The organism is Mesorhizobium sp. M0478 (genome assembly GCF_040321305.1).
In the GTDB taxonomy this organism is placed as follows: domain Bacteria; phylum Pseudomonadota; class Alphaproteobacteria; order Rhizobiales; family Rhizobiaceae; genus Mesorhizobium.
In genome coordinates this window covers 533,910-643,919 of record NZ_JAMYRH010000001.1, presented here as the reverse complement: position 1 = coordinate 643,919, position 110,010 = coordinate 533,910, and the positions used below count along the sequence as shown (strand labels likewise).

At 63.1% G+C, this 110,010-nt stretch carries 111 protein-coding genes, 1 tRNA gene, 1 other RNA gene and 1 pseudogene (1 of these 114 cut by a window edge); 77 read left to right on the top strand and 37 right to left on the bottom strand.

The features are described 5' to 3' along the window. Nucleotides 1-80 precede the first annotated feature (80 nt). From NKI64_RS03165 to lepB, 7 genes are all read left to right on the top strand, one after another. The gene (locus NKI64_RS03165; RefSeq protein ID WP_023684099.1) at nucleotides 81-476 is read left to right on the top strand and encodes an AGROH133_08824 family phage infection protein; all 396 of its coding nucleotides are present in this window, start codon (nucleotides 81-83) and stop codon (nucleotides 474-476) included. Nucleotides 477-722: 246 nt separating this feature from the next. Next, nucleotides 723-1,283, top strand: coding sequence for a F0F1 ATP synthase subunit delta (locus tag NKI64_RS03160; RefSeq protein WP_023688887.1), 561 nt, complete (start codon nucleotides 723-725; stop codon nucleotides 1,281-1,283). Continuing rightward, nucleotides 1,283-2,812 carry a F0F1 ATP synthase subunit alpha gene (gene atpA / locus NKI64_RS03155; protein WP_023684101.1) on the top strand — a complete coding sequence of 510 codons (1,530 nt, stop codon included), beginning with the start codon at nucleotides 1,283-1,285 and terminating at the stop codon, nucleotides 2,810-2,812. The genes NKI64_RS03160 and atpA overlap by 1 nt, the downstream gene beginning before the upstream one ends. Before the next feature lie 34 nt (nucleotides 2,813-2,846). After that, entirely contained in the window at nucleotides 2,847-3,731 is an 885-nt protein-coding gene (locus NKI64_RS03150) for a F0F1 ATP synthase subunit gamma (protein ID WP_023668672.1), read from the top strand. 70 nt (nucleotides 3,732-3,801) lie between these two features. Continuing rightward, complete coding sequence (gene atpD / locus NKI64_RS03145) at nucleotides 3,802-5,373, top strand: F0F1 ATP synthase subunit beta (RefSeq protein ID WP_023668673.1); 1,572 nt, start codon at nucleotides 3,802-3,804, stop codon at nucleotides 5,371-5,373. Between the two features lie 109 nt (nucleotides 5,374-5,482). Further along, a complete protein-coding gene (locus NKI64_RS03140) occupies nucleotides 5,483-5,890 on the top strand; it encodes a F0F1 ATP synthase subunit epsilon (protein ID WP_023668674.1) in 408 nt (135 codons plus the stop codon). 525 nt (nucleotides 5,891-6,415) lie between these two features. Further along, entirely contained in the window at nucleotides 6,416-7,162 is a 747-nt protein-coding gene (gene lepB / locus NKI64_RS03135; protein WP_032892998.1) for a signal peptidase I, read from the top strand. Nucleotides 7,163-7,190: 28 nt separating this feature from the next. Here lepB and NKI64_RS03130 read toward each other — a convergent pair whose 3' ends face one another. Then, nucleotides 7,191-8,699, bottom strand: coding sequence for a mannitol dehydrogenase family protein (locus NKI64_RS03130; RefSeq protein ID WP_023688888.1), 1,509 nt, complete (start codon nucleotides 8,697-8,699; stop codon nucleotides 7,191-7,193). Between the two features lie 189 nt (nucleotides 8,700-8,888). Here NKI64_RS03130 and uxaC point away from each other — a divergent pair, with 189 nt between their 5' ends. The 10 genes from uxaC to NKI64_RS03080 all read left to right on the top strand — a co-directional run bounded on the left by uxaC (nucleotide 8,889) and on the right by NKI64_RS03080 (nucleotide 18,672). Further along, the gene (gene uxaC, locus NKI64_RS03125; RefSeq protein ID WP_023698223.1) at nucleotides 8,889-10,298 is read left to right on the top strand and encodes a glucuronate isomerase; all 1,410 of its coding nucleotides are present in this window, start codon (nucleotides 8,889-8,891) and stop codon (nucleotides 10,296-10,298) included. Between the two features lie 38 nt (nucleotides 10,299-10,336). Continuing rightward, a complete protein-coding gene (locus NKI64_RS03120) occupies nucleotides 10,337-11,314 on the top strand; it encodes a TRAP transporter substrate-binding protein (protein ID WP_352666452.1) in 978 nt (325 codons plus the stop codon). Nucleotides 11,315-11,384: 70 nt separating this feature from the next. Beyond that, nucleotides 11,385-11,948, top strand: coding sequence for a TRAP transporter small permease (locus NKI64_RS03115; protein ID WP_502901361.1), 564 nt, complete (start codon nucleotides 11,385-11,387; stop codon nucleotides 11,946-11,948). Next, the gene (locus NKI64_RS03110) at nucleotides 11,949-13,229 is read left to right on the top strand and encodes a TRAP transporter large permease (RefSeq protein WP_023684106.1); all 1,281 of its coding nucleotides are present in this window, start codon (nucleotides 11,949-11,951) and stop codon (nucleotides 13,227-13,229) included. It begins immediately after the preceding gene. Nucleotides 13,230-13,252: 23 nt separating this feature from the next. Further along, entirely contained in the window at nucleotides 13,253-14,029 is a 777-nt protein-coding gene (locus NKI64_RS03105) for a FadR/GntR family transcriptional regulator (RefSeq protein WP_023684107.1), read from the top strand. Between the two features lie 20 nt (nucleotides 14,030-14,049). After that, nucleotides 14,050-14,907 (top strand): 5-dehydro-4-deoxy-D-glucuronate isomerase, encoded by an 858-nt coding sequence (gene kduI / locus NKI64_RS03100; protein ID WP_352666450.1) that lies wholly within the window; start codon nucleotides 14,050-14,052, stop codon nucleotides 14,905-14,907. Further along, the gene (gene kduD, locus NKI64_RS03095) at nucleotides 14,904-15,671 is read left to right on the top strand and encodes a 2-dehydro-3-deoxy-D-gluconate 5-dehydrogenase KduD (RefSeq protein ID WP_352666449.1); all 768 of its coding nucleotides are present in this window, start codon (nucleotides 14,904-14,906) and stop codon (nucleotides 15,669-15,671) included. The genes kduI and kduD overlap by 4 nt, the downstream gene beginning before the upstream one ends. Before the next feature lie 10 nt (nucleotides 15,672-15,681). Beyond that, nucleotides 15,682-16,020, top strand: coding sequence for a cupin domain-containing protein (locus NKI64_RS03090; protein ID WP_023684110.1), 339 nt, complete (start codon nucleotides 15,682-15,684; stop codon nucleotides 16,018-16,020). 264 nt (nucleotides 16,021-16,284) lie between these two features. Further along, nucleotides 16,285-18,123 (top strand): DNA helicase RecQ, encoded by a 1,839-nt coding sequence (gene recQ, locus NKI64_RS03085; protein WP_023684111.1) that lies wholly within the window; start codon nucleotides 16,285-16,287, stop codon nucleotides 18,121-18,123. A gap of 396 nt (nucleotides 18,124-18,519) precedes the next feature. After that, nucleotides 18,520-18,672 (top strand): hypothetical protein, encoded by a 153-nt coding sequence (locus NKI64_RS03080; protein WP_023668683.1) that lies wholly within the window; start codon nucleotides 18,520-18,522, stop codon nucleotides 18,670-18,672. 769 nt (nucleotides 18,673-19,441) lie between these two features. On the opposite strand, the gene NKI64_RS03075 is transcribed toward NKI64_RS03080, so the two are convergent. Beyond that, complete coding sequence (locus tag NKI64_RS03075; RefSeq protein WP_023693170.1) at nucleotides 19,442-20,380, bottom strand: AraC family transcriptional regulator; 939 nt, start codon at nucleotides 20,378-20,380, stop codon at nucleotides 19,442-19,444. A gap of 126 nt (nucleotides 20,381-20,506) precedes the next feature. On the opposite strand from NKI64_RS03075, the gene NKI64_RS03070 reads away from it, so the two are divergent. Next, nucleotides 20,507-21,400 (top strand): SDR family oxidoreductase, encoded by an 894-nt coding sequence (locus NKI64_RS03070; RefSeq protein WP_352666446.1) that lies wholly within the window; start codon nucleotides 20,507-20,509, stop codon nucleotides 21,398-21,400. A gap of 276 nt (nucleotides 21,401-21,676) precedes the next feature. Here NKI64_RS03070 and NKI64_RS03065 read toward each other — a convergent pair whose 3' ends face one another. Next, nucleotides 21,677-22,723, bottom strand: a complete 1,047-nt coding sequence (locus NKI64_RS03065; RefSeq protein ID WP_023755531.1) for a class I SAM-dependent methyltransferase — start codon at nucleotides 22,721-22,723, stop codon at nucleotides 21,677-21,679. 267 nt (nucleotides 22,724-22,990) lie between these two features. On the opposite strand from NKI64_RS03065, the gene NKI64_RS03060 reads away from it, so the two are divergent. Beyond that, on the top strand, nucleotides 22,991-24,970 hold the full coding sequence (locus NKI64_RS03060; protein ID WP_023728673.1) for a putative bifunctional diguanylate cyclase/phosphodiesterase: 1,980 nt from the start codon (nucleotides 22,991-22,993) through the stop codon (nucleotides 24,968-24,970). Nucleotides 24,971-25,110: 140 nt separating this feature from the next. Here NKI64_RS03060 and NKI64_RS03055 read toward each other — a convergent pair. After that, nucleotides 25,111-25,200: transfer RNA gene (locus tag NKI64_RS03055), tRNA-Ser, on the bottom strand. A gap of 367 nt (nucleotides 25,201-25,567) precedes the next feature. Here NKI64_RS03055 and NKI64_RS03050 point away from each other — a divergent pair. The 3 genes from NKI64_RS03050 to NKI64_RS03040 all read left to right on the top strand — a co-directional run bounded on the left by NKI64_RS03050 (nucleotide 25,568) and on the right by NKI64_RS03040 (nucleotide 27,364). Next, the gene (locus NKI64_RS03050) at nucleotides 25,568-26,275 is read left to right on the top strand and encodes a 50S ribosomal protein L21 (RefSeq protein WP_023700236.1); all 708 of its coding nucleotides are present in this window, start codon (nucleotides 25,568-25,570) and stop codon (nucleotides 26,273-26,275) included. Nucleotides 26,276-26,374: 99 nt separating this feature from the next. Continuing rightward, on the top strand, nucleotides 26,375-26,644 hold the full coding sequence (gene rpmA, locus NKI64_RS03045) for a 50S ribosomal protein L27 (RefSeq protein WP_015315190.1): 270 nt from the start codon (nucleotides 26,375-26,377) through the stop codon (nucleotides 26,642-26,644). Nucleotides 26,645-26,776: 132 nt separating this feature from the next. Next, nucleotides 26,777-27,364, top strand: coding sequence for a GNAT family N-acetyltransferase (locus NKI64_RS03040; protein ID WP_023688901.1), 588 nt, complete (start codon nucleotides 26,777-26,779; stop codon nucleotides 27,362-27,364). A 191-nt stretch (nucleotides 27,365-27,555) separates the two neighbouring features. On the opposite strand, the gene NKI64_RS03035 is transcribed toward NKI64_RS03040, so the two are convergent. Next, nucleotides 27,556-28,419, bottom strand: a complete 864-nt coding sequence (locus NKI64_RS03035; protein WP_352666443.1) for an endonuclease/exonuclease/phosphatase family protein — start codon at nucleotides 28,417-28,419, stop codon at nucleotides 27,556-27,558. A gap of 167 nt (nucleotides 28,420-28,586) precedes the next feature. On the opposite strand from NKI64_RS03035, the gene obgE reads away from it, so the two are divergent. From obgE to NKI64_RS03010, 5 genes are all read left to right on the top strand, one after another. Further along, nucleotides 28,587-29,618: a GTPase ObgE gene (gene obgE / locus NKI64_RS03030; RefSeq protein WP_023668691.1), complete on the top strand. Its 1,032-nt coding sequence runs from the start codon at nucleotides 28,587-28,589 to the stop codon at nucleotides 29,616-29,618. Nucleotides 29,619-29,620: 2 nt separating this feature from the next. Beyond that, nucleotides 29,621-30,787, top strand: coding sequence for a glutamate 5-kinase (gene proB, locus NKI64_RS03025; RefSeq protein WP_352519126.1), 1,167 nt, complete (start codon nucleotides 29,621-29,623; stop codon nucleotides 30,785-30,787). A gap of 14 nt (nucleotides 30,788-30,801) precedes the next feature. After that, nucleotides 30,802-32,088 carry a glutamate-5-semialdehyde dehydrogenase gene (locus NKI64_RS03020; RefSeq protein ID WP_352666441.1) on the top strand — a complete coding sequence of 429 codons (1,287 nt, stop codon included), beginning with the start codon at nucleotides 30,802-30,804 and terminating at the stop codon, nucleotides 32,086-32,088. Nucleotides 32,089-32,291: 203 nt separating this feature from the next. Then, on the top strand, nucleotides 32,292-32,924 hold the full coding sequence (locus NKI64_RS03015) for a nicotinate-nucleotide adenylyltransferase (RefSeq protein ID WP_023700240.1): 633 nt from the start codon (nucleotides 32,292-32,294) through the stop codon (nucleotides 32,922-32,924). Nucleotides 32,925-33,009: 85 nt separating this feature from the next. Further along, nucleotides 33,010-34,278, top strand: coding sequence for an MFS transporter (locus NKI64_RS03010; RefSeq protein ID WP_460221828.1), 1,269 nt, complete (start codon nucleotides 33,010-33,012; stop codon nucleotides 34,276-34,278). 15 nt (nucleotides 34,279-34,293) lie between these two features. On the opposite strand, the gene NKI64_RS03005 is transcribed toward NKI64_RS03010, so the two are convergent. Continuing rightward, complete coding sequence (locus NKI64_RS03005) at nucleotides 34,294-35,148, bottom strand: mechanosensitive ion channel family protein (protein WP_352666438.1); 855 nt, start codon at nucleotides 35,146-35,148, stop codon at nucleotides 34,294-34,296. A gap of 240 nt (nucleotides 35,149-35,388) precedes the next feature. Between NKI64_RS03005 and rsfS the strand changes: the two genes are divergently transcribed. From rsfS to NKI64_RS02980, 5 genes are all read left to right on the top strand, one after another. Continuing rightward, the gene (rsfS, locus tag NKI64_RS03000) at nucleotides 35,389-35,766 is read left to right on the top strand and encodes a ribosome silencing factor (RefSeq protein ID WP_023668698.1); all 378 of its coding nucleotides are present in this window, start codon (nucleotides 35,389-35,391) and stop codon (nucleotides 35,764-35,766) included. Between the two features lie 62 nt (nucleotides 35,767-35,828). Further along, nucleotides 35,829-36,311 carry a 23S rRNA (pseudouridine(1915)-N(3))-methyltransferase RlmH gene (gene rlmH / locus NKI64_RS02995; protein WP_023668699.1) on the top strand — a complete coding sequence of 161 codons (483 nt, stop codon included), beginning with the start codon at nucleotides 35,829-35,831 and terminating at the stop codon, nucleotides 36,309-36,311. Nucleotides 36,312-36,433: 122 nt separating this feature from the next. Beyond that, the gene (locus tag NKI64_RS02990) at nucleotides 36,434-37,792 is read left to right on the top strand and encodes a murein hydrolase activator EnvC family protein (RefSeq protein WP_352666436.1); all 1,359 of its coding nucleotides are present in this window, start codon (nucleotides 36,434-36,436) and stop codon (nucleotides 37,790-37,792) included. Nucleotide 37,793: 1 nt separating this feature from the next. Further along, nucleotides 37,794-39,119: a S41 family peptidase gene (locus NKI64_RS02985; RefSeq protein WP_023668701.1), complete on the top strand. Its 1,326-nt coding sequence runs from the start codon at nucleotides 37,794-37,796 to the stop codon at nucleotides 39,117-39,119. Nucleotides 39,120-39,299: 180 nt separating this feature from the next. Further along, nucleotides 39,300-40,481, top strand: coding sequence for a divergent polysaccharide deacetylase family protein (locus tag NKI64_RS02980; RefSeq protein ID WP_352666434.1), 1,182 nt, complete (start codon nucleotides 39,300-39,302; stop codon nucleotides 40,479-40,481). A gap of 19 nt (nucleotides 40,482-40,500) precedes the next feature. Here NKI64_RS02980 and NKI64_RS02975 read toward each other — a convergent pair whose 3' ends face one another. After that, nucleotides 40,501-40,965 (bottom strand): DUF8220 family protein, encoded by a 465-nt coding sequence (locus NKI64_RS02975; RefSeq protein WP_245267136.1) that lies wholly within the window; start codon nucleotides 40,963-40,965, stop codon nucleotides 40,501-40,503. Nucleotides 40,966-41,012: 47 nt separating this feature from the next. Between NKI64_RS02975 and NKI64_RS02970 the strand changes: the two genes are divergently transcribed. The 3 genes from NKI64_RS02970 to NKI64_RS02960 all read left to right on the top strand — a co-directional run bounded on the left by NKI64_RS02970 (nucleotide 41,013) and on the right by NKI64_RS02960 (nucleotide 44,256). Then, nucleotides 41,013-41,525, top strand: a complete 513-nt coding sequence (locus tag NKI64_RS02970; RefSeq protein WP_023693158.1) for an RNA pyrophosphohydrolase — start codon at nucleotides 41,013-41,015, stop codon at nucleotides 41,523-41,525. A 271-nt stretch (nucleotides 41,526-41,796) separates the two neighbouring features. After that, the gene (alr, locus tag NKI64_RS02965; protein WP_352666431.1) at nucleotides 41,797-42,906 is read left to right on the top strand and encodes an alanine racemase; all 1,110 of its coding nucleotides are present in this window, start codon (nucleotides 41,797-41,799) and stop codon (nucleotides 42,904-42,906) included. 93 nt (nucleotides 42,907-42,999) lie between these two features. Next, on the top strand, nucleotides 43,000-44,256 hold the full coding sequence (locus NKI64_RS02960; RefSeq protein ID WP_352666429.1) for a D-amino acid dehydrogenase: 1,257 nt from the start codon (nucleotides 43,000-43,002) through the stop codon (nucleotides 44,254-44,256). A gap of 104 nt (nucleotides 44,257-44,360) precedes the next feature. Here the strand turns inward: NKI64_RS02960 and NKI64_RS02955 are convergent, their stop codons facing one another. The 3 genes from NKI64_RS02955 to NKI64_RS02945 form a co-directional block, all read right to left on the bottom strand. After that, nucleotides 44,361-46,511: a phospholipase D-like domain-containing protein gene (locus NKI64_RS02955; protein WP_352666427.1), complete on the bottom strand. Its 2,151-nt coding sequence runs from the start codon at nucleotides 46,509-46,511 to the stop codon at nucleotides 44,361-44,363. Continuing rightward, the gene (locus tag NKI64_RS02950; protein WP_023693154.1) at nucleotides 46,508-46,948 is read right to left on the bottom strand and encodes a phospholipase A2 family protein; all 441 of its coding nucleotides are present in this window, start codon (nucleotides 46,946-46,948) and stop codon (nucleotides 46,508-46,510) included. The genes NKI64_RS02955 and NKI64_RS02950 overlap by 4 nt, the downstream gene beginning before the upstream one ends. A gap of 123 nt (nucleotides 46,949-47,071) precedes the next feature. Next, nucleotides 47,072-47,953, bottom strand: a complete 882-nt coding sequence (locus NKI64_RS02945; RefSeq protein WP_023693153.1) for a LysR family transcriptional regulator — start codon at nucleotides 47,951-47,953, stop codon at nucleotides 47,072-47,074. Nucleotides 47,954-48,318: 365 nt separating this feature from the next. Between NKI64_RS02945 and NKI64_RS02940 the strand changes: the two genes are divergently transcribed. Together NKI64_RS02940 and NKI64_RS02935 are read left to right on the top strand one after the other, a co-directional pair. Further along, on the top strand, nucleotides 48,319-49,815 hold the full coding sequence (locus NKI64_RS02940) for a CoA-acylating methylmalonate-semialdehyde dehydrogenase (RefSeq protein ID WP_352666425.1): 1,497 nt from the start codon (nucleotides 48,319-48,321) through the stop codon (nucleotides 49,813-49,815). Nucleotides 49,816-50,018: 203 nt separating this feature from the next. Further along, on the top strand, nucleotides 50,019-50,318 hold the full coding sequence (locus tag NKI64_RS02935) for a hypothetical protein (protein ID WP_023688917.1): 300 nt from the start codon (nucleotides 50,019-50,021) through the stop codon (nucleotides 50,316-50,318). Between the two features lie 36 nt (nucleotides 50,319-50,354). On the opposite strand, the gene NKI64_RS02930 is transcribed toward NKI64_RS02935, so the two are convergent. Beyond that, nucleotides 50,355-51,044: a GntR family transcriptional regulator gene (locus NKI64_RS02930; RefSeq protein WP_050588433.1), complete on the bottom strand. Its 690-nt coding sequence runs from the start codon at nucleotides 51,042-51,044 to the stop codon at nucleotides 50,355-50,357. 69 nt (nucleotides 51,045-51,113) lie between these two features. On the opposite strand from NKI64_RS02930, the gene NKI64_RS02925 reads away from it, so the two are divergent. The 13 genes and pseudogenes from NKI64_RS02925 (at nucleotide 51,114) to NKI64_RS02865 (ending at nucleotide 66,032) form a co-directional block, all read left to right on the top strand. Then, entirely contained in the window at nucleotides 51,114-52,007 is an 894-nt protein-coding gene (locus NKI64_RS02925; protein WP_023668712.1) for a dihydrodipicolinate synthase family protein, read from the top strand. A gap of 51 nt (nucleotides 52,008-52,058) precedes the next feature. Then, a complete protein-coding gene (locus tag NKI64_RS02920) occupies nucleotides 52,059-53,477 on the top strand; it encodes an NAD(P)/FAD-dependent oxidoreductase (protein WP_280940450.1) in 1,419 nt (472 codons plus the stop codon). A gap of 13 nt (nucleotides 53,478-53,490) precedes the next feature. Next, the gene (locus tag NKI64_RS02915) at nucleotides 53,491-54,492 is read left to right on the top strand and encodes a 4-hydroxyproline epimerase (RefSeq protein ID WP_352666422.1); all 1,002 of its coding nucleotides are present in this window, start codon (nucleotides 53,491-53,493) and stop codon (nucleotides 54,490-54,492) included. Between the two features lie 461 nt (nucleotides 54,493-54,953). Next, nucleotides 54,954-55,856, top strand: coding sequence for a branched-chain amino acid ABC transporter permease (locus NKI64_RS02910; RefSeq protein WP_023668715.1), 903 nt, complete (start codon nucleotides 54,954-54,956; stop codon nucleotides 55,854-55,856). 4 nt (nucleotides 55,857-55,860) lie between these two features. After that, entirely contained in the window at nucleotides 55,861-57,456 is a 1,596-nt protein-coding gene (gene livM, locus NKI64_RS02905) for a high-affinity branched-chain amino acid ABC transporter permease LivM (protein WP_023668716.1), read from the top strand. Next, a pseudogene (locus tag NKI64_RS02900) lies at nucleotides 57,456-58,562 on the top strand (ABC transporter ATP-binding protein); the annotation flags it as partial. The gene livM and the pseudogene NKI64_RS02900, both read left to right, overlap by 1 nt. Nucleotides 58,563-58,582: 20 nt before the next feature. After that, entirely contained in the window at nucleotides 58,583-59,311 is a 729-nt protein-coding gene (locus NKI64_RS02895; RefSeq protein WP_023668718.1) for an ABC transporter ATP-binding protein, read from the top strand. A 111-nt stretch (nucleotides 59,312-59,422) separates the two neighbouring features. Then, a complete protein-coding gene (locus NKI64_RS02890; RefSeq protein ID WP_023668719.1) occupies nucleotides 59,423-59,770 on the top strand; it encodes a DUF6867 family protein in 348 nt (115 codons plus the stop codon). Nucleotides 59,771-59,907: 137 nt separating this feature from the next. Further along, entirely contained in the window at nucleotides 59,908-61,029 is a 1,122-nt protein-coding gene (locus NKI64_RS02885) for a branched-chain amino acid ABC transporter substrate-binding protein (protein ID WP_023668720.1), read from the top strand. 282 nt (nucleotides 61,030-61,311) lie between these two features. Next, the gene (gene pyc / locus NKI64_RS02880; RefSeq protein ID WP_352666420.1) at nucleotides 61,312-64,770 is read left to right on the top strand and encodes a pyruvate carboxylase; all 3,459 of its coding nucleotides are present in this window, start codon (nucleotides 61,312-61,314) and stop codon (nucleotides 64,768-64,770) included. Nucleotides 64,771-64,919: 149 nt separating this feature from the next. Further along, on the top strand, nucleotides 64,920-65,180 hold the full coding sequence (locus NKI64_RS02875) for a DUF2312 domain-containing protein (RefSeq protein WP_023668722.1): 261 nt from the start codon (nucleotides 64,920-64,922) through the stop codon (nucleotides 65,178-65,180). A gap of 92 nt (nucleotides 65,181-65,272) precedes the next feature. Next, nucleotides 65,273-65,713 (top strand): hypothetical protein, encoded by a 441-nt coding sequence (locus NKI64_RS02870; protein ID WP_023694568.1) that lies wholly within the window; start codon nucleotides 65,273-65,275, stop codon nucleotides 65,711-65,713. A gap of 7 nt (nucleotides 65,714-65,720) precedes the next feature. Further along, nucleotides 65,721-66,032 (top strand): hypothetical protein, encoded by a 312-nt coding sequence (locus NKI64_RS02865; RefSeq protein WP_031196451.1) that lies wholly within the window; start codon nucleotides 65,721-65,723, stop codon nucleotides 66,030-66,032. A 62-nt stretch (nucleotides 66,033-66,094) separates the two neighbouring features. Here NKI64_RS02865 and msrB read toward each other — a convergent pair whose 3' ends face one another. The 5 genes from msrB to NKI64_RS02840 all read right to left on the bottom strand — a co-directional run bounded on the left by msrB (nucleotide 66,095) and on the right by NKI64_RS02840 (nucleotide 70,279). After that, nucleotides 66,095-66,499 carry a peptide-methionine (R)-S-oxide reductase MsrB gene (msrB, locus tag NKI64_RS02860; RefSeq protein WP_013529102.1) on the bottom strand — a complete coding sequence of 135 codons (405 nt, stop codon included), beginning with the start codon at nucleotides 66,497-66,499 and terminating at the stop codon, nucleotides 66,095-66,097. A gap of 100 nt (nucleotides 66,500-66,599) precedes the next feature. Next, complete coding sequence (locus NKI64_RS02855) at nucleotides 66,600-67,397, bottom strand: MBL fold metallo-hydrolase (RefSeq protein WP_023684142.1); 798 nt, start codon at nucleotides 67,395-67,397, stop codon at nucleotides 66,600-66,602. 16 nt (nucleotides 67,398-67,413) lie between these two features. Beyond that, nucleotides 67,414-68,604 (bottom strand): vWA domain-containing protein, encoded by a 1,191-nt coding sequence (locus NKI64_RS02850; protein WP_023700253.1) that lies wholly within the window; start codon nucleotides 68,602-68,604, stop codon nucleotides 67,414-67,416. A 306-nt stretch (nucleotides 68,605-68,910) separates the two neighbouring features. After that, a complete protein-coding gene (locus tag NKI64_RS02845) occupies nucleotides 68,911-69,357 on the bottom strand; it encodes a GNAT family N-acetyltransferase (RefSeq protein WP_023668728.1) in 447 nt (148 codons plus the stop codon). A gap of 58 nt (nucleotides 69,358-69,415) precedes the next feature. Further along, nucleotides 69,416-70,279, bottom strand: coding sequence for a LysR family transcriptional regulator (locus NKI64_RS02840; RefSeq protein ID WP_023698426.1), 864 nt, complete (start codon nucleotides 70,277-70,279; stop codon nucleotides 69,416-69,418). Between the two features lie 142 nt (nucleotides 70,280-70,421). Here NKI64_RS02840 and NKI64_RS02835 point away from each other — a divergent pair, with 142 nt between their 5' ends. Further along, nucleotides 70,422-71,960: an MFS transporter gene (locus tag NKI64_RS02835; protein ID WP_023700254.1), complete on the top strand. Its 1,539-nt coding sequence runs from the start codon at nucleotides 70,422-70,424 to the stop codon at nucleotides 71,958-71,960. A 41-nt stretch (nucleotides 71,961-72,001) separates the two neighbouring features. On the opposite strand, the gene NKI64_RS02830 is transcribed toward NKI64_RS02835, so the two are convergent. Next, nucleotides 72,002-72,841 (bottom strand): AAA family ATPase, encoded by an 840-nt coding sequence (locus NKI64_RS02830; protein WP_023700255.1) that lies wholly within the window; start codon nucleotides 72,839-72,841, stop codon nucleotides 72,002-72,004. Nucleotides 72,842-72,990: 149 nt separating this feature from the next. On the opposite strand from NKI64_RS02830, the gene ssrS reads away from it, so the two are divergent. The 5 genes from ssrS to NKI64_RS02805 all read left to right on the top strand — a co-directional run bounded on the left by ssrS (nucleotide 72,991) and on the right by NKI64_RS02805 (nucleotide 76,149). Next, nucleotides 72,991-73,146, top strand: a non-coding RNA gene (gene ssrS / locus NKI64_RS02825) — 6S RNA. Nucleotides 73,147-73,238: 92 nt separating this feature from the next. Further along, nucleotides 73,239-73,823, top strand: coding sequence for a 5-formyltetrahydrofolate cyclo-ligase (locus NKI64_RS02820; RefSeq protein ID WP_023698428.1), 585 nt, complete (start codon nucleotides 73,239-73,241; stop codon nucleotides 73,821-73,823). A gap of 82 nt (nucleotides 73,824-73,905) precedes the next feature. Then, a complete protein-coding gene (locus tag NKI64_RS02815; protein WP_196813862.1) occupies nucleotides 73,906-74,433 on the top strand; it encodes a DUF3592 domain-containing protein in 528 nt (175 codons plus the stop codon). Between the two features lie 56 nt (nucleotides 74,434-74,489). Next, complete coding sequence (locus tag NKI64_RS02810; RefSeq protein ID WP_023668734.1) at nucleotides 74,490-75,314, top strand: TIGR00282 family metallophosphoesterase; 825 nt, start codon at nucleotides 74,490-74,492, stop codon at nucleotides 75,312-75,314. A 73-nt stretch (nucleotides 75,315-75,387) separates the two neighbouring features. Further along, complete coding sequence (locus tag NKI64_RS02805; RefSeq protein WP_023694576.1) at nucleotides 75,388-76,149, top strand: TerC family protein; 762 nt, start codon at nucleotides 75,388-75,390, stop codon at nucleotides 76,147-76,149. Between the two features lie 21 nt (nucleotides 76,150-76,170). Here the strand turns inward: NKI64_RS02805 and NKI64_RS02800 are convergent, their stop codons facing one another. From NKI64_RS02800 to NKI64_RS02790, 3 genes are read right to left on the bottom strand one after another with little or no spacing between them, the layout of a single operon-like run. After that, entirely contained in the window at nucleotides 76,171-76,653 is a 483-nt protein-coding gene (locus NKI64_RS02800) for an SRPBCC family protein (protein WP_352666416.1), read from the bottom strand. A 29-nt stretch (nucleotides 76,654-76,682) separates the two neighbouring features. Continuing rightward, nucleotides 76,683-77,045 (bottom strand): VOC family protein, encoded by a 363-nt coding sequence (locus NKI64_RS02795; RefSeq protein ID WP_023684153.1) that lies wholly within the window; start codon nucleotides 77,043-77,045, stop codon nucleotides 76,683-76,685. 20 nt (nucleotides 77,046-77,065) lie between these two features. Further along, on the bottom strand, nucleotides 77,066-77,548 hold the full coding sequence (locus NKI64_RS02790) for an SRPBCC domain-containing protein (RefSeq protein ID WP_023716057.1): 483 nt from the start codon (nucleotides 77,546-77,548) through the stop codon (nucleotides 77,066-77,068). A gap of 51 nt (nucleotides 77,549-77,599) precedes the next feature. On the opposite strand from NKI64_RS02790, the gene NKI64_RS02785 reads away from it, so the two are divergent. The 4 genes from NKI64_RS02785 (at nucleotide 77,600) to NKI64_RS02770 (ending at nucleotide 80,031) form a co-directional block, all read left to right on the top strand. After that, on the top strand, nucleotides 77,600-77,923 hold the full coding sequence (locus NKI64_RS02785) for an ArsR/SmtB family transcription factor (protein WP_023668739.1): 324 nt from the start codon (nucleotides 77,600-77,602) through the stop codon (nucleotides 77,921-77,923). Nucleotides 77,924-78,103: 180 nt separating this feature from the next. Then, nucleotides 78,104-78,853: a YebC/PmpR family DNA-binding transcriptional regulator gene (locus NKI64_RS02780; RefSeq protein WP_023668740.1), complete on the top strand. Its 750-nt coding sequence runs from the start codon at nucleotides 78,104-78,106 to the stop codon at nucleotides 78,851-78,853. A gap of 81 nt (nucleotides 78,854-78,934) precedes the next feature. Continuing rightward, nucleotides 78,935-79,723 (top strand): RDD family protein, encoded by a 789-nt coding sequence (locus NKI64_RS02775; protein ID WP_023700267.1) that lies wholly within the window; start codon nucleotides 78,935-78,937, stop codon nucleotides 79,721-79,723. Further along, nucleotides 79,720-80,031, top strand: a complete 312-nt coding sequence (locus NKI64_RS02770) for an Rdx family protein (protein WP_023700268.1) — start codon at nucleotides 79,720-79,722, stop codon at nucleotides 80,029-80,031. The genes NKI64_RS02775 and NKI64_RS02770 overlap by 4 nt, the downstream gene beginning before the upstream one ends. Nucleotides 80,032-80,064: 33 nt before the next feature. Here the strand turns inward: NKI64_RS02770 and NKI64_RS02765 are convergent, their stop codons facing one another. Both NKI64_RS02765 and NKI64_RS02760 read right to left on the bottom strand, forming a co-directional pair. Then, a complete protein-coding gene (locus tag NKI64_RS02765; RefSeq protein ID WP_023668743.1) occupies nucleotides 80,065-80,541 on the bottom strand; it encodes an anthrone oxygenase family protein in 477 nt (158 codons plus the stop codon). A gap of 1 nt (nucleotide 80,542) precedes the next feature. Beyond that, nucleotides 80,543-81,370 carry an NAD(P)H-binding protein gene (locus NKI64_RS02760; RefSeq protein WP_023668744.1) on the bottom strand — a complete coding sequence of 276 codons (828 nt, stop codon included), beginning with the start codon at nucleotides 81,368-81,370 and terminating at the stop codon, nucleotides 80,543-80,545. 117 nt (nucleotides 81,371-81,487) lie between these two features. Between NKI64_RS02760 and NKI64_RS02755 the strand changes: the two genes are divergently transcribed. Continuing rightward, nucleotides 81,488-82,126, top strand: a complete 639-nt coding sequence (locus NKI64_RS02755; RefSeq protein WP_023829284.1) for a TetR/AcrR family transcriptional regulator — start codon at nucleotides 81,488-81,490, stop codon at nucleotides 82,124-82,126. Nucleotides 82,127-82,311: 185 nt separating this feature from the next. Here the strand turns inward: NKI64_RS02755 and rpmE are convergent, their stop codons facing one another. After that, nucleotides 82,312-82,533, bottom strand: a complete 222-nt coding sequence (gene rpmE / locus NKI64_RS02750; RefSeq protein ID WP_023668748.1) for a 50S ribosomal protein L31 — start codon at nucleotides 82,531-82,533, stop codon at nucleotides 82,312-82,314. 204 nt (nucleotides 82,534-82,737) lie between these two features. Between rpmE and NKI64_RS02745 the strand changes: the two genes are divergently transcribed. Then, nucleotides 82,738-84,540 (top strand): ABC transporter transmembrane domain-containing protein, encoded by a 1,803-nt coding sequence (locus NKI64_RS02745; RefSeq protein ID WP_023668749.1) that lies wholly within the window; start codon nucleotides 82,738-82,740, stop codon nucleotides 84,538-84,540. A 10-nt stretch (nucleotides 84,541-84,550) separates the two neighbouring features. Here NKI64_RS02745 and NKI64_RS02740 read toward each other — a convergent pair whose 3' ends face one another. After that, entirely contained in the window at nucleotides 84,551-86,038 is a 1,488-nt protein-coding gene (locus NKI64_RS02740) for a carboxypeptidase M32 (RefSeq protein WP_023716062.1), read from the bottom strand. 153 nt (nucleotides 86,039-86,191) lie between these two features. Here NKI64_RS02740 and NKI64_RS02735 point away from each other — a divergent pair, with 153 nt between their 5' ends. Continuing rightward, nucleotides 86,192-86,545 (top strand): DUF1304 domain-containing protein, encoded by a 354-nt coding sequence (locus NKI64_RS02735; protein WP_023716063.1) that lies wholly within the window; start codon nucleotides 86,192-86,194, stop codon nucleotides 86,543-86,545. Nucleotides 86,546-86,623: 78 nt separating this feature from the next. On the opposite strand, the gene NKI64_RS02730 is transcribed toward NKI64_RS02735, so the two are convergent. From NKI64_RS02730 to NKI64_RS02700, 7 genes are all read right to left on the bottom strand, one after another. Beyond that, a complete protein-coding gene (locus NKI64_RS02730; RefSeq protein ID WP_023832600.1) occupies nucleotides 86,624-87,049 on the bottom strand; it encodes a hypothetical protein in 426 nt (141 codons plus the stop codon). A 239-nt stretch (nucleotides 87,050-87,288) separates the two neighbouring features. After that, nucleotides 87,289-88,320, bottom strand: coding sequence for a peptidoglycan -binding protein (locus NKI64_RS02725; protein WP_023716065.1), 1,032 nt, complete (start codon nucleotides 88,318-88,320; stop codon nucleotides 87,289-87,291). 1 nt (nucleotide 88,321) lies between these two features. Continuing rightward, the gene (locus NKI64_RS02720) at nucleotides 88,322-89,347 is read right to left on the bottom strand and encodes a MotA/TolQ/ExbB proton channel family protein (protein WP_023668754.1); all 1,026 of its coding nucleotides are present in this window, start codon (nucleotides 89,345-89,347) and stop codon (nucleotides 88,322-88,324) included. Between the two features lie 179 nt (nucleotides 89,348-89,526). After that, nucleotides 89,527-90,243 carry a PAQR family membrane homeostasis protein TrhA gene (gene trhA, locus NKI64_RS02715; protein ID WP_023737875.1) on the bottom strand — a complete coding sequence of 239 codons (717 nt, stop codon included), beginning with the start codon at nucleotides 90,241-90,243 and terminating at the stop codon, nucleotides 89,527-89,529. A 109-nt stretch (nucleotides 90,244-90,352) separates the two neighbouring features. Then, nucleotides 90,353-91,153 carry an inositol monophosphatase family protein gene (locus NKI64_RS02710; RefSeq protein WP_023684166.1) on the bottom strand — a complete coding sequence of 267 codons (801 nt, stop codon included), beginning with the start codon at nucleotides 91,151-91,153 and terminating at the stop codon, nucleotides 90,353-90,355. 22 nt (nucleotides 91,154-91,175) lie between these two features. Beyond that, complete coding sequence (gene efp / locus NKI64_RS02705; RefSeq protein WP_023668757.1) at nucleotides 91,176-91,742, bottom strand: elongation factor P; 567 nt, start codon at nucleotides 91,740-91,742, stop codon at nucleotides 91,176-91,178. Nucleotides 91,743-91,884: 142 nt separating this feature from the next. Next, nucleotides 91,885-92,748 carry a LysR family transcriptional regulator gene (locus NKI64_RS02700; RefSeq protein ID WP_023694589.1) on the bottom strand — a complete coding sequence of 288 codons (864 nt, stop codon included), beginning with the start codon at nucleotides 92,746-92,748 and terminating at the stop codon, nucleotides 91,885-91,887. Nucleotides 92,749-92,849: 101 nt separating this feature from the next. Here NKI64_RS02700 and NKI64_RS02695 point away from each other — a divergent pair, with 101 nt between their 5' ends. Next, nucleotides 92,850-93,866: a zinc-dependent alcohol dehydrogenase family protein gene (locus tag NKI64_RS02695; protein ID WP_352666410.1), complete on the top strand. Its 1,017-nt coding sequence runs from the start codon at nucleotides 92,850-92,852 to the stop codon at nucleotides 93,864-93,866. A gap of 9 nt (nucleotides 93,867-93,875) precedes the next feature. Here the strand turns inward: NKI64_RS02695 and NKI64_RS02690 are convergent, their stop codons facing one another. The 3 genes from NKI64_RS02690 to NKI64_RS02680 all read right to left on the bottom strand — a co-directional run bounded on the left by NKI64_RS02690 (nucleotide 93,876) and on the right by NKI64_RS02680 (nucleotide 96,695). After that, nucleotides 93,876-94,940, bottom strand: coding sequence for a tetratricopeptide repeat protein (locus NKI64_RS02690; RefSeq protein ID WP_352666408.1), 1,065 nt, complete (start codon nucleotides 94,938-94,940; stop codon nucleotides 93,876-93,878). A 46-nt stretch (nucleotides 94,941-94,986) separates the two neighbouring features. Then, entirely contained in the window at nucleotides 94,987-95,634 is a 648-nt protein-coding gene (locus tag NKI64_RS02685; RefSeq protein WP_352666406.1) for a thiamine phosphate synthase, read from the bottom strand. 143 nt (nucleotides 95,635-95,777) lie between these two features. Next, nucleotides 95,778-96,695 carry a DMT family transporter gene (locus tag NKI64_RS02680; RefSeq protein ID WP_352666404.1) on the bottom strand — a complete coding sequence of 306 codons (918 nt, stop codon included), beginning with the start codon at nucleotides 96,693-96,695 and terminating at the stop codon, nucleotides 95,778-95,780. Nucleotides 96,696-96,823: 128 nt separating this feature from the next. Between NKI64_RS02680 and NKI64_RS02675 the strand changes: the two genes are divergently transcribed. Continuing rightward, nucleotides 96,824-97,261, top strand: a complete 438-nt coding sequence (locus NKI64_RS02675) for an Lrp/AsnC family transcriptional regulator (protein ID WP_352638510.1) — start codon at nucleotides 96,824-96,826, stop codon at nucleotides 97,259-97,261. On the opposite strand, the gene NKI64_RS02670 is transcribed toward NKI64_RS02675, so the two are convergent. Beyond that, nucleotides 97,218-97,715, bottom strand: coding sequence for a GNAT family N-acetyltransferase (locus NKI64_RS02670; RefSeq protein ID WP_023824263.1), 498 nt, complete (start codon nucleotides 97,713-97,715; stop codon nucleotides 97,218-97,220). The genes NKI64_RS02675 and NKI64_RS02670 overlap by 44 nt on opposite strands. 257 nt (nucleotides 97,716-97,972) lie before the next feature. Between NKI64_RS02670 and NKI64_RS02665 the strand changes: the two genes are divergently transcribed. Further along, nucleotides 97,973-98,743, top strand: a complete 771-nt coding sequence (locus NKI64_RS02665) for a sulfite exporter TauE/SafE family protein (protein WP_352666402.1) — start codon at nucleotides 97,973-97,975, stop codon at nucleotides 98,741-98,743. Between the two features lie 7 nt (nucleotides 98,744-98,750). Here NKI64_RS02665 and NKI64_RS02660 read toward each other — a convergent pair whose 3' ends face one another. Continuing rightward, entirely contained in the window at nucleotides 98,751-99,302 is a 552-nt protein-coding gene (locus tag NKI64_RS02660; RefSeq protein WP_023750376.1) for a DUF2269 family protein, read from the bottom strand. 311 nt (nucleotides 99,303-99,613) lie between these two features. On the opposite strand from NKI64_RS02660, the gene NKI64_RS02655 reads away from it, so the two are divergent. The 6 genes from NKI64_RS02655 (at nucleotide 99,614) to NKI64_RS02630 (ending at nucleotide 104,229) form a co-directional block, all read left to right on the top strand. Next, a complete protein-coding gene (locus NKI64_RS02655) occupies nucleotides 99,614-99,994 on the top strand; it encodes a hypothetical protein (RefSeq protein WP_023668767.1) in 381 nt (126 codons plus the stop codon). A 385-nt stretch (nucleotides 99,995-100,379) separates the two neighbouring features. Further along, entirely contained in the window at nucleotides 100,380-100,910 is a 531-nt protein-coding gene (gene rcdA / locus NKI64_RS02650) for a protease adaptor protein RcdA (RefSeq protein WP_023668768.1), read from the top strand. Nucleotides 100,911-100,976: 66 nt separating this feature from the next. Continuing rightward, nucleotides 100,977-101,483 (top strand): crossover junction endodeoxyribonuclease RuvC, encoded by a 507-nt coding sequence (gene ruvC, locus NKI64_RS02645; protein WP_023668769.1) that lies wholly within the window; start codon nucleotides 100,977-100,979, stop codon nucleotides 101,481-101,483. A gap of 10 nt (nucleotides 101,484-101,493) precedes the next feature. Continuing rightward, on the top strand, nucleotides 101,494-102,114 hold the full coding sequence (ruvA, locus tag NKI64_RS02640; RefSeq protein WP_023668770.1) for a Holliday junction branch migration protein RuvA: 621 nt from the start codon (nucleotides 101,494-101,496) through the stop codon (nucleotides 102,112-102,114). A 43-nt stretch (nucleotides 102,115-102,157) separates the two neighbouring features. Further along, nucleotides 102,158-103,195 (top strand): Holliday junction branch migration DNA helicase RuvB, encoded by a 1,038-nt coding sequence (gene ruvB / locus NKI64_RS02635; RefSeq protein ID WP_352666399.1) that lies wholly within the window; start codon nucleotides 102,158-102,160, stop codon nucleotides 103,193-103,195. 134 nt (nucleotides 103,196-103,329) lie between these two features. Then, on the top strand, nucleotides 103,330-104,229 hold the full coding sequence (locus NKI64_RS02630) for a metallophosphoesterase (RefSeq protein WP_352666397.1): 900 nt from the start codon (nucleotides 103,330-103,332) through the stop codon (nucleotides 104,227-104,229). 144 nt (nucleotides 104,230-104,373) lie between these two features. Here NKI64_RS02630 and NKI64_RS02625 read toward each other — a convergent pair whose 3' ends face one another. After that, a complete protein-coding gene (locus NKI64_RS02625) occupies nucleotides 104,374-105,624 on the bottom strand; it encodes a glycoside hydrolase family 5 protein (protein ID WP_352666395.1) in 1,251 nt (416 codons plus the stop codon). Nucleotides 105,625-105,689: 65 nt separating this feature from the next. Here NKI64_RS02625 and ybgC point away from each other — a divergent pair, with 65 nt between their 5' ends. The 5 genes from ybgC to tolB form a co-directional block, all read left to right on the top strand. Beyond that, the gene (gene ybgC / locus NKI64_RS02620) at nucleotides 105,690-106,160 is read left to right on the top strand and encodes a tol-pal system-associated acyl-CoA thioesterase (RefSeq protein WP_023673845.1); all 471 of its coding nucleotides are present in this window, start codon (nucleotides 105,690-105,692) and stop codon (nucleotides 106,158-106,160) included. Nucleotides 106,161-106,472: 312 nt separating this feature from the next. After that, nucleotides 106,473-107,183: a protein TolQ gene (tolQ, locus tag NKI64_RS02615; protein WP_023673844.1), complete on the top strand. Its 711-nt coding sequence runs from the start codon at nucleotides 106,473-106,475 to the stop codon at nucleotides 107,181-107,183. 9 nt (nucleotides 107,184-107,192) lie between these two features. Further along, nucleotides 107,193-107,645 (top strand): protein TolR, encoded by a 453-nt coding sequence (tolR, locus tag NKI64_RS02610; protein WP_023673843.1) that lies wholly within the window; start codon nucleotides 107,193-107,195, stop codon nucleotides 107,643-107,645. 7 nt (nucleotides 107,646-107,652) lie between these two features. Continuing rightward, complete coding sequence (tolA, locus tag NKI64_RS02605) at nucleotides 107,653-108,810, top strand: cell envelope integrity protein TolA (RefSeq protein ID WP_023673842.1); 1,158 nt, start codon at nucleotides 107,653-107,655, stop codon at nucleotides 108,808-108,810. 38 nt (nucleotides 108,811-108,848) lie between these two features. After that, a protein-coding gene (gene tolB / locus NKI64_RS02600; protein ID WP_352666392.1) for a Tol-Pal system beta propeller repeat protein TolB crosses the window boundary here: on the top strand, nucleotides 108,849-110,010 show its 5' portion. It continues 143 nt past the right edge of the window; only the first 1,162 of its 1,305 coding nucleotides appear in the window; it begins with the start codon at nucleotides 108,849-108,851; the stop codon falls past the right edge of the window.

Here is a 110,010-nt window from a genome sequence, read left to right as displayed (position 1 = left end):
GCCAAAACTGCCGCGCGCTTGACTTCTTTTTGCAGCGACATTCAATACATCCGGCATTGCTGTGAGGGGATGAAAGCAAGATGGAATTTGCGTTTCCGTGGCCGACCAGCCAGGGCGAATGGCTGGCTTGGTCCAGCGCCGTCGTCACCTTGGCGCTCGGTCTGCTGTTTTTCCTCGCGCCAGGGCTGGCATTTCGGATTCTGCGGCTGCAGGTCCGGCCCGAAAGGGCAGCGGCAATCGCGGAAGGGCGCGGCCGGATGTCGGGCTTCTATCTCGGCGTCAGCCTGTGCTGCATTCTGTTGGCGCAGCCGTGGCTCTATATGGCACTCGGCTTTTCCTGGCTGTTCACCGCTTTTGGCCGTTTGCTGTCGATGATGTCGGACGGCGCCAACACGCCTTTCAACTGGGCGTCGATCGTCGTCGAACTCGTCCTGGCCGCGTTGCCGCTTGCCTTCGTCTTCGGCTTTCTGCCCTGAATCGGCAGCCAATCCAAAGGCTTCGGTTGAACTCTGCGGCCGGATGCGACAATAGTGCCCGAAAAGCATGCGGGACGACGCATTGCGGTCTTAAAATGCCTGTGCTAGACGGCAATCGACTTTCGGCCGGGGATAGCGGAAGCCGCGCCTCCGTGCTTGGAAAAACTTAGTAAGGTCAAAGATTTAGCCAGAGTTTTTGCTCGCGCCAACAATCTGCGGCCCCTCAGACAAGAGAAAAGACGGTCCGTGGCTCAATCGTCATCGCCAATCTCGGGTGTCGCAGAACGCTACGCGGGTTCGCTGTTCGAACTTGCGCGGCAGTCGAATTCGGTGGCCAAGGTCGAGGCCGACCTCGACAGTTTCGCCAGGATGCTGGATGACAGCGCCGACCTGACGCGCCTCATCAACAGCCCGGTGTTCTCCAGCGAGGACCAGGCCAAGGCAATCGCGTCGATCGCCGACAAGGCCGGCATCACCGGCCTGACCGGCAATTTCCTGCGCGTCGTCGCCCGCAACCGCCGGCTCTTCGCGGTGCCCGGCATGATCAAGGCTTTTCGCAAGATCGCCGCCGAACAGCGCGGTGAGACATCAGCCGAGGTCACTTCGGCGCATGAACTGACGGCTGCCCAGCAGACCGAACTCAAGGCCGCGCTGAAAGGCGTCGCCGGCAAGGACGTGGCCATCACTGTTACCGTCGATCCGTCGCTGCTCGGCGGGCTGGTGGTCAAGATGGGCTCGCGCCAGATCGATACGTCGCTCAAAACCAAACTCAATTCGCTCAAGCTTGCACTGAAAGAGGTCGGCTGATGGACATCCGCGCCGCGGAAATTTCCGCAATTCTCAAAGACCAGATCAAGAATTTCGGCAAGGAGGCCGAGGTCTCCGAAGTCGGCCAGGTGCTGTCCGTCGGTGACGGTATCGCTCGCGTCTACGGCCTCGACAATGTCCAGGCCGGCGAAATGGTCGAATTCCCCGGCGGCATCCGCGGCATGGCGCTCAACCTCGAAGCCGACAATGTCGGCGTCGTCATCTTCGGCGCCGACCGCGACATCAAGGAAGGCGACATCGTCAAACGCACCGGCGCCATCGTCGATACGCCTGTCGGCATGGGCCTGCTCGGCCGCGTCGTCGACGCGCTCGGGAATCCGATCGACGGCAAGGGCCCGATCAAGGCGACCGAACGCAAGCGCGTCGACGTCAAGGCGCCAGGCATCATCCCGCGCAAGTCGGTCAACGAGCCGATGTCGACCGGCCTCAAGGCCATCGATGCGCTGATCCCCGTTGGCCGCGGCCAGCGCGAGCTGGTCATCGGCGATCGCCAGACCGGCAAGACCGCGATCATCCTCGACACGATGCTCAACCAGAAGGCCGTGCACGACAACGGGCCGGAAAAGGAAAAGCTCTACTGCGTCTACGTCGCCATCGGGCAGAAGCGCTCGACGGTCGCGCAGTTCGTGAAGGTTCTCGAAGAGCGCGGCGCCCTTGAATATTCGATCATCGTCGCCGCCACAGCTTCCGATCCGGCGCCGATGCAGTTCCTGGCGCCGTTCACCGGCGCCACCATGGGCGAATATTTCCGCGACAACGGCATGCATGCGCTGATCAGCTATGACGATCTGTCGAAGCAGGCCGTCGCCTATCGCCAGATGTCGCTCTTGCTGCGCCGCCCGCCGGGTCGCGAAGCCTATCCGGGCGACGTGTTCTACCTGCATTCGCGCCTGCTCGAGCGCGCCGCCAAGCTCAACGACGATCTGGGCGGCGGTTCGCTGACCGCGCTGCCGATCATCGAGACGCAGGCCAACGACGTGTCGGCCTACATCCCGACCAACGTGATCTCGATCACCGACGGCCAGATCTTCCTCGAAACCAACCTGTTCTTCCAGGGCATCCGTCCGGCGGTCAACGTCGGCCTGTCGGTGTCGCGCGTCGGTTCGTCGGCGCAAATCAAGGCGATGAAGCAGGTCGCCGGCTCGATCAAGGGCGAGCTCGCGCAGTACCGCGAAATGGCTGCGTTCGCGCAGTTCGGCTCCGATCTCGACGCCGCCACGCAGCGCCTGCTCAACCGCGGCTCGCGCCTGACCGAACTGTTGAAGCAGCCGCAGTTCTCGCCGCTCAAGGTCGAGGAGCAGGTCACGGTGATCTTCGCCGGCGTCAACGGCTATCTCGACAAGCTGGCGCTGAACCAGGTCGGCAAGTTCGAGCACGGCCTGCTCAGCCATATGCGCTCGGCCGGCAAGGACGTGCTGGACGGCATCCGCAAGGAAAAGGCGCTGTCGGACGATCTGCGCGCCAAGCTGAAGGCCGAGATCGACGCCTTCGCCAAGACCTTCGCTTGAGAAGAAGCCGGACGCTCGGGATCAGGTTTGAAGCATGCCTTCATTAAAAGACCTTCGTAACCGTATCGCCTCGGTCAAGGCGACGCAGAAGATCACCAAGGCGATGCAGATGGTCGCCGCGGCGAAGCTGCGTCGCGCGCAGGAAGCAGCGGAGGCGGCGCGTCCCTATTCCGAGCGGATGGGTGCGGTGCTGGCCAATATCACGCAGGCGATCGGCGGCGGCGGCGATGCCCCGGCGCTGATGACCGGCACCGGCAAGGACGATGTGCATCTGCTCGTCGTCTGCACGGCCGAGCGCGGCCTGTGCGGCGGCTTCAACTCGCAGATCGCACGTCTGGCCCGCGACCATATCCGCCGGCTTCTGGCCGACGGCAAGCAGGTCAAGATCATCTGCGTCGGCAAGAAGGGTTTCGACATTCTGCGCCGAGACTATGCCTCGCTGATTATCGACCGCGTCGACCTACGCGATGTCAAGAAGCTCGGCTTCGTCAATGCCGATGCGATCGCCCGTAAGATCATCCATCTGTTCGGCGAAGGCGGCTTCGATATCTGCACGCTGTTTTATTCGCAGTTCAAGTCGGTGATCAGCCAGATTCCGACCGCGCAGCAGATCATTCCTGCCGGCGTGGCTTCGGCTCCCGCCGAAGCGACCGCCGGTGGCAATGCCGTCTACGAATACGAGCCGGAGCCGGGCGAGATCCTCACCGACCTCATTCCGCGCAACATCTCGGTCCAGGTCTTCCGCGCGCTGCTCGAAAACGCAGCCGGCGAGATGGGCGCCAAAATGAGCGCCATGGACAATGCAACGCGCAATGCCGGCGACATGATCAACAAACTGTCGATCACCTATAACCGCCAGCGGCAGGCGCAGATCACCAAGGAACTGATCGAAATCATTTCGGGCGCCGAAGCGCTCTAGGCGCGACCGCCAGGAGGTCATCGACCTTCTGATGGAGCGTGAGAAACAAAGGACGAGAAGGGTAAAGACGATGGCGAAAGCAGCGACCCCCGCGAAGACGGCCCCCAAAGCGGCCGCAAAGGCTCCGGCAGCAGCGGCGAAGGCCGCTCCGGCCAAGAAGGCGGCCGCGCCCGCCAAGGCCGCGGCCCCGGCAGCGAAGACGACGAGCGTTGCCGTCAAGAAGACCGGCGCCATCGGCAAGGTTCGCCAGGTCATCGGCGCCGTCGTCGACGTGCAGTTCGGCGATCATCTGCCGGCCATTTTGAACGCCATCGAAACCTCCAATGTCGGCAACCGCCTGGTGCTCGAAGTTGCCCAGCATCTGGGCGAAAACACCGTGCGCTGCATCGCCATGGATTCCACCGAAGGCCTGGTTCGCGGCCAGGACGTCTATGACACCGGCGCGCCGATCACCGTTCCGGTCGGCCCGGGCATGCTCGGCCGCATCATCAACGTCATCGGCGAGCCGGTCGACGAAGAAGGCCCGGTCGACGGCATCGAGATGCGCGCCATCCACCAGCCGGCGCCTACCTATGTCGAACAGTCGACGGAAGCGCAGATCCTGATCACCGGCATCAAGGTGCTCGACCTTCTGGCGCCCTACGCCCGCGGAGGCAAGATCGGCCTGTTCGGCGGCGCCGGCGTCGGCAAGACGGTTCTGATCCAGGAGCTGATCAACAACGTCGCCAAGGCGCATGGCGGCTTCTCGGTCTTCGCCGGCGTCGGCGAGCGCACCCGCGAGGGCAACGATCTTTATCACGAGTTCATCGAGTCCGGCGTCAACAAGAAGGGCGGCGGCGAAGGCTCCAAGGCGGCACTGGTCTATGGCCAGATGAACGAGCCGCCGGGCGCGCGTGCCCGCGTTGGCCTGACCGGCCTGACGGTCGCCGAATATTTCCGCGACCAGGGCCAGGACGTGCTGTTCTTCGTCGACAACATCTTCCGCTTCACGCAGGCCGGTTCTGAAGTGTCGGCGCTGCTCGGCCGTATTCCTTCGGCCGTGGGTTACCAGCCAACGCTGGCCACCGACATGGGTGCGCTGCAGGAACGCATCACCACAACGACCAAGGGTTCGATCACTTCGGTGCAGGCGATCTACGTGCCGGCCGACGATTTGACCGACCCGGCGCCTGCGACCTCGTTCGCCCACCTGGACGCGACGACCGTGCTCAACCGCGCGATCTCGGAAAAGGGCATCTACCCCGCCGTCGATCCGCTCGACTCGACCTCGCGCATGCTCGATCCGCTGGTCGTCGGCGAGGAGCACTATGCCGTCGCCCGCCAGGTGCAGTCGATCCTCCAGCGCTACAAGTCGCTGCAGGACATTATCGCCATCCTTGGCATGGATGAGCTGTCGGAAGAGGACAAGCAGACGGTGGCCCGCGCCCGCAAGATCGAGCGCTTCCTGTCGCAGCCGTTCTTCGTCGCCGAAGTGTTTACGGGTGCGCCGGGCAAGCTGGTCGACCTCGCCGACACAATCAAGGGCTTCAAGGGCCTCTGCAACGGCGACTACGATCACCTGCCGGAAGCCGCCTTCTACATGGTCGGCGGCATCGACGAAGCGGTCGAGAAGGCTCAGCGCCTGGCGGCTGAAGCAGCGTAATCAAGGCAATAGGGAGTAGTCAGTAGTCAGTAGTGAATAGCGGCCGGGTGATCAGGACAGCTGTCCTCTCCCTACTCCCTACTCACTATTCCCTACTCACTAAATTGACATGGCTGAAGCTTTCAAGTTCGAACTGGTCTCGCCGGAGCGCCTCCTGGTTTCCGAGCAGGTCGAGTCCGTCGTCATTCCAGGCGCCGAAGGTGAAATGACAGTCATGGCGCACCATGCGCCAGTCATGACCACGATCAAGCCGGGCGTCGTCACGCTGAAGACCGCCGGCGGCAAGGAAGAGCGCTATGTGGTGTTCGGCGGCTTTGCCGACATCGTCCCTGCCGGCTGCACGCTGCTCGCCGAATCGGCGGTCGCCGTCGGCGATATCGACCGCGCCGATCTCGCCCGCCGCATCCAGGAAGCCAAGGAAGACGCCGCCGACGCCAAGGACGACCAGAGCCGCAGCAAGGCGGAGCAGTTCCTTAGCCAGCTTACCACGCTCGAAGGCGCGCTGCTGCCGGCGTAAGCCGCAGAATGACTTGAAGAAAAGGCCGGGCTCAGCCCGGCTTTTTTGTTGCGGCCGCCATCCTGGATCGTCTCGCATAGGCGCAGGGCCTTGGCGGGATTTCAGGGCGGGCAGCCAGCATGATCAGATCGGGTGGCGGCATGCCGGCTGCCAGTCAGGGCGAGATGAGCTTGTATTAGGCGATGGCGCCGGCGGAACCGCGATTTGGCTGCGGCGGTACAGTCGGATCGGGGCTTGCCCCTGCTTTCTGGTTGTTCGACAGTCCGGCTGTCTATCGATTTGGGGTGGCCGATGACGGAACAGACAACGCAACCGGAAGCGGCCTCGCGATCCCGGTGGACGACGGCGCTGATCGCGGCCTTTGGCGGTCCGTTCGGCGGGTTCCTTTGGATCGGCGCCGGCCGGCCGGCGGTTGCCAGCCTGGTGGTGATCAGCGCCATAAGCATTGCGCTGACATATGTGGGATTCCCGGTTCTGCCGGGGGTCGATCTCGCCTGGCTGGTGGATCTCTCCAGTTTAGGTCTCATGGTCCTGTGGGTAGCGCTCGTCGTGCCTTTCGCGTCACGATACAGACCGAACCGGTGGTATTCACACGGCCTTTCGGTGCTGCTGTTGGCCGTGCTGACCTCCTACGGAGCCGCGTTAGCGATCCGCACATTCCTCTTCCAGCCGTTTTCGACCCCGGCAGGCAGCATGACACCAACGCTGGAACTCGGCGACTATTTCTTCGTCTCGAAGTTTGCCTATGGTTACAGCCGCTACAGTGTTCCTCTTGGGCTGCTGCCCTTCGAAGGCCGGATCTTTGCCGCCGAGCCGAAGCGCGGAGATATTGTGGTGTTCAAATTTCCAGCGGATCCGAGCATCGACTACGTCAAGCGGGTCGTTGGACTGCCGGGCGACAAAATCCAGATGGTCGACGGAATCCTTCGCATCAATGGTGTGGCGGTCAAACTCGAGGATGTTGGTCCGTACAGCTCCGAGGACTCTCCCCAAAGCGCCAGACTGCAACGTGAAACCCTCCCCAACGGCGTTTCCTATTCCGTCATCAGTCTTACGGACAATTCAATAACCGACAACACGCGGGTGTTCGACGTGCCCGAAGGCCACTATTTCGTGCTTGGCGACAACAGGGATAATTCCTCCGATAGCCGGCTCAGTGTCGGCTTCGTTCCTGCCGAAAACCTGGTCGGCAAGGCAGTGCGACTGTTCTGGAATTCGCAAGGCACGGAGTATTCGTCGCGGCAGAGGCTGGACGCTCCGGCGGGACAATAGGCTTGAAATGGGCGGTTCCGGACCAGCTTCAGCCTACGTTTGTCGGCTCCGGTATGCCGAGCGCTGAGAGCGCAAGCACGATCCCGCCTTGCAGGATATGCTCGCGATGAGCGGCGACCAGTTCGATCAGCGTCTGCCGCTCGGGCTTGCCGCTGGCGAAGCCGGCCCAGTCGAACACCGCCGCTACTCGTTCCAGCATCCGTCGTTCGTCGAGCGCCGCCAGCGCCGCGTCGAGCGGATCGGTAAAGTGGGCTTCCGGCAGGTCCTTGCCGCGCGCCTCGCAGGCGGCGATCCAGGCGGCGATCACCAGCGTCAGATGCTCCGGGACCAGGCCGGCCTGGATGCACTCGATGGCGGTAGCGACAATGCGCTGCGGCAATTTCTGGCTGCCGTCATTGGCGATCTGCGCGGTGCGGTGGGCCAGCGCGGTGTTGGAGAAACGTTCGGCAAGTTCGGCCGTATAGGCTGACGTGTCGAGCCCGGCATCCCCAGGCAATGTCGGGATGGCCTCGGCCCAGAGCCGGTCGACGAACGCGCGGATCGCGGGATCCGCGAAGGCGCGGTCGACGGTGACGTGGCCGCTGAGCAGGCCGATATAGGCGATGCCCGAATGGGCGCCGTTGAGCAGCCGAAGCTTCATGTCCTCGAACGGCCGGACATCCTCGACCATGGTGACGCCGAATTTCTCCCAGGCCGGGCGGCCGGCTGGAAACCTGTTTTCGATCACCCATTGCCGGAACGGTTCGGTCATCACCGGCCAGGCGTCCTCGAGGCCGAGTTCGACCGCGATGCGCGCCCGGTCGGCATCGGTGGTTGCCGGCACGATGCGGTCGACCATGCTCGATGGGAATGCAACGTCATCGGCTATATGACCGGCGAGGGCAGCGTCGCCTGAAGCAGCAGCGCCGGCATCGCGCAGTTTTGCAAACCCGACCAGCAGCCGGTGCAGCGTGGCGCCATTGGCCGGCAGGTTGTCGCAGCAAAGCACGGTGAAGGGCGGCGTGCCGGCGGCCCGGCGTCGCACCAGCGCTTCCGCCAGGAATCCATGCGCTGTCCTGGGAGATCCGGGATTGCCCAGATCGTGGACGATATCGGGATGGTTTTCGTCGAGGCTGCCGTCGGCGGCCCTGAGATAGGCCTTTTCGGTGATGGTCAGGGTGACGATGCGGGTGCGCGGGTCGGTCAGCGCGGCCAGCACCGCGCCGGGGTCTTCCGGCGCGACCAGCATCGACTGGATCGAGCCGATAATGTGCAGCGCTTCGCCATCGCTGCCGCGCACCGCCAGCGTGTAGAGCCCGTCCTGTGGCGTCAGCGCATCGCGCGTGTCGGGGCTGCGCAGCGAGACGCCGACAATGCCCCAGCCGGTCTCGCCGGCCGCTAGGCAGTCATCGACATAGGCGGCCTGATGGGCACGGTGGAAGGCTCCAACGCCGAGATGGACGATGCCTGGGGCGACACTGGCGCGATCATAGGGGGGGACCGCGACCGAGGCCGGCAAGGATTGCACTGTTGCGTTGGAAAGGCGTCTGCTGGTCATGGCTTGGCTTGTTGGGCGCGGCTTGTCGCTGGATGGTGTGCGGGGCGGGATCTGCTAGCGGCGTAACATCCGCTCTTCCGCCGCACAATGACCTGACGCCGGTTAAAAGTCATCATACAACAATCCAGTTTTTGTATGTTGACATTATTTCTTTCCAATCCTACCGATATCGCCCCTGGGAGGAACGACGTGGCGGGACTGACCGATCCGGATCTGCTTTTTGCCGCCGAAGGGCGCGCGCTGTCGATCGCGCGCGATCTCCATGCCGGCATCAAGGACCTGCCGATCATCAGCCCGCACGGCCACACCGATCCGCGTTGGTATGCGCTCAACGAGCCATTCCCCGATCCCGCGCAATTGCTGGTGGTGCCCGACCACTACATTTTCCGTATGCTGTTCAGCCAGGGCGTGCGGCTGGAAGATCTCGGCGTCCCGACCCTCGACGGCTCGCCGGTCGAGACCGATCCCAGGGCGATCTGGCGGCGCTTCGCCGAGCACTATTACCTCTTCCGCGGCACGCCGACGCGGTTGTGGCTCGACCATGTGCTCGAGCATCTGTTCGGCATCGAAGAGCCGCTCAACGCCAGCACCGCTAGCCGCCATTACGACACCATCGCGGCGCTTTTGCAGCGCGACGATTATCGCCCACGCGCGCTGTTCGAGCGCTTCAACATCGAGGTCATCGCGACGACCGAGGGCGCACTCGACGATCTCCAATGGCACAAGACGATCCGCGACAGCGGCTGGCAGGGCCGCGTCATCACTGCCTACAGGCCGGATGCCGTCGTCGATCCCGACTTCGAAGGATTTTCGGCCAATCTCGATCGTCTGGGCGAGATCGCCGGCTGCGACACCGGCACATGGGCCGGCTATCTCGACGCGCATCGCCAGCGCCGCGCCTTCTTCAAAAGCTTCGGCGCAACCTCGTCGGACCACGGCCATCCGACGGCCGAGACCGCCAATCTTTCCGATGCGGCGGCGGAAGAGCTGTTCAACCGCATCCGCCGCGGCTCGGACGACGAGCGCGAGCGCAAGCTGTTTCGCGCCCAGATGCTGACCGAAATGGCCAAGATGAGCCGCGACGACGGGCTGGTCATGCAGATCCATCCCGGCTCCTGGCGCAACCACTCGCCTGGTGTTTTCCAAAAATTCGGCCGCGACAAAGGCTTCGATATTCCGACCCGCACCGACTATGCCGCGGCGCTCAAACCCTTGCTCGACTGCGTCGGGCTGGAGCGCGACCTCTCCATCATTCTGTTCACGCTCGACGAGACCAGCTACGCGCGCGAACTGGCGCCGCTGGCCGGCGTCTATCCGGCGTTGAAGCTCGGGCCGGCCTGGTGGTTCCACGACAGTCCGGAAGGCATGCGCCGGTTCCGCGAGATGACCACCGAGACCGCCGGCTTCTACAACACCGTCGGCTTCAACGATGACACCCGTGCCTTTCCGTCGATTCCCGCCCGTCACGATGTGGCGCGCCGGGTTGACTGCGCCTTTCTCGCCCGTCTCGTCGCCGAGCACCGGCTGCGTGAGGACGAGGCGCATGAGCTGGCGCGGGAGCTTGCCTACACGCTTGCCAAGAAGGCGTACCGGCTGTGAGCCGGGCGCGTGGAATTTTAAAAGGGAGGAAGACAGTCATGTTGCATTTTTCAAAACTGATGGCAGCCACATTCGCCTTCGGCTCGCTGATGATCGGCGTTGCCGGCGCCCAGACCGTACTGCGCTCGGCCGACACCCATCCGGACGGGTATCCGACCGTCGAGGCGGTCAAATATCTCGGCGAGCTCATCAAGGAGCGCACCGCCGGCCGCTATTCGGTCGAGGTCTATCATTCGGCGCAGCTCGGCGAGGAAAAAGACACGATCGAGCAGACGCAGACCGGTGTCATCGATCTGAACCGCGTCTCGATGGGTCCGTTCAACGGCATCGTGCCGGAAACCGCGGTGCCGTCGCTGCCCTACATGTTCCGTTCGGTCGAGCACATGCGCCATGTCATGGACGGGCCGATCGGCGACGAGATCCTCGAGGCCTTCGAGACGCATGATCTGGTCGGCCTTGCCTTCTACGATTCCGGCGCCCGTTCCTTCTACAACACCAAGAAGGACATCACCTCGATCGCCGATCTGAAAGGCATGAAGTTCCGCGTCATCCAGTCCGACGTGTTCGTCGATATGGTCAACGCGCTTGGCGCAAATGCCACGCCGATGGCCTATGGCGAGGTCTATTCGGCGCTCGAAACCGGTGTCATCGACGGCGCCGAGAACAACTGGCCCAGCTTCGAATCCGCCAAGCACTACGAAGTCGCCAAGCACTATACCGTCGACCAGCACCAGATCGTGCCGGAAGTGCTGGTGATGTCGAAATCGAGCTGGGACAGACTGACGCCGGAAGACCAGGCGATCGTCAAGCAGGCGGCCAAGGATAGCGTCGTCAAGATGCGCGAATTGTGGGACGCGCAGGAGAAGAAGTCGCGAGAGATCGTCGAGAAGGCCGGCGTCAAGGTCAGCGAGATCGACAAGCAGCCGCTGATCGATGCGATGAAGCCGGTCTACGACAAGTATCTGAAGACGCCGGAGCTCAAGGACCTCGCGACGCGCATCCAGGCGACCAAGTGATTTTCTGGCGGGGCGGCATGGCGCCGCCCCGCCAATCGCTTTTAGGCGACGGAAAGACCGGGAGGATCGGATGACTGCGGGAACGGCCAGGAGCGGAGCGCCACCGCGCTTCAGCGCGGTGCTTTCGAAGATTTGCGACGGTGCGCTCTATCTCGCGGGCATCGGGATGGTCGCCATGACCGCGCTTGTTGCCTACCAGGTGTTTTCCCGCTTCGTGCTCAACGCGTCACCGAGCTGGACCGAAGTCACCGCCATCATGCTGATGAACTGGTTCATCTTCCTGGGCGCTGCCGTCGGTGTGCGCGAGAATTACCATATGGGCTTCGACGTGCTGCTCTATATCCTGCCCAAGGGCAGCAAATGGGCGCTGCGCACCCTGTCCGACCTGATCGCGTTCGGCTTCGGCTTCGGCATGGTCTGGTACGGCTGCAAGCTGGTCGGGCTGACCTGGCGGACCATCATCCCGGCGCTCGAACTTCCCGGCGGTTTCGACTATCTGCCGCTGGTTGCCGGCGGCTTTCTGATCTGCCTGTTCTCGGCCGAACGCATCGCGCTGCGCTGGTCCGGCGCCGACATCGACAAGGATATCAATCTCGAAGAAGTGCCGGAAATGCCGGCCGTGCAGGAGGCCTAGATGGAACTCTGGATCCTGTTTGGCGTCTTCACGCTTTTGATGTTTGCCGGCACGCCGATCGCCTTTTGCCTGGGTGCGGCGTCCTTCGCCACCGTGCTTTATCTCGGCCTGCCGCCCCTGGTGGTGTTCCAGCAATTGAAGTCGGGCATGTCGGCGTTCTCGCTGATGGCGATCCCGTTCTTCATCTTTGCCGGCGACCTGATGGTGCGCGGCGGCATCGCGCAGCGCATCGTTTCCTTTGCCGGCTCGCTGGTCGGTCATGTCCGCGGTGGGCTCGGTCAGGTCAACATCATCGCCGCGACGTTGTTCGGCGGCATTTCCGGCTCGGCTGTGGCGGAAGCCGCTGCCGTCGGCGGGCTGATGATCCCGCAGATGAAAGCGCGCGGCTACGGAGCCGACTATGCCGTCAACGTCACCTCGATGGCGGCGCTGATCGCGCTGCTTCTGCCGCCGTCGCAGAACATGATCATCTATTCGATCGCCGGCGGCGGCAAGATTTCGATCGCCGACCTGTTCACCGCCGGTATCCTGCCTGGTCTGCTGTTCGCCGCTTCGCTGATGGTCACCGCCTATTTCGTCGCCCGCAGCCGCGGCTACCCGGTCGAGGCTTTTCCCGGCTTCTCGCGTGTCGGCCAGCTGGCGGTCATCGCCATCCCCGGACTTCTGCTCATCGGGATCATCTTCGGCGGCGTTCGCTCGGGCATTTTCACGGCGACGGAAAGCTCCTGCATCGCCATCATCTACGCTTTGCTGGTCACCGTCTTCGTCTACCGGTCGATGGCCTGGGGCGATTTCGTCCATGCCACAAAGGGCGCGGTGCGCACGACCTCAATGGTGCTGCTGATCATCGGCACGGCGGCCTCGTTCAGCTGGCTGATGGCCTATCTCAAAGTGCCGGTGTTGCTGATCGCAGGCATGAACGCCATCTCCACCGATCCGCTGGTGGTGCTGCTTCTGCTCAACGTCTTGATGCTGCTGCTCGGCACCTTCATGGACATGGGGCCGATGATCATCATCTGCACGCCGATCTTCCTGCCGCTGGTCACCCATTACGGCGTCGACCCCGTGCATTTCGGCGTCATCACCATCCTCAATCTCGGCATTGGCCTCAACACGCCACCGGTCGGCACGGTGCAGTTCGTCGCCTGTGCCGTCGGCAAGATTACGGTCTGGGAAGCGATGCGCTCGATCTGGCCGTTCTATGGCGCGGGCATCGTGGTTCTGGGGCTGGTGACCTATATTCCGGCGATTTCGCTCTGGTTGCCGAGCGTGTTCAAATAGGCGTCTTCAAACAGGGGTGCGATATGGCATCGGATAGCGCTGTTGATCTCAGGGTCGAGAGAAAACCCAAACTGTCGGAGACCGTCGTTGCGGCGATCCGCAAGCAGTTGCAGGCGGGCGAGATCCTGCCCGGCCACAAATTGCCGACCGAGGGCCAGCTGACCGAGACCTTCGGCGTCAGCCGCACCGTCATCCGCGAAGCGCTGGCCAAGCTCGCCGCCGACGGGCTGGTCGAGGCGCGCCAGGGCGCAGGCGTGTTCGTCACCGAGCACATCTCAACGATGTTCGGCGCGCTCGCCGCCGACATGGGCAGCAAGGATTCCATCGCGCTCAATGTGCTCGAAGTGCGCCTGGCCGTCGAAATCGAATCGGCCGGGCTCGCCGCCATTCGCCGCAACGCCGCGCAGGAAGCAGCGATCCAGGAAGCGTTCTTCGAATTCGAACGGCTGCTTCTCAACAGCGAGCCGACCGGTCCGGCCGATCTCGCCTTCCACCGGGCAATCGCCAGCGCCACCAACAACCCGTTCTATGTCGAGATGCTCGATGTGCTCGGACGCCGCGCCATTCCCTGCGACGTGACCTCGCCCTGGTCGACGGAACTTGTGCAATCCGACAGCTATCAGCGCGGGCTGCAGCGCGAGCATCTGGTGATCCTGAATGCGATCACGTCAGGCGACGCCGAAGCCGCGCGCGAGGCGATGCGCACCCATCTCACCGCCAGCCAGCAGCGCTACCGCGAGCGCCTGCACGCCCGCCAGGTCTTTTATGCCGACTCGGTCAGGGCGACGGCATCCGAATAACCATTTCAGCCGGAGCAGTAATGTCTCAAAGTCACCCGCATACCGATTTCACCTCGCGTTTCGCCATCGACCCGGTTGCCGCGGCTTCTATGGGCACCGACGAACTGCGGCACAACTTCCATATTGACGACCTGTTCCAGCCGGGACGCGTCAGCCTGACCTATGCCCATTATGACCGCATGATCGTCGGCGGCGCCGTGCCGGAAGGGACAGCGCTGCCGCTGGAAGCGATCAAGCCAACGGGGACCAGGAATTTTCTCGATCGCCGCGAGTTGATCATCGTCAATATCGGCGGCGCCGGCTCGGTGACGGCGAATGGCGAGGCCCACCAGTTGCAGGCGCGCGACATGCTCTATCTAGGCATGGGCAGCACCGACGTGGCGTTCGCGTCGGCCGACAAGGCAGCGCCGGCCAAATTCTATCTGCTCAGCGCCCCGGCGCATCACGCCTATCCGAACCGGCTGATCCGCATCGGCGACGCCAAGCGGCTCGACCTCGGCAGCAAGGAAACCTGCAATGAGCGCTCGATCTTCCAGTTCATCCATGCCGATGGCGTCAAGACCTGCCAGCTGGTCGTCGGCATGACGCAGCTGGCGCCGGGCTCGGTGTGGAACACCATGCCTTGCCATGTGCATGACCGGCGCATGGAGGCCTATCTCTATTTCGACCTGCCGGAGACGGCGCGCGTCTTCCATTTCATGGGCGAGCCGGACGAAACCCGCCACATCGTCATGGCCAATGAGGAGGCAGTGCTGTCGCCCGGCTGGTCGATCCATTCAGGGGCAGGCACCTCGAATTATTCCTTCATCTGGGCGATGGCCGGCGACAATGTCGACTACACCGATGTCGACCCGGTGCCGCTGGGCGAACTGCGTTGAGCGGCCCTTCCTCCTTCAGCCTGGCCGGCAAGCGCGTCCTGGTCACCGGCGCAAACACCGGCATCGGCCAGGGCATCGCGGTCTCGATCGCGCGCGCCGGCGGCACCGTCATCGGTGTCGGCCGCTCGGCGATGGACGACACGGAAAGACAAGTCGCGGAAGCCGGCGGCCAGTTCGAGACTGTGCGGTGCGATCTCGCCGATCATGTTGCCGCCAAGGCCATGCTCGACCAGGTGTGGGAGAAGACCGGCCCGATCGACGGGCTGGTCAACAATGCCGGCATCATCCGCCGCGCCGATGCGGTCGATTTCTCGGAAACCGACTGGGACGACGTCGTCGACGTCAATCTGAAGACGCTGTTCTTTCTCAGCCAGGGTTTTGCCAGGCGCGTGCTGACCGACCCGAGGCGGCGCGGCAAGATCGTCAACATCGCCTCGGTGCTGAGTTTCCAGGGCGGCATCCGCGTCGCGTCCTATACCGCGTCGAAACATGGCGCGCTCGGCATAACCCGGCTGCTGGCCTGCGAATGGGCGGCAAAAGGCATCAACGTCAACGCGATTGCGCCCGGCTATATCGAAACCAACAACACCGAGGGGTTGCGCGCCGATCCCGACCGCAGTGCTGCCATCCTGGCGCGCATCCCGGCGGGACGTTGGGGCGGGCCGGAAGACATAGGCGATGCCGCCGTGTTCCTGCTGGCGCCAGCGTCCGACTATATGCATGGCGCGGTGGTTCCCGTGGACGGCGGCTGGCTGGCGCGATGAGGAGATGGTCATGATTGAAGCCAAGATTTTCGCACAGCCCGGCGAGAGCGCCTGGACGCCGACGCCGGACGGCAACAGACGCCGCGTTCTCGTCTCCACCGATGAGCTGATGATGGTCGAGTTCGGCTTCGACAAGGGCGGCGTCGGCGCACTGCATTCGCACCCGCATGTCCAGGCCAGCTATGTCGCCGAAGGTCGCTTCGAGGTGACCATCGACGGCCGCACCGCGACCATCGAGACCGGCGGCAGCTTCATCGTGCCGTCCAATCTGGTGCACGGCGTCAAGGCGCTGGAGGCCGGGCGCCTGGTCGACAGCTTTACCCCGCACCGCGCCGATTTCCTGGCCTGAACCTTTTTCGGCAATTCCAGAAACAGGAAACCCGCGCCTCCTGGGGAGGCGCGGGCTGTTGCCTGTGCGCTCGTGGCGCAGCGGTACTCGAAACATCGCCGCAGGGTTGGACGGTGCCGCAACATGGTGAAGATAGGTTTAACGATGCCAATCAGGTCGATCGCCGGTGGGGTGTTGCTGCTGCTTGTTGTGGTCACGCAGGGGCTGCGCTAATCGTTCTGTCCACGCCGCTGCTTCGGGCGGCCGATCGCAAAAACATCAGTGATGCAGATATCGACGACAAGCGTGCCGACGCACGATCCCAAACGGCGCGTCCTCAAGGACGTGTTCGGCTTCGACGATTTCCGTCCCGGACAGGCCGCGGTGATGGAGGCGCTGCTTGGCGGCCGCCATGTGCTGGCCGTCATGCCAACGGGTGCCGGCAAATCGCTGTGCTACCAGGTTCCGGCGCTGGTCAAGGGTGGGCTGACCATTGTCGTTTCGCCGCTAGTGGCGCTGATGCAGGATCAGGTCGCGGCACTGCGCCTCGCCGGCGTCGCCGCCGATACGATCAATTCCTCGATCGACCGTGATGCCAATGTCGCGGCATGGCGCCGCGTCGCGTCGGGCCAGACGCGGCTGCTCTACCTCGCGCCGGAACGGCTGATGACCGAGCGGATGCTGGATGCGCTTGCCAGGCTCGATGTCAGCCTGATCGCCATCGACGAGGCACATTGCATTTCGCAGTGGGGGCCGGCGTTCCGGCGCGAATATGAAGACCTGTCGCAGCTGCGTGGCATCTTTCCCGACGTACCGATCATTGCGGTGACGGCGACGGCGGACGAGACGACGCGGGCAGACATCGAGAGACGGCTGTTTGGCGGGCGTGTCGAAACGCAGGTGCTTGGCTTCGACCGGCCCAACATCAAGCTTGCCATCGAGCCCAAGCAGGACAGCAAGCGGCAGTTGCTCAACTTCATCGAGCGCCATCAGGGGCGCAGCGGCATCGTCTACTGCCTGTCGCGCAAGAAGACCGAAGAGATGGCGGCATTCCTCGAAAAGAACGGCGTGACCGCGCTCGCCTATCACGCCGGGATGAGCAAGGAGGCGCGTGATGCCAACCAGAACGCCTTCATGACGCTGTCGGGCGTCGTCATGGTGGCGACCATCGCCTTCGGCATGGGGATCGACAAGCCTGATGTCGCCTATGTCTTCCACACCGACCTGCCGGGCAGCCTCGAAGCCTATTACCAGGAAATCGGCCGCGCCGGTCGCGACGGCCGGGCGGCGGAGGCGCATATGCTTTACGGCCTTGGCGACATCCGCATGCGCCGCATGTTCATCGACGACGAGGACGCCGCTGTCGAACACAAGCGCCGCTCGCATGGCCGGCTCGATACGCTGATCGGCTATTGCGAGACGGCCGAGTGCCGCCGCCAGGTGCTGCTCGGTTATTTCGGTGAAGAGGCGGTCCCTTGCGGCAATTGCGACAATTGCCTGGAACAGGCGCCGCGCGCCGACGGCACCGCCGAGGCGCGCCTCATCCTGGCGGCGGTGGCGCAGAGCGGCGAGCGCTTCGGCGCCGGCCATGTCATCGACATCCTGATCGGCCACGAGACTGAAAAGATCGCGGCAAGGGGGCATCACAGGCTGGCAGCCTTCGGCAATGGCGCCGCGCACAAGAAGGATTTTTGGCAATCTATGATTCGCCAGCTGGTCGCGAACGGTTTCCTGATGCCGGACCCGGCCGGCCATGGCGGGTTGGCCATCGCGGACAAGGGCCACGCACTCGGCCGGGGCGAGGTGCCGTTCCAGTATCGGGTCGAGATGCGCACGCGCGCCGCGCGCCGCGCGGCTCGTGCCGGGCAGAGCCCTCAGAGCGAAAATGTCGATGCGTCGCTGCTCGCGGCGCTCAAGACGGTGCGGCTGCGGCTGGCCAAGGAACGCCAGGTGCCGGCCTATGTGGTGTTTTCGGATCGTACACTGATCGACATGGCCGAGCGTCGTCCGCAAGACCTCGACGATTTTGCCGAAGTGAATGGCGTCGGCGCCGCCAAACTCAAGGAGTTCGGCAAGGCTTTTGTGAGCGCCATTGCCGCGCACCTTTCCGAGACGCCAGGCTGAAAGGGTTTTGCTGGACCAAAGCCCGATCCGGCATCAGTACGCCTTCAACTTGCCCGCCCGCTTATCCTTTCATTTTGGCGCTACCCTGCCGTAGGGGAATGGCCTTCTAAATTGTATGGAACCGTGACGACAACACACATTCCTGAATCTATGCGGTCGATTCTTCGGATGTAGCCGTGACTATGGAAACCCGCTGTTGCGCGCGGATGGCGGTTTTCTCGGCCTTGGAGACGCTACCTCGGCAGCCGCTATCCGCTGACCCGAATGGTATGATTCAGACCATCTTTGTTGTTGAAAACCCGCTTTCGACGGGAGTATAAAACTCGAGGTTACCATTGCTTTTCGTATAGAGGCTGTGGTGGAAACGTGGGTCCAATCCGCAAAGAATTGCCTTGCGTGGAAGTGGTCGAAGCCGGCGGCGGATGGTCCGTTCCTGTGGCCAAGGAAGACCAGGAAATTACCCGATCATTCGTGATTGAACCGTTTGCGCTGTCCTATGCTGAGGGCCAGCGGATACGCCTGCATCTCGACAAGTTCGTTCGTCTGTAGAGAGGCTAGGCCCGATGAAAGACCGGTGGGAACCTGACCACCAGTTCATTGAAAGCGCCCGCCGTAGCCAGCTCCGAGCGGAGAGCCAACTGGACTCCCTGCAATCGACCATCGCCGAAACGCGACGCGTCCTAGAGGCTTCACGGAAGCTCTTGGAAAAGATTGCCGAGCGGGAACACCATACCCAGCCATAGGGAATGGCCGGTGCAGGTTGGGCATGCTTGTGGGGCTTCACCGCACCGGCCACTGCGGGAAGATATGAGGCCCCCCGCGCCGCCTAAGATATAGGCATATTAGCAATCGCGCAATTAACCCTATTGCGCTACCCAGCCGTAGAGGCAAGGAAATCGGAGAAGTTGGTGCCGGTTAACCGCCAGCACGCGAGCAAGTCATTCTGAAAGCATGAAAAACGCGATTTTGCTCGTGCCAATTGAGCGTCTGAAATCTAGTTCCTCCTGCCGATTATCCCTAAGTTAACTGGAATACTTATATCCCCGAAGGGTTGCGAATCAGTCGATTGTCAAGCGCATGCCATGGAGCAAGCAAGGGATCGATTTGAGCAGAAGGGCCGCAGCGGTCGAAGCGCGCTGGGAAATCCGAGCGGCTTCGGCAATTGTCCGCTCTGGCTCGCCCGCTACAACTCGACTCGCGCAGTGTGGACGGAATCACCGGCCATGTGGACGAGAACAATCTGGCGATGTCGTTCACCGAGTTTCGTTCGCGCTACAGCCTCTAAGGGCAAGCTAATCAAGGCGCTCGGATCGCCGCCTCAGGCGGCTTCGCGTTCGGCCTGCGCAGTCAGGTCCGGCTCCCGGCGGCTGTACTGCCGCGGCGAACAGCCCATGACGCGCTTGAATGCCGTGCTGAAGGCGCTTTCGGATTCGTAGCCGAGCGCCAGCGCGATGACGGAAACCGGATCGCCGGAATGCATCAGCCTGTCGCCGGCCAGCATCATGCGCCAGCGCGTCAGATAATCCAGGGGTGAGGCCCCGACCGTCTGCTTGAATCTGAGCGCAAAAGTCGATCGCGACATGCCGGCGCGCTCCGCCAGTTGCTGCAATGTCCAGCCATGCGCCGGGTCCTCGTGCATGGCGCCGATCGCCGCGCCGATCTGCCTGTCGGTGAGTGCGAACAGCCAGCCGACATTGCCTTGCGCGGTCATATGCAGGCGCAAGGCCTCGATCAGGATCATGTGGGCGAGGTGCTCGACGATGAGAAAGCCGCCGGGACGCCGCTGGCGCAATTCCTGCATCATCCGCTCCACCGGCCAGCGAAGCGCCGAATGGTCGCTCTCGCCGCGGATGTGGACGATGGGCGGCAGCATCCGCAAGAGGATGCCGGCATGGTCGCCGGACAGCGTGAAGCGACTGCTGACCAGGAGGAAATCGCCGCCGCCATTATGGACGGTGATGCCGCCGGTCCGCGCCGGTGAAAAGATCGTTCGCGCATCGACCGTCGGCAGGCCGAGATCGCTGGCAAGGCGGAAAGGCCGGCCGCGCGGCAACAGGAAGCAGTCGCCCACGTCCAGCCGCACCGCGTCAGGGACGCCCTCGACCGACAGCCAGCATCGGCCGGACACCACGGCGCCGCATTTGATGGCGGCCTGCTGGTCAGGAAACTGGATCGCCCAGTCGCCACCGGTTTCCAGCCCAGCCGACAGGTAATTGCGCGGCTTCAGTAGCGACAGCACGTCTGACAGCGGATCCATGAGCGTTCTCGGACGATTGCGAAGATATCTCGGATTTTACAGTATAGATCGTATGATCTCAAACTTCTATCTCCTTCGCAACGGGCTGCCTGTACGGCGTTCGACAAAAACCAAGGAGAAATCATCATGCGTGTGTTCGTTACCGGGGCTACCGGTTTTGTCGGTTCGGCTGTTGTGCGGGAATTGCTCGGGGCGGGCCATCAGGTGCTTGGCCTCGCGCGGTCGGAAGCAGGTGCGGAGTCGATCGTGGCCGCGGGTGCCGAGGCGCATCGCGGCGATATCGAGGATTTCGACAGCCTGCGCAGCGGCGCTACCCAATCGGATGGCGTCATCCACACGGCCTTCAACCACGACTTTTCGAGATTCGCCGCCAGTTGCGCAGTTGACCAGCGCGCCATCGAAACGCTCGGCGCGGCGCTCGAGGGTTCCGAGCGGCCGCTGCTTGTCACCTCCGGCCTCGCCGGTTTTGCGCAGGGAAGGCCGGCAACCGAAGACGACAAACCCGCGCCTCCATCGGCCGCCATGCCGCGCGCTTCGGAAGCAACGGCCGTGGCGCTCGCAGCGCGCGGGGTGCGCGCATCGACGGTGCGGCTGGCGCCGACCGTCCATGGCGAGGGCGATCACGGTTTCGTGCCGATGCTGATTGCCATTGCGCGTGAAAAGGGCGTCTCGGCCTATGTCGGCGACGGCGCAAATCGCTGGGCGGCGGTGCACCGGTTCGACGCCGCCACCCTGTACAGGCTGGCGCTGGAGAAGGGGGCGGGCGGCGTCAGCTATCATGCGGTTGCCGAACAGGGCGTGGCGAGCAAAGAGATCGCCGAGATCATCGGCCGCCGGCTCGGCCTGCCGGTCGTTTCCATAGGCCCCGAGGAGGCGGCTGCGCATTTCGGCTTTCTCGGGCATTTCATCGGCAGGGACTTGTCGGCGTCAAGTGAGCAGACCCGCACTGCGCTGGGATGGCAGCCGACCGGGCTTGGGCTCATCGCCGATCTCGACCGTCCCGGCTATTTCGAGGCCTGATCAGGCCGGCCAGTCGCGTTGCATTGCACGACCGACAGCCTGGCGATCAGCGGCAGTGCCAGCAACACGGCCAGACGCAGCCCGCCGAGCGGGCAGCACCGTCGTGCTGCTGGAACCGCCGCCACATCTGTATGGCGGCAAGCAGAACGAACACGGCGTAGGCCGCCCGCAGCCCGGACGACCTGCTCGCCCGTCGCCGGAAAGCCGGCGAAGGCATGGCCTCGTCATGGCAGACCTACCTTGTTACGGGGATGCGCGCGCGATTCCCGCGCCTAGTTAGAGATCGCCCTTCCTCACCTTGCCGTAAACGATATTCCGGTTCGAGCCATAGTAGACTTTCGCGTCGAAAGGACTCCCGCCGAGGGCGGCATTGATGATGTCCCACATATCGTCGGCCGAACGTAGGATGAGCGGCCAATCCATGAAAGTCTCCATGTAACCATCCGTCGTTATCTCGTCGCTGAAATTGGCAAACAGGAATTCGCCACCGGGCTTGACGAGTTCCATGGCTCTTTGAAGCAGGCGGATGCCGATGGCACGCGGCAGGTAATCGTAAAGCCCCGATGCGTAGACGAGATCGAATGTGCCAAGGGCGTAGGCGCGGCGCAGGATGCCGCGTACGGAACCCTGGACTGCCTCGACTGCCGTGCCGGCAAAGTCGTGGTTCACCGTGGCTACGCTGACGGGGTCCTGATCCAGGCCGATCCAACGTTGCAGTTTATGCCTGGCCAACGCATCGGAGCGTTCGGCTTCCCTGAGGTGGCCGCAGGCAATCGCCAGCACCTCAGCCTTTTCCACACTGCTGGCCGTCTCGTCCACGGTCCTGGCCAGAATATCCCGCCGCTCGCGCCCCGCCACCGAACTGGCAGCTTCACTGGTGTACGCATAAATTTGCCGACCAAGTAAGGTCGACGAGGCCACGATCTCGTCGGCGATCGGATGCTTGTAGTAAATATCCAGCAGGCCTGCATCGCCTGAATACCCGCGCGGTTTTTCGACCGACCACCGCGTGAACGGGTCTTGGAGCAAATATTCCGCGACCCGATGCTGCTGAGCCAAAGGAACGAGTTTCTGCCAGACCGCGGGAGCAACCTGCCGGCGGAGCTTGTGGAGTCGCCCCGCCAAACGATGGACGACGGGGGCGGCCGGTTTGTTTCGCGCAAAGGCTTGATGAGCAAGGTCCAGTATCAGGGCGAGCTGGGCCGTGCTGTCCCTCAACTCGTCGGAGTCAGCCGCCTCTTCGGAGGTCGCAACATGTTTCTTCATCAGCCTGGTGGTGACCAGGCTGTATTGGTCGAGCTGCAGTTTTGGCTTGATAGGCATGCCGTTTACTCTCCGGTTTACCGCCCCGGTCCCCGGCCAGCAGCATAGGTGCGCCGCCAACCAATGCTAACAATTTTAATAAAATTTTAGTAAAATTCTAATCAACGGAACGGCCATCAATCCTGCAAACTGGCTAAATCCGAACCGCCCGTTTACCCTCGGTTAGCGACATCTGACTTTTCTTGCGGACAGGGACGTCTTCATTCCCCAACCGCAGGCGACGTCGGCTGTTGCATTCGCTACTGCAGATCGCGGAGGAGCGTTGCGATGCAACTGAGCGAGGACGTTGCCCAGAAGGTGGCGGCAGCGATTGGACGTCCGCGGTGGCATTCCGCCGATCCGGAACTCCTGACACTGTTCCTGCAGAAGGATGCCGATGAGAATCGCAGCCTTGTGCGATGGGGTATTGCGGCTGCTGTATTCAGCTATGTGGCCTATGGCCTTTTCGATTGGTTTCTCTTTCCGGATGTCGCCGGCCGGCTTGTTTTGACGCGCGTTACGCTAGGGATCACTTCCCTGGCGCTTGTCGAATTTGTCGCCCGACGGGGCTTTGCCCTTGCCACCTTGCACCTTGTAGCAGCGCTGGCGATTGTCTCCGGTGCCCTTGGGTGGCTCGTCTCCGCTGTTGGAACAGAGCATCAGGATGCCCTCTCCCATTTCATGGTTTTTGGCACCGTGTTCATCCTGGGTGCGAATCTGTTCTTCAACTTCCGTTTTTGGCTTTCAGCCCTTGCCTCCGCGACGGTCGCCGCAAGCTTTGTGTACGCCGCGATGTTCTCCCTTCAGGCCGACATCGCCGGTCGGGTCGTGTTGTCGGCCTATTTCGTGAACTGCCTCGTCTTGTCGCTTTATCTTTCGTGGCGGCTGAGTCTGGAGCGGTACCAGACTTTCCTGCACGCGCTTCGGGCACAATTCCAGGAGCAGGCTGCTATCAAGAAGGGGCAAAAGCTAACTGAAATCGCCGACACCGATCCGCTCACGGGAATGAAGAACCGCAGGGCGATCATTCGAGAATTCTCGGAGCTGCGCGAAGACTGGGCCGCGGACGACGACGAGATAGGCCTCATTCTGATCGACGTCGACTACTTCAAAAGGTTCAATGACGGACTTGGTCATCAGGCCGGCGACGATTGCCTGATCAAACTCGCCCATGTCCTTTCCGAGATGGCGGCTGCCAACAACGCCATCGCGGCCCGCTATGGCGGAGAAGAATTCGTCATTCTCTGCAAGGTCACCGGGCGGGCTCACCTTCATGAGATAACGAAGAAATTCTGTCGCGCTGTAGAGGATTTGGATATCTACCACCCTGATCGGGGCGACAAGCTCAACATCGTAACGATCAGTGCCGGGGCGTCGTTGACGCGCGCCGATCAGAGCATAGAGCTTAGAATCCTGCTGCAGGAAGCTGACCGCGCACTCTACGCGTCCAAGTTTGCCGGTCGGGCTACGTTCACGATTTACGACCCGCACGCCACCAGCCAGGATCGCTCCGGCGAAAATCTTTCAGAACTGCTGAAGGTGGCAGTTTCCAACCAGCTCGTTTCTGTCGCTTACCAGCCAATTCGCGAGCTGGCGTCGGGACGCGTTCTGGGCCACGAGAGTCTGATGCGGGTATGCGACTTCGACGGCACCATGATCAGTCCGTCCGTATTCATACCCGTTGCCGAGCAGACCGGAGCGATCGTGGAACTGGGTACGTGGCTGATCGATCGAGCCTGCGGTGACATGGCGGAATACGGATTGGGCTCGGTCGTGACGGTGAACGTATCCGTTCTTCAGCTCAAGGCTCCCAATTTTTCACTCCGGATCACCGAAATCCTTGGCAGGCACGGCCTTGCGCCCCAGAAACTGGCCATCGAAATCACCGAAGGCAGTGACATCTTTCTGGAGGCGCAAGCGGTCAGAAACGTGGAGCGGCTGCGAAAACTCGGCGTTCAGATCTGGCTGGACGACTTCGGAACGGGATTTGCCGGCTTGACATGGCTCCGCCGTTTCAAGTTCGACGTGGTCAAGATCGATCGCAGCTTCCTCCACGATTGCCAGACGTCTCGTGGCTTGAGCCTGTTGCGGGACATGGTCGGGCTGCTTCGCAATCTCGGCCATGTCGTGCTCGCCGAGGGCGTCGAAACGGAGGAGCAGTACATATTGCTGCAGCGCCTGGGGGTAAATTTGATGCAGGGCTTCCTCACCGGGCATCCAGTCCCGATCGAAGAGGTAAACCAAATGAGGCAAGGCCTTGTTGCCTAGCGGCAGCCCCTTCGCTGAAGCTTCGGAGGGCATCCTGCTTCGTTCCGGTCCCCCTACGCTACTTCGTAGCTTCGGGCGACACTCCTACGCCCAGATGCGGTTCCGGGTGGCCTGCCACCCGAAGCCCGCAGGGCGTAGGATGGCGGAGAGGGAGGGATTCGAACCCCCGATGGGCTTGCACCCATGCCGCATTTCGAGTGCGGTGCATTCGACCACTCTGCCACCTCTCCGCGGTCATGGTCGGCCGTTGCCGGCGCGGCGCACTAGATAACGGCTGGGCGGGCAGGTTACAAGGCCAAATCCGCGGGGAAATTCAGCTTCCTGTGCGGGCTTTGCCGGGAGGGCTGCGCCGCGGCCACGTCGGCAGATAGGCCAACCGGTCTCGACCAGAGGGATCGGGCGCGGCAAGGAGGCCGCATGGCCAAGGAATCCGGCCGTTTGCCTTGACTCGTACCGAACCTTCGGTTAGGGGAAGCGCGCAATCGGCGTGGAGGGTTCTTCCACGCCGCTTGTTTTTCGAACCCGCAGACTGACAAAAAGACGGCCGAACCGCGTGACGCGGCTCATCGAGGCCGACCGAACAGCGAAAGGCAAAAAATGTTCGCAGTCATTAAAACGGGCGGTAAGCAGTATCGCGTTGCCGCCAACGATCTCCTGAAGATCGAGAAGCTCGAAGCCAATGTCGGCGATATCGTCGAAATCGGCAGCGTCCTCGCCCATGGCGAAGGCGAAAATGTCACCTTCGGCGCCCCGTTCGTCGATGGCGCTCTGGTCACGGCGGAAGTCGTCGAGCAGGGCAAGAACCGCACCGTCATCGCTTTCAAGAAGCGCCGCCGGCAGAATTCGCGCCGCAAGATCGGCCACCGCCAGCTTCTGACCACCGTGCGGATCGCCGAGATCCTGCTGGGTGGCGCCAAGCCTTCCAAGAAGGCCGCAGCCAAGGTGGAAGCCAAGGAAGTCAAGGCTGACGTAGCGCCCGAGGCGAAGGCTGAGGCCGCGCCGAAGGAAGCCAAGGCGAAGAAGGAAGCCAAAGCCGAGGCTGCTCCGAAGGATGAAGCCAAGACGGAGACCGCCGTCGCCGCGCCGCTGTTCAAGGCGCCGAAGGGCGAGCCGGACGATTTGGCCGTGATCAAGGGCATCGGCCCGGTTGCCGCCGGCCAGCTGCACGAGCAGGGCATCACCACCTTCGCCCAGCTTGCCAAGCTGTCGGACAAGGACGTGGCCAAGATCGACGCGCACATGCCCTTCAGCACCGACCAGATCAACGACTGGCGCGAGCAGGCCAAGGAACTGGCGAAGAAGTAAAACGAACCGGCGACAAGGTCGCCGGATCGGACTTGAAACGGAACGCGAACGCGTTCATAAGACCATTCAAGCGCCCCAGGGCGCATCGGAGTTAGTTAGATGGCACACAAGAAAGCTGGCGGCTCGTCGCGCAACGGTCGCGACTCGCATTCCAAGCGTCTGGGCGTGAAGAAGTTCGGCGGCGAAGCCGTCATCCCGGGCAACATCATCATCCGTCAACGCGGCACCACCTGGCATCCCGGCGTCAATGTCGGCATGGGCACGGACCACACCCTTTTTGCGCTCGAGACCGGCGCAGTCACCTTCAACAAAAAAGCCAACGGCCGAACCTACGTATCGGTCAACCCGATTACCAAAGCCGCGGAGTAGCCGGTTCCGCACTATAAAACCGGCGCCCATCTCGGGAACCGGTGTCTGGCCAAACCAGTGAATGGAGCCAGGAAAAGGATCAGGGGAGATGGGTTTTCCATCTCCCCTTTTTTCTTGCCTGGAGGACGTCGAATGGTTGCCGAAGCGGAAGACACCGAAGACGAAAGTTACGCGATAGATTGCCCGGTGCTGGCCACGGAGCGGCTGGTGATGCGCGCCCCGTGTGAAGCCGACATCGCGCAACTGGTCGAGCTTGCCGACAACCGTCACGTCGCCGAGATGCTGGCCCGCATGCCGCACCCCTATGGCGAGGCCGAGGCACGCGCCTTCCTGGCCATGACCAGGTCGCGCCGGGCCGGCATCGCCTACGCCCTGACGCTCGCCGGCACCGACATTTTCGTCGGCTGCGCCGGCCTCAACATGACCGATCGCGGGCTGGAACTCGGCTACTGGATCGGCGAGCCCTATTGGAAGCGCGGCTATGCGACGGAGGCCGCGCATGCGTTGGTCGACCTCGCCTTCCAACGGACGTCGATCCAGGTGCTGCAGGCTTCGACGCGGGTGATCAATCCGGCCTCGCGCCGGGTCATCCACAAATGCGGCTTCCAGTATGCCGGCCAGGGCATGCTGAACTCGATCGTCGCCGGCCAGGTGCCGGTCGAGCGGTACCGGCTGGACAGAAAGACCTGGATCAGCCTGCGCAACTGGGTGCATTTCTAGGTGTTTTGATATTCAGGTGAGGCCGGCCTGCAAACGCGGGTTTATGCGCTTCCGGTGCACGTACTTAAGTACGCTCCGCTCCGGTTCTCGGGAGCCGCCATTCTCGGCTCGGCCTGACCTGAATCTCAACACACCTAGCGCGTGCCTCCAAATGACAGGTTTGGCAACGTTGGTTGTGGATCGGACTCAACTCAGCCCATCTCGACCCAGATCGGGAGATGGTCCGACCCGACCGCTTGACGGTCGACCCACAGGCGCTTCAGCGATCCGGCGAGCGAGGCCGAGGTGAAGATGTAGTCTATGCGCTTGTGGCGGCTTGTGTCTTCGGGTCGCGTGGGATCGACCCAGGTGACGACGTCTGCTGTGTTCAGGCGCTGGGCAACGTCGACCGCGAGATCGGCGGTCAGCGGCATACCGAATTCATGGTCCGGGCGGCCGACGAGTTCGACATATTCGGGCGAGCCGGGCAGCATGTTGAAGTCGCCCATGACGATGAAGGCTTCGGGATAGGGCAGGTCCGGCAGGCCGATCTCGGGAATGCCGGAGAGGCCGCCGCCCTCGAAGGCATAGTTCAACAGGCGCTGGCGCAGGAAACGGATCTGGCTGGCGCGTTCAACCGGACTGCGATGGTCGAGATGCGTGGAATAGAAGCGGATGAAGCCGAGCGGGGTCTCGACCAGCGCCTCGAGTGCGCCGCGCTGGAAGTTCATCGCCTCAAGGCTGCGGCTGCGCGGCAAAAGCAGATTGCGCGACAGATGGATCGGCGTCTTCGACAGCACCATGTTGCCGAGCTGGAAAGTGGTGGTGACGGCGCGGCCGGCCTCCAGGCGCGAGCCGACATTGACCTCGAAATTGCTGCCGTAGGCGGCAAAATATTCGGGCAGCGCCTCGCCGATCTCGGCGACCATGTCGCGGTTGCCGTTCCTCGGATTGTTGCGGGTCACTTCCTGCAGCGCGATCACATCGGCGCCGCGAACCGCCGCGGCGATGCGGCCGAGATCGTAGCGGCCATCCAGACCGATACCGTACTGGATGTTGTAGCTTACAACCTTCATTCCCGCGCCCCTCAAGCTCCGTCCGCGAACACTGCTACCGCGTCCCCGGCAAAAGGGCATCCGGCGCTTTAGTCGCAAAACGGCCTCGCCCTTGGCCGCGCCTTGGTTTAGAGCAAGGCGCAAGATCTAAAGCAAAGCCGCAAGGCCAACAGAAACTGCGTAGTCCAATGAAATTTCTCGATCAAGCCAAGGTTTATATCCGCTCCGGCGACGGTGGCGCCGGCTCTGTGTCGTTCCGGCGCGAAAAATTCATCGAGTTCGGCGGCCCGGATGGCGGCGACGGTGGCCGCGGCGGCGATGTCTGGCTGGAAGCGGTCAATGGGCTGAACACGCTGATCGACTATCGCTACCAGCAGCACTTCAAGGCCAAGACCGGTGTCCACGGCATGGGCCGCAACATGACCGGCGCCAAGGGCGCCGATGTGACGCTCAAGGTGCCGGCCGGAACCCAGGTGTTTGCCGAGGACAATGAGACGCTGATCTGCGACCTGACCGTGGTCGGCCAGCGCTTCCTGCTGGCCAAGGGCGGCAACGGCGGTTTCGGCAACCAGCATTTCAAGACCTCGACCAACCAGGCGCCTCGCCGCGCCAATCCGGGCCAGCCCGGCGAAGAGATGAATGTCTGGCTGCGGCTGAAGCTGATTGCCGACGCCGGCCTGGTCGGGCTGCCCAATGCCGGCAAGTCGACTTTTCTGGCAACCGTCACCGCAGCCAAGCCAAAGATCGCCGACTACCCCTTCACCACGCTGCATCCAGGTCTCGGCGTTGCCCGCATCGATGCGCGCGAATTCGTCATCGCCGACATTCCGGGCCTCATCGAGGGCGCGCATGAGGGTGTCGGCATCGGCGACCGGTTCCTCGGCCATGTCGAGCGCACGCGTGTGCTTTTGCATCTGGTTTCGGCGCAGGAGGAAAATCCGGGCAAAGCCTATAAGACCGTGCGCGCCGAGCTCGACGCCTATGGCAATGGGCTGATCGAGAAGGTCGAGATCGTGGCGCTCAGCCAGGTCGATATCCTCGATGCCGATGAGCGCAAGAAGAAGGTTGCGTCGCTCAAACGCGCTGCCGGCCGCGCGCCGATGCTGCTGTCGGCGGCCACCGGCGAGGGCGTCGAAGCGGTGCTGCGCGCGCTGATGGCGGTTGTCGGCGAAGCGCGCGACAGGGCTGCCGCTCCCGTCGAGACCCGCTGGGACCGATAGCGATGACGGCGCAGTCGCTGACAAAATACCGGCGCATCACGGTCAAGATCGGTTCGGCCTTGCTGGTCGACCGCACCAGCGGCCTGAAGCGCGACTGGCTTGCCTCGCTTGCCGAGGATATTGCGGTGCTGGCCAATGGTGGCGCCGAGATCCTGGTCGTGTCCTCCGGCGCCATTGCGCTCGGCCGCACCATTCTCGGTCTCGGCAAACGGGCGCTGAAGCTGGAAGAAAGCCAGGCGGCTGCGGCCGTCGGCCAGATCGCGCTGGCCGGCGCGTGGTCGGATGCGCTGGGCAAGGGTTCGCTGAAATCGGGCCAGATCCTGCTGACGCTGGGCGACACCGAAGAGCGCCGCCGCTATCTGAATGCCCGCGCGACGATCTCGACGCTGCTCAAGATGAAGGCGGTGCCGGTCATCAATGAGAACGACACGGTGGCGACCTCCGAAATCCGCTATGGCGACAATGACCGGCTGGCGGCCCGGGTGGCGACGATGATGGGCGCCGACCTGCTTGTGCTGCTCTCCGACATTGACGGGCTCTACACGGCGCCGCCGGCGCGCGATCCCGCTGCGAAATTCATTCCGGTGGTCGACCGCATTACACCCGATATCGAAGCGATGGCGGGGGCGGCCGCTTCCGAACTGTCGCGCGGCGGCATGCGCACCAAGCTCGACGCGGGCAAGATCGCCACCGCCGCCGGCACCGCCATGATCATCACCTCGGGCACCAGGCTGTCGCCGCTGATGGCGATCGAGCGTGGCGAGCGCGCCACCTTCTTCAGGCCGAGCGCCAATCCGGTGAAGGGCTACAAGAGCTGGATCGCCGGCCAGCTCGAACCGGCGGGGCGGCTCACCGTCGATGCCGGCGCCATCGGTGCGCTGCTGTCCGGCAAATCTTTGCTGCCGGCCGGCGTCAGGCTGGTCAGCGGCAATTTCTCGCGTGGCGACACGGTGGCGATCCTGTCGCCCGAGGGCCGCGAGATCGCGCGCGGGCTTGTTGCCTACGATGCCGCCGATGCCGTAAGGATCGCAGGCCTGAAGACCGCCGAGATCGAAACCGTGCTCGGCTACGAGGCGCGCTCGGCGATGATCCACAGGGACGATCTGGTGGTGAGCGATCCGGGTGACCAGATACGGCCTGCCGGCCAGCTATGGGCCGGGGCGACGTAAGCGGAGGATGAGCCATGCTGAAACTGCATGAACAATCCGGGGATGACACCGTCGCGCTGATGGCCGGTATCGGCCGCCGCGCCCGCGCGGCCGCCCGACCGTTGGCCATTGCGACCGCCGCCGCCAAGAATGCCGCGCTTCTCGCCATGGCCGACGCGATCATCGCGCGCCAGCAGGAGATTCTCGACGCCAACGCCATCGATGTCTCTAACGGACACGAATCCGGACTGTCCGGCTCGTTCATGGACCGGCTGAAGCTCGATCCGGCGCGCACCCGTGCCATGGCGGATGGCATCCGTGAAATCGCCGAGCTCAGGGACCCGGTCGGCGATGTGATCGCGGCCTGGGATCGCCCCAACGGCCTGCAGATCGAGCGCGTGCGCACGCCGCTCGGCGTTGTCGGCGTCATTTATGAAAGCCGGCCGAATGTGACGGCGGATGCCGGCGCACTCTGCCTCAAGGCCGGCAATCCGGTGATCCTGCGCGGCGGCTCGGACTCGCTCAATTCGTCCGCCGCCATCCATGCCTGCCTGGTCGAGGGGTTGAAGGCCGCCGGCCTGCCCGAAGACGCCATCCAGTTGGTGCCGACCACTGACCGCGCCGCCGTCGGTGAGATGCTGAAAGGGCTTTCCGGCAATCTCGACGTCATCATTCCGCGGGGCGGCAAGAGCCTGGTCGGGCGCGTCCAGAGCGAGGCGCGGGTGCCGGTCTTTGCCCATCTTGAAGGCATCTGCCATCTCTACATCGACCGCTCGGCCGATCTCGACATGGCGGTCAGGATCGCCGTCAACGCCAAGATGCGGCGCACCGGTGTCTGTGGCGCTGCAGAGACTTTGCTGGTCGACCGCGCGGTGGCCTCCACGCATCTGGTGCCGATCCTCGGCGCGCTACGCGCCGCCGGCTGCGAGATCCATGCCGATCAGGAAGTGATGAAGCTGTTCTTCGACGCCAAGCCGGCGACCGATGCCGACTGGGTGACCGAATATCTCGAGGCCATCATCGCGGTAAAGCTGGTAGACGGAATTGCCGGTGCCATCGACCATATCGAGACGTTCTCCTCACACCACACCGAGGCGATCATCGCCGAGGATACCAAAGCGGTCGAGCGGTTCTTCAACGAGATCGACTCGGCGATCCTTTTGCACAATGCCTCGACGCAGTTCGCAGATGGCGGCGAATTCGGCATGGGAGCCGAGATCGGCATCGCCACCGGCAAGATGCATGCGCGCGGTCCGGTCGGCGTCGAACAGCTGACCTCGTTCAAATACCGCGTGCGCGGGTCGGGACAGGTGAGGCCTTGAATCATTCGCGTCAGGGCTTGAGGCATTGAGCCCAGACACCCCCCTCTTTCCTGCCGGACATCTCCCCCGCAAGGGGGGAGATCAGCTTTTTCTTCCGCTTTCGCCAATCACTAACGTTGCAAGAAAATTGCCTTTGCCGAAGCTGCTGATCTCCCCCCTTGCGGGGGAGATGCCCGGTAGGGCAGAGGGGGGTGCCTAGCACCATGCTGTCGTCCCTTCAGCCCGCCATCCCCTCGCACTACCTCCGCATGCCGCATGCCGAGAAAGGCCTCGCCGTCGGCCTGTTCGGCGGATCGTTCAACCCGCCGCATGCCGGCCATGCGCTGGTGGCGGAAATTGCCTTGCGGCGCCTCGCGCTCGACCAGCTCTGGTGGATGGTCACTCCAGGCAATCCGCTGAAGAGCACGAGGGAATTGGCGCCGCTGAGCGACCGGCTGCTGCAGTCGGAGCAGATCGCCAAGAACCCGAAGATCAAGGTCACCGCCTTCGAGGCGGCGCATCATATTCGCTTCACCGCCGACACGCTGGCGTTGGTCAAGGCACGCAATCCCGGCGTCGATTTCGTCTGGATCATGGGCGCCGACTCGCTTCGCGATTTCCACCGCTGGCAGCGCTGGCGCCAGATCGTCATGACCTTCCCGATCGCCGTCATCGACCGCCCGGGCGCGACGCTGTCCTTCCTGTCCTCGGTCGTGGCCAAAACCTTCGACTATGCCCGCGTCGACGAGGGTGACGCGCCCCGGCTCGCCCGCATGAAGGCGCCGGCCTGGACTTTTATTCACGGCCCGCGTTCGTCGCTGTCATCGAGTGCTATTCGCAAGCAAGCCAAGGGGTAACTCGTAAGGCCAGATCGCCGATGTCGCTTTTACGGCGGCCTTTCGCGATCCGCTGGGCGATGCTGCGCTGGATATGGCCAATTCAGTGAACCAGACCGACATCGACCACAATCATGGCGCCCCGCCGGCGCCCGTGATCGCCATTGCCAGCGTAATCATGTCGATGGCGCTGATCGCGGTCGGCAACGGGTTGATGTTCGCCTATATCCCGGTCCGGCTTGGCGTCGAGCGCTTCGATCCGACCTGGGCCGGGCTGATCATCACCGGCCTGTCTGCCGGCGGACTTGCCGGCTGTATCCTGACCGGGCCGCTGGTGCGCCGCGTCGGGCACGCCCGCGCCTTCATGGTGCTGTCGGCGCTGATAGCGCTGTCGAATGCTGCCATTGGCGCCGGCACCTACCCGCTGCTGTGGATCGCGGCGCGCGCGCTTTACGGTTTTGCCATATGCGGCCTGTTCATCGTCGCCCAGAGCTGGCTCAACGATGCCGTCGCAAACGCCATTCGCGGCCGGGTGATGGCGGTGTTTTACGTCGCCTATGTCGCCGGACTTGGCGTCGGCTATGCCCTGCTGGCGGCGGTCGACATCGCGACGGCGCAGGCGCCGCTGATCGGCATTGCCTTCACCGCGGTGTCGATCCTGCCGGTCGGCATGACGCGGTTGGCTCAACCGCCGCCACCTCGCGCAGCCTCCGTGGCGCTCGGTCGCGCCTGGCGGATTTCGCCGGTCGGAGTGGCCGGCATGCTCGCCGTTGGCGGTCTGTCGATGGCGATCGCCGGCTTTGCGCCGATCCACGCCACGGCCAAAGGCTACAGCCAGGCCGATGTGGCGCTGCTTTTGTCGGCCATGCCCGTCGGCACGCTGATCCTGCAGATCCCGCTCGGCTGGATTTCGGATCGTACCGATCGCCGTTACGTGCTGGCCGGCGCTGCGGCACTGGCCATCGTTGCCGGTATTCTGGCTATCGGCTTTGACGGTGGCGCTCTGGCGGTGCTGGTGGTGATCTATGTGATCTGGGACGGCGCCTCGGAATCGATCTATTCGCTGGCCAGCGCGCATGCCGCCGACCGCGCCGGCAAGGACGACATGGTGGCGCTGTCGAGTTCGTTGCTGTTTGCCTGGTCGCTGTCGGGGTTCATCGTGCCGGGTATCGTGACGGCCCTGTCGGCTGTCTATGGCACGCAGGCCTTCATTTATGTGGCCATCGTCATCGCCACTGTCTTCTGCCTGTTCGTGCTGTGGCGAGTGGCCACCACGCGCGCCGTCCCCGCTACGGAGACCAGCAGTTTCGCGCCGATGTCGGCGCAGGCGCCGCTGCCGGTGGAGCTCGCCTACGCCCCGGAAGATAAGCGCTGAACGGTTTCACAGCTCCTACTGCCTGGTGGCGGCAGTTTCCTGTCGAGCCTCCGGCGGAGGTGCGGGAACCGAAATGGCTTCGGCGTCGAACGCCTGCTTGACGCGTTTGGTGAGATCGATCTGGGTGGCGAAGAAATCCGCCGCCGTGGTCCAGTAGCGCAAGGTGATGGCGACGCTGGCATCGCCCACCGTGGCGACGAAGGCGATCGGCGCCGGCTCTCGCTTGACGCGGCGCTCGCCGCCGGCAACGCCCAGCATGGTTTTCTGCGCCAGGTCGATGTCGTTCCAGGAGCCGATGCTCAGCGTGATATCGCCGCGGCGCACACCATTACGGGTAAAATTGCGCACCGGCTGGTTCCATAGCGTCGAATTGGGCGCCAGCACATAGACGCCGTCTGTCGTGCGGAGCTTGGTGGCGAACAGGCCGATTTCCTCGACGGTGCCGGAAATGGCGCCGACCTCGACATATTCGCCGATGCGGAATGGCCTGAGCGCCAGAAGCATGATGCCTGCGGCGATGTTCTGCAGCGTGCCTTGCAGCGCCAGGCCGATTGCCAGCCCGATGGCGCCGATGGCGGCGATGATCGAGGCCGTCTGAACGCCGAACTGGCCGAGCACCATGATGATGACCAGGATCAGGATGGCGTAGCGCACGATCTTCGAGAAGAAATGGCGCAGCGTCGCGTCGAAACCATGGATATGGCCGAGGCCGGCTGAGATCGATCGTTCTGCGAGCCCGGCGACGAGATAGCCGACGACCAGCAGGATGATGGCGCCGATGGCGGAGAAGGAATAGGAAACGATCAGCGTGCTGAGTTGCGCAAGGCCAGCCTGCACGGTGAGCAGCGTGTTCTGGGGGTCGATTGGCATCAGGAAAATCCGTTTGGGGGTGTGTCGATAACCTCTGCCGCGGCCATGGGTTCCGATTTTTCTCAAGGCTCCGGAACCGGAAGTCGTGCACTGCGTTCGCGCTGGCAGGGCCTCCCGTCTTGAAACTGCAAGGGAACTCTGCCTATCTATAGGGTGTCACCTGATTTCGTGGGTGATTTGGTTGTTCTTGCTGCGAAAGGAAATACACTGAGAACAGCATTGCGGAAGAAGGCTGACATCATGCCTTCGCCGGCCAGGATCAGCGTAGATGACGCCGTGTCCCGTGCCATCAAGACAGTCCTTGCCAGTCTGGAAGACTCCAAGGCCGAAAATATTGTCTCAATCGACATTCAGCGGAAATCGAGCCTCGGCGACTATATGGTCATCGCGTCGGGCCGGTCGCACCGTCATGTCTCGGCTGTCGCCGACCACCTCCTCAAGGCGCTCAAGGATGCCGGTCTCGGCACGGCGCGCGTCGAGGGGCTGTCCGGCGCCGACTGGGTCCTGATCGATTCAGGCGACATCATCGTCCATGTCTTCCGCCCAGAAGTCCGCGAATTCTACAATCTTGAAAAGATGTGGCAGGCGCCGGACCTCGAGGAAGAGACCTTGCACTGAGCTCCGTCTCATGTCGTAACCATCCTGGGTGCGACATGGATTGAAAGCTCGCCGAGGCAGGGATGAAGATAGCAGTTCATGCCGTGGGCCGGATGAAGGCCGGCCCCGAGAGAGAACTCGCCGACCGCTATTTCGAGCGTTTCGCCAAGAGCGGCCCGGCGATCGGGTTCGAATTCTCTGGTGTCGCCGAGATCGCCGAGGGACGAGCCCAGAACGCCAATGAGCGCCGCCGCGAGGAAGGCCAGAAGCTGCAGGCACAGCTGCAGCCGGGCACGGCGCTGTTCCTGCTCGACGAACGCGGCAAAAACCTGTCCTCAGACGATTTCGCCAGCCGTATCGGCCAGCTGCGCGATGGCGGACGCAAGGCGTTGGTCATCGCCATTGGCGGCGCCGACGGGCACGACCAGTCGATTCGCGACCAGGCTGAGCTGATGGTCTCGTTCGGCGCGGCGACCTGGCCGCACCAACTGGTGCGTGTCATGCTGGGCGAGCAGCTCTATCGGGCGGCAACGATTCTTTCGGGACATCCCTACCACCGTTCGTAAATCAGTGGGTCGAGGGTCAATCGTCCGGATTTCCGCCCCAATGCGCGGCTGTTTTGTGCTAGGCTTCGGTTCGATCATGGTTGATGGTTCGTTAACGAAGCCACGCATAGAGTCGGGCTTCAATGGCTGACAACGGGAAATCACGAACGGGCTTCCGGCACGCGCGCTGCGGCATCGCTGCAGCGGTGGTTTTGCTGTCGCTCGGGCTTGCGCGGGCCGAAAATACGCTGGACGTGGCGCCCGACCCCGATCTGAGCCGTGCCGAATATGAGAAGGTGTCGGCCGAGATCACGCTGTCGTCCGAACGGCTGGCCAAGCTCGCCGCCGACATTGCTTCGGTCAAGAAGGACCATGCCTCGATCACCGCGGCGCTTATCCAGTCGGCGATGACCGAGCAGAAGCTCGGCCAGGACATCGAGGATATCGGCGCCAGGCTCGAAGGACTGAAGGGCGAGGAACAGAAGATCCGTGTCTCGCTGGCGGCGCGGCGCGACGTGCTGGCCGAGGTGCTGGGCGCGCTGCAGCGCATGGGGCTCAATCCGCCGCCGGCGATCCTGGTCAAGCCGGAAGACGCGCTGTCGTCGGTGCGCAGCGCCATCCTGCTCGGCGCAGTGGTGCCGGAACTGCGCCAGCAGACCGACAAATTGCTGGCCGACTTCAGGGAACAGACCCGGGTGACGGCCTCGATCGAGGCCGAGCGGACGCGGCTGACGGCGGCGGTCGGCGAGCAGACGGCGGAAAAGAAACGCCTCTCCATGCTGCTCGAAGCCAAGCAGAAGCTCGAGGCGGACACCTGGACGGCGATGGCCGCTGAAAAGCAGCGGTCCCAGGCGCTTGCGGCCAAGGCCGGCAGCCTGAAAGAGCTGATCGCTTCGCTTGAAGCCGACAAGAGCCGCAAGGCGGCGGATGCCGTCAAGGCAGGCGAACAGAAAGCGGCCGACAGCGATAAGCCGGACGCCGATAACGCCGATGCAGGCACAACCGCGTCGACGGAGCTGGCTTCGCTGCCCGTGCCGGAAGGCAACCGCCTCACCGCCGCTGCGCCGTTTTCGGCACTTCAGGGACAAGTCTCGCTGCCGGTCACCGGCAAGATCAAGCTGCGTTTCGGGGCCGATGACGGTAACGGCGCGGTGATGCTTGGCGACATGGTTGCGACACAATCGGGAGCCATCGTCACGGCACCGGCGGACGGAAATGTGCTTTATGCGGGGCCTTTTCGCTCCTATGGTCAACTCTTGATCCTCAATGCGGGAGACGGCTATCATGTCGTCCTGGCGGGGATGAGCAGAATCAGCGTCGCGTCTGGCCAGTCGGTGCTCGCAGGAGAGCCGGTCGGCGCGATGGGAGAGGCCCGGGTGGCAAGCACCTCGGCCTCGAAGAATGGAAATGCCACGCCGGAACTCTACGTCGAGTTCCGCAAGGATGGAAAACCCGTCGATCCGACCCCATGGTGGGCGGACCGCTTCTCTGGAAGGACGTGAAATGATGCGGAAACTGTCGCTTCTTATTGCCGGTGCGCTGATGGGCGCGTCAGCGATGAGCCTGGTCTATGGCGCGCCCGGCTCGACGGCGAACGCTGCAGGCTCCGAGACCTACAAGCAACTGGCGATCTTCGGCGACATCTTCGAGCGCGTGCGGGCGCAGTATGTGACGCCGCCGGACGACAAGTCGCTGGTCGAAAACGCCATCAACGGCATGCTCACCTCGCTCGACCCGCACTCCTCCTACATGAACGCCGAGCAGGCGCAGGACATGCGCGTGCAGACCAAGGGTGAGTTCGGCGGCCTCGGCATCGAGGTCACCATGGAGAACGACTTGGTCAAGGTGATCACGCCGATCGACGACACCCCGGCTGCCAAGGCAGGCGTGCTGGCCGGCGACTATATCGCCAAGATCGACGGCCAAGAGGTTCGCGGCCTGACGCTCAACGATGCAGTCGAAAAGATGCGCGGCCTGGTCAACACGCCGATCAAGCTGACCATCCTGCGCCAGGGCGCCGACAAGCCGATCGAGCTGACGGTGGTGCGCGATATCATCAAGGTCAAGGCGGTCAAGTTCCGGGTCGAGAACGACATCGGCTACATGAAGATCACCTCCTTCACCGAAAAGACCTATGACGACCTCGAGAATGCCATCGACACCATTAAGAAGCAGGTGCCGAACGACAAGCTCAAGGGCTATGTGCTCGATCTCAGGCTCAACCCGGGCGGCCTGCTCGACCAGGCGGTGAGCGTGTCCGACGCCTTCCTCGACCGTGGCGAGATCGTCTCGACCCGCGGCCGCGACCCGAAGGACGTCACACGCTTCGACGCCAAGGCAGGCGACGACATCGGCGCCAAGCCGCTGATCGTGCTCGTCAATGGCGGTTCGGCCAGCGCCTCCGAGATCGTCGCCGGCGCGCTTCAGGACCTGCGCCGCGCCACAGTGGTCGGCACGCAGTCGTTCGGCAAGGGCTCGGTGCAGACCATCATCCCGCTTGGCGAGAACGGCGCGCTGCGCCTGACGACGGCGCTCTATTACACGCCGTCCGGCAAGTCGATCCAGGGCAAGGGTATCACACCCGATATCAAGGTCGACCAGCCGCTGCCGCCCGAACTGCAGGGCAGGGACCTGACGCGCGGCGAATCGGACCTCAAGGGCCATATCAAGGGCGCCGACGAGAGCGATACCGGCTCGGGCTCGGCTGCCTATGTGCCGCCGGATCCGAAGGACGATCTGCAGCTGATCTATGCCGAACAGCTGCTGCGCGGCCAGAAGACCGATCCGGCATTCCCGCCGAATCCGGAGAAGGCAGTGCTCAACCAGTAAAATCGACTGGTAGCTCTGGCTGCCCAATCGAAGCGATGCAATGCTGCCGGGACCGTGAGGTTCCGGCAGTTTGATTCGGGGGCAGCTGGGCGCTGTGCCTCAAAGGCGCAGGGGACGCGCCGTCAGTTTTGGATCTGCGCATGGCGAAGATTTCGCTGATCACGCGCCGGGGGATGCGGCTTGGCTGACATCGGCAAGGACATCGAACGCCCGCTCGGACAGACCGTCCGACCGCGTGCCGCGTCGCGCGGGATCAGCGCTGGCGCCGTCGCGGCGACGCTGGTCGTGCTGGCCGCGGTCGGCATCTCCGGCGCGATCGCGCTGCGCGAGAAGCCGTTCCGCAAACCGGAAGCAATCGCGGTCTCGACGCCGAAGGTGACGGCGGCGGCCGAGCCCGCGGCCGCAGCGCCCACTGCTCAAGCGACGGCGGCAGCGCCGAAGGCGGAAACGCCCAAGGCCAGCGGTCCGCAGATCATCCATGTGCAGTCCCAGGAGGGTGACGGCCCGCCCAATGCAGCCATCGTCATCCACGACCCGTCGACGATCGGCCAGAACCTGAAGATCGCGCATATCCCCGACAGGGCGCTGATCGAGGCCAGCGACACCGGCCCGTTGCCGGTTCGCGCCGCTGACGGCCGGCGGCCGTTCGATGTCTATGCGCGGCCGTGGTCGGGTTCGCGTGGCGCTCGAGTGGCAATCGTCATCGGCGGGCTTGCCGTGTCGCAGACCGGCACGCAGGCCGCGATCGCCAAGCTGCCGGCCGAAGTGACGCTGGCTTTTGCGCCGCAAGGCAACAGCATCGGCCGCTGGATGCAGGCGGCACGGCAGAGCGGGCATGAGGTGGTCATGCAGGTGCCGCTCGAACCGTTCGACTATCCCAACGTCAATCCCGGCCGCAACACGCTGACAGTGGCGGCAAGCCCGGACGACAATCTGAAGAATCTGCGCTGGGCGCTGTCGCGGACCACCAACTATACCGGCGTCATGAACTATATGGGGGCGCGCTTTTCGGCCGACGCGACAGCGATGGGGCCGTTCATGGCCGAACTCGGCAAGCGCGGCCTTGCCTATATCGATGACGGCTCGTCCGCACGGAGCCTGGCGTCCGATCTCGCCTTGAAGGACGGTGTGCCATTCGTCGCCGGCGATACGGCAATTGACGCTGTGCAGGACCGCGGCGCCATCCTGAAAAAGCTCGACGCGCTGGAAGCGACCGCGCGTGCGAAAGGCTCCGCCGTCGGCATCGGCTCGGCTTTCGACCTCACCGTCGACACCGTGGCGTTCTGGGCGGTCGAAGCGAAAAAGCGCGGCATCGAGATCGTGCCGATCTCGGCGGTGGCCATCGACCCGGAAAAGGGCTGACCGGCGCTTGTGGCGATTTTCAACGATGCCGAGAAAAGAGCTCTCTCTGGGCCTGATTGATTGAACCATCATCCCAGTCGACCTCGCGCTTTGATTGCGGGATGTGTCTCCGCCGATATTCGTTGTTGTAGAACAGGGTGCCGTGGATTCCGAGCACATCGCGTTTCAGGATGGGACGACCCCAAAGCGGCGCCAGCACGCGACCTGCCTCGTCTTCACCAAGCCGCTCAAATAAATCTTCGGCCAGTTCCATGTCTCTTCCATCCGGGAAGATGGCGGCGTACTCCTCCTCTGTTGCCTCGAACACGCTGAAGGTTGCGTTCAAGGCGCCGTCGATGATTTGAATATTTTTCATGGAATTACTCTGCCATTCGACCGCAACGGCGGCAACGGGGCTGGGTGGCAGTGACTGGAACGAACCCACGTTTTCCGCTTCCGGGGCAAGCCTACTTTGAGTACGCTCCGCTCCGGTTCTCGAAATCATTCGCCACTGCCTCGCCGGAGCGAATCTCAGAACGGCTTTAAACTCCGATGGCTAAAAAGATCGATCCCGAGACGCTGCCATACCGCCCCTGTGTCGGGCTGATGATCCTCAATGGCGACGGGCTGGTCTGGGTCGGGCACCGCATCGCCGAACCGGACAGCGAATTTGCCGGGACCACGCAGCTCTGGCAGATGCCGCAAGGCGGCATCGACGAGGGCGAGGAGCCGCTGCAGGCGGCCGGGCGCGAGCTCTATGAAGAGACCGGCATGCGCTCGGTCACGCTGCTGGCCGAGGCGCCGCATTGGATCAACTACGACCTGCCGCCCGATCTGGTCGGCATCGCCCTCAAGGGCCGCTATCGCGGCCAGACGCAGAAATGGTTCGCCTACCGCTTTCACGGCGAGACCAGAGAGATCCAGATCAATCCGCCGCCAGGCGGCCACACCGCCGAATTCGATGAATGGGCATGGCGGCCGATGCAGGACCTGCCCGATCTGATAGTGCCGTTCAAACGCAAGGTCTATGAGGATGTGGTGGCGGCGTTCCGTCATCTTGCCTAGCTGGATGTGACGGTTCGCACGGCACCAGATTCGTGCTTTATTGATCGGGACACCCGCAGCCACGAGACCCATATGAACGACGCCGGGCAATGGCCTCTTAGCGCAGCGTATGGGCTGCCCCTCACCCGCCTGCCGGCTTTCGTCACTCGAAAAGCCAAGCAGTTGGCTTTTCGTCCGCTTTACGCCGACCGCTCCTCAACTCCCCGTATAGGGATAGGGAGAGATATCCGGCAGGACAATGAGGGGCAGCGCCGACTTCAGCGGGTCTGCGATGCATAAAGCCAAAGATACCATCAGCGAAGCGGCGGCCGGCGCCATTCTCACCATCGATCTCGGCGCTATCCGAGAGAATTACCGGCGGCTCAAGGCAAAGCTCGGCGGCGTGCGCTGCGCCGGCGTCGTCAAGGCCGACGGTTACGGGCTCGGCGCGCGGCAAGTGGCGGCGGCACTGGTTGCCGAAGGCTGCGACAGCTTCTTTGTCGCGCATCTCACCGAGGGTGTCGCGCTGCGCGACGCACTCGGACCGAAGCTGGAAATCCATGTGCTGAACGGGCTGCCGCCGGGCTCGGAACCCGAAGCGGTGGCTGCCGACCTTGTTCCCGTCATCAACAGCACCGGGCAACTGAAGGCGTGGAGCAAAGCCGGCCAGAAGGCCGGCCGCAAGCTCAAGGCCGCCATCCAGGTCGACAGCGGCATGTCGCGGCTGGGCATGGCGCCGGCAGAGGTCGAGGCGCTTACGGCCGATGCTTTCGCCGGCGTCGATGTCGTTCTCGTCATGAGCCATCTGGCCCGTGCGGACGAACCGACCAATGCGGCCAATGACGCGCAACTCAGGGAGTTCGAACGGCTGCGCAAAATGCTGCCCAAGGCGCCGGCGTCGCTGGACAATTCTTCCGGCATCTTTCTTGGGCCGCGCTATCAGTACGACCTCGCGCGTCCGGGCGCTGCGCTCTACGGCATCAATCCGACGCCTGATGAGGCGAACCCGATGCTGCCGGTGGTGCGGCTCGAGGCAAAGATCATCCAGACACGCGGCATCGATAAGGGCGCGGGCGTCGGCTACGGACATGCGTTTCTGGCCAGCGGTCCCTTGCGCGCGGCCACGATCTCGCTCGGCTATGCCGATGGCTGGCACCGGCGCGCGGCTTCGGCTGCCTGGCTCGACGGCGTGCGACTGCCCTTTGTCGGGCGGGTGTCGATGGATTCGATCATACTCGACATCTCGGCCCTGCCGGCCGGCCGGCTGCGCGAGGGCGACCTTGTCGAACTCCTAGGCCCCTCGCAGAGCGTCGATGACGCCGCCGGTCATGCCGGCACGATCGGTTATGAAATCCTGACCAGTCTCGGCCCCCGCTTCCACCGCCGCTATATCAACGAATAGAGCCGCGACACGCCGCCCCTTGGCGGACGCCGCAGAATCCGGCAGACAGGAGGCGGCGGCCCTCTGACGGAAGTCGTCGTGGAGAGTGATGCGATGAAGATCTTCGTGTTGGGCGGCGGCGTTATCGGGGTCACCACTGCCTATTATCTCGCTGAGGCCGGCCACGAGGTGACGGTGTTCGACCGCCAGAAAGGGCCGGCGCTGGAAACCAGCTTCGCCAATGCCGGCGAGATCTCGCCGGGCTATGCTTCGCCCTGGGCCGGCCCCGGCATTCCGCTGAAGGCAATCAAGTGGCTGTTGATGAAGCACGGCCCGCTGGTGGTGCGGCCGGCCTTCGATCCGTATATGTGGACATGGCTCATCAAGATGCTGCGCAATTGCACCGCGGATCGCTATGCCATCAACAAGGCGCGCATGGTGCCGCTCGCCGAATACAGCCGCGACACGCTGAAGGCGCTGCGCGAGGCGACCGGCATCGCTTATGATGAGCGGACCAAGGGCACGCTGCAGCTGTTTCGCACGCAAAAGCAGCTCGACGGCACCGGCGGCGATGTAGAGGTGCTGAAGAAATATGGCGTTCCCTACGAGTTGCTCGATCCCGAAGGCTGCATTGGCGCCGAACCTGCGCTGGCCGGCGTGCGGGAAAAGTTTGTCGGCGGGCTGAGATTGCCCGGCGACGAAACTGGCGACTGCAAGATGTTCACCGATCGGCTGGCCGAGCTCTGCGGGGCGCGCGGCGTCACGTTCGAGTACGGTACGCAGATCCGGCGCTTCTCCAAGAACCGCAATCGCATCGTCAGCGTCGGCACCGACCAGCGCTCGCGCGCGGCCGACGCTTATGTGCTGGCGCTGGGCAGCTATTCGGCGCGCTTCATGCGCCTGCTCAGGCGCCCGATCCCGGTCTATCCGGTCAAGGGCTATTCGATCACCGTTCCGATCAAGGACGCGGTCGCCGCCCCGGTGTCGACGGTAATGGACGAAACCTACAAGGTGGCGATCACCAGGCTCGGCGACCGCATCCGCGTCGGCGGCACGGCGGAGATTTCCGGCTTCGATCTCAGGCTGCATGAATCGCGCCGGCGCACCCTCGAACATTCGGTCGGCGATCTGTTCCCGGATGGCGGCGACCTCAAGGCGGCGTCCTTCTGGTGCGGGCTGCGGCCGATGACGCCGGACGGGCCGCCGCTGGTCGGCCGCACCGAGTTCTCCAACCTCTATCTCAACACCGGGCACGGCACGCTTGGCTGGACCATGGCCTGCGGCTCGGCCAAGGTGCTGTCCGACATCATCTCCAGCAAGGTGCCTGATATCGATGTGCGGGAGCTGGGGCCGGAGCGTTATTTGAGGTAGGGGTGCTTTTTAAAGCTCGCGGGCCAGCACCCCCTCTGTCCTACCGGACAGAGGGGGTGTAAAGGATCGCTACAGAACGGCATTCCTTCAGCCTCGCCAGCCCCTCAAAACGCCTCCTTCACCCAACCCTTCGAGAACAGCCATCGGTAGGCCCACGGTATCGTCACCTTGGTCGATACCGGGTTCGAATGGGCGACATAGTCGTCATAGACCGGCTGCATCCTGGCGTAGAAGGCAGGGTCGAGCACCGTCATGCCGTTCTCCAGATCGTGGAAGAAACTGCGGTTGTTGAGATTGACCGACGAGATCGTCACCAGCCTTTCGTCGATCATCATGATCTTGGAGTGCAGCACGACATCGGCGGCCTTGAATTCGCGGATGTTGATGCGGTCGCCATATTTCTCGACGAACAGCTTGTTGAGCGCGGTCAGCAGCTTGCCGCCAATATCGCCCTTGAGGTCGATGCGGCCGACAATGTCGATCCTGACGCCGCGCGCCAGCGCCCGCTCGATGGCCAGGCTGAGCTTCGGCGTCAGATTAAGGTAGGGATTGACGATCTCGATATGGTGCCGGGCAGTGTCGATCAGCTCGACGAAATAGGTCTCGAGCGCATGGTTGTCCTCGTAGGGCACGGAAATGAAATGGCGCACCGTGCCCGGCGGGCGCCGGCTGTCGGAGCGCACCGGAATGGAGAAGGGTCTTGCGATGTTGGTGTCGGCGTCGCGCAGCCACAATGTCGAGAGATGCGCGGCCAGCGTCTCGACCGTGGCCGGGTCGGCAAACTCGATGTCGAAATCGCTCCAGTTCGAATAGTAGTTGAGCGAGAGGCCGTCGGTCTTGCCGTATTGCTCGAGGTTCGGATAGCGCGACAGGTCGATCGGCTTGTGGAACAGGAAGCCGTCATGAATGTTGCGGCCGCCGATGATGACGCGCGAGCGGGCGGGATCCTCGGCAAGTGTCGCCAGCATCTTGACGTGATGGGTCTTGTGCAGCTGTGACAGTTGCTCGTCGACCGGCGCGCCGTGGTCGGCCCGCCAGCGATATTCCTGCAACTCGACATTGGGATAATCGGCCGCCAGCCGGTGCAGCAGCGCGTCGTCCTTGTCGCGCTCCAGCACGTCTGTGACCATGATGCGCACTTTGGTGCCGAGGCCTGCGTGATGGCGGATCAGCCGCTCGATGACGCGGCCGGAAAAATCGGCCTTGAACTCCAGCGACGACAGATAGACCAGCTTGAGTTTCGGCGCGCGCGAGAAATCGAGCGGCAGTTCGGGGTCGGCCTTGTCGAAGGCGCTGTCGGGTAAAGGCGCGCCGAGCAGCGCTGCGACCTTGGCGTTAAAGCCGTCGCGCGACTTGCGTAACAGGCGCGGTGACCCGAGCGGCAGCGAACAGCTCTGCGACAGCCAGCGGCCGGCGTAAAAGACGCTGGCAAGCTTATCCAGGCGGGATGGATCGGGCACTGGACAACGCTCGTAGCGGCTGTCGAGCGCGGCTATCGCCGGATAGGCAACCTCTTCGCGCAGGATGGTGAGCGGGGCGCCTGCCGGCGCCAGACTGGAGCTGAGCTTGAGGCTGCAACGGTTCAAACCATCGCTGGGGAACAGGCTGGCGGTTTGCCCGGCCGACAGGCGGAGGCGGAAGGCGGCACCGCTCGCCACGCTGCGCGAGCCACCGCCGGCGCGAATCGCCAGCGCCCCGTCGCAGGCGCCAGATATCTCAACCGGCTGCTTTCCCGCCTGGCGCATCACGATCTCGATCGAGCGCGCCTGCAGGCCGGAAAAGCTGAACGTCTTTGGCGCGGAGGGCCGCGCGGCGGCGTTGACATAGAGCGTCTGCCGCGACACGCGCCAACGGCCGTTGAAATGGCCTTCGCCGGTGCCCCTACCTGCCGGCATCTGTTCGGCGCTAACCGGCTTCGCCAGCTGTTCCAGCGTCCGGTAGGTGGCCTGGAAATCGCGGTTGGCGATGGCGTGGCGGTCATGGCCGAACGGACCGGTGCCGTTCGCCCTGTCGATGGCGCCGATCTGGTTGTGGGCGAGCAGCGCCAGGAACTGCCTTTCATAGTCGCTGGCACCGGCATCGCCGAAAAACGCTGCTGCTGCAGTCTGCGGTCCGGGCGTGCCGGCCGATACCGACGGCCGGCCGCAATCCTTCGCATCGGGGAAGAAATCGCAGCTGTGCCGGATCGGGGCGGCGCAACCGACAAGGGCCGCCAGCCCCAGCCCGGCCAGAGCCAGGCAGATGGCGCGGTTCATCCCGTGGCCCCGTTCATCGTCTTCAGCTCAGCCGGGTCGCGCGGCGGCATAAAGCCTTGCGGAAAGACCTTGCAGACGGGAAGTGCGAAAGTGGCGATCAAAAGCTCGGCCTCGCCGCGCACCTTTTTCGGCGCTGTCTTGTCATCACGGATCGCCTTTGCCGAGGCGACGAGCGCGCCGTCGCAGTCGCAATGATTATGGCGCGCGATGTAGCAGGCGTCATGGATTTGGCAGGCGCTGTCGAGGCGATTGACAGGGCGAGCCGAGAGGTCGCCGGTGCGGGTGCCGGGACCGCAGTAATTGCCGAAGACGAAAGGCGACGGGCGGGCCATTGCGATGCGGACCGGCTTGGGCAGTTCGGCTTCCGGAACTGCGGTCCATGGATTGGCGCAGGCGGAAAGCGCGACAAGCGGCAAGATGGCGAGCACCGCTCGCATTTTGATCCGCACCAGCTTTGCAAAAAAGTGTCCCACCCGGCGCAGCCAATCCCTAATGATAGGCGACATCGCGCTTGTTGCCACACTGGCCGATTTTGTGGCGAAGGCAAGGCGGCGCGGCCATCAGACAAACAGCCCGCGCTCTCTCTCGACCGCCTTGGTGATGAAGTTGGCGACGATCTGCACGCGGCGCAGCGGCCGGACCGATTCATGATAGACCAGCCAGTAGGCGCGGCGGATCGGCGTCACGATGTCGACGGGGATCAGCTCCGGCATCGAGCGGGCGACAAAGGTGTGCAAGATGCCGATGCCAGCGCCCGACCGCACCGCTTCGGCCTGGCCCAGCGCTGAGGAGATGGCGAAGCTGGTGCGCCAGTCCGGGCTGAACTCTGCCGCATAGTCGAGCGACGGGCTGACGATCAGGTCTGGGACATAGCCGATCAGCGTATGCTGGCCGAGTTCGGCAGCGGTTTCGGGTAAGCCGTGCGCCTGCGCATAGGCGCGCGAGGCAAACAGGCCGAGTGTGTAGTCGACCAGCTTTCCCGCCACCAGCCTGCCTTCGCTCGGCCGCTCGACGGTGATGGCGATGTCGGCCTCGCGCCGCGACAGCGAGAAGGAGCGCGGCACCGGCACCAGTTGGATGGTGAGTTCGCGGTGCAGCGCGGTCAGCGCGCCAAGACGCGTGGCGAGGAATGCGACGCCAAACCCGTCGGGCGCGCCGATGCGCACGGTGCCTGAGATATCGTCGCCTTCGCCCGACACGGCGGAGCGCGCGGCGATCATGTCGGCTTCCATGCGCTCGGCAATGTCGAGAAAGCGCTGGCCGGCCGGCGTCAGCTCGCTGCCGGTGGTAAGCCGGCGAAACAGTTTTGTCCGTAACGCATCCTCAAGCGCTGCGATGCGGCGCGAGACGGTGGCGTGATTGAGTTCCAGCCGCTTGGCGGCGCCAAGGATCTGCCCGGCGCGGGCCACGGCGAGGAAGATGCGGACGTCATCCCAGTTCATGGGGGTGGTCCGGGCTAGCGGCGAACGCGGCGTTCCCGCCCACCCCCCTCTGGCCTGCCGGCCATCTCCCCCGCAAGGAGGGAGATTGGCAGCTCCGCCACCTGCGTCTCTTTTGCTGCGTTGAAGATTTGCGAAGGCGGCGGCCACATCTGATCTCCCCCCTTGCGGGGGAGATGTCCGGCAGGACAGAGGGGGGTGTGACGGAGCGCAACCTTCGGGCCTTTCAGCAATCTGTAATTTGCGGCAATTAATGCACACTCGTCCTTCGTTGTCTATTTCTTGCACAACGGTTGCGTTTCCCCTCGCGTTGCCTTCGCGCCTGCAAAGGCGTTGAATGCTTCATCACAAACTCAGGGAGAGAAACCATGATCGAATACGGTCATTTCATCGGCGGCAAGCATGTCGCCGGGACCAGCGGGCGCAAGCAGGACGTCATGCAGCCCATGGACGGCTCGGTGCGCGGCACGGTGGCGCTGGCGTCGCCGGCGGAACTGCGTGCGGCTGTGCTGAACGCCAAGGAAGCACAGATCAAATGGGCTGCGACCAACCCGCAGCGGCGTGTGCGCGTGCTGATGAAGTTTCTTGAACTGGTTGCTCGCGACTGTGACGAACTGGCCGATCTCCTGGCGCGCGAGCACGGCAAGACCATCGCCGACGCCAAGGGCGACATCCAGCGCGGCCTCGAAGTGGTCGAAGTCTGCATCGGTGCGCCTCACATGATGAAGGGCGAGTTCACCGACGGCGCCGGCCCCGGCATCGATGTCTATTCGATGCGCCAGCCGCTTGGCGTCGTTGCCGGCATCACCCCGTTCAATTTCCCGGCGATGATCCCGCTGTGGAAGATTGCCCCGGCGCTGGCCTGCGGCAACGCCTTTATCCTGAAGCCTTCCGAGCGTGACCCTGGCGTGCCGATGCGCATCGCCGAACTGTTCCTCGAGGCTGGCCTGCCGGCTGGCGTTCTCAACGTCGTCAATGGCGACAAGGATGTCGTCGACGCCATCCTCGACGATCCTGATATCAAGGCTATCGGCTTTGTCGGCTCGACGCCGATCGCGCATTACATCTACTCGCGCGGCACGGCGGCGGGAAAACGCGTGCAGTGCTTCGGCGGCGCCAAGAACCACATGATCATCATGCCCGATGCCGACATGGACCAGACCGTCGATGCGCTGATCGGCGCGGGCTACGGCTCGGCCGGCGAGCGCTGCATGGCGATCTCGGTTGCCGTTCCCGTCGGCAACGACACCGCCAACCGGCTGATGGAAAAGCTCATCCCGCGTGTCGAAAGCCTCAAAGTCGGCCCGTCGACGGATTCGTCCGCCGATTTCGGCCCGCTGGTGACGGCGCAGGCATTGGAACGCGTCAAGGGCTATGTCGACACCGGCGTCAAGGAAGGCGCCAAGCTGGTCGTCGATGGCCGCGGCTTCTCCATGCAGGGCTACGAGGATGGCTACTATATGGGCGGCTGCCTGTTCGACAATGTGACGGCTGACATGCGCATCTACAAGGAAGAGATTTTTGGTCCGGTGCTGTCGGTGGTGCGTGCGCCGACCTATGAGAGCGCCATCAAGCTCGCCAACGATCATGAGATGGGCAATGGCGTGGCCATCTTCACCCGTGACGGGGATGCTGCTCGTGATTTTGCTTCGCGCGTCCAGGTCGGCATGGTCGGCATCAACGTGCCGATCCCGGTTCCGATCGCTTACTACACGTTCGGCGGCTGGAAGGCGTCGTCCTTCGGCGACCTCAACCAGCACGGCCCGGACGCGTTCCGCTTCTACACCAAGACCAAGACGGTGACCTCGCGCTGGCCCTCCGGCGTCAAGGACGGTGCCGAGTTCGTCATCCCGACGATGAACTGACCGGACGATTTCGAAGATCGGCAAGAAGGCCTGGGTTCAACGTCCCGGGCCTTTCTTTGTACGAAACCGACATTGGCCATCACGTTTAAGCGATGGAACCAAGAGCCTGTCATCTGCCTTAAATTGCATTCCTGCCGTGGTGCAGGCCATCAAAATAGCGCCGGTAGCAGCCGGGGTTCTCGTCTGGCGCAAGGAGGTGTCAGATGACACGACGTCTTGTGGCGGCGATGTTCTTTGCGGTGTTCGCGATGTCCGGCATCGCCCAGGCTAAAGCCGATCAATGCGCGGCGCGGACCGACTTGGTCAAGGCGCTCGGCGAGAAGTTCCACGAAAACCAAGCCGCTCGTGGCCTGGTGAACCCAAATGTGGTGCTTGAGATATTCGTCTCCGACCAGGGCACCTGGACCATCCTGGCCACCGACACACACGGCCAAAGCTGCATCATCACGGCTGGCGAAGGCTGGGACGGGGCGACCATGGCCGCAGTCTTGCCGGGCACCTGATAAAGACCGGTCGGAAGTCTGGAGCAGAGACGGAGTTCAGCGTGTGGCGGCCACTTCGGCATGGCCGCGCAGCAGTGCCATAAGGCGTTTGGCGTCCTTGGCGGCAGCCTCTTCGTCACCGGCCAGGATCGAGCGGATTAGCGCGACGTGGTGTTCGGCCGATTCGGCCAGCCCTGTGTCGGCCTTGTAGCGAAACCAGAAGCGGCGGCTGTGGGTCTGCAGGGGCGCCGCCAGACGGGCCGCAAAAGGGTTGTCGGCGGCCATCGCCAAGGCCTCGTCGAGCGCCTTGTCGGCCTGGATGAAGGCCAGCACATTGCCCGAGATGACGGCCTTCTGCATGGCAAGGGCTGCCTCATGAAACAGGTCGGCGGCCTCACGGGTGACGAAGCGGGCGGCCGAGCGCGCCAGCACCACCTCGACGCCGCGCCTGGCATCCAGCACGCGCAGCCAGTCGCCGGGATGAAGCGGGGCAATGGCGATGCCGGCGCGTGGCCTGACATCCAGCAGTCCTTCCCAGGCGAGGCGCTGGATCGCTTCGCGCACCGGCGTGCGTCCTAGCGCCAGCTTCTCGATGAGGGCGCCTTCGGTGACAAAGCTCGCCGGCGCCAGTTCCAACGTCACGATCATATGCTCGAGTACATGGTAGGCCTTGGCAGCGGCCGGCTCGGGGTATGCTGTCTCACTGGATATCAAAGGTGGGCTCCTGATATATCTTACATATATCATAACGAATTCCGCGTTGACAGCCGGTTTTCAAATAGATATACGGCTGATATATCAGATGGAGAGACGATTATGTGGACCGGAGTTTTCCCCGCCGTCACGACCAAGTTTACTGATGACGACCGCCTCGATCATGCCGAGATGGAGCGCTGCTTTGCTTTGCAGATGGAGGCAGGCTGCGACGGTATCATCGTCTGCGGTTCGCTCGGCGAAGGGCCGATGCTGTCGCATGACGAGAAGATCAAGGTGCTGAAGACTGCCCAGAAAGTTGCAGGCAACAAGCCGGTGCTGCTGACGGTCAACGAGGCGGGCACCCGCGAGGCGGCGAGCATCGCAAAGCGCGCGAGCCGGGAAGGCGCCAACGGGCTGATGGTGGTGCCGAGCCCGATCTATCACACCAACCCGGAAGAGACGGTCGCCGCCTTGCGCGCCGTCGCTCAGGCCGGCGACCTGCCGGTGATGATCTACTCCAACCGCCTCGCCTACCGCGTCGACGTCACCGTCGACCAGATGGAGGAACTGGCCGCCGACAAGCGCTTCGTCGCCATCAAGGAGTCCTCCGACGACATCCGCCGCTCGACAGAGATCATCAACCGCTTCGGCGACCGCTACGATCTGTTCACCGGCGTCGACAATCTCGCCTTCGAGGCGCTGTCGGTGGGCGCCATCGGCTGGGTGGCGGGTCTGGTCGTCGCCTTCCCGCGCGAGACCGTCGCCATCTACCAGCTGATGAAGCAGGGCCGCCGCGAGGAGGCGCTTTCGATCTACCGCTGGTTCCGGCCGCTGCTCGATCTCGATGTCTCGACCTATCTGGTCCAAAACATCAAGCTTGCCGAAGTGCTCGCGATCGACACAAATGACCGCGTGCGCATGCCGCGCCAGCCGCTGTCGGGCGAGCGCCGCAAAGCGGTCGAGAAGATCGTCAAGGACGCGCTGGCGGTACGGCCGAAGCTGCCGCAGTTCTGAAGGCTTTCTTCTCCCCGTGCACGTGCACGGGGAGAAGATGGCGGCAGCCAGATGAGGGGCAGCGCCGACGTGCAAGGAAATTCCAGGGACACAGAGGAGGGCCGCCGCCCCTCATCCGCCCTTCGGGCCCCGCAGCCCTTTGCTGGCGCTCCGGGCGTTCGTCGTTCGGAAAGCCAAGCAGTCGGCTTTTCCACCGCTTCGCGGACCACTCCTCACCCCCGTGAACGGGGAGAAGGGGTAGATATCGCCATTGTCGGTGGCGGCATTGTCGGCATCTGCGCGGCGGCCATGCTGGCCGAGGCCGGGCGCAGCGTCACGGTCTTCGACCGCACCGGCATCTGCGAGGAGACGAGCTCCGGCAATGCCGCCGCCTTCGCCTTCTCCGACGTGCTGCCGCTGGCGCATAAGGGCATGATGCGGCACTTGCCGAAATGGCTTGCCGATCCGCTCGGGCCACTCAGCATCCCGCCGGCCTACTTGCCGAAGCTGTTGCCTTGGCTGTTGCGCTTCTGGCGCGCTGGCGCACCAGAAAAATATGAGGCGAGCCTTGCTGCTCAGGCAGGCATGATGAAGCTCGCCGAGGCTGAATGGATGGGCCTGCTCGACCGTTCCGGCACGCGGCTGATGCTGCGCGAGGACGGCTCGCTGGAGCTTTATGAAAGCGAGGCCGAATTTCAGGCCGGGCTGCCGGGCTGGGCGGCGCGCGAGCGCTTCGGCATCGGCTTTCGCCATGTCGAAGGCGACGAACTGGCGCGGCTGCAGCCGGGACTGTCGCCGCGCTTCATCAAGGGCACCTTCGTGCCGGGCTGGAAGACCGTCGCCGATCCGAAACTGCTCGGCAAGGGGGTGTGGGCCTATGCCGAAAGGCTGGGCGCGCGTTTCGAAAAGGCGCGCATAGAGCGCGTCGCCGCCAATCCTGATGGCGCGACGCTGACGCTGACGGACGGCACGACCAGGCAGGCAAGACATCTTGTCGTGGCCGCCGGGGCATGGTCGCATCTGCTGACGAAGGCGCTTGGCGACACCATCCCGCTCGAAACCGAGCGCGGCTACAACACGACACTGCCGAAGACCGCTTTCGACGTGCAGCGGATGCTGATCTTTTCCGGCCATGGCTTCGTCATCACGCCACTCGAGACGGGCTTGCGCGTCGGCGGCGCCGTCGAGTTGGGCGGTCTCGACCGGCCGCCGAATTTTGCGCGTTCGAAGGCCATGCTGGAAAAGGCCAGACAATTCCTTCCGGGGCTGGACGCGTCAGGTGGCCGCGAGTGGATGGGGTGTCGCCCGTCGCTGCCGGATTCGTTGCCCGTCATCGGCGCGGCGCGCACCGCGTCCAACGTCGTCTACGCCTTTGGCCATGGCCATCTCGGCCTGACCCAGGCGGCGGCCAGCGGCCGCTTGATCCGCGATCTTGTTCTCGGGCAAACTTCGCGGATCGATCTTGCTCCCTTCAGCCCGCAACGGTTTTGAGTTCGAGGAAATCATGGCCAAAAAATCCTTCTTTTGCATCGACGGCCATACCTGCGGCAATCCGGTGCGGCTGGTCGCCGGCGGCGGTCCCTTGCTCGAGGGGTCGACGATGATGGAGCGGCGGGCGCATTTCCTGGCGGAGTATGACTGGATCCGCACCGGGCTGATGTTCGAGCCGCGCGGCCACGACGTCATGTCGGGCTCGATCCTCTATCCGCCGACGCGCGAGGATTGCGACATAGCCATCCTGTTCATCGAGACGTCGGGCTGCCTGCCGATGTGCGGCCACGGCACGATCGGCACGGTGACGATGGCCATCGAACATGGGCTGATCAAGCCGAAGACACCCGGCGTGCTCCGGCTCGACACACCGGCCGGGCTGGTCATCGCCGAATACAAGCAAGTCGGCGACTATGTCGAGGAGGTGCGCATCACGAATGTACCGTCCTTCCTTTATGCCGAGGGACTGACGGTCGACTGCCCGCAGCTTGGCGAGATCACCGTCGATGTCGCCTATGGCGGCAATTTCTACGCAATAGTCGAGCCGCAGGCGAATTTTCGCGACATGGCTGATTATTCCGCCGGCGATTTCGTCGCCTGGAGCCCTGTGGTGCGGCAGCGGCTCAACGAGAAGTACTCGTTCGTGCATCCGGAAAACCCCGGCATCAACCGGCTGTCCCACATGCTGTGGACCGGCGAGCCGACGGTGGAGGGGGCCGACGCACGCAACGCCGTCTTCTATGGCGACAAGGCGATCGACCGCTCACCTTGCGGCACCGGCACCTCGGCGCGCATGGCGCAGCTCCATGCCAAGGGCAAGCTCAAGGCCGGCGACAGTTTTGTCCACGAATCGATCATCGGCTCGCTGTTCAAGGGCAAGGTCGAGAAGGACGTCACTGTTGCCGGCAAGCCGGCCATCATTCCCTCGATCGGCGGCTGGGCGCGGATGACCGGCCTGAACACCATCTTCATCCACGACCGCGATCCGTTCGCGCACGGTTTTGTGGTTAAGTGATACGGTAGGCTGCCGATCATCCACCGAGACCAAGACTTGGACCCAGAGCGGGACCTCTTGGCGAAACCAGTCAGCGAAAGGTTAGCGCGTTGGGCGAGGCATCCACCGCCATAAGTCGGGAAGGAACCCATGTTGCAGCTGGTCAGTACGGAATGTGGCTAAAAAACGAAGCCCGCCAACAACGCAAGGATTCGTCTCATCGCCGAATTTTGACCGGGATTTTTTCGAAATGAGGTCGCTGGCCCGGCTGAATCGTCAAAGACATTGCGTTATGCCAATGATAGGGTCCGCGATAGTCCAGGGGTCGGGAGCAAAAAAACGGGCAATCGGAAGGCGTGCCGGCAAAACACGCTCGACGTTTGAAAAATCACGTTGCAATCCGGGCTCGAAACTTTACGACTAGGGGAAATACGAAAAGGAATGCGTCTGCATGGGCGACATTCCAGGGGAGCCATGTACACATGCAGTACTTTGTCCAGCAGCTTATCAATGGGCTGACGCTGGGATCGATCTATGGGCTGATCGCAATCGGCTACACGATGGTCTACGGCATCATCGGCATGATCAACTTCGCCCACGGCGACATTTTCATGGTCGGGGCATTCGCCGCCCTCGTTGTCTTCCTCATCCTCGGCTCCTTGTTCTATTCGGTCCCGGTCGTCCTGGCGCTGCTGATCATGATGATCGTGGCGATGCTGCTCACCAGCCTCTACAACTGGACGATCGAGAAGGTGGCCTACCGGCCGCTGCGCGGTTCGTTCCGGCTGGCGCCGCTGATCACCGCCATCGGCATGTCGATCGCGCTGTCGAACTTCATCCAGGTGACGCAAGGTCCGCGCAACAAGCCGATCCCGCCGATGGTCAGCCAAGTCTACAACATCAACGGCATCAGCGTGTCGCTGAAGCAGATCATCATCGTCGTCGTCACCGCCCTGCTGCTGGCGCTGTTCTGGTACCTGGTCAACAGGACTTCCCTCGGCCGGGCGCAAAGGGCGTGCGAGCAGGACCGCAAGATGGCGGCGCTGCTCGGTGTCGATGTCGACCGTACGATCTCGATCACCTTTATCATGGGTGCAGCGCTTGCGGCCGTCGCGGGCACGTTGTTCCTGATGTATTACGGCGTCATCGCCTTTTCCGACGGCTTTGTGCCGGGGGTCAAGGCCTTCACCGCGGCCGTTCTCGGCGGCATCGGGTCTCTGCCGGGCGCGGTGCTTGGCGGGCTTTTGATCGGCTTCATCGAGAGCATGTGGTCGGCGTATTTCTCGATCGACTACAAGGACGTCGCGGCGTTCTCGATCCTGGCGATCGTGCTGATCTTCCTGCCTTCCGGCATTTTGGGCCGGCCAGAAGTCGAAAAGGTCTGAGACAATGGCGGTTTCCGTATCCTCGGAGCGCGACACCGTCGCCTCCCCCGTGCAGCGTGCATTGCGCGAAGCGTTCTATGCCGGCGCCATCTCGCTGGGGTTGTTCATTCTCTTCATCGGCCTGAAGACCGACCAGAACATAAGCAACCAGCTGATCCTGGTGCAGCGCTGGTTGCTGCTCATCACCGTGGTCGTGCTGACCATGCTTGGCCGCTTCTTCTACATTGCATATGGCCAGCCGTTCATGGCCAATCAGAAGATCACCAATGTCGCCACCGGCCTGTTGCCGGCGAGCGTCGCGTCGCGCTTCTTCCTGCTTCCGGCCTTCATCGTCGCCGTTGTGCTGGCGGTTGTCCTGGTTGCGTTCGGCAGCGCCCTGCCGGTGTTGGTGGGACCCGATCTGGCCGGCTACCTTCAGTTCCTGCGCGCATTGGCCGTCATTTACGCGCTCGCTTGCGTGATCTTCTATTTCCGCTCCTTCATCCACGCCAATTTCACCAAGCTCGGGATTGCGGCGCTGGTGCTATACCCGATCCTCGTCGTCGTGGTGCTGTCGATCTACGCGTGGTCGATAACCGGCGGCCTGCAGGGCTCGTTGAAGTGGGTCGACAATTTCGGCATCCAGATCCTGATCTATGTGATGCTGGCCTGGGGGCTGAACATCGTCGTCGGCCTCGCCGGCCTGCTCGATCTCGGCTACGTCGCCTTTTACGCGGTCGGTGCCTATGCCTATGCGTTGCTCGGTTCGCAATACGGCCTGTCGTTCTGGATCCTGCTGCCCGCCGCCGGCGCCATGGCCGCCTTCTGGGGCGTTATGCTCGGCTTTCCGGTGCTCAGGCTTCGTGGCGATTACCTGGCGATCGTGACGCTGGCCTTCGGCGAGATCATCCGCCTGGTGCTGATCAACTGGCGTGAAGTCACCAACGGCTCGGCCGGCATCTCCGGCATCCCGAAGGTCACCTTCTTCGGCCTGATGACGTTCAATTCGACCGACCCGAACTACATCGGCAAGGTGCTGCACATCGCCCAGTCGAGCGCCTACTACAAGATCTTCCTCTACTATCTCATTCTCGGGCTGGCGCTGCTGACCGCCTTCGTCACCATCAGGCTCAGGCGCATGCCTGTCGGCCGCGCCTGGGAAGCGCTGCGCGAGGACGAGATTGCCTGCCGCTCGCTTGGCATCAACACCACCACCACCAAGCTCACCGCCTTTGCCACCGGCGCCATGTTCGGCGGTTTTGCCGGCGCCTTCTTCGCCGCACGGCAAGGCTTCGTCAGCCCTGAATCCTTCGTCTTCCTGGAATCGGCGATCATCCTGGCCATCGTGGTGCTCGGCGGCATGGGCTCGCTGGTCGGCATCGCGGTCGCCGCGCTGGTGATGATCGGCGGCACCGAGGCACTGCGCGAACTCGATTTCCTGAAAAGTGTCTTCGGAAAAGATTTCACGCCGGAGCTTTACCGCATGCTTTTGTTCGGCATGGCGATGGTCATCGTAATGCTGTGGAAGCCGCGCGGCTTTGTCGGCAGCCGTGAACCGACGGCCTTCCTCAGTGAACGAAAAGCGGTCTCCTCCTCCTTCACCAAGGAAGGGCACGGCTGATGAGCGCGACCTCCATTCAGAAGACCAATCCGGGTATGAAAGACGCCATCCTCCAGGTCGAGCATCTTTCGATGAAGTTCGGCGGCCTGATCGCCATCGGCGATCTGTCGTTCCAGGCCAAGCGCGGCGAGATCACCGCTCTGATCGGACCCAATGGCGCCGGCAAGACCACCGTCTTCAATTGCATCACCGGCTTCTACAAGCCGTCGGAAGGCATGATTACGCTCAACCGGGCCGACGGCTCGAGCTTCCTGCTCGAACGGCTGCCCAATCATGAGATCCCGGCGCGCGCCAAGGTGGCGCGCACCTTCCAGAACATCCGCCTGTTCTCGGGCATGACGCTGCTGGAGAATCTGCTGGTTGCCCAGCACAACAAGCTGATGAAGGCATCCGGCTATACGATCCTGGGCCTGTTCGGGATCGGCGGCTACCGCAGAGCCTCGGCTGAATCGGTGGAGCTTGCCAAGCACTGGCTGGAGAAGGCCGATCTTGTCGATCGCGCCGACGATCCGGCCGGCGACCTGCCCTATGGCGCGCAGCGGCGCCTCGAGATTGCGCGCGCCATGTGCACAGGGCCCGAACTTCTGTGCCTCGACGAGCCTGCGGCCGGTCTCAATCCGAAGGAGTCGGCTGCGCTGAATTCGCTGCTGATGGACATCAAGAGCAGTACCTCGATCCTGCTGATCGAACATGACATGTCGGTGGTCATGCAGATTTCCGACCATGTCGTGGTGCTTGAATATGGCCGCAAGATTTCCGACGGCAGCCCGCAATCGGTGCGTACCGACCCGCGCGTCATCGCCGCCTATCTCGGCGTCGACGACGAGGAGGTCGAGACGGTGCTGACCGAGGTTGGCGATGAAGACGTCATCGAGCAGCTGGACATCGGGCCGGATTCGGCTCACGGACCAGGCACATCGTCTTCCTATCTCGCCGGCCCGGTAAGCGACACGATCGGCCACAGCCAGGGCGAGCGGGTCACAGTGTCGAAGGGAGCTTCAAAAGCCACCCAATACGATACAAGAGCCAACTCCGCGCCAAGAGCACCGTCCGAGCGTCTGACAGCCAAGTCCAAGCCGGCGGCCACCAAATCCCCGACAGGCAAGCCGCGCGGAGGGCGTAAGTGATGGCCGAGACAACGCTGCTCGACATCAAGGGCGTCGAGACCTACTACGGCAACATCAAGGCGCTGAACGGCGTCGATGTCCACGTCAACCAGGGCGAGATCGTCGCGCTGATCGGTGCGAACGGTGCCGGCAAGTCGACGCTGATGATGACCATCTTCGGTGCGCCGCGCGCTCGTGCCGGCTCAATCACTTTCGCCGGCACCGACATCACCCAGATGCCGACGCACGAGATCGCCCGCATGCGCATTGCGCAGTCGCCGGAAGGCAGGCGCATTTTCCCGCGCATGACGGTGATGGAAAACCTGCAGATGGGCGCCGGTCTCGACAATCTCAAGCACTATGACGAAGATGCCGAGAAGGTGTTCGCGCTGTTCCCGCGCCTCAAGGAGCGCATTGCCCAGCGCGGCGGCACGCTGTCGGGCGGCGAGCAGCAGATGCTGTCGATCGGACGTGCGCTGATGGCGCGGCCGAAGCTGCTGCTGCTCGACGAGCCGTCACTGGGTCTGGCGCCGCTGATCGTCAAGCAGATCTTCGATGCCATCCGCGAGCTGAACCGCACGCAAGGGCTGACCGTGTTCCTGGTCGAGCAGAACGCCTTCGGCGCGCTCAAACTCGCCACGCGCGGCTATGTCATGGTCAACGGCAACGTGACCATGAGCGGCACAGGCAAGGAATTGCTCGCCAATCCGGAAGTGCGGGCGGCCTATCTCGAAGGCGGCCATCACTGATTTTGGAGCGGAATGTATGCATACGGTATTCCGCTCCAACTTGTTTGTTTGTCGCATGACCTTTGTCCGAAAAGTCTGCAACTTTTCGGGATCATGCTAGGAGTCTTCATCATGCAAGGCATTCTTCACGAGGAACCTTCCATCTGGCAGTTCTTCTTCGTCACCTGTCTGCTCGGCGGCTGGGCGGCATGGATGACCGGCAAGGCTAGCGCCCAGACATGGCGCAGCCTGCCGGCGCTGTTCGCCTATCTGCTGGGTCTCGGCATCGGCATCAGGTTCATCCATCATGCCTTGTTCGGCGGCACGATGTTTTCGCTGCAATACTATGTCGTGGACACAATCGTGCTCATGATATTGGGGTTTGTCGGCTATCAATACACGCGTACGAACCAGATGGTGACGCAGTATAATTGGCTTTACGAACGGGCTTCGATCTTAAGCTGGAAACCGAAAGGTTGACGTTCATCATTAACGCCGTTCCGGGGATGAATCGGCGTGACAAGGGCCTGAAAATCGGCAAAGTACGCTTTCTGCGATAAGGGTGGGCATCGCATGAAAGTTTCATCCACGCCCACCTCGTAAATGGGAGCGTTTAAATGAAGAAATCACTTTTGTCCGCCGTTGCCCTGACCGCGCTTGTCGCGTTCGGTGGCAATGCATGGGCTGACGTTATCGTCGGCGTCGCAGGTCCGATCACCGGTCCGAATGCGGCCTTCGGTGCGCAGCTGCAGAAGGGTGCGGAAGCGGCCGTTGCCGACATCAACGCAGCAGGCGGCATGAACGGCGAGCAGATCAAGCTCGAAGTCGGCGACGACGTCTCCGATCCGAAGCAGGGCATTTCGGTCGGCAACAAGTTCGTCGGCGACGGCGTGAAGTTCGTGATCGGCCACTTCAACTCGGGCGTCTCGATCCCGGTTTCGCAGGAAGTCTACGTCGACAACAACATCGTCGAAGTGACGCCTGCGGCGACCAACCCGAAATTCACCGAGCGCGGCCTGTGGAACGTGTTCCGCACCTGCGGACGCGATGACCAGCAGGGCGGCATCGCCGGCGGCTATATCGCGACCAACTTCAAGGACGCCAAGGTTGCCGTCATCCACGACAAGACCCCCTATGGTCAGGGCCTTGCCGACGAGACCAAGAAGGCGATGAACGCAGCCGGCCTGACCGAAGTCATGTACGAAGGCGTCAATGTCGGCGACAAGGACTTCTCGGCGCTGATTGCCAAGATGAAGGATGCCGGTGTTACCCTGATCTATTGGGGCGGCCTGCATACCGAAGCCGGCCTGATCATCCGCCAGTCGGCGGACCAGGGCCTCAAGGCTACCCTGATGTCGGGCGACGGCATCGTCACCGACGAGCTGGCTGCGATCGCCGGCGATGCGGTTATCGGCACGCTCAACACCTTCGGTCCCGATCCGCGCCTGATCCCCGAGAACAAGGCACTGGTCGAGAAGTTCCGCGCTCAGGGCTTCGAGCCGGAAGCCTACACTCTCTACTCCTACGCCGCCATGCAGGTGATCGCCGAGGCTGCTGCCGTGGCCAAGTCGAACGACCCCGTGGAAGTGGCCAAGGCGCTGCACGAGAAGGGCCCGTTCAAGACCGTTCTGGGCGATCTCGCCTATGACGCGAAGGGCGATCCGAAGCTCCCGGGCTACATCATGTACGAATGGAAGAAGGGTCCGGACGGCAAGATCTCCTGGTTCCCGAAGTCGTAATTCGAAACGCAGCTCTATGGAATGCCCGGCGCTCGCGCCGGGCATTTTTGTTGGTGACAGGGCGGCAGCGAGGGTGGCTGGACAAGCCGTTAGCCGGGGTCGAATTTGTGCGGGCACGACAATTAGCGTCACCTCGCGGCGCCAATCGCACGCAGCTTTTCGAGCCGTGGTGCTAGAATCGCATTTAAATCGGTTTAATCTCTCCTCGATTTTGGTTGCACTGCAGCATTTTCGCGTTAATCATGCCTCCGCCCCATCCCTCCCTGTCCGGAGCCTCCTTCCTTGGCCATCACGAAGATCCTCGTCGCCAACAGGTCCGAAATTGCCATCCGCGTCTTTCGCGCGGCAAACGAGCTCGGCCTCAAAACCGTGGCGATCTGGGCCGAGGAGGACAAATATTCACTTCATCGGTTCAAGGCCGATGAAAGCTACCAAGTCGGGCGCGGGCCGCATCTGGCCAGGGACATGGGGCCGATCGAAAGCTATCTGTCGATCGAGGAAGTGATCCGGGTCGCCAGGCTGTCCGGCGCCGACGCCATCCACCCGGGCTATGGCCTCCTGTCGGAAAGCCCTGAATTCGCAGATGCCTGCGCCGAGGCCGGCATCACCTTCATCGGACCGAAGCCCGACACGATGCGCCGGCTCGGCAACAAGGTCGCCGCGCGCAATCTGGCCATCGAGGTTGGCGTGCCGGTGGTGCCGGCAACCGAACCGCTGCCGGACGACATGGAAGCAGTCAAGCAGCTCGCCAAGACAGTCGGCTATCCGGTGATGCTCAAGGCATCATGGGGCGGCGGCGGGCGCGGCATGCGCGCCATCCGCACGGAAGCCGACCTCGCCCGCGAGGTGATGGAAGGCAAGCGCGAGGCCAAGGCCGCCTTCGGCAAGGACGAGGTCTATCTCGAAAAGCTGATCGAGCGCGCCCGCCATGTCGAAGTCCAGGTGCTCGGCGACACGCATGGCAACGCTGTACATCTGTTCGAGCGCGACTGCTCGATCCAGCGCCGCAACCAGAAGGTCGTCGAACGGGCGCCGGCGCCCTATCTCAGCGAGGTATTGCGCCAGGAGCTTTGCGGCTATGCGCTCAAGATCGCGCGGGAGACCAGCTATATCGGCGCCGGTACGGTGGAATTCCTGCAGGACGCCGACACCGGCAAATTCTACTTCATCGAGGTCAATCCGCGCATCCAGGTCGAGCACACCGTCACCGAGCAGGTGACCGGCATCGACATCGTCAAGGCGCAGATCCACATACTGGAAGGCTTTGCCATCGGCACGAAAGAGTCGGGCGTGCCGGCGCAGGCCGATATCAGGCTGAACGGTCACGCGCTGCAGTGCCGCATAACGACCGAGGATCCGGAGCATAGTTTCATTCCGGACTACGGCCGCATCACCGCTTATCGCGAAGCCGCCGGTTTCGGCATCCGCCTCGACGGCGGCACCGCCTATTCGGGCGCGGTCATCACCCGCTTTTACGATCCGCTGCTGGAGAAGGTGACTGCCTGGGCCCCGACACCGGCCGAGGCGATCGCCCGCATGAACCGGGCCTTGCGCGAGTTCCGCATCCGCGGCGTGGCGACCAACCTCACCTTCCTCGAGGCAATCATCAACCACCCGCGCTTCGCCGACAATTCCTACACGACCAGGTTCATCGACACGACGCCGGAGCTGTTCGCGCAGGTGAAGCGGCAGGATCGAGCCACCAAGCTGCTCAACTATCTGGCCGACGTCAGCGTCAACGGCCATCCCGAAACCCGCGGCCGTCCGATGCCCAAGGCCGATGCGGCAGCGCCCGTCGTGCCCTATCTCAACGGCAATGTGCCTGATGGCAGCAAGCAGAAGCTCGACACGCTGGGGCCGGAGAAATTCGCTGCCTGGATGCGTGAGCAAAAAGAGGTGCTGGTCACCGACACGACGATGCGCGACGGCCACCAGTCGCTGCTCGCCACCCGCATGCGTACGCATGACATTGCCGGCATTGCCGGCACCTATGCGCGGGCGCTGCCGCGGCTGCTGTCGCTGGAATGCTGGGGCGGCGCCACTTTCGACGTCGCCATGCGCTTCCTGACCGAGGATCCGTGGGAGCGGCTGAGCAAAGTGCGCGAAGCGGCCCCCAACCTTTTGCTGCAGATGCTTCTGCGCGGCGCCAACGGCGTCGGCTACACCAACTATCCCGACAATGTGGTGCAACATTTCGTCAGCCATGCGGCGGCCGGCGGCGTCGACCTGTTCCGCGTATTCGACTGCCTGAACTGGGTCGAGAATATGCGCGTCGCCATGGACGCGGTGGGCGCCGAGGGCAAGCTGGTCGAAGCGGCGATCTGCTACACCGGCGACATCCTCGATCCGGCGCGCGCCAAATACGACCTTAAATATTATGTCGGGCTGGCGAAGGAATTGCAGGCCGCCGGCGCCCATATCATCGCCGTCAAGGACATGGCCGGGCTTTTGAAGCCGGCTGCCGCCCGCGTGCTGTTCAAGGCGCTGCGCGAGGCGACCGACCTGCCGATCCATTTCCACACCCACGACACGTCAGGCCTGTCGGCGGCGACGGTGCTGGCCGGCGTGGAAAGCGGCGTCGACGCCATCGACGCGGCGATGGATTCCTTCTCCGGCAACACCTCGCAGCCTTGCCTGGGCTCGATCGTCGAGGCGCTGAAGGGAACCGAGCGCGATCCCGGCCTCGATCCGCAATGGATCCGCAAAATCTCCTTCTACTGGGAAGCGGTGCGCAACCAGTATGCCGCCTTCGAAAGCGACCTCAAGGGGCCAGCCTCGGAAGTCTATCTGCACGAAATGCCGGGCGGCCAGTTCACCAACCTCAAGGAACAGGCGCGTTCGCTGGGGCTGGAAACGCGTTGGCACGAGGTGGCACAAGCCTATCACGACGTCAATTTGATGTTCGGTGACATCGTCAAGGTGACGCCGTCGTCCAAGGTGGTCGGCGACATGGCGCTGATGATGGTGAGCCAGGATCTGACCGTTGCCGACGTCGAAAACCCGGCCAAGGACATCGCCTTCCCGGACTCGGTCGTCTCGATGCTGCGCGGCGATCTCGGCCAGTCGCCCGGCGGCTGGCCTGCGAAGCTGCAGAAGAAGGCATTGAAGGAAACCAAGCCGATCACCGTACGGCCGGGCTCGCTGCTCAAGCCAGCCGACCTCAAGGCCAGCCGCAAGGAGATCGAGCAGAAGCTGGAGCGCAAGCTCTCGGAGTACGAATTCGCCTCCTGGCTGATGTATCCGAAGGTGTTCACCGACTTCGCCGCCGCGCAGGAAACCTACGGGCCGGTCAGTGTGCTGCCGACGCCGACCTATTTCTACGGCATGAAGTCCGAGGATGAGATCTTCCTGGACATCGAAAAAGGCAAGACGCTTGTAGTGCGCTGCCTTGCGATCGGCGACGTCGATGAGAAGGGCATGGTCACCGTGTTCTTCGAGCTCAACGGCCAGCCGCGCCGTGTCCGGGTGCCGGACAGGGCGCATGGCGCCTCGGCGGCCAAGGCTCGGCGCAAGGCCGAGCCCGGCAACGAGGCGCATGTCGGCGCGCCGATGCCGGGCGTGGTCTCCGCCCTTTCGGTTGCCGCCGGCCAAGCTGTCAAGGCCGGCGACGTGCTGTTGTCGATCGAAGCCATGAAGATGGAGACGGCCCTGCATGCCGAGCGCGACGGCACAGTGGCCGAAGTGCTGGTCAAGGCCGGCGATCAGATCGATGCGAAGGATCTGTTGATCGCGTTTGGCTGACGCGCGGATCCATCACACTGGGGACGGCTGGCAGCAGCCGTTCACGAAGCGCCGATAATGGCTTGACCCGCCGCGCCTGCTCGGGCATCGAACCCGCTCCCAATTTACCGCGCCAGAATCGCGGTGCGAAAAAGTAGCGGAGAAAAAACATGGCCGACGACATCACAGATACCAGCCAGACTGTTGCCGCCGGCCAGTTGCGCGCCTTCATCGAGCGCATCGAGCGGCTCGAGGAAGAAAAGAAGACCATCGCCGACGACATCAAGGAAGTGTTCGCCGAGGCCAAGGGCACCGGCTTCGACACCAAGGCGATGCGGTCGATCATCCGGCTGCGCAAGAAGGACCAGGCCGAGCGCCAGGAAGAGGAAACCATCCTCGATCTCTACAAGGCCGCGCTCGGCATGGTGTAAGGCTGTCTGGAAATTCTACTCCGGCTGATATCGCCAGAGCGAATTCGAAACAGTCTCGGGCCAAGGAATGATGCTGGAACGGGCATCGAACCATGAGCGAATTCGACTTCGGCGCCCGCCGCGCCTCTGAATTCCGCCAACGCAGCTTCTGGGCGCTGTTCGCCGAACGGCATCCGGAGGAACGCGCTTCCATGGCGCGGCGCGGACCCTGGTTCTGGCAGCGCGGGCTGCCCGACTTCGCTCTGGTCCTGTCCATGTATGTCGCGCCGGCGCAAAGCCAAGTTGGCGTCTTTTTCGGCCGTAACGAGAAGTTCGGCGCGACCGGGGTCTGGTCGCGGCTGAAGCCGTTCCAACCGGCAATCGAAGACAGGCTGAAGCTCAGGCCGGAGCAGAGCTGCGAGGCCCTCGGCATCAATTCGATGTGGCGGGTGAACTGCTATGCCGAGGACAACTGGCCGGCCATGGCCGACTGGCTGGTGACGGAATGCTCGCGCTTCGAGCGCGCCGTCACCGACGTGCTGAGAGAGGGATAGCTATCAGGTGTTGGTGCAAAGCATCGGATCCTTCTTCGGCTCGCGCTGGCAAGGCGCGGTTCCGGTCGAGCGGTTGTTCTGGCGCGATCTAGTCCTTGTCGGCACGGCGATCAACATCACCTCGTCGGTGGCCGCGCTCATTCTGCTCGGCTTGAAACTGCCGCTCGCCGTCGTCCTGGCGGTGCATTTCGCGCCCGTGCCCTACAACATCTTTCTGACCTTTGCCGTCTGGCGAACCACGGAAAAATCCAGTGGCGCCAAGGCTTCGTTGATGACGCTCGGGGCTACGCTTTGGCTGATCCTGGTGGTGGTTGTCTGAGAAGATTGACACGAAAAAGGGCGGCCGAAGCCGCCCTTTGAAGATGGTGGTCAAGCCGCGGCTTAAGCCGCCGGCTCGAATTTCAGCGCCACGCCGTTGATGCAATAGCGCAGGCCGGTCGGCGGCGGGCCGTCCTCGAAGACATGGCCGAGATGGCTGCCGCAGCGGGCGCAGTGGCATTCGGTGCGGACCATGCCGTAGCTGCGGTCGACGGTGTTTTCGACCGAACCGGGCACCGGATCATTGAAGCTCGGCCAGCCGGTGCCGCTCTCGAACTTGAGCTTGGATTCGAACAGCGGCTGGTCGCAGCCGACGCAGGAAAAGGTGCCGGCGCGCTTTTCGTAGAGCAGCGCGCAGCTTCCGGGCCGTTCGGTGCCATGGCCGCGCATGACCGCATATTGCTCGGGCGTCAGGCGGGCGCGCCATTCGGCGTCGGTGCGGGTGACAGGGTAGGTGTGGGTGTCCATTTGATCTCCTCAGCCTTGGCGGCTTGTTGTTGGTTGCAAGCTATATTCGCTTAGAGATAGGCGTTTGTTACGTGTTTTGCTCGCATTTTCAGCCGAGCTCCTACCCAATCGCCTGAAGATAGCGGGCGATCGACGCATGAAATGCCGTTCTTGCGCCGCCGATGATGTTCTGCTGCCACCACGCGCCGTAGATGTCGTCGAATTCGAAAGGCTCAAGTGCCGCCGCGATGCGTCGCACGGCCGGCGCATTGAGCGGAATGTAGTTCGGATAGCTGTACATGAAGCTGACATGGCGACGCGTCGGCGTCACCTGCAATATGTCGCCGGACAGCAGGGCGTTACCGTCATCGCGTTTCCAATGCAGCACCTGGCCGCCGGCAAAATGGCCACCGCAACGCACGAGTGTCAGCGACGGGTTTATGGCCAGCGTCTCGCCCGCCCAGCTGACGATGGCGTTGTGCGGCCGCATGATCCACTGGCGGTCGTCGGCATGGAGATAGATCGGCACGCCGCCAAACGCCTCGCTCCACTCGACCATCACCGAATAATAGTGGCAGTGCGAAATGGCGATCGCGGCCAGGCCGCCGCGACGGTTGATTTCGGCTACCGCCTCGTCGCTCACCATCGAGATGCAATCCCACAGCACATTGCCGTGCGGCGTCTGCGCCAGCAGCGCCCGCTGGCCGATAGCAAAGCGCGGCTCGATGCCGAAAGCGAGAACGCCGGCATCGTCCTTCATCACAAGCCTATGCCCGGCAGAGAGTTCTTCCCCAGTGATCCAGGCCTGGCCTTCCCAGCGCACATATTGCCGCTCGTCCTCGCAGATCGGGCAATTTTCTGGAGGGGTCTGCGTTGCCGCGAACTGGACGCCGCATTGCGGGCAAAGAAAGCAGGTCATCGGTTTTCCTCTCATATCAATGCTTGCGTGAAAGCTGCTTGGTCGCGGCTTCCAGCCCGGCCATCGTCAGCGGGAACATGCGGCCGCCGAAGAGATCGCGGATCATCGCGATCGAATGGGTGAAGCCCCAGTTTTTCTGGTTTTCGGGGTTCAGCCAGACCGCATTCGGCCATTGCTGCAGCAGCCGGCCAAGCCAGACGCTGCCGGCTTCCGGGTTCCAATGCTCGACCGAGCCGCCGGGATGCGCGATCTCGTAAGGGCTCATCGAAGCGTCGCCGACGACGATGACCTTGTAGTCCGGGCCGTATTTGTGGAGCAGGTCGAAGGTCGGGATGGTCTCGGCATGCCTGCGGCGGTTGTCCTTCCAGACGCCCTCGTAGAGGCAGTTGTGGAAGTAGAAATATTCGAGCTGGCGGAATTCGGCGCGGGCGGCCGAAAACAGCTCCTCGACGCTTTTGATGTGGTCGTCCATCGAGCCGCCGACATCGAAGAACATCAAGAGCTTCACGGCGTTGCGCCGTTCGGGGCGCGTCTGCACATCGAGATAGCCGTGCTCGGCGGTGGCATGGATGGTGCCGGGCAGGTCGAACTCTTCCTCCGCACCCTCGCGCACCCAGCGGCGCAGGCGCTTCAGCGCCACCTTGATGTTGCGGGTGCCGAGCTCGACGGCGTCGTCGAAATTTTTGAACTCGCGCTTGTCCCAGACTTTCACCGCACGGCGATTGCGGCTTTCATGCTGGCCGATGCGCACGCCTTCGGGATTGTAGCCATAGGCGCCGAAAGGCGAAGTGCCGCCGGTGCCGATCCATTTCGAGCCGCCCTGATGGCGGCCTTTCTGCTCCTCCAGCCGCTGCTTCAGTGTCTCCATCAGCTTGTCGAAACCGCCGAGCGCCTCGATCAGTTTCTTCTCTTCCTCGGTCAGGTGCTTTTCGGCGAGCCGGCGCAGCCATTCCTCAGGGATGTTGGCGACACCGACGGCATCGGGGCCGGTGAGCGCCTCGATCCCCTTGAAGACATGCGCAAACACCTGGTCGAAGCGGTCGATATGGCGTTCGTCCTTCACAAGCGCGGCGCGGGCGAGGTAGTAAAAACCCTGGACGTCATAGTCGACCAGCCCGGCCTCCAGCCCTTCCAGCAGCGACAGATATTCCCTGAGCGAAACGGGAACCCGCGCGGCCTTTAGTTCGAGAAAGAAGGGGAGGAACATGGTTGGCCGTTATCTATGCCGAACGGTCACGGCGGAGTCGCCACGGGCACTGTCGATTTCGCCGGATTGCAGAAGATTTGCCACAGTACGTGGGTTGGGCATGGGCAAGTGCTTTGCGATGCGGGCTTCCGCCCCATTCGCGCATAGCCGACGCGGCATCGGCTATCGCTTCAGCCGGGTTTGCGCCGGCCCCGTGGCAGCCGGCGAGATAGGGCATCCGCACTCCCCAAACGCCGTCACTGCCATCCACGATTCCGACATAGCGGATCATTCGGCTCCTTCCGCGTTATTTCGATCGCGCTCGCATCATAGCAGATCATACTCGATAAAACCTGTCCGCCGCGCGACATGGTCGTAGAGCTTGCGCGCTGTGGCGTTGGTTTCGTGGGTCATCCAATAGACGTTCTTGACGCCGATCTTGCCGGCTTCCTGCTTGACCGCTTCAATGAGGGCCGCACCGATGCCCTTGCCGCGCACATCAGGGTCGGCGAACAGGTCCTGCAGGTAGCAGTTGTTTTTCTCCGACCAGCCGGAGCGGTGATAGAGATAATGGGTCAGGCCGACCGCCTTGCCGTCGAGCGTGGCGATAAACCCCTTCGGTTCGAATTCACCTTCCGTGAACAGTCGTTTCCAGGTGATGTCGTAGACCTCGTCCGGCAGCTTGGTCTCGTAGAAGGTGAGGTAGGCAGTCCACAGCCGCCGCCAGTCGGCATGGTCGGCCAGCGCCAGCGGGCGGACGGTGATCTCCGTCATTTCGGTTCCTCCAAAGCCTTATCGGATTCCGGCGGAATCAGATCGGAAACACCATCGCCTAATCCACCGGCGAATTGTACTCGCGAAATGCGGTCGCCAGCATTTGCAGCGCGTCACGCGCCCGCGGCGCCAGATTGTGCGAATGCAGGACCACTTCGGAGGGGTCAAGCGACGGCAGGCCGAGCTTGCGGCCAACCTCGATCAGGCCGGGCGGAGCGACGCAGTGAGCCAGCGCCGAAACGGCAAAGCCCGCCGATATCGCAATGTTGACGGCCGCGCCGCCGCCGCCGACGAAGGCCTCCTCCCAGGCGATGCCTGCTTTGTCCAGCGCCTCGACCGCCCGCACACGATCCGGACAGTTGCACACGGTGCTTAAGAGCGCGAGGCGCAACGGCGTTCCGCGCTGCCACTCGAAGGAAGGTGCTGCGAACCAGCCATAGTGGTTGCGCGACAAGGTCCGGCCAGGACGGCTGTCGCCTTCGCGGTGCACGATGACTGCATCGAGCTCGCCGTGATCGAAAGCTTCCTTGAGCACCGTGCTGGTATCGATCCTCAAACTGAGCGTCAGCGATGGATCGTGCGCATGGAGCTGGGCAATCAGAATGGACAGCGCCGGACCGGCGGCATGATCGACAAAGCCGAGCGCAAGCCGGCACGGTGCTGACGCAAACTCCGCCATGGCGCGCTCGTGCGCGGCAAGGAAGTCACGCGCGGCGGGGAGGAAGACGGCGCCTCGTGCCGACAGGCTGACGCGGCGCGGCGTTCTTTCAATCAATCGCGCGCCGAGCTTCTCCTCAAGGCGGCGCAGCTTGACGCTGATCGTCGCCTGCGTGCTGCCCAGCGCCGATGCCGCCTGGGTGAAGCTCTGCAGATCGGCCACCATCACAAAGGTTCGTACGGCGTCCACATCAAGACTGGTCATCGCAGCACTCCATTGGGCCGATCATTCCGTTTTGTCATTTCTGATATAGCCGAGCATAGCCTTTTTTCATGGTCGAGTCTCCTCTATCTCAAACTGGTCGCGGTTTGAAGAGCGCCTCATGCTCGGATGGAAAGAGATCGATATGCCAATTCAACGAAACACCATAGCGCTCACCGGCGTGTGCCTGGCGTCGCTGCTGTTCGGGCTCGAAATCTCCAGCGTGCCGGTGATCCTGCCGAAACTGGAAAGCGTGCTCGCCGGCAATTTCAGGGATTTGCAGTGGATCATGAATGCCTACACCATCGCCTGCACGACAGTGCTGATGGCGACAGGGACATTGGCCGACCGTTTCGGCCGCAAGAGCGTGATGGTGATCACCACCGTCGCCTTCGGCCTCGCCTCGCTGCTGTGCGGCCTGGCTCCGAGTGCTGCACTGCTGATAGCCGCCCGCTTCCTGCAAGGCCTCGCCGGCGGCGCGATGCTGACCTGCAGCGTCGCCGTGCTGTCTCACCAGTTCCAGGACGGCCGCGAACGCGGCAAGGCTTTCGTCGCCTGGAGCGTCGTCTCAGGCATCGGGCTCGGTTTCGGGCCCGCCATCGGTGGCTTGATCGTGGCGCTGTCGAACTGGCAATGGGTGTTCCTCATCCACGTGCCGCTGGCGATCCTGGCGCTCGCCTTTATCGGCGCCGGTGTCACGCAATCGCGCGATCACAACGCCCAGAAGCTCGACTGGGCCGGCATGCTGACGCTGTCGGCGGCGGTGTTCGGCTTTTCCTATCTGATCACGCAAGGTGCGGATCTCGGGACCAGCGCCCGCATCGGCGTGATATCAGCCTCCGTGGCTGCGTTCATCGCTTTCCTTGTGGCCGAGAGGGTCAATCCCTATCCGATGTTCGATTTCTCCGCGTTCCGCATCCGCCAGTTTTCCGGCGCGATCATGGGCGCCATCGGCATGAATTTCAGTTACTGGCCGTTCATCATCTATCTGCCGATCTATTATTCGGGCGTTCTCGGCTATGACAGCACGACGACCGGCCTGCTGTTGCTCGTCTACACGCTGCCCTTCATGGTGATGCCGCCGATCGCCGAGCGCATTCGCGCGCGCTATCAGGCACGAATTGCCATCCCGCTCGGTCTGCTGACGCTAGGGATCGGTTTCATCGCCATGTGGATCGGCTCCAGGCTCGAGGGCGCCACCTGGCTGACCATGCTGCCCGGCACGCTGATTGCCGGCATCGGCATCGGTCTCACCAATTCGCCGACCACCAATACCACGACCGGCGCGGTATCGCCGGATCGTGCCGGCATGGCGTCCGGCATCGACATCAGCGCACGCCTGATCACGCTCGCTATCAACATCGCGGTGCTCGGCCTGCTGCTGACGCAAGGTATCGTTTCCCACCTGCGGGCCACACTCGGCGCGGCTTTGGAGCCGGATGAGTTGCGGGCACTGGCGGAAAGGGTCGCCACCGGCAATCTGGAGGGCCTTGCGCAGGGGACGCCGAAGCTCGCAGCCCTCGACCCATCCGGCGCCATCGTGCATGCCGCGCTGGTCAATGGTTTCGGCTGGGTCATGCTCTATTGCGGGATCGGCGTTCTCGCCCTGTCGGTCATCGGCTTCGTCATCTTCGGGCCGAAGCGCGTCGCGCCGCAGGAGAGAGGGTTTGCTCCCGCGGAGTAAGCGGCCAAAGCCGCCCGTAGCTGTCAGCCAACCCTCGATCCTCACCCCTGCCGTCTGGCCATGAAGGCCAGGCGTTCAAACAGATGCACGTCCTGTTCGTTCTTGAGCAGTGCGCCGTGCAGCTTCGGCAGCGCGCTCCTGGGGTCGGCGCGCAGATCCTCGGGTGCGATGTCGTCGGCGACCAGCAGGCGGATCCAGTCGAGCGCCTCGGAGGTCGACGGCTTCTTCTTCAACCCCTGCACATCGCGGATCTCGTAGAACTGGGTCAGGGCAGCACGCACCAAATTCTGCTTTATGCCGGGATAGTGCACGTCGACGATTTTGTGCAGCGTGTCGACATCGGGAAAGCGGATGTAGTGGAAGAAGCACCGGCGCAGGAAGGCGTCGGGCAGTTCCTTCTCATTGTTGGAAGTGATGATGACGATGGGGCGCACAGCGGCGCGGATCGTTTCGCCGGTTTCGTAGACGAAGAACTCCATCCGGTCGAGTTCCTGCAGCAGGTCGTTGGGGAATTCGATATCGGCCTTGTCGATCTCGTCGATCAACAGCACGACCTTCTTACCGGCCGCGAAGGCGTGCCAGAGCTTGCCGCGCTTGATGTAGTTTTTGATGTCGTTGAACCTGGCATCGCCGAGCTGGCTGTCGCGCAGCCGCGAGACAGCATCATATTCATACAGTCCCTGCTGCGCACGGGTGGTCGACTTGACGTGCCATTCGATCAGGTCGAGGCCGAGCGCCGATGCCACCTGGCGGGCAAGCTCGGTCTTGCCGGTGCCCGGCTCGCCCTTGACCAGCAACGGCCGCTCCAGCGCGATCGCGGCGTTCACCGCCACCATCAGATCCTTGTCGGCGACATAGGCCGCCGTGCCTTCGAAACGCATACTTGCTCCTCGGTTGGTCAGCGCGAGCGTAAGGACGCTGCTTGACCTGTGCAAGGGCGAGCCGGCTGCGACCAAAGCGTGTGAGATCGAAATGGAAACATCGGCTCATGTCACTAGCGCTTGACCGACCAGCCGCCTATATTGGGCTTGGCGGTCTGCGCTTCCCGGCAGGAGAACATTTTCCCCGGGGCCTTAACGATCCTTAGGGAGCTGTCCCTGGGAAGACCCGTGGGTTTTCTCATACGGCGCCCACCTACTTTGTAGGTTCCCGGGATCGCTCTCTCCACCGGTTGTGTGGATCGTCACTTACCTCTATCCGCCCAGTTTGGCGGATGATGTGGTAGAAAACGTCGCTCATGAAACGTCACCCAGATCCGACCTTTTCTATCGTCCGCGCATGACATCTCCCAAAGACCTGAAAAAGCAGTTGCGCCTCGAGGCACTCGGCCGTCGCGATGCGCTCGATCCGCTGTGGCGGGTGGAGATCGCGCTTGAAATGGCCGAGACGGCGCGCGACCACCTCGCCATCGAGCCGGGTCAGATCGTTTCAGCTTTCTGGCCGATGCGATCGGAAGTCGACGTCAGGCCGCTGATGTTCGCCTTGCGCGAGAACGGGGCCAGGCTTTGCCTGCCGGCCATCCTCGACAAGACCACCATCGTCTTTCGCGAACTGGTGCGCGGCGCGCCGATGGTCGAGATGGGTTTTGGCACGGTCGGTCCGCATGCGGAGGCCGAGGTTCTCGATCCCGCGGTGATGCTGGTGCCGCTCGCGGCCTTCGACAGCCGCGGTCATCGCATCGGGTATGGCGCCGGCTATTACGACCGCGCCATCGCCAGGCTGATCGACAAGGGCCAGCCGCCACGACTGATCGGCATCGCTTTCGATTGCCAGGAGGTGGGTCTGGTGCCGGATGAGGCGCACGACGTCATCATCCCGGAAATACTCACCGAGAGCGGTTTGCGCCGCTTCGACATCGCTTAAAAGACCGCGATCCCGCTTAACGCGTTTCCAAGACGTGCCGGATAGTATTCCGGCAACACAGTCCGAGCCGATGGCGGCCATCATGTTTGTCTTCGCACGCTTCCTGCTGATGCCGTTCGTCCTCATCGCGGTAACGCTGTTCGCGATGGCATTGCACATTTCCGGAACGGCCCTGCACCACCAGTTCGCCTGGCATCAGACGGTTGCCACAGTGACGGATGTCAGTTCCTACAGCGAAGCCCAGGGTAATGGCCTCACCGCGAAAGGCATCAACGTCGCTGTCACCTATGTCGCGAACGATGCACCGATGACGTGGTCCGGCAAGGGAAAGGACATCGGCCTCTACACGGCGTCCAAAGGCGACGCGGTGAAGTTGTATTACAACCCTGCCAATCCATCGATCCTCGATACCGCGGCGATGAAGGGCTGGCGCGGCGGGCTGTTGCTCCTGGCCGCTACTGGTGGGTTCACTGTTTTTTACGTGTGGTTCTTCTGGCTGCGCGGACGCACCGCACCGCCGGCGTCACCGATGATGCCTTCGGCAGTTCGCGTTGCGGGCGCGAGCGCCAAGCCGCCTCAACAGCAGCGTGGTACTTTCGGCCGGCGTTAGCGCCAATCGCCCGGGTAGCGCTTGCCTAGCGTCCGTGCCTCTGGATAGAAGTGGGCATGAGACTTCTCTTCCTCGGCGACATGGTGGGCAAATCGGGACGTACGGCGGTGTGGGAACAACTGCCCGGCCTGATCTCGGATTTCAAACTCGACTTCGTCATCGTCAATGGCGAGAACGCCGCCGGCGGCTTCGGCATCACCGAAGACATTTTTCGCGACACCATCGCCGCCGGTGCGGATGTCGTCACCACCGGCAACCATGTCTGGGACCAGCGCGACGCACTGGTCTTCGCGCCGCGCGAGGAGCGCTTCTTGCGCCCGTCCAACTTCCCCAAGGGCACGCCGGGGCGCGGTTCCGGCGTCTATATCGCCAAAAACGGCGCGCGCGTGCTGGTCGCCAACATCATGGGCCGGGTGTTCATGCATCCCGAGCTCGACGATCCGTTCCAGGCCGGCGAGCGCGAGCTGGCCGCCTGTCCGCTGGGCGAGCAGGCCGATGCCGTGGTCATCGACTTCCATGCCGAAGCGACCTCGGAGAAAATGTGCTTCGCGCATTTCGTCGACGGCCGCGCCAGCCTCGTCATCGGCACCCATACGCACCAGCCGACGGCCGACCACCAGATCCTCAACGGCGGCACCGGCTACATGTCCGATGCCGGCATGTGCGGCGACTATGATTCCTCGCTCGGCATGGACAAGGAAGAGCCGCTCAACCGCTTCCTGTCGAAAGTGCCGAAAGGCCGCTTCGAGGCGGCGACCGGACCGGCGACATTGTGCGGCGTCGGCGTCACTATTTCCGACCGCACCGGCCTGACCGAGAAGATCGCGCCTTTTCGTCGCGGGCCGCGGCTCGAAGAAACCGCGCCATCCTTCTGGTCTTGACATTGATATAGTCGAGTAAAGTACCTAACTGGCGACGAAACTGCTCTAGATCGTTAAAGAGGGGACGACCTCCATGCAGCTGATCGAGTTCTTTGCGCCGCATTTTCAATTTGTTTCCGATCCAACCGCGTGGGTCGCGTTGCTGACGCTGATCGTCCTCGAGGTCGTGCTCGGCATCGACAATCTGATCTTCATCTCGATCCTGACCAACAAATTGCCTGAGGCGCAGCGCGCCCGCGCCCGCCGTCTCGGCATCTCGGCGGCGCTGATCATGCGGCTGGTGCTGCTCGCAACCATCTCCATCATCGTGCAGCTGACGACGCCGGTGTTCACAGCGTTCGGCCATGGCTTTTCCTGGCGCGACCTGATCCTGATTGCCGGCGGCCTGTTCCTGGTCTGGAAGGCGACCAAGGAAATCCACCACACCGTCGATCCCGACGACCACAAGGATACGATGATGGGCGAGACGCTGCAGATCTCGCTTGCCGGCGCCATCTTCCAGATCCTGCTGCTCGATCTCGTCTTTTCGATCGATTCGATCATCACCGCCGTCGGCATGACCGACGAGATTGCCATCATGTACATCGCCGTGATCGTGGCGGTGAGCGTGATGATGCTGGCGGCCGGGCCGCTGGCCAATTTCATCGCCAAGAACCCGAGCATCGTCATGCTGGCGCTGGGCTTCCTGCTGATGATCGGCATGACGCTGATCGCCGACGGCATGGGCTATCATGTGCCGAAGGGCTACATCTACGCCGCGATGGGCTTTTCCGCCCTGGTCGAGGGCCTCAACATGCTGGCGCGGCGAAGGAAGAAATCCAGCGGTGGGCATTGAGGCTGGGCGATCGGGGCGATCCTAGCGCCCCGGCACGCCCTTCGGATAACGGTCGCCGATCAGGCCAAGCGACAGGCCCTGTTCCAGCCATGCCTTTGCGCCGGCAAGAACCAGTGCGAAGCCGTCGGTCGAGCCGACCGCCTGCTTGACCTGCTCGTCGGCGGTGCCGGCGAAGCCGAAATTGCTGACCTCAAGAAAGGTCGCACCGTCAGGCGTTTCGGCGCCGGGCATCTCCGTGAATGTCCAGACCACAGTGGTCGGCGGATCGCTCCATTGCATGACGATCTTCTTGTTCTCGACGATCTCGCTGACATTGACCATCGCCGAGGCCCCGTACATGCGCCACTCCCAGCGAACCTCTTTGCGGCTATCCAGCCGGCCGCTACTGTGGGTAAACCAGAATTTCGTGGTGATGGCCGGGTCGACGATCGCCTCGAAGACCTCGGCGACCGGCCGCCTGATCAGCATGCCGGCTTCGGCAGTCGGCGTTTTGTGAACTTCCATCGAATGCTCCTTCCTTGTCCGGCTTTGCGCTACCAGGCGTCGGGCTCGCGCACCATGTGAACGATGCTGGCCGGGTTGGCGATCCAGAAGCCGCGAAAGCCTTCGCCCAGGGGCTCGACCGCGTCGCAACGGACGACGCCGGCCTTGGCGAGATGATCCGCAATGGCTGCAGAATCGTCGGTGAAAAGCTCGAGCCAGACTTCGGCCTGGCTCAGCATCGGCGCCTCGTCGATCCACAGACGGTTTGGGCCAAGCTCGAAGCCGATGGCTGGCGTCTTGGCGGTAAATGGCTTCAAGCCGACGACATCACGATAGAAGGCGATCGTCGCCTCGTACTGGTGCGGCGGCACCTTCATGGCGATGTTGATGCCACCGGTGATCTTCGCGGTCATTGCGGGCTCCGTTGCGCGGTTCATCTGTTTGTCTCGTTGGCCGGCTCGCCCCTCATCTCGCCACGGTAGTAGCCGTCGCGCAGGTTGATGCCGTATTCGACATAGGCCTTCATGCAAGCCAGCATCTGCGACCAGCCCTCGCAATTGAGGTAGGATTTCTGCAGGCCGACCACGCCTTCCGGCCAGCCGGATTCAGCAATGGTCACAAGGGTGCCGCCATCGTCCAGCGGCTCGAAGTTCATCTCGATGCGTGTCTTGTAGGCGGGCTTGCATTCGGCATCGGTGGCATCCCAGCGCAGCACGATATGGCGGTCCTTGATCACCTCATCGACTTCGACGGGCACCTTGCCCCACCAGACCACCCCGGTGCCGGCCTTCAGCGGCGCGCTGGCGCCGCCGATGGTGGTGAAATAGCCACTCAGCTTTTTGGGATTGACGACAGCGTCGAAGACTTCGGCGACCGGTTTGCCGATGCGCCCGGAAACTCTGAATCCAAGAGACATATCCACAGCTCCTTCCTTGATTGGCTCGACGATATGTTATAGAAACATAACATGTCAAGCCAAACCGCAGACGATCACGTTTTCAAGGCGTTGGCGCATCCGCGCCGTCGCGAATTGCTGGATCGGCTGAAGGATGCACCGCAGACGACCGGCATGTTGTGCGAGGCGTTTCCCGACATCGATCGCTGCACCGTCATGCTGCATCTCAAGGTGCTGGAAGAAGCCGAACTGGTGGTGGCAAAGCGCCAAGGGCGAGAGCGCTGGAACCATCTCAACGCGCTGCCGATCAAGCACATCCACGACCGCTGGATCAGCCAGTATGCCGGCCATGCGCTCAGCATTATCGACCGGCTGAAGTCCGATCTGGAGGGCTGAACCGGCGCGGCTGGACGAATTGAGCCGATTTATCTATAAGCCGGCCATTCCGACAGAGAACGCCGTGCATCCATCGCGTTGCACCTTGGACGGCTCTGAAAATTTGAATTCGAGTACCCGGGAGGACGAGGTGAGACCACCTCGCTTCGGGATGCTCTAGCCGAAGACGACAGGGGTGCCATGGCCGGCCATTCACAGTTCAAGAACATCATGCACCGCAAGGGCCGGCAGGACGCGGTGCGGTCGAAAATGTTTTCCAAGCTGGCGCGCGAAATCACCGTCGCCGCCAAGAGCGGAACACCGGATCCGTCGATGAACCCGCGTTTGCGCCTGGCCATTCAGAACGCCAAGGCGGTGTCGATGCCGAAGGACAACATCCAGCGCGCCATCAACAAGGCATCGATGGGCGATGCCGAGAATTACGAAGCGGTGCGCTATGAAGGCTATGGGCCAGGCGGCGTGGCGCTGATCGTCGAGGCGCTGACCGACAACCGCAACCGCTCGGCCTCGAACGTGCGCGCCGCCTTCACCAAAGCCGGGGGTGCGCTTGGTGAAACCGGCTCGGTGTCGTTCATGTGGAACCGCGCCGGCGAGATTTACTATCCGGCCTCCGCCGGCAGCGCCGACAAGGTGATGGACGCGGCGATCGAGGCCGGCGCCGATGACGTCGAGTCCGACGAGGAAGGCCACACCATCTACTGTGCGTTCGAGAGTATGGGCGAAGTGTCTAAGGCGCTGGAAGCCTCGCTTGGCGAGGCCGAATCGGTGAAGCCGATCTGGCAGCCGCAGAACAATGTCCCGGTCGACGAAGAGCGGGCGCAATCGCTGATGAAACTGGTGGCAACGCTCGAGGACGATGACGACGTGCAGAGCGTCTACGCCAATTTCGAGGTCGACGACGAGACCATGGCCAAGCTCAGCGCGGCGTAGGTCCGTGCAATACAGTCGGATGCGAATATTGCTGTATGACGGCGGCCTGCCTATAGATTAGTCAGTTATCAGGGGGGGCCGATGACCGACTATAAAGAGGCAAGTTTTGCCGATGCGGTGGCCTGGCCTCGCCGGCCCGGCATATGGCGACGGTTTCTCGCTGCACTCATCGACTACCTTGTAATCCTGATCGCCCTCTATTTGCTCGTAGGGGCTCTATTTCTGCTGACCAACGGTGGCGTAAAAGGCAGCTTTTGGCTGAACTGGAAACTATGCCAGGAGGGTACGGTTCACGGTGCCCCGACACTTGCCCGTTATGATTGGCAGGTGTGTAGAACATCAGTACTCGGTTTGCCGGTCGCCATATGGAGCGTGGGTACGGCGCCGGGCTCAAAGCCTGGAGAAACCTCCTCCATCTCGATCGATCTGGATTCGCAAGGGAATTTCAGGCCTGCAGCATTGGACCTGGGTTTCCTCGAGCTGATCGCTCTGGCGTCTTATCTCCTCATTATGGAGTTGAAGTCCGGCCAATCAATCGGCAAGCGGCTCACGGAGCTCACTGTACATGATGAGGACGACAGACATAGGGTCGGCCTGCCGGCGAGAAAGGCTGTTCGGCGGCAACTTATCAAGTTTCTCGGCGCATTACCGATCGTCCTGACGGGAAGCTGGTATGCTTTTCAGGCTTGGGGCACCGCTCCCGGTGGCGTGCAGGATTACTCCAGCCTGGAAATAGTGGTTGCATCCGCTGCCCTCGTTTTGGTGCTGATCTGGCCGGTCTGGATTGCGATATCCATAGCTCTGGGCGACGACCCGATACACGATCGATTCGCAAATACCACGGTGCGCATACAGGAGGCCCAGACATGAGTGTGCCGGAGAGGCCCCGCGTGGTCATCACCTATTGCACGCAGTGCCAGTGGCTGTTGCGGGCCGGCTGGATGGCGCAGGAACTGCTCTCCACCTTCGGCACGGATCTTGGTGAAGTGACGCTGGTGCCGGGCACAGGCGGCATCTTCACCGTTTCCTGCAACGATGTGCTGGTCTGGGACCGCAAGCGCGACGGCGGCTTTCCCGATGCCGCCAAGCTCAAGCAGCTGGTGCGCGACGTCATCGATCCGGGCCGCGATCTCGGTCATTCCGACCGCAAGGGTCACTCGCAAAAGGACCCCGCTTGAGGCGAGGTCCTTGCGTTTGCGAAGTGTCATTTTTCAGAGCAATGCGAACATGAAGCAGGCCATCGACACGATGGCGGTGATGGTGCGGACGTGGTTCCACATCACCCATTGATTCAGATGGTTCGCCCACACGGCTGCGCCATTGGCGCTGGCCGGGTCGACGGCGGCGAGCGCATCGTTGAGCGGCACATTGAAGACCATGGTCACGATCGGGTTGCCGATCAAATAGATCACGGCGCCGGCAAGCAGCCAGTATGAGCCGGACTGGCTCCACCCCATGAGAACGGCGGCGATAAGCACCAGACAGAGCAGGCCGGTGCCGAACAGCGCCGTCATGAAGGTGGGCGTGATCACCGTGATGTTGATCGAATTCATCGCTGCGATGCCTTGGGGGACCGGCAGCCGGGCAAGCGCCGCCATGATAAAGTTGGAAAAGGCGAAGAACACGCCGCCGACGACGCCCGAGCCGATGGCGGCGATGATGGTGAGGGTGGGAAGAAGCTTGATCATCTCAGTTGCTCCAGATGCCGGTTGCAGCGGTTTCATTTGCGTAGGCGGAAAAGTCTTTCGGCGCGCGGCCGAGCACACGCTGGACGCCGTCGGTCAGCGTCTCGTTGCGGCCGTCAAGCACTTCGGTGAACAGCTCGTTGAGCAGCCAGGCGATTTCGGGCGGCAGTTCGTATGCCGCCGTCGCGGCGGTGAATTCGTCATGCGAGATCTTGATATAGCGGATGTCGCGGCCGGTCGCCTTGGCGATCTCGGCAACCGCGTCGGCGAAGCTTAGCAGCCGCGGCCCGGTCAACTCATAGAGCTGGCCGACATGACCCGGTTCGGTCAGCGCAACGAAGGCAGCATCGGCGATGTCGTCGACATCGACGAAGGGCTCGCCAACAGGGCCGACAGGCAAAGCCACTTCGCCTTGCCGCAAGGACTCGACGAGAAAACCTTCACTGAAATTCTGCGAAAACCAAGCGCAACGCAGGATCGTCCAGTCAGCGCCCGAGGCTTTGACCATCTCTTCGGCGCGCTGGGCTTCGGTCTCGCCGCGGCCGGAGAGCAGCACCATGCGGGTGACGCCATTTGCCACCGCAAGCCTGGCGAAGGCGCCGACGGTCTCGGCGGCGCCCGGCACGGCGATGTCGGGATAGTAACTGATGTAGACGGCGCCCACGCCCTGCATGGCAGGCTCCCAGGTCGCCGGAACCTCCCAGTCGAAGCGGGGGCTGCCGGAACGCGAGCCGATGCGCACGGGAATGCCCTGTGAGGTCAGCCGCCCGGCGAGGCGACGGCCGGTCTTGCCAGTGCCACCGAGAATCAGGACTGGTTTGGTGTCGGTCATGGTGGTTTTCCTTTGTTACAAATATGAATAATCCTCACATTTGCAAAATGTGATAAACCCTCGTATTTTGGGAGTCAAGCCGTTTGTTGGCAGATTTTGTCGAGACCGGAGGCCGTCATGGAAGACACAGCAACGCCCGCATCTGAGGAGCAGGTCGCATCGCCGCGACGGGCGCCCACCCAGCAGCGCAGCCGCGAGCGGGTCGAGCGCATGCTGGCCGCAGCCTCGGCGCTGATTGCCGAGCAAGGCAGCGACGCCATGCGCATGGGCGAGGTAGCGGAACGGGCCGCGGTGTCGATCGGTTCGCTCTACCAGTTCTTTCCCGACAAGCGGGCGATCGTCTGGGCGCTGGCCGAGCGATACACCGCCGAAAGCCAGGCCTGCATCTCCTCGGCGCTCAAGGATGTCGTCGACGCCGAGGGCCTGCGGCAGGCGTTTTCGGAGCTGGTGGATATCTACTATCAGCTGTTCCTGGCCGAGCCGGTGATGCGCGACATCTGGTCGGGCACCCAGGCCGACAAGGCGCTGCGCCAGCTCGAACTCGCCGACAGCCGGGCGAATGCCGAATTCCTGACGATGGTGCTGAAGCGGCTGCATCCCGGCGCCGATCCGGTGGCGCTGGAGACCACAGCGTTTCTGGTCTGGCAGATGGGCGAGGCTGCCGTGCGGCTGGCGATCTCGGTCGACCGGCAGGAGGGCGACAGGCTGGTCGCCGCCTACAAGCGCATGGCGCTGCGGGAATTGGTGGACGGGTAGGCTCGCACCACTCTGGGAAGGGTCGCTTCGAAGCAGCAGGGTGGAGGCGTCGGACCGCACCCGACCCTGGGCGACCTCCCCACAAGCGGGAGGTATCGGCGCGTTAGCTCGAAGCGACTGACTTTGGCGGCAACAAAAAAACCCGCCACAAAGGCGGGTTCTTGATTCAGCGATACAGGTAAACTTTAGAGGCCGAAGCCTTCGAAGCGCTTCTTGAACTTCGACAGGCGGCCGCCGCGGTCGAGCAGGGTCTGCTGGCCGCCGGTCCAGGCCGGGTGCGTGGTCGGGTCGATATCGAGGTTCATCGTATCGCCTTCCTTGCCCCAGGTCGAACGGGTCGAGTATTCGGTGCCATCGGTCATGACGACCTTGATGGTGTGGTAGTCGGGATGGATATCGGCCTTCATTGTCGTGCTTCCTGGCTTGCGGCGCTACAGACGGGCCCGCGGCCTGCGTCGATGCGCCCCTTTTTAAAACTCGAAGCCGCAGCTATTGAAAAGCCACGGCTTCTAAAACGGTCGGCGAGCCTATACATCAGCCGGAATTGAATCACAAGGCCACGGCAGGCGCATATTGAACGCGCCCACCTGGAGCGGCCAGAGGAAACGGTCATGGCGGACATCAGCGGCGAGCAAGACGGGCGCAGGCGCTCGCTCGGGCCGCTCAGGCGCCTATATCCCTACATATTCCGCTACCGCAAACTGGTCATAGGCGCCCTCATTTCGCTCGCCATCGCCGCAGCGACGACGCTGGCGCTGCCGCTGGCCGTGCGGCGCATGATCGACCACGGTTTCAGCGCTTCCGGCACCGTCTTCATCGCCGAATATTTCGCCGCTTTGGTGGCGATGGCAGCCATTCTGGCGGCGGCATCGGCCGGACGCTACTACTTCGTCATCACGCTCGGCGAGCGGGTCGTTGCCGACATCCGCAGCGACGTGTTTTCGCATGTCACGACGCTTTCGCCGTCCTTCTTCGACACCGCCCAGTCGGGCGAGATCGTCTCGCGGCTTGCCGCCGACACCACGCAGGTGAAATCCGCCGTCGGCGCCACCGCCTCCGTGGCGTTGCGCAACGTCATCCTCGGCCTTGGCGCGGTGGCGATGATGGTCGTCACCAGCCCGAAACTGTCGGGCCTGGTGATCGCGGCCATTCCGCTCATCGTGCTGCCGCTGGTCGCGTTCGGCCGTTCGGTGAGGCGCCGGTCACGGCAGGCGCAGGACACGCTGGCGCAAGCGACCGCCTATGCCAGCGAGCAGATCGGCGCGGTGCGCACGCTGCAGGCGTTCACCAACGAGACGCTGGTCACCGGGCGGTTCTCGGCCGCGGTGGAAGCCGCCTTCCAAGCGGCGCGCTCGTCGATCTTCTCCCGCTCGCTGCTCACCTTCTTTGCCATCTTCATGATCTTTTCCTCGGTCGTGGCGGTGTTGTGGTTCGGCTCGCGTGACGTGCTTGCCGGCACGATGTCGCCCGGTACGCTCGGCCAGTTCCTGCTTTACTCCGTGTTTGCCGCAGGCGCGCTGGGCGCACTGTCGGAAGTCTGGGGCGAGCTTGCCCAGGCGGCGGGTGCGGCCGAAAGGCTGACCGAGATACTCGACGAGACGCCGGCGATTCAACCGCCGGCCAATCCGCTGCCGCTGCCCGCCAAGGCGACAGGCGCGATCAGCTTCGACGACGTCTCCTTCTCCTACCCGGCAAGGCCGGACCGTGCCGCCGTCCACGGCTTGAGTTTTCAGGTCAAGCCCGGCGAGACGGTGGCGATCGTCGGCCCGTCGGGCGCCGGAAAGAGCACCGTCTTTTCGCTGATCCTGCGCTTCTACGATCCAGAAACCGGCCGCATCGCCATTGACGGCGTCGACGTGCGCGAAGCCGATCCGGCTGAAGTGCGGGAGCGCATTGCGATCGTGCCGCAGGATGTCACCATCTTTGCGGCAAGCGCGCGCGACAATATCGGCTTTGGCCGGCCGGGCGCGACGAATGCCGAGATCGAGGCCGCCGCCAGGGACGCGCTGGCCGACGAGTTCATCCTCAGGCTCGACAAGGGCTACGACAGCCAGGTCGGCGAGCGCGGCGTCACCTTGTCCGGCGGCCAGCGCCAGCGCGTGGCGATCGCCCGCGCCATCCTGCGCGACGCGCCGATCCTGCTGCTCGACGAGGCCACGTCGGCGCTCGACGCCGAAAGCGAAACGCTGGTGCAGACGGCGCTGGAACGGCTGATGCAGGGCCGCACCACCATCGTCATCGCCCACCGGCTGGCGACCGTGCTGAAGGCCGACCGCATCCTGGTCATGGATGGCGGCCGCATCGTCGAGGAAGGCACGCACCAGAGCCTGGTCGCCAAGGGCGGAATCTATGCAAGGCTGGCCAAGCTGCAGTTCGAAACCGGAGCAAGCGCCTTCAGGGGTGCCGCGGAGTAGCAACCCGCAATCAGGCGGGACCATACCGCTTGCGGAGATGCTCGGTGAAATGCGCGGCATTCAGTTTCTCGCCGGTGGCGCGCTCAAGCAGTTCGGGCGTCGACCAGCGCGATCCCTGCGACCAGATCTTGTCGCGGCGCCAGTCATTGATGGCGGCGAAATTGCCCCTGGCGAGATCGCTGTCGGCTGAAGGATGGTCGCGCGTCAGCGCAGCCCATTGCTGCGCCGCCATCATGGCGCCCAGCGTATAGGACGGGAAATAGCCGAAGGCGGCGCCCGGCCAATGCACGTCCTGCATCGGTCCGTCGGCTGGGTTGTCGATGGTCGAAAGGCCAAGATACTCCCGCATCTTGGCGTCCCACGCTTCGGGCAGGTCGGCCGCCTGCAGCCGCCCCGAGACCAGCTCCTGCTCCAACTCGTAGCGCAGGATGACATGCAGCGGGTAGGTTACCTCGTCCGCGTCAACGCGGATCAGGCCGCGCTCGACCCGGTGCACATGCGGCAGGATGTCGTCGAGCGACCAGGCTTCGCCGAGATGCTTTTCGACCACGGGCAGCGCCCAGCGCCAGAATTCGGGGTTGCGGCCGACCTGTTTCTCGACGAACAGGCTCTGGCTTTCATGCACCGCCATGCCGCGCGCCTTGCCGAGCGGCCAGTGCGCCCAGGCCTTCGGCAGGTTCTGCTCGTAGAGCGCATGGCCGGTCTCGTGCAGCACGCCCATCAAGGCCGACAGGAAGTCGGACGTTTTGTAGCGGGTGGTGATGCGCACGTCGCTCGGCACGCCGCCGCAGAAGGGATGGTGCGATACGGACAGAGAACCGTGGGTGAGGTCGAAGCCGACCGAAGCCATCATGGCGAGACCAAGCTCGCGCTGCCGGTCGATCGCATAGCTGCCGGAGAGCGGCTTCACGGGATGCCTGGCCAGGCGCGCTTCCTGCGCGGCCAGGGCTTCCGGCACGAAGCCCTTCAGGAATGTCTTCAGCTCGGTGAACACCGGCGTGATGTCGGCGGCGCGGTTGCCAGGATCGTATTGCTCCATCAGTGCGTCGTAGGGATCGAGGCCGAGCGCGTCGGCGCGCAAAGCGGCTTCCTCGCGCACCAGCGCGATGACACCTTCGAGCGCCGGCAGGAAGCCTGCCCAGTCATTCTTGGCGCGCAGGGCGCGCCAGAGCTGCTCGGAGCGCATACGCGCCACCGTCTGGCGCTCGACGAATTCGACCGGCAGGCAGGTCAGGTTGGTGTATTGGCGACGCAGTTCGCGGACCGCCGCCTGCTGCTCCTCGTTCAGCGCCTCCTGTTCGGCGGCGGCGAGCCAGTCGGCGATCTCCGGCGCGGTAGCCCTGATATGCAGCATCCCGGCCAGGGACGACATGGCTTCGGCGCGCTTCTCGCCGCCGCCGACGGCCATGTGGGTCGCCTCGTCGGCGCCGAGGATAGCGAGCGCATGTTCCAGCGCTTCGAGCTTGTGGCCGAGATCATCGAGCTTCTGAAAAGACATGGCAGGTTCCGCGTTTTGGACCGCGGGAAAAGATACCAACGCGCCAGGATTGGCAACCCTCAAAGGTGGCTTTCGCCGATGCAGCTTGCGCCGATGAGCTTGTGCGTGGAATGCTGGCTGGCGGTGGAACACCGCCATGCAGGGGAGACTAAGATGATCGGCAATATCCTGGTCGGGCTGGTGGCCCTGATCCACCTCTACATCGTCTATCTGGAGATGGTGGCGTGGGACACACCGCGCGGGCACAGGGCGTTCAACCTCAAGCCGGACTTCGCCAGCGCATCGAAGGTGCTCGCCGCCCATCAGGGGCTCTACAACGGCTTCCTTGCCGCCGGGCTGATCTGGGGCCTCTATCTCGGCGCAGCCGGATTCCAGATCAAGGTGTTCTTCCTGCTTTGCATCGCCGTCGCCGGCCTCTATGGCGCGGCGACTGCCAGCCGGAAGATCCTCTATATTCAGACCGTGCCGGCGGTGCTGGCCCTCGCTGCGCTGTGGCTGGGCTGGTGACAAAAAAGACGCCCTCGGAGCCAGATCCGGGGGCGTCAGACAGTCCCTTCCTCATTCCTGGAGATATCAGAGCGGATCTCAGCCGTTCGGATAATTTCCGCCGTCGGAGCCATCACCGATCATGAAGCCGCTGCCGGTGTCGGACATCAGCCTCTGATCGACATTGTCGAGGCGGCGCAGCAGATCGTGATATTGCGCGGCCGGGATCCGGCCATGGTCCGAAGCGGCGACCCGTTCGGCGGCCTGGCCGATATGCGCAGCACGCAGATGCAGCCACTGCGCTTCCGAGGTCGAGATGCCCTTCGTCTCGCGCGCATCCGTGATGCCCTGTTCGACGCCCCGCACCTGCTCGATCAGGCCGGTCACGCGCGGACCGGTCATGTCGGTCCGGTCGCTGGCGTCGAGGGCGCCCTTGTGATGTCCGGCGGCATAGGCGCCGGCGAGTGGAACAGTGATCAGAAGTGTCGTGAGGGTTGCGGTCCTGAGAGTCTTCAAAGAGCGCATGATGTGCGTCTCCTCCTGCTATGGAAGGGGCAAGCGCTTTCGCTCCGCCTTCCGGAAGCGGGCCGTCCGGTTCCGTCGCGTCGCGATGGGAGGCATCGCCGGCGGTTCTCGGCCCTGCGCGTCAAAGTAGGAGCCCGGAAACGCGAAGTGTAATTAAAGAAAGATAATGTTTTCAGGCCTTGCCGGCCTGGCGTTTCGCCCTAGAGTTGAGCTGGCAAACAATTTCGCGTGACTGAAAATCACCGTTCGGTGAGCTTCAGTTCAATGCGTCGGTTCTTGTTGCGGGCGTCTTCGGTGTCGGCGGGGTCGAGCGGCTGGAATTCGCCGAAGCCGGCCGCAACCAGCCGGTTGGCGGGCACGCCGTTCTCGATCAGGAACTTGACCACCGAGGTCGAACGCGCCGTCGACAATTCCCAATTGTCGCGATAGCGGCCGGCGCCGGACAGCGGCTTGTTGTCGGTGTGGCCGTCGACGCGCAGCACCCAGTTGATCTCGGGCGGGATTTCCTTTTGCAACTCGATGATGGCGTCGGCGAGCTTCTTCATCTCGACCTTGCCGGCATCGTTGATCACTTCGGAGCCGGTCGGGAACAGAACTTCCGACTGGAAGACGAAGCGGTCGCCGACGATGCGGATGTTCTCGCGATCGGCGAGGATTTCGCGCAGGCGGCCGAAGAAGTCGGAGCGGTACCGGTTCAGTTCCTGCACGCGCTGCGCCAGCGCGACGTTGAGCCGACGGCCGAGATCGGCGATCTTGGTGTTGGAATCGCGGTCGCGCGTTTCGGACACGTTGAGGGCGTCCTCGAGCGCGCCGATCTGCTTGCGCAGTGCCGCGATCTGCTGGTTCAGGATCTCGACCTGGCTCAGCGCCTGCTGGCTGATCTGGCGCTGGCTGTCGAGTTCGCCGCCGAGCTCCGCGGCGCGCTGGTTGGCGGCGTCGCCGGCGCCGGCGCCTTGCGCCAGCAACTGCTCGAGCCGGCTCCTTTCTGCTTCCGCCGCCGACAGCGACGCCTGCAGATTGGCCAGCGAATCGTCCTTGTCCTGCGCGGTCGAGCGCTCCAGCGCCAGCAGCTGCGTCAGTTCGTTGATCTGCGAGTTGAGGCGCGTGAGCGCCGTATCCTTGCCGGAGAGTTCGCGGCCGAGCAGGAACTGCGCCAGCACGAAAACGGTAAGCAGGAACATGATGGCGAGCAGCAGCGTCGACAGCGCGTCGACGAAGCCCGGCCAATAGTCGATCCGGCGATCGGTGCGCCGGCCCCTGGCGAGAGCCATGCTAGTGGACCCCGGGTTTCTTTAGCGCGTCGGCGATCTTTTCCAGCGTGTTGCGCATCGCCTTCTGCTCGTCCGACTGGGCCTCGACCCAGTCGCGCATGATCTGCTGCTCGGAGCGCATGTTCTTGACCAGGCCGGAAATGCCGTCGGCGAGATTGGCCATGGCGGTGGCGACGCGCGGATTGGAGCCGCCGCCGCTTTCCTGCATGCTGCGCAGCCGTTCCGACAGGACCCGGATCTCGTCGGAGGATTCAGTCTTGGCCGGGTCGGCGACGGCGATGTCGGAGGAGAGATCGGTGACCGAGGACAGCCAGTTTTCAAGCTCGGTATAGAATCGGGTCTGGGCGCGGCCGGCCTGCAGGTCGAGGAAGCCTAGCACCAGCGACCCGGAAAGACCGAACAGCGAGGACGAAAAGGCCGTGCCCATGCCGGCCAGCGGCGCCGACAGCCCCTGCTTCAGCGAATCGAGCACGGCGGCGGCGTCGCCGGTGCCGGGATCGAGCGATTCGATGGTTTCGCGGATCGAGCCGATGGTGTTGAGCAGGCCCCAGAAGGTGCCGAGCAGACCGAGGAACACCAGCAACCCGACGAGATAGCGCGAGGTGTCGCGGCTTTCGTCGAGGCGGGTGGCGATCGAATCCAGCATGGTGCGCATCGAAGACGTCGAGAAGGCGACCGTCGAGGAGCGGCCGATCATCGCCTTCATCGGCGCCAGCAGCACCGGCTCGGTGGTTTCGGAACCGGCGCGGAAGGAATTGACCCAGCGCACTTCGCGAAACAGTCGTCCGACCTGGGCGAAGGCGAGCAGGATGCCGACCACAAGGACGCCGACGATGAGGCCATTGAGGCCGGGATTGCTCCCGAAAGCGGTCGAGATCTGGCGGGTGAGGATGGCGGCGATGAAGGCGACGATGACCAGGAAGATGACCATGGTCAGGAGGAAGACCTGCGGGCTCGACAGTTTGTGCGGATCGTACATCAGGACATCAGAACGCCTGCCCACGCCGAAGGATCTGAGAAAAGCCATCCGTGCCCCGTTTCCGATGCTCTATTTGCCTTGACGCAATTCCGAACGGGAAGCCGCTCATACTTCCCTGGAACCGCTCCATTGCCGCCGATCACGTAATTCGCGACTCTAAACGGAATTGTGACCAAATTGAATGGCGCTTGGCAATATTGCCCGACTGTCGGGCCGCACCACGCCGTTCAGAGGCGGTTGACGACCAGGCAGTCGACCATGGCGGCAAGATGCAGCCCGGCGCCGGTGACGACAAAGCCGTGCCAGAGGGCATTGTGGAAGCGCAGGCGTTTCCAGGCGAAGAAGATGACGCCGCAGGAGTACACGACGCCGCCGGCGACAATCAGCGCGATCGAAGTCGTCGGCAACGTCGCCACCAGCGGCTTGACCAGGACGACGCCGCTCCAGCCGATGGCGAGATAGAAGACAATGGCCAGACGATCAAAGCGGCCGGGCAGGAACACTTTCATGGCAATGCCGGTCAAAGCAGCGGTCCAGACAAGGACAATCATCGGCAGCGCCAGCGGCGAGCCGTCGAGCTGGGCCAGAAAGGGCGTGTAGGTCGCGGCGATCAGGAGGTAGATCGCCGCATGATCGAAGCGCCGCAAGATCCACTTCGCCGGCGACGTCACCGGCCACAGATTGTAGGTCAGCGAAATCAACAGCACAGTCAGCAGCGACACCACGAAGAAGGCGGCGGCGATGTATTCGCCGGGACCGGCATGGAAGGCGGCCAGCGCCAGCAAGGCCGAGCCGGCTGCTATCGCCAGCACGATGCCGACCGCATGGACGATGCCATCGGCGATCATCTCCGCACGCGAGTAGTGCCAACGCCCGACAAAAGGGATTTCAATTGGCTGGTCTGGCTGCGCCTCTCGCGAGGATAGTGAAGGTATGCTCGTCATAAAAGATCCTGCGTCCCCTTATCTGGGCGGCCGCCGGGCAGTATTTCAAGCTTTGATTGCGGTTTTGCGACTGCGGCGCTTCAGCACGCCGCGCCGGCATGCCAAGTGATCAGCGCGCCGAAAGCGGCTTCTTCACCGCCTTGAGCAGCGCGCGCTGGATGACCTCGTTGCCGGCGACGAGCGAACCCGCCTCGAGCATATCCTGGCCGCCATCCATGTCGGAGACGAAGCCACCGGCCTCGCGGATCAGCAGCAGGCCGGCGGCAATGTCCCAGGCCGAAAGGCCGGTTTCCCAAAAGCCGTCCATGCGGCCGGCGGCGACATAAGCGAGATCGAGCGCGGCGGAACCCAGGCGGCGCACGCCCGAGACCTCGGCCATCACATTGCGCAACTCGACGAGGAAATTGCCGTGCTGGCCGCGGCCGAGATGCGGCACGCCGCAGCCGATGACGCAGTCGGTGAGCTTGCTGCGGCCGGCAACGCGCAGCCGGCGATCGTTCATGAAGGCGCCGCCGCCGCGCTCGGCGGTGTAGAGCTCATCCATTGCCGGATTGTAGATGACAGCGGCGACCAACTGGCCCTGTCGCTCCAGCGCGATCGAGATGGAAAAGATCGGAATGCCGTGCAGGAAATTGGTGGTGCCGTCGAGCGGGTCGACGATCCAACGGTGCTGGTCGTCGTCCCCTGCGATCATGCCGCGCTCTTCCATCAGGAAGGCATAGCCCGGCCGTGCCTTCGACAGTTCGGCAAACAGAATGTCCTCGGCCTTGCGGTCGGCTTGGCTGACATAGTCGCCCGGTCCCTTCATCGACACCTGCAGGTTCTGCACCTCGCCGAAGTCGCGCGACAGCGAGCGGCCGGCCTTCATGGCGGCCTGGACCATGACATTGAGAAGTGCGGAGCGTGCCATCGTATCTGTTCCTGCCTACGCGTCAGTCTGCGCGGCGCATGTAGGTGAGTTCGTTGGTGTCGACGACGATGCGTTCGCCAGCGCCGATGAATGGCGGCACCAGCACGCGGATGCCGTTTTCCAGCACCGCCGGCTTGTACGAGGACGCGGCCGTCTGGCCCTTCACCACCGGGTCGGCCTCGGTGATGGTCAGCGTCACCTGGTCGGGCAGCGAAATGCCGATCGGCCTGTCCTCATAGAGCTGGACCGTCACCATCATGCCGTCCTGCAGGAAGGCGGCGCGGTCGCCGACGAAATCCTTCGCCAGCTCGAGCTGCTCGTAGCTCTGCGTGTCCATGAACACCAGTGCGTCGTCCTGGGCGTAGAGGAAGGAAAAATCCTTCAGGTCGAGCCGGATCTGCTCGACGGTCTCGGCCGAGCGGAAGCGCTCGTTGAGCTTGGTGCCGTTGATCAGGTTCTTCAGTTCGACCTGGTTATAGGCACCGCCCTTGCCGGGCTTGACGGTGTTGGTCCTGACCGCCACCCAAAGGCCGCCATCGTGCTCGATGACATAGCCGGGACGGATTTCGTTGCCATTGATCTTGGCCATGATGAGATTGATCCGGGATGCTACCAACGGCTTGGCCGTTGGTATGGGGATGGTCGCTGGACAAGCGATTTCGGGCTCCCAAGACCACAAATCGGCAGGAGAGGCAAGGGGATGCCAGATCGCCCGACAAGGGCTGGTAGCCTCAAACCTGGGCCGCAATGACTCTGCCGACAGCCTCGACGATGGCGTCCGCAGCCTCAGTCAGCCGGTTGAGATGAGGCGAACGAAGTGCGGCGACCTGCAAGGAAAGGTCGACATCTTCCGTGTTGACCAGCATGAGGCCGTCGGGAAGTCCGCGCCTTGCAAGACGCAACGGCACTAGCCCAAGGCCGTGCCCCCGACGGACCCATTCCATCTGCAAGGCCGGATCCTGTATCTCCGCCGCGATCTCGAAATAACGCCTTCCGCCGACCAGAACGGACATGAGTTTCTGGCGCGCGTCGCAAGGGGCCGGACTAAGCACCCACGGCATGGGTGTCCGGCCACCGTCTTCCGGATCGGGGACGGTGGACGCAGCTATGACGCCAAGACGTTCAGTGCCAAGCGCTTCCGGGCCTGGCTTATCCGACGATCGCAGAACAATCGTCACATCGAGCTCGCCGCGTTCGAATTGACCGATTAGTTCGGCGCTCCAGCCCGTCTTGAGCCGTAGCGACACTTTCGGGAACGCCGCCGCGGCGTTGGCGATGGCCCCGGCGATGTCGCGGTCCGAGAGGCCATGGGCGAGACCCAGGCGGAACAGTCCTTCCGGCTCGGTCTTTCCGGCGAAGGATTTCAGCGCTTCTACGGAAGCGATGATATCGCGTCCGCGCGCCAGCACTTCCAGCCCCGTCGGCGTCAGTCGCGGCGGCTTTTGCCGGCGGTCGAGCAGCGTCGTGCCAAGCATGTCCTCCAGCCGCTGGATTTGCCGGGTCACAGCCGGCTGCGTCAGCGGCAGGCGCCGGGCGACCTTCTGGATCGAGCCCTCCTCGGCAAACAGGGCGAGCGTGCGCAATTCCTCAAGCATAGCTAGAACTATGTCTCGTAAGCATAATCATTGTAAACATTATGAATTTGAAATCCATCGCCTGGCAAGCAATTTTCCTTTCAAACGAAAGGACGACGACAATGAAGGCAATCGAACTGCAGAAGCCGGGCGGCATCGACAATCTCAAGATGGTCGAACGACCAATGCCGGAGCCCGGCCGTCAGGAGATGATCGTCCGCGTCAAGGCGACGGCGCTCAACTATCGCGATGTCGAGATCGCGCGCGGCAGCTATCACACGACATTCCCCTTGCCGCTGGTGCCGCTTTCCGACGGCGTCGGCGAGGTCGTCGCGCTTGGCCCCGAGGTCAGCCGCTTCAAGGTTGGCGACCGGGTCTGCGGCACGTTCTGGCAGCGATGGGTCGGCGGCAGCTTCGCCATGGCCGAACCTTCCTGCCAGCGCGGCGGCCCGATCGACGGTTTGCTGAGCGAATTCGCCCGGCTGGACGAACAGGCGGCTGTCATCGCGCCGGCGCATCTCAGCGACGTAGAGGCGGCGACGTTACCCTGCGCCGCCGTCACCGCTTGGCATGCCTTGTTTACGGAAGGCAACCTCAAGCCGGGCGAGACCGTGCTCAGCCTCGGCACGGGCGGCGTATCGCTGTTTGCCCTGCAGTTCGCGAAGGCGGCCGGCGCGCGGGTCGTCGTTACGTCGAGTAGCGATGAGAAACTTGTCCGGGCCAAAGAGCTCGGCGCGCATCACGGCATCAACTACCGCGACAATCCGGACTGGTCGTCGGCCGTGCTGGCGCTGACCGATGGCCGGGGCGCCGATCACATCATCGAAGTCGGTGGTCCCCAAAGTTTCGCGCAGTCGCTCAAGGCGTCGGCGCGCGGCGCCCAGATCAACGTCATCGGCTATCTCGGCGGCAGCGAAGGGGTGATCAATCCGCTCGACATCTTCCGCCGCCAGGTGAAAGCACGCGGCATACCGGTCGGCTCGCGCGAGTCCTTCGAAGCGATGAACCGGGCGCTCGCCGTCAATCGGCTGCGGCCGGTGATCGACCGGGTCTTCCCATGGGCAGAGGCAGCGCAGGCCTTTCGCCATCTCGAACACGGCTCTCCCTTCGGCAAGGTCGTGCTGGATCATACACAGTGACGTTGCGTGTCAGGGCAGGCGGTTGGCCTTCTGCAAGGCTTGCTTTGTCTGATCGTCGGTCAGCCCTTGCAGGAAATCGTCCATCTCCGGATCGATAAGGCCGGCGCGGCGGGCGACCACATACCAGGCCCCGGCCAGGATCAGGTCGGGGTCGGTTCCGATGCCGCCCATATAGAGCTTTGCCAACCGGTTCTGGGCAGCGACATTGCCGCCTTCAGCTGCCTGCTTCATCCAGTTGAAGCCGGATTTCAGGTCGCGAACACCGCCCCGGCCCTCGATCATCCAGGCGGCAAGATCGATCTGCGCGGTGTCGTAGTTCTGCCTGGCAGCCTGTGCCAGCAAGCTGCGGGCCTTTCCATCGTCGCGGGTCTTGCCGCCGACGCCATTGGCATAGACCTGCGCCATCGCATACTGGGCGTCGGCAAGCCCTGTCGCCGCGGCACGCTCATAATAAGGCACAGCCCTGGCGATGCCGGCATCGCCCGGATCCTGCTGCACGAGCAATTGCGCGAAGTTGAACTGCGCCAGCCGGTTGCCGGCCTCGGCGGCGGCCTGCATCAGCGCATAAGCTCCCTTCTCGTCCTTCTTAACGTAGCGGCCGTCGAGCAGCATCAGCGCATACTGGAACTGCGATTCAGGAATCCCCTGCTCGGCGGCCTGCGCATACCATTTGGCGGCTTCCGCTGGGTTGAGCGGCACGCCCAACCCGCGCGATAGGATCTCGGCCACCAGCGTTTGCGCCGCCGGGTCGCCATTCTGAGCCCGCACCAACGCCAGATTGTAGGCCGTCTTGTAAAGGCCGCGCTGGAAAGCGCCATAGGCGGGGTCCGCCGGCTTGGCGCCGAAACGTTCGGGGTTGATGGCGTCGGCCGACGGCAGCGGCGCGGTGGTCGCGGGCTGGGGCAGCGGGGTGTCGATCGGCTTGTCGATATGGACGCCGAAATCGGTGGCACCGGCTTTTGGGGCACCCGCATCGGGGGCGACCGCATCCGGCACGCTGAGGGCGGGCGGGCTGGTGTCCGGCCTCGGCTGCGGCAGCGGAACGGTCTCCGCCGCGATCGCTGCCCCGCTCATCAGGGCCGCAACGAGAACCGCGAGAGGAAGTCCAGGTCGGCGCACGTCAGCCCTCGAAGCGCGGCGCGGTTTGGTCGAGCAGCGCATTGGCGGCGGCAATCGCCGCCTTCGGATCGGCGCCTTCGGCAAAGACGGCGCTGGACAGCGCCACGAACTCGGCGCCAGTGGCGGCCACCGCTTCTACCGAAGCGATGGCGGAACCGGCCATGACAATGCAAGGGATCTCAATCACGTCCGCCCACCATTGCCCGAGCGACAGGTTGCGCGGATGCGGTTCCGGCTTGTTATCGTAGCCGAAGCGGCCGAAGAAGATGTAGTCGGGCCTGGTTTCGCCGAGTTCCAGCGCGTCGTCGCGCGTCTTGGCGCCACCGGCGCCGACCATCATCTTGCCCTGGAAGTGTTCGATGGTCTCGGCGAGCGCGTCCTTGGAAACCTCGACATGAATGCCGTCGGCCTGGACACGGCCGGCAATGCGGGTATCGCCGGCGATGATGACGGCGATGCCGGCCGCTTGCGCGGCCGGTACGATGTGTTCTGCAAAAGCCTGGAAGGCAGCCTCGTCCATGCCGTTCTCAGGCAGGATCAGCGAAGCGATATCACCGCCGTCGAAGGCAGCCGCAATGCGCTCGGCCGGAGCGTCCTTGGGTGCGATCAGCACGATGCGGCAGCGGTTGGGGGGTGTTGCGTCGTTCATTGGCTTTCGATCCCGGGTTTCGCCTATGCCGGGCGAAGATGGTTGCATTGCGGCATAGAACAAAGCGCCCGCCTTGAACAGGCGGGCGGGGATCGATGCGATGGCTTTGGTTTACGATCGCCGGCGAGCAGACGCTCTGCGGCTCATTTGACGGCTTGCGGGCTTTCGGCCGGCGATTTGGCCCTCCACAAAGTCCAGCCGAGATTCATGCCGGCGGCGGCGATCAGGATGGCGGCGGCGCCGACGAGCTGGGCCGGATGCAGCCGGTGGCCGAAGGCCATGACATCGACCAGGATCGCAACGACAGGATAGATGAAGGACAGCGACCCCTGCAGATGCGTCGGCAGTTTCTGGATGGCGGCGTACATCAATATGTACACCAGGCCGGTGTGAACGACGCCAAGCGTGGCCAGAATGGCCCAGCTCCAGGCGTCGGCGGGCAAATGCGAGAGGTTGGCGAAGGGCGCCAGCATGACGACGCCGACGCAGACCTGGATCAGCGCGATCAGATGCGGCGGGGTGCCCTTGAGCTTCTTGGCGACGATTGCCGCGACAGCCCAGAAGAAGGCCGCTCCGAGCGCCATGACTATGCCGATGACATAATCTGTGCCGGTTATGCCGGAACCGACACCCGCATCGGGCCCTGTCTGCACGATCAGCAGCATGCCGGCGAAGGCGATGCCGAGCCAGGTCAGCTTGGCCAAGGTCAGCCGCTCGCCGAAGAACAGCGCGCCGAAGCCGACCAGCATGAAGGGCTGCGTGTTGTAGACCGCCGTGGCAATCGAGATCGAGGCGCGGGAGAAGGCGCTGAACAGCAACAGCCAGTTGATGACGATAGCCGCGCCGCCAAGAGCGGCGATGGCAACAATGCGCAGCGTCAGCCTGCCGCGCAGCAGCCCGAGTGCCGCGCAGGTGATCAGCAGCGCCACCGCGCCGAAGGCGCAGCGCCAGAACACCACGTCCATAACGGGCTGGCCCGACATGACGACAAACCAGCCGATCGTGCCGACGATCGTCATCGCCGCCGTCATCTCGATCGTGCCGCGTACCGTGTTGTCCATGACAATACCTCTATCTGTTGAGCCATAATCTCATGCCGTCTTGAGGGTTTATATGCCCTATGAAAGGTGATAGGGGGACAACACCTTATTTAATAAGGCGCGCGCTGCCCTTTTGCGAGGAGATGAAAATGCTGGACGAGTTGGACAGAAAGCTTCTCGATATCCTGATCCTGGATTCGCGGACTTCGTTGAAGGAACTGGCGCAGCAGGTCGGGCTGTCGTCGCCGAGCGTCTCGGAACGGCTGCGGCGGCTCGAGGAACGCGGCGTCATCCGCGCCTTCACCATCGAGATCGACCCGGAGGCGCTGGGGTTTCCGCTGCAGGCGATCGTGCGGGTGCGGCCACTGCCGGGCAAGCTGCATATCGTCCAGAAGCTGATCGAGGAGATCCCGGAATTCGGCGAATGCGACAAGGTCACCGGCGACGACTGTTTCGTGGCCCGGCTCTACGTGCGCTCCATCGGCGAGCTCGACAAGCTTCTCGACCGCATCGCCGACAAGGCGGAGACCAGCACCGCCATCATCAAGGCGCAGCCGATCCGGCGCCGTCCGCCGCCACTGAATTAAGCTCCAGCTTGTAGCCGATGTGGCTGGCCTTGAAGCCGAGCCGGTCATAGAAGCGATGCGCGTCCTGGCGGCTCTTGTTGGTGGTCAGCTGGACAATCTTGCAGCCGCGTTCACGGCACTGTTCGACCGCCCATTCCAGCAGACGCTGTCCCAGCCGTTCGCCGCGGCGGTCTGCGACGACGCGCACAGCCTCGATCTGGCCGCGCAAGGCGCCCTGCAGCGACAGCCCGGCGAGATAGCTGATCTGCAACGTGCCGATGACGCGGCCGCTATCCGTCATCACGGCAAGAAACTGGTTGGGGTCGGCGTCGATGGCGGCAAAGGCGTCGCGATAGGCCTTGGCGAGTGGCTCGGTCGCATCCTCGCGGCTGCGGCCAAGCGGATCGTCGGCGAGCATGGCTACGATGGCAGGCAGGTCGGCCGCTTCGGCGCGGCGGATGTGGGGTTCGCTCATTGTCAAAAACCTGGGGTCAAAAACATGGGGTCAAAAACCTGGGGCCAAAAACCTGGGGTCAAAACCTGGGGCCAAAACCTGGGGTCAAAACCTGATGCATCGGACGGCGCCCTTATGCATCGGCGGCGATCTTGCCGTAAATCCGGAACCGTCGCTTTACGCACAGTTGATCGACACGGCCGGCATTTTCCCGGTCGCGGCGCAAGGGTTTCTAGGCTATTGCAGGGCAACCGTCTTCCCTCCAGCATTTCCAGTTCATGTCAGGTCTGCTCGCCGATCCGTGGTTTTATGCCGCCGCCATTCCGGCGGTGATACTTGTCGGGCTGTCGAAAGGCGGCTTCGGCGGCGCTGTCGGCTTCGTTGGCGTGCCTTTGATGGCGCTGGCCATGCCGCCGGTGCAGGCGGCGGCCATCCTGCTGCCGATCCTGTGCCTGATGGACATCGTTTCGGTGTGGACGTGGCGGGGCGTCTACGACAGAAAGATGCTGGTCGACATGATGCCGGGCGCGGTGATCGGCATTGGGCTCGGCTGGCTGACGGCAGCGCTCGTCACCGAAGAGATGGTGCGGCTGATCGTCGGCGCTGTCGCGCTGATCTTCGTGCTGCGCTGGCTCTATCTCCAGTTCCGCCACGGTTCCGACCATGCGGCGGCGCCCAACCGCATCGCCGCCGCCTTCTGGGGCACCGTCGCCGGCTTCACCAGCTTCGTCGCCCATGTCGGCGGGCCCCCCTTCCAGGTCTATGCGCTGCCGATCCGGCTCGATCCGAAGGTGCTGTCAGGGACATCGGCGATCTTCTTTGCCGCCACCAACGCGCTGAAGCTGATCCCCTACTTCGCGCTTGGCCAGTTCGACACCGCCAACCTGACGGCGTCGGCCGTGCTGATGCCGCTGGCGCCGCTGGCCACCATCGCCGGCGCCTGGCTGGTGCGGCGCATGCGGCCGGAGATTTTTTATCCCTTCACCTACGCGACCGTGGCCGTGGTCGCGGTCAAGCTGCTTTGGGACGGGATCGCCGGCCTGCTCTAAATCCCGCTCAGGCGGCTGCCGGTTTGGTTCGCGGGGCGCTCGCAAAAGTCAGCGATGCACCACCAACGACCACGACCGCCATGGCGCCGAGAGTGGCGATGTCGTGCGCGGTCGGCTTCAGCACCATGTCGGCGACGACGACGATCATGATGACGAAATCGAACTTGACGATCCGTATCATGCGGCGCCCAAACGCTATGGCAGCCGGGGTCATGCCGTCCGCGGCAAGCATTGTGGCAAGCTTTTCGAACGAAGGCTTCAGCACGAGGATACCGGTCAGAAACGCGGCGGCGTAGCCGCAAAGGCCGATGACGACCCAAAGGTCGGAGAAGCCGGTCCATAGCGAAGTCAGCACCAGACCAGAAGCCAGGGTCGCGATAGACGCCGGCACGAACAGACGCAAGCCGAGTTTGTCCGTCGTTCTCAGCATGACCATCAGCGTCTCGTCGTCGCCGGCGCGATCGGCGAGTATCGAAACCAGCAGCATGGCGAAACCGCCGCCGAGCCAGAGGATCGCTGCCATGACATGCAGGAATTTGAAGAGAGAATACCAGTCCATTGCCGCTCCTTGTGCATCGTTCCGGGGGTAAACGCTGCTTTCGCGCGTCTGCTTCCGAAGGAGGGCGGATTATCTCCGTACATGTATCCAGAAGATGCCGCGTGGGTGCCGACTTGTTGCGGTGGCGCCGTCGCCGGATTTTACCGCCAGCCCGCACAATACCCGGCATTTGCCGGATAGACGCCGTGTCGGCATTGGCTGGTTTCGCGGCATGATCCTGAAACCTGCGGGGACTAAGCCGCTCGCGACCGACGCTCCATTTTGGCCGCGCGCGGTCGGACCAAGTCTGCAACAACCAACGAGGGTATCCCATGCAAGGCGTAGCACGAAATTTCTTCACCCTGGCCGTCATCTATTCCCTGTGCGGCATGGCGCTCGGCCTGCATATGGCGATCTCCAATGACCATGGGCAGATGCCGACCCACGCGCACACCATGGTGGCGGGCTGGCTGATGTCGGCGGTGTTTGCCTTCTTCTACCACCTGTTTCCAGCGGTCGGGCAAAAGACGATTGCCGTCGTGCATTTCTGGCTGACGGCAATCTGCGGCATCGCACTGATGATCGGGCTTTACTTTGAACTTGCCGGCCATCCGGAGATCGAGCCGGTGCTGGCTTCCTCCTCGATGGGCTTTTATGCGGCAATGCTGCTGTTCGCCTTCATTTCCTTGCCGGCTGTGTGGAAGAAGGCATGAACAAGCTGACGATCAGGCTTAGGGCACCGTTGTGCTGATACGGCACAGAAGGGCAGCGGTCGATCAAGAAATATCCGCGCCGTTAAGGGTTCATTAAGCTTTACAGGTGTTTACTATGTCCATCCAGTGATCTGGATTCTTACCGAGTGGTTGGAGCCACTTCGTTTGACGCCTCCCTGTTAAACTCCTGAGAGCCGCCTTATCCGCGGCTCTTTTTTTGTCTGCTTTTGGTCCGCTTGGCGCCCCTGCGCAGGCGTTAACCGTTTGTTAAACATGTGCTTGCCTTCGCCGGCGGCGAAGCGCATTTTCAAGCTTCAGTCATCTAGGGTGCCGGCGTGACGGCGAGAAGCCGAATCAGCCGACGGGGCAGTGCAGGGGCGTATCGATGAACGAGCCTTCGAAGGGCATCGCGAAAACCATCAAGCTGGCGGAACGCCGGGTTTTCTCCCAATCCTTCAAACCGCTCTACCAGGAAGGCATGGGCCTGGTCGAACAGGCAGCCGAGTATCTTGACGGCAAGGGCCGGGCCGAGGCCAAGAAGCTGTCCAGGCTGGCGGCGACGCTCTATGCGGCCGAATCGATGCGGCTGACCACAAGGTTGATGCAAGTCGCCTCCTGGCTGCTTTTGCAGCGGGCGGCAAATTCCGGCGAGATGACCCGCGACCAGGTCGCTTCGGAAAAATCCAAGGTGCGTCTCGACACCGCCTCGGCGCATGACGAAGCGGTCGGCTGGGGCGAACTGCCGAAGGATTTCCTCGACCTCGTCACCCGCTCGCTGCGCCTGCAGGCGCTGGTGCGCCGCATGGACGAAGAGATCTATGGCGGCGCGTTTGCCGAGACGCCTGCCGCCGCCCGCCGCGCCAATCCGGTTTCCGACCAGATCACGCTGCTGAACACGGCTTTCGCTCGAGGTTAAACGCCTCCGTTTCCGGTTTGTTCACATTTCGCTGACATCGCTGTGCGCCGGAGGTAGACTTCGCGCATGAGGGAAGCGATTCGCATTATCGGTATCGATCCGGGGCTGAGGCGCACCGGCTGGGGCATCGTCGAGAGCCTCGGCAACTCGCTGCGCTTTATCAGCTCCGGCACTGTACGCTCCGACGACAAGGCGGCGCTGGCGACACGGCTCTGCCAATTGCATGACGGGCTGGCCGAGATCCTGCATGCGGCCATGCCCCAGGAAGCGGCCGTCGAGCAAACCTTCGTCAACAAGGATGCGGTGGCGACACTGAAGCTCGGCCAGGCGCGCGGCATAGCCATGCTGGTGCCGGCGCGCGCCGGCCTTGTTGTGGCCGAATATGCCCCCAATGCCGTCAAAAAGGCGGTGATCGGCGTTGGCCATGGCGACAAGAAGCAGATCCACATGATGGTAAAGGTGCTGTTGCCGAAAGCCGTTTTCGACACCGAACATGCCGCAGACGCGTTGGCTATCGCCATCTGCCACGCGCATCACCGGCAAAGCGTCGCCTACAGGATGGCGCTGGCATGAGGGATCACGCATGATCGGCAAATTGAAAGGCACGCTGGACGAGATCGAGGAGGATTTCTGCCTCGTCGATGTGCACGGCGTCGGCTATGTCGCCTATTGCTCGGCGCGCACGCTGGCCGCGCTGCCTTCGCCCGGCGAGGCGGTGGTGCTGTTCATCGAGACCTATGTGCGCGAGGACATGATCCGGCTCTACGGTTTCCAGTCGGTGCTTGAGCGCGAATGGTTCCGGCTGTTGATGAGCAATGTGCAAGGCGTCGGCGCCAAGGTGGCGCTGGCCATCCTGTCGACGCTGGCGCCGGCAGACCTCGCCAATGCGATCGCGCTGCGCGACATCGCCATGGTCAGCCGCGCGCCCGGCGTCGGCAAGAAGGTGGCCGAGCGCATCGTCACCGAGTTGAAGAATAAGGCGCCGGCCTATGCCGGAACCGCCTCCGGCACCATCGGCCTTAAGCAGGAGCTCGGCGAGGGCGTGGCGCCGGCGCCGATTACCGACGCCGTCTCGGCGCTGGTCAATCTCGGCTATTCGCGCGACACAGCAGCCAATGCTGTCGCGGCGGCGCTGAAGACGGCCGGCGAGGACGCCGATGCCTCGAAGCTCATTCGTTTCGGGCTGAAGGAACTGGCGCGGTGAGTGATTGCTTGTCCGGTCCTTTGCCCTGTGCGAGGAAGGCCGCATGAGCCTTTCACCCCGCCTCATTGCCCCGGAAAAGCGCGGCGAGGATGCTGAGCAGACCTTGCGGCCGCAGACGCTCGCCGATTTCGTCGGCCAGGCCGCGGTGCGGGCCAATCTCAAAGTCTTCATCGAGGCCGCCAAGGGCCGCAGCGAGGCGCTTGACCATGTGCTGTTCGTCGGGCCGCCGGGGCTTGGCAAGACAACGCTGGCGCAGATCATGGCGCGCGAGCTCGGCGTCAATTTCCGCTCGACCTCCGGTCCGGTGATCGCCAAGGCCGGCGATCTCGCCGCACTTCTCACCAATCTCGAAGACCGCGATGTGCTGTTCATCGATGAGATCCACCGGCTCAATCCGGCAGTCGAGGAGATCCTTTACCCGGCGATGGAGGATTTCCATCTCGACCTGATCATCGGCGAAGGTCCGGCGGCACGCTCGGTCAAGATCGATCTTGCCCGCTTCACGCTCGTTGCCGCCACCACCAGGCTCGGCCTTTTGACCAACCCGCTGCGCGATCGCTTCGGCATTCCGGTGCGGCTTAATTTCTATTCGGTCGAGGAACTGGAGCAGATCGTGCGCCGCGGCGCCCGTATCCTACAAATGCCGCTCGGCGACGACGGCGCGCTTGAGATTGCGCGCCGCGCCCGCGGCACGCCGCGCATCGCCGGCCGGCTGTTGCGCCGCGTGCGCGATTTCGCCTCCGTCGCCGGCGACGGCCACGTCGACAAGCAGATTGCCGACGAAGCTCTCACCCGGCTCGAGGTCGACGCGCTCGGCCTCGACGCACTCGACCGCCGCTATCTCTCGATGATCGCGCGCAATTTCGGTGGTGGGCCGGTCGGCATCGAAACCATCGCCGCCGGCCTCTCCGAGCCGCGCGACGCCATCGAGGACATTATCGAGCCCTATCTGATCCAGCAGGGTTTCATCCAACGCACGCCACGCGGCCGCGTGCTGACCGCCAACGCCTGGCGCCATCTCGGCCTCGACGCGCCAAAGGATCTGGCGCAGCGGCAGATCAACCTGTTCCAGGAAGAGTAACGGACATTTGTTCTTCGGAACGGATTTCTGTGCAGAATCTCCTCAAACCTGCCAGCGTGAAGGCGCATTCCTCGATTGTATCGGGCGTCGCAATGTCGGCGCGAACTGCTCCGATCAAGGTCGGAGCCAGAAAAGTGATCACCAGACGCGGGTTCCTGAAATTCGCCGGAGGTTCGTTCCTCTCGCTGGCTTCGCTCAGTGCCTATGCGGTCGGCATCGAGCCGATGCTGTTGACGCATGTGAAGCGCTACCAGCTGACGCCGCCGCATTGGCCTGCAGATCTCAAGCTGCGCGTCGTAGCACTTGCCGATATTCACGCCTGCCGTCCCTGGATGACGCCTGAGCGGATCGCTTCGCTCGTCGAAGATGCGAACGTGCTGAAGCCCGATCTGATCGTACTGCTCGGCGACTATTTCTCAGGCATGTCCCTGGTGACGAACCGGGTGGAGGCCCATGAATGGGCGCCGGCCTTGTCAGGACTGAAGGCGCCGCTTGGTGTGCTGTCGATCCTCGGCAATCACGACTGGTGGCACGATCCTTTCGCGCAGCAGGCCGGAGCGGGGACTGTGGCGCGCAAGGCATTGGAGGAATCCGGCATCTCGGTTCTGGAGAACGACGCCGTGCGCCTGCAAAAGGATGGATACGGCTTCTGGATCGCCGGGCTCGCCGACCAGCTGGCACTGTTACCGAACAAGGCCGCAGGCCGCGACAGATTTGAAGGCCTGGACGAACTCGACGGCACGCTGGCCAAGATCACCGACCAGGCACCGATCATCCTGCTTGCGCATGAGCCTGACATTTTCCCGAAAGTGCCGTGGCGGGTTTCGCTGACGCTGTCGGGCCACACACATGGCGGGCAGGTCAGGCTGTTCGGCTATTCACCGGTGGTGCCGTCCCGCTTCGGCAACCGCTTTGCCTATGGCCATGTCGTCGAGAATGACCGCAATTTGATCGTGTCAGGCGGACTCGGCTTCAGCATCGCGCCGGTGCGCTTTGGCATGCGGCCGGAGATCCTGCAGATCGACCTCGGTTAGGGCATGCCGGTATTCAGGTGATGCCGGCCTGCAAATGAGGTGTTCCTGCGCTTCCGGTAGTCACGGACCAAAGTCCGCTCCGTTCCGGTTTTCGGACCCCTCATTTTCGACTCGGCCTGACCTGAATCTCGACATGCCCTAGGGCTAATGGAGCGAGCGGATCGCGTCCATCACGGCGGGTTCGGCCTTTTCGCCGTTGAAAGCGTCGACGATGCCGAAGGCGCCGCCAAAACTCCACACCGACCATGAGAAGCCATGCGCCTCGGCGCGCGCGATCATGTCCTTGACATAGGCCGCGCGGTATTTGGGCGGCATCACATAGGGATTGCCATATTCCTGGCGGATCATGCCGAACTCGCCCAGCGTGATGTTTTCCGGCTTGATGGCGTTGGCCTTCGCCCAGGCCTCGACCTTTTCGAACGGCGCATCCATGACGCCGAGCAGCTTTTCGTCCGTGTCCATGCTGGCGACTTGTTCATCGAGATAGGCGAGCAGGCCGTTCCGTCTGGTCCGTGGCGCCTCGGCTTTTATCTTGGCGCGGATCGCATCCAGCGTCGCATCGAGCTCGGCGCGCGGCACCGCGGTCAGCGGATAGGGCAGGCCGGTAACATAGAGAATGAAATCGCCGGCCCAGGTCGCGCCCTGATGCGTCAGCAGGAACGGGTCGTAGGAGTGGAAGGTCCAGATGATGTTGTCGTCGGGGATCGACTTTGGGTCGATCCTGACCAGCGAAGCCGCACTGGAATAACAGGCGCCGGTCAGGATCAGCGTCAGCCTGGTGGCCGAGGCGCGCGCGGCCGCGAACAGCTTTTGCTGACGCTCCGGCCACAGGCTGGTGCCCTCGCTGTCGCAGTCGACGATAGGCTCGTTCATCGGCTCGAAAGCGACCTGCGCCGGGTCCTCAGTGGCAAGCGTGCGCGCCATTTTGCGGACGACCTCGACATAGGCGTCGAAGGTTGCGGGATCGTCCATCACCTGGCCCATGCCGATCTCGCGGCCGCCGCCGGCCGGGATCAGGTGCATGTCGACGATCACTTTCAGACCGGCCCGGTTGATCATGCGCGCCGAGTCCCGCACGCTGGCATAAAGGTCGTCACGCAGCGCCAGTGTCTGATCCGACATAAACGGCGAGGGATCGACTGGCATGCGCAGAAAGTCGAAACCGGCGGCCTTCAGCGCCTTGAGGTCATCCTCGTTCAGGAACTTGCGCCATTCCGGATAGGGCAGGATGGCTTGTCGGTCGTTCCATTTGTCTTCCCCGACCCAGGTCGTCCACTGGTCGAGGTTGAGGCCGCGCTTCATCGAAAAGCCAGCGGCCTGACCGGGAAGCGCAGACGCCGCCAGCACCAGCAGCGCTGCCATCACGGTCTTGATCATCGCCGTCAACAGTGCCATCCGGTTTGCTGCGCTGGTGATTTTGGCAAGACAGGTGCCCCGCCGGGGGCAAAAAGGAAAGCGCGATGGACGATCATGGTGAATCGGCGGCGCTTGCCGGCGGGCTTTCCGGAGCCTTGACGGAATTCGGCCATCGGCTGATGGCGCGAGTCTATTATGCCGACACCGATTTTTCCGGCGTCGTCTACCACGCGCGCTATCTCGAATTCTTCGAGCGCGGCCGCTCGGACTATCTCAGGCTGGCGGGCGTCCACCACACAGAACTTCACGAAGGCAAGCACGGCGAACGGATCGTCTGGGTGGTGCGGCGGATGGAGATAGATTTCCGCTCGCCTGCCCGCATGGACGACATCCTGACCATCGACACATCAACGCAGGATATTTCCGGCGCCCGCATCGTCATGGCGCAGCAATTGAAACGCGGGACAGAGGTTCTGGTCGAAGCAAAGGTCGAGGCGGCGATCATCGGCGAGAACGGCCGGCCGAAGCGCTTTCCGAAAGAATGGATCGCGGCCTTTCTACCAGGAGCAAGCTGATATCCAGGCCTGCCGGCCGGCAACGAGCGGCCAATCGGCAGCGCATTCGATTGTGGATGGATGGTCCGCGTCGTCCCTTGGCGCGGCAATGCGCCGCGCCATATTTCCTAACCCATCCTTAACCATAACGGTTCATGAAGAGATCGGTGAAGATTGGAAGAATCCGCGCGCCTTCCTTTCACCAATATTTGCCCTGAAAAGGCCGCCAACGGTGCATTTTGGGGTTAATCCGGAAGCCAAGCGCGAACGGACCACAAGGGATGCCCATGGGCCAGCCGCCAGCGATGCCCGGAAAATCTTAAGGACTGAAGCATGGAAACTACCGCACTCGCCGATCCGGCAGCGCAATTGTCGATTTGGGCGCTGTTCACACAGGCCAGCTGGGTGGTCAAGCTGGTCATGATCGGTCTGCTCTGCGCCTCGGTCTGGACCTGGGCGATCATCGTCGACAAGCTGGTCAGCTATGCCCGCATGCGTCTGTCGCTCAATCGCTTCGAACAGGTGTTCTGGTCGGGGCAGTCGCTGGAAGAGCTCTATCGCACGCTTGCCGACCGCAAGACCACGGGCATGGGTGCGATCTTCGTCGCCGCCATGCGCGAATGGAAGAAGAGCTTCGAGAAGGGGGCCAAATCGCCGCTCGGCCTGCAGACCCGCATCGACAAGGCGATGGACCTGGCGTTGACGCGCGAGATGGAGAAGCTGGAGGGCCGTCTCGGCTTTCTCGCCACCACCGGTTCGGCTGCACCCTTCATCGGCCTGTTCGGCACCGTCATCGGCATCATGACCTCGTTCCAGGCGATTGCCGGTTCGAAGAACACCAGTCTCGCGGTTGTTGCACCCGGCATTGCCGAAGCGCTGCTGGCGACGGCCATCGGTCTTCTCGCCGCCATACCGGCGGTTATCGCCTACAACAAGCTGTCATCCGACGCGAACAAGATCGCGGTGCGGATGGAAGGGTTCTCGGATGAGTTCTCCGCCATACTCTCGCGCCAAATCGATGAAAAAGTAGCGCCTAAGGGCTGAGGTAAGAAGATGGGTATGTCGGTTGGCATGGCAGGACGCGGCGGGCGCGGACACAGGCGGCGCGGCCGCCACCATGCATTGATGTCGGAAATCAACGTCACGCCGATGGTCGACGTGATGCTGGTGCTCTTGATTATCTTCATGGTCGCCGCACCTATGTTGACGGTCGGAGTGCCGGTCGACCTGCCGGAGACGAAGGCCAAGGCTATGAACGCCGACACCCAGCCGATCACCGTTTCGATCGACGCGGCCGGCAAGATTTTCCTGCAGGAGACCGAAATCCCAAGGGAAGAGCTGGTCGCCAAACTGCAGGCGATTTCCAAGACCGGCTACGAAGAGCGCATCTTCATCCGCGGCGACAAGGCGACCAACTATGGCGCCGCGATGGAGGTCATGGCCCTCATCCAGGCCGCCGGCTACAAGAATATCGGCCTAATTTCACTGCAGCAACAGGATCAGTAGACGCACGATGAAGACCGGCCTCACCACATCGGTGATACTGCATACGGTGGCACTGGCTTTCGGCCTGTTCACCCTGTCGGCGCCGGCCGCGCTGCCGTCCACGGATGTGGAGTCGATAGCGGTCGACATCGTTCCCATGGAAGCCATTGCGCAGACGCTGCAGGGCGACAAGAAGGCGGTGATGCACGAAAAGCCGGCGCCGATGCCGACCAAGCGTCCCGACATCGTGCCAGATGCACAGAAAATCGGCGAGAACAGCGTTGATACCGACAAGCCGGTGACGGACGAGCCCAAGCCGAAGCCGGTGGAGAAAACAGCGACGGCTGCTCCGGCGCCGACCCCGACCGAAAAGCCGAAGACCGAGGACACGCCGAAGCCAAAGGAAGCGCCGAAGCCGACACCTGCGACGGAGGTGGCGCCGGAGCCGCAGCCGAAGGAAGAGGTCAAGCCCGAGCCGGTGAAGCAGGTTGAACCGAAGCCGACCCCGGTGAAGGAGCCTGCACCAACACCGCAGCCGGACACGACCGCCGCCATAGAGCCGAAGCCACGCGTGAAGCCCGATGCGGTCGCCGAAGCCATATCGGATCAGCAGCCTCTGGAAGAAGCGCAGCTTCCGACTTCCGCTCCTGCTCCCGAAGCACGGCCGAAGCCGCAGCCGGCGCAGGCCGAAAGCGCGAAGGCTCCGGACCGCAAGGACACCGACAAGCCGGTCAAGGAAGCCTCGTCGAAGCCGAAGTCGGATGACAAGCAGTTCAATGAGGCTGACATCAAGGCTTTGCTCGACAAGCAGAAGCCATCCGGCGGCGGCGCCAAGCGCTCGACCCAGCAGGCATCGCTAGGCGGCGACAAGGATCAAGGCCAGAAGCTGTCGAAGTCCGAGCAAGGGGCATTGGAAGAACAGCTCGGTGGCTGCTGGACCCTCCCGGTTGGGCTTGAGGGTTCTGAGGATTTCACCGTGGTGATCCGTTTCAGCCTGGATGCCTCCGGCAAGCTGGAGGGCCGTCCGACCGTCGAGAAGTCCAGCGGCAACCCCCAATTCGACAGCAGCGCGGTTCGCGCTGTGCAGAAATGCGATGTCGCCGGCCTGCAGGTGCCCGCCGGAAAGCATGACATTTGGTCCGACGTTCGCGTCAACTTCGATCCCAGAGCGATGCTTGGCCTGTAGCCTGAGCACCCAGAAATCAGCAAGAGAAGCGAGAAGACATGAAATCCATCCTCAAGCCGCTCCTGATGGTCGCCGCGATGGCGATGGGCATGAACGCCGTCGTCACCTTGCCTGCTCGAGCAACCCTCGAGCTCAACGTCAACAAAGGCAATGTCGAACCGATGCCGATCGCCATCCCAGATTTCCAGGGAGGGCTCGGCGCGCAGATTTCCGAGATCGTCACCGCCGACCTGAAGCGCTCCGGTCTCTTCGCACCGATAGACAAGAACGCCTTCATCGAGAAGATCGCCAATCCGGATGCGCAGCCCCGTTTCGACGACTGGAAGGTGATCAATGCGCAGGCGCTGGTCACCGGCAGCGTGAGCAAGGAGGCGGACGGCCGAATCCGCGCCCAGTACCGACTATGGGATATTTTTGGCAACCAGCAGATAGCCGGGGAGCAGTTTTTCGCCAACGACGCAAATCAACGCCGTGTCGCCCACATCATCGCCGATGCGATCTATGAGAAGCTCACCGGCGAGAAGGGCTATTTCGACACACGCGTCGTCTTCATCGACGAATCCGGCGCCAAGAATGCGCGCAAGAAGCGGCTCGCCATCATGGACCAGGACGGCGCCAATGTGCGCTATCTCTCCGATGGCCGCTCGATCGTGCTGACGCCGCGTTTCTCGCCGAATCGGCAGGAAATCACTTACATGTCGTATGAAAGCGGCCAGCCGCGGGTCTATCTGCTGCAGATCGAGACCGGACAGCGCGAACTGGTCGGCAACTTTCCCGGCATGACCTTTGCGCCGCGCTTCTCGCCCGACGGCCAGAAGGTGATCATGAGCCTGCTGCGCGATGACGGCAATTCCAACATCTTCGCCATGGACCTGCGAAGCCGCTCGACCACCCGGCTGACCAACTCGACCGCCATCGACACCTCGCCCTCTTATTCGCCCGACGGCAGCAAGGTGGTATTCACTTCCGATCGTGGCGGCCGTGCGCAGATTTATGTGATGGGCGCCGACGGCTCGGGCCAGACCCGCATTTCGTTCGGCGACGGCGTCTATTCGACGCCGGTGGGGGCGCCGCGCGGCGACCTCGTCGCCTTCACCAAGCAGACCGGCGGCGAATTCCAGATCGGCGTCATGAAGACCGACGGTTCGGGCGAGCGCATCCTCTCCTCGGGCTTCCAGCAGGAGGGACCGACCTGGGCGC

Excerpts from the sequence above, each read along its gene's own strand:
- NKI64_RS02830 (WP_023700255.1), bottom strand. The coding sequence starts at position 72,841 with ATGCGTTTCGAAGGCACGGCGGCCTATGTCGCCGACAAGGATCTGATG.
- NKI64_RS02925 (WP_023668712.1), top strand. The coding sequence starts at position 51,114 with ATGTGGACCGGAGTTTTCCCCGCCGTCACGACCAAGTTTACTGATGAC.
- tolQ (WP_023673844.1), top strand. The coding sequence starts at position 106,473 with ATGGAAACTACCGCACTCGCCGATCCGGCAGCGCAATTGTCGATTTGG.
- NKI64_RS03015 (WP_023700240.1), top strand. The coding sequence starts at position 32,292 with ATGCTGTCGTCCCTTCAGCCCGCCATCCCCTCGCACTACCTCCGCATG.
- NKI64_RS02760 (WP_023668744.1), bottom strand. The coding sequence starts at position 81,370 with ATGACCGACACCAAACCAGTCCTGATTCTCGGTGGCACTGGCAAGACC.
- NKI64_RS03070 (WP_352666446.1), top strand. The coding sequence starts at position 20,507 with ATGCGTGTGTTCGTTACCGGGGCTACCGGTTTTGTCGGTTCGGCTGTT.
- NKI64_RS02720 (WP_023668754.1), bottom strand. The coding sequence starts at position 89,347 with ATGGCTTTTCTCAGATCCTTCGGCGTGGGCAGGCGTTCTGATGTCCTG.
- NKI64_RS02765 (WP_023668743.1), bottom strand. The coding sequence starts at position 80,541 with ATGATCAAGCTTCTTCCCACCCTCACCATCATCGCCGCCATCGGCTCG.
- NKI64_RS02780 (WP_023668740.1), top strand. The coding sequence starts at position 78,104 with ATGGCCGGCCATTCACAGTTCAAGAACATCATGCACCGCAAGGGCCGG.
- ruvC (WP_023668769.1), top strand. The coding sequence starts at position 100,977 with ATGAGGGAAGCGATTCGCATTATCGGTATCGATCCGGGGCTGAGGCGC.
- NKI64_RS02725 (WP_023716065.1), bottom strand. The coding sequence starts at position 88,320 with ATGGCTCTCGCCAGGGGCCGGCGCACCGATCGCCGGATCGACTATTGG.
- atpA (WP_023684101.1), top strand. The coding sequence starts at position 1,283 with ATGGACATCCGCGCCGCGGAAATTTCCGCAATTCTCAAAGACCAGATC.
- NKI64_RS03075 (WP_023693170.1), bottom strand. The coding sequence starts at position 20,380 with ATGGATCCGCTGTCAGACGTGCTGTCGCTACTGAAGCCGCGCAATTAC.
- NKI64_RS02820 (WP_023698428.1), top strand. The coding sequence starts at position 73,239 with ATGACATCTCCCAAAGACCTGAAAAAGCAGTTGCGCCTCGAGGCACTC.
- proB (WP_352519126.1), top strand. The coding sequence starts at position 29,621 with ATGACGGCGCAGTCGCTGACAAAATACCGGCGCATCACGGTCAAGATC.
- NKI64_RS03065 (WP_023755531.1), bottom strand. The coding sequence starts at position 22,723 with ATGCCTATCAAGCCAAAACTGCAGCTCGACCAATACAGCCTGGTCACC.
- tolR (WP_023673843.1), top strand. The coding sequence starts at position 107,193 with ATGGGTATGTCGGTTGGCATGGCAGGACGCGGCGGGCGCGGACACAGG.
- NKI64_RS03130 (WP_023688888.1), bottom strand. The coding sequence starts at position 8,699 with ATGACCAGCAGACGCCTTTCCAACGCAACAGTGCAATCCTTGCCGGCC.
- NKI64_RS03105 (WP_023684107.1), top strand. The coding sequence starts at position 13,253 with ATGGCATCGGATAGCGCTGTTGATCTCAGGGTCGAGAGAAAACCCAAA.
- NKI64_RS02680 (WP_352666404.1), bottom strand. The coding sequence starts at position 96,695 with ATGGACAACACGGTACGCGGCACGATCGAGATGACGGCGGCGATGACG.
- NKI64_RS02910 (WP_023668715.1), top strand. The coding sequence starts at position 54,954 with ATGCAGTACTTTGTCCAGCAGCTTATCAATGGGCTGACGCTGGGATCG.
- NKI64_RS02845 (WP_023668728.1), bottom strand. The coding sequence starts at position 69,357 with ATGACGGAGATCACCGTCCGCCCGCTGGCGCTGGCCGACCATGCCGAC.
- NKI64_RS02870 (WP_023694568.1), top strand. The coding sequence starts at position 65,273 with ATGAGCGAATTCGACTTCGGCGCCCGCCGCGCCTCTGAATTCCGCCAA.
- recQ (WP_023684111.1), top strand. The coding sequence starts at position 16,285 with ATGCAGATATCGACGACAAGCGTGCCGACGCACGATCCCAAACGGCGC.
- kduI (WP_352666450.1), top strand. The coding sequence starts at position 14,050 with ATGTCTCAAAGTCACCCGCATACCGATTTCACCTCGCGTTTCGCCATC.
- NKI64_RS02850 (WP_023700253.1), bottom strand. The coding sequence starts at position 68,604 with ATGTTCCTCCCCTTCTTTCTCGAACTAAAGGCCGCGCGGGTTCCCGTT.
- NKI64_RS03050 (WP_023700236.1), top strand. The coding sequence starts at position 25,568 with ATGTTCGCAGTCATTAAAACGGGCGGTAAGCAGTATCGCGTTGCCGCC.
- NKI64_RS02945 (WP_023693153.1), bottom strand. The coding sequence starts at position 47,953 with ATGAACTGGGATGACGTCCGCATCTTCCTCGCCGTGGCCCGCGCCGGG.
- NKI64_RS02790 (WP_023716057.1), bottom strand. The coding sequence starts at position 77,548 with ATGTCTCTTGGATTCAGAGTTTCCGGGCGCATCGGCAAACCGGTCGCC.
- NKI64_RS02785 (WP_023668739.1), top strand. The coding sequence starts at position 77,600 with ATGTCAAGCCAAACCGCAGACGATCACGTTTTCAAGGCGTTGGCGCAT.
- NKI64_RS03005 (WP_352666438.1), bottom strand. The coding sequence starts at position 35,148 with ATGCCAATCGACCCCCAGAACACGCTGCTCACCGTGCAGGCTGGCCTT.
- rsfS (WP_023668698.1), top strand. The coding sequence starts at position 35,389 with ATGCCTTCGCCGGCCAGGATCAGCGTAGATGACGCCGTGTCCCGTGCC.
- NKI64_RS03020 (WP_352666441.1), top strand. The coding sequence starts at position 30,802 with ATGCTGAAACTGCATGAACAATCCGGGGATGACACCGTCGCGCTGATG.
- NKI64_RS03060 (WP_023728673.1), top strand. The coding sequence starts at position 22,991 with ATGCAACTGAGCGAGGACGTTGCCCAGAAGGTGGCGGCAGCGATTGGA.
- tolA (WP_023673842.1), top strand. The coding sequence starts at position 107,653 with ATGAAGACCGGCCTCACCACATCGGTGATACTGCATACGGTGGCACTG.
- rpmE (WP_023668748.1), bottom strand. The coding sequence starts at position 82,533 with ATGAAGGCCGATATCCATCCCGACTACCACACCATCAAGGTCGTCATG.
- NKI64_RS02810 (WP_023668734.1), top strand. The coding sequence starts at position 74,490 with ATGAGACTTCTCTTCCTCGGCGACATGGTGGGCAAATCGGGACGTACG.
- NKI64_RS03090 (WP_023684110.1), top strand. The coding sequence starts at position 15,682 with ATGATTGAAGCCAAGATTTTCGCACAGCCCGGCGAGAGCGCCTGGACG.
- ruvB (WP_352666399.1), top strand. The coding sequence starts at position 102,158 with ATGAGCCTTTCACCCCGCCTCATTGCCCCGGAAAAGCGCGGCGAGGAT.
- NKI64_RS03165 (WP_023684099.1), top strand. The coding sequence starts at position 81 with ATGGAATTTGCGTTTCCGTGGCCGACCAGCCAGGGCGAATGGCTGGCT.
- NKI64_RS02895 (WP_023668718.1), top strand. The coding sequence starts at position 58,583 with ATGGCCGAGACAACGCTGCTCGACATCAAGGGCGTCGAGACCTACTAC.
- NKI64_RS03115 (WP_502901361.1), top strand. The coding sequence starts at position 11,385 with ATGACTGCGGGAACGGCCAGGAGCGGAGCGCCACCGCGCTTCAGCGCG.
- NKI64_RS02940 (WP_352666425.1), top strand. The coding sequence starts at position 48,319 with ATGATCGAATACGGTCATTTCATCGGCGGCAAGCATGTCGCCGGGACC.
- rpmA (WP_015315190.1), top strand. The coding sequence starts at position 26,375 with ATGGCACACAAGAAAGCTGGCGGCTCGTCGCGCAACGGTCGCGACTCG.
- NKI64_RS02970 (WP_023693158.1), top strand. The coding sequence starts at position 41,013 with ATGGCTAAAAAGATCGATCCCGAGACGCTGCCATACCGCCCCTGTGTC.
- NKI64_RS02690 (WP_352666408.1), bottom strand. The coding sequence starts at position 94,940 with ATGAGCGGGGCAGCGATCGCGGCGGAGACCGTTCCGCTGCCGCAGCCG.
- NKI64_RS02625 (WP_352666395.1), bottom strand. The coding sequence starts at position 105,624 with ATGGCACTGTTGACGGCGATGATCAAGACCGTGATGGCAGCGCTGCTG.
- NKI64_RS02815 (WP_196813862.1), top strand. The coding sequence starts at position 73,906 with ATGTTTGTCTTCGCACGCTTCCTGCTGATGCCGTTCGTCCTCATCGCG.
- rlmH (WP_023668699.1), top strand. The coding sequence starts at position 35,829 with ATGAAGATAGCAGTTCATGCCGTGGGCCGGATGAAGGCCGGCCCCGAG.
- NKI64_RS02920 (WP_280940450.1), top strand. The coding sequence starts at position 52,059 with ATGAGGGGCAGCGCCGACGTGCAAGGAAATTCCAGGGACACAGAGGAG.
- NKI64_RS02915 (WP_352666422.1), top strand. The coding sequence starts at position 53,491 with ATGGCCAAAAAATCCTTCTTTTGCATCGACGGCCATACCTGCGGCAAT.
- NKI64_RS02855 (WP_023684142.1), bottom strand. The coding sequence starts at position 67,397 with ATGACCTGCTTTCTTTGCCCGCAATGCGGCGTCCAGTTCGCGGCAACG.
- NKI64_RS02875 (WP_023668722.1), top strand. The coding sequence starts at position 64,920 with ATGGCCGACGACATCACAGATACCAGCCAGACTGTTGCCGCCGGCCAG.
- obgE (WP_023668691.1), top strand. The coding sequence starts at position 28,587 with ATGAAATTTCTCGATCAAGCCAAGGTTTATATCCGCTCCGGCGACGGT.
- NKI64_RS02800 (WP_352666416.1), bottom strand. The coding sequence starts at position 76,653 with ATGGAAGTTCACAAAACGCCGACTGCCGAAGCCGGCATGCTGATCAGG.
- NKI64_RS02655 (WP_023668767.1), top strand. The coding sequence starts at position 99,614 with ATGCAAGGCGTAGCACGAAATTTCTTCACCCTGGCCGTCATCTATTCC.
- NKI64_RS03035 (WP_352666443.1), bottom strand. The coding sequence starts at position 28,419 with ATGAAGGTTGTAAGCTACAACATCCAGTACGGTATCGGTCTGGATGGC.
- NKI64_RS02740 (WP_023716062.1), bottom strand. The coding sequence starts at position 86,038 with ATGTCTTTTCAGAAGCTCGATGATCTCGGCCACAAGCTCGAAGCGCTG.
- NKI64_RS02930 (WP_050588433.1), bottom strand. The coding sequence starts at position 51,044 with ATGATATATGTAAGATATATCAGGAGCCCACCTTTGATATCCAGTGAG.
- NKI64_RS02985 (WP_023668701.1), top strand. The coding sequence starts at position 37,794 with ATGATGCGGAAACTGTCGCTTCTTATTGCCGGTGCGCTGATGGGCGCG.
- NKI64_RS02835 (WP_023700254.1), top strand. The coding sequence starts at position 70,422 with ATGCCAATTCAACGAAACACCATAGCGCTCACCGGCGTGTGCCTGGCG.
- NKI64_RS02950 (WP_023693154.1), bottom strand. The coding sequence starts at position 46,948 with ATGCGAGCGGTGCTCGCCATCTTGCCGCTTGTCGCGCTTTCCGCCTGC.
- msrB (WP_013529102.1), bottom strand. The coding sequence starts at position 66,499 with ATGGACACCCACACCTACCCTGTCACCCGCACCGACGCCGAATGGCGC.
- lepB (WP_032892998.1), top strand. The coding sequence starts at position 6,416 with ATGGTCCTGTGGGTAGCGCTCGTCGTGCCTTTCGCGTCACGATACAGA.
- NKI64_RS02730 (WP_023832600.1), bottom strand. The coding sequence starts at position 87,049 with ATGCGCTCTTTGAAGACTCTCAGGACCGCAACCCTCACGACACTTCTG.
- NKI64_RS02840 (WP_023698426.1), bottom strand. The coding sequence starts at position 70,279 with ATGACCAGTCTTGATGTGGACGCCGTACGAACCTTTGTGATGGTGGCC.
- NKI64_RS02665 (WP_352666402.1), top strand. The coding sequence starts at position 97,973 with ATGTCAGGTCTGCTCGCCGATCCGTGGTTTTATGCCGCCGCCATTCCG.
- alr (WP_352666431.1), top strand. The coding sequence starts at position 41,797 with ATGCATAAAGCCAAAGATACCATCAGCGAAGCGGCGGCCGGCGCCATT.
- NKI64_RS03110 (WP_023684106.1), top strand. The coding sequence starts at position 11,949 with ATGGAACTCTGGATCCTGTTTGGCGTCTTCACGCTTTTGATGTTTGCC.
- NKI64_RS03040 (WP_023688901.1), top strand. The coding sequence starts at position 26,777 with ATGGTTGCCGAAGCGGAAGACACCGAAGACGAAAGTTACGCGATAGAT.
- trhA (WP_023737875.1), bottom strand. The coding sequence starts at position 90,243 with ATGACGAGCATACCTTCACTATCCTCGCGAGAGGCGCAGCCAGACCAG.
- NKI64_RS02805 (WP_023694576.1), top strand. The coding sequence starts at position 75,388 with ATGCAGCTGATCGAGTTCTTTGCGCCGCATTTTCAATTTGTTTCCGAT.
- NKI64_RS02670 (WP_023824263.1), bottom strand. The coding sequence starts at position 97,715 with ATGAGCGAACCCCACATCCGCCGCGCCGAAGCGGCCGACCTGCCTGCC.
- NKI64_RS02960 (WP_352666429.1), top strand. The coding sequence starts at position 43,000 with ATGAAGATCTTCGTGTTGGGCGGCGGCGTTATCGGGGTCACCACTGCC.
- efp (WP_023668757.1), bottom strand. The coding sequence starts at position 91,742 with ATGGCCAAGATCAATGGCAACGAAATCCGTCCCGGCTATGTCATCGAG.
- NKI64_RS02695 (WP_352666410.1), top strand. The coding sequence starts at position 92,850 with ATGAAGGCAATCGAACTGCAGAAGCCGGGCGGCATCGACAATCTCAAG.
- NKI64_RS03150 (WP_023668672.1), top strand. The coding sequence starts at position 2,847 with ATGCCTTCATTAAAAGACCTTCGTAACCGTATCGCCTCGGTCAAGGCG.
- NKI64_RS02975 (WP_245267136.1), bottom strand. The coding sequence starts at position 40,965 with ATGATTTCGAGAACCGGAGCGGAGCGTACTCAAAGTAGGCTTGCCCCG.
- NKI64_RS02675 (WP_352638510.1), top strand. The coding sequence starts at position 96,824 with ATGCTGGACGAGTTGGACAGAAAGCTTCTCGATATCCTGATCCTGGAT.
- ruvA (WP_023668770.1), top strand. The coding sequence starts at position 101,494 with ATGATCGGCAAATTGAAAGGCACGCTGGACGAGATCGAGGAGGATTTC.
- NKI64_RS02770 (WP_023700268.1), top strand. The coding sequence starts at position 79,720 with ATGAGTGTGCCGGAGAGGCCCCGCGTGGTCATCACCTATTGCACGCAG.
- NKI64_RS02735 (WP_023716063.1), top strand. The coding sequence starts at position 86,192 with ATGATCGGCAATATCCTGGTCGGGCTGGTGGCCCTGATCCACCTCTAC.
- ybgC (WP_023673845.1), top strand. The coding sequence starts at position 105,690 with ATGGACGATCATGGTGAATCGGCGGCGCTTGCCGGCGGGCTTTCCGGA.
- NKI64_RS02660 (WP_023750376.1), bottom strand. The coding sequence starts at position 99,302 with ATGGACTGGTATTCTCTCTTCAAATTCCTGCATGTCATGGCAGCGATC.
- NKI64_RS02700 (WP_023694589.1), bottom strand. The coding sequence starts at position 92,748 with ATGCTTGAGGAATTGCGCACGCTCGCCCTGTTTGCCGAGGAGGGCTCG.
- NKI64_RS02745 (WP_023668749.1), top strand. The coding sequence starts at position 82,738 with ATGGCGGACATCAGCGGCGAGCAAGACGGGCGCAGGCGCTCGCTCGGG.
- atpD (WP_023668673.1), top strand. The coding sequence starts at position 3,802 with ATGGCGAAAGCAGCGACCCCCGCGAAGACGGCCCCCAAAGCGGCCGCA.
- NKI64_RS02710 (WP_023684166.1), bottom strand. The coding sequence starts at position 91,153 with ATGGCACGCTCCGCACTTCTCAATGTCATGGTCCAGGCCGCCATGAAG.
- NKI64_RS02755 (WP_023829284.1), top strand. The coding sequence starts at position 81,488 with ATGGAAGACACAGCAACGCCCGCATCTGAGGAGCAGGTCGCATCGCCG.
- NKI64_RS02955 (WP_352666427.1), bottom strand. The coding sequence starts at position 46,511 with ATGAACCGCGCCATCTGCCTGGCTCTGGCCGGGCTGGGGCTGGCGGCC.
- livM (WP_023668716.1), top strand. The coding sequence starts at position 55,861 with ATGGCGGTTTCCGTATCCTCGGAGCGCGACACCGTCGCCTCCCCCGTG.
- NKI64_RS03120 (WP_352666452.1), top strand. The coding sequence starts at position 10,337 with ATGTTGCATTTTTCAAAACTGATGGCAGCCACATTCGCCTTCGGCTCG.
- rcdA (WP_023668768.1), top strand. The coding sequence starts at position 100,380 with ATGAACGAGCCTTCGAAGGGCATCGCGAAAACCATCAAGCTGGCGGAA.
- NKI64_RS02795 (WP_023684153.1), bottom strand. The coding sequence starts at position 77,045 with ATGACCGCGAAGATCACCGGTGGCATCAACATCGCCATGAAGGTGCCG.
- NKI64_RS02885 (WP_023668720.1), top strand. The coding sequence starts at position 59,908 with ATGAAGAAATCACTTTTGTCCGCCGTTGCCCTGACCGCGCTTGTCGCG.
- NKI64_RS03140 (WP_023668674.1), top strand. The coding sequence starts at position 5,483 with ATGGCTGAAGCTTTCAAGTTCGAACTGGTCTCGCCGGAGCGCCTCCTG.
- NKI64_RS02890 (WP_023668719.1), top strand. The coding sequence starts at position 59,423 with ATGCAAGGCATTCTTCACGAGGAACCTTCCATCTGGCAGTTCTTCTTC.
- NKI64_RS02685 (WP_352666406.1), bottom strand. The coding sequence starts at position 95,634 with ATGAACGACGCAACACCCCCCAACCGCTGCCGCATCGTGCTGATCGCA.
- NKI64_RS02990 (WP_352666436.1), top strand. The coding sequence starts at position 36,434 with ATGGCTGACAACGGGAAATCACGAACGGGCTTCCGGCACGCGCGCTGC.
- NKI64_RS02935 (WP_023688917.1), top strand. The coding sequence starts at position 50,019 with ATGACACGACGTCTTGTGGCGGCGATGTTCTTTGCGGTGTTCGCGATG.
- NKI64_RS02775 (WP_023700267.1), top strand. The coding sequence starts at position 78,935 with ATGACCGACTATAAAGAGGCAAGTTTTGCCGATGCGGTGGCCTGGCCT.